At 55.7% G+C, this 113,590-nt stretch carries 108 protein-coding genes, 1 tRNA gene, 1 other RNA gene and 3 pseudogenes (2 of these 113 running past the window's edge); 54 read left to right on the plus strand and 59 right to left on the minus strand.

The window, feature by feature from the left end:
- Together DBR02_RS05750 and sdhE are read right to left on the minus strand one after the other, a co-directional pair.
- On the minus strand, positions 1-406 hold the 5' portion of the coding sequence (locus tag DBR02_RS05750; RefSeq protein ID WP_063451987.1) for a protein YgfX. It extends 5 nt beyond the left edge of the window; 406 of the gene's 411 nt are visible here — the first part of the coding sequence; its start codon is at positions 404-406; its stop codon lies off the left edge, out of view.
- Positions 387-653, minus strand: coding sequence for an FAD assembly factor SdhE (gene sdhE / locus DBR02_RS05755; RefSeq protein WP_003863437.1), 267 nt, complete (start codon positions 651-653; stop codon positions 387-389). The genes DBR02_RS05750 and sdhE overlap by 20 nt, the downstream gene beginning before the upstream one ends.
- A gap of 293 nt (positions 654-946) precedes the next feature.
- On the opposite strand from sdhE, the gene ygfZ reads away from it, so the two are divergent.
- Positions 947-1,927, plus strand: coding sequence for a tRNA-modifying protein YgfZ (gene ygfZ, locus DBR02_RS05760; RefSeq protein WP_107533682.1), 981 nt, complete (start codon positions 947-949; stop codon positions 1,925-1,927).
- Positions 1,928-2,011: 84 nt separating this feature from the next.
- Here the strand turns inward: ygfZ and trhA are convergent, their stop codons facing one another.
- A complete protein-coding gene (trhA, locus tag DBR02_RS05765) occupies positions 2,012-2,671 on the minus strand; it encodes a PAQR family membrane homeostasis protein TrhA (protein ID WP_047729440.1) in 660 nt (219 codons plus the stop codon).
- Positions 2,672-2,937: 266 nt separating this feature from the next.
- On the opposite strand from trhA, the gene DBR02_RS05770 reads away from it, so the two are divergent.
- From DBR02_RS05770 to DBR02_RS05795, 6 genes are all read left to right on the plus strand, one after another.
- Positions 2,938-3,669, plus strand: coding sequence for a MurR/RpiR family transcriptional regulator (locus tag DBR02_RS05770; RefSeq protein ID WP_107533683.1), 732 nt, complete (start codon positions 2,938-2,940; stop codon positions 3,667-3,669).
- A gap of 116 nt (positions 3,670-3,785) precedes the next feature.
- The gene (bglA, locus tag DBR02_RS05775) at positions 3,786-5,219 is read left to right on the plus strand and encodes a 6-phospho-beta-glucosidase BglA (RefSeq protein ID WP_107533684.1); all 1,434 of its coding nucleotides are present in this window, start codon (positions 3,786-3,788) and stop codon (positions 5,217-5,219) included.
- 124 nt (positions 5,220-5,343) lie between these two features.
- Positions 5,344-5,703, plus strand: a complete 360-nt coding sequence (locus tag DBR02_RS05780) for a hypothetical protein (protein WP_063451991.1) — start codon at positions 5,344-5,346, stop codon at positions 5,701-5,703.
- Positions 5,704-5,751: 48 nt separating this feature from the next.
- Complete coding sequence (locus DBR02_RS05785; RefSeq protein WP_107533685.1) at positions 5,752-7,761, plus strand: protein-disulfide reductase DsbD family protein; 2,010 nt, start codon at positions 5,752-5,754, stop codon at positions 7,759-7,761.
- A gap of 1 nt (position 7,762) precedes the next feature.
- The gene (locus DBR02_RS05790) at positions 7,763-8,365 is read left to right on the plus strand and encodes a DsbA family protein (RefSeq protein ID WP_063451993.1); all 603 of its coding nucleotides are present in this window, start codon (positions 7,763-7,765) and stop codon (positions 8,363-8,365) included.
- Positions 8,355-8,855, plus strand: a complete 501-nt coding sequence (locus DBR02_RS05795) for a protein disulfide oxidoreductase (protein ID WP_107533686.1) — start codon at positions 8,355-8,357, stop codon at positions 8,853-8,855. The genes DBR02_RS05790 and DBR02_RS05795 overlap by 11 nt, the downstream gene beginning before the upstream one ends.
- A 2-nt stretch (positions 8,856-8,857) precedes the next feature.
- On the opposite strand, the gene DBR02_RS05800 is transcribed toward DBR02_RS05795, so the two are convergent.
- The 8 genes from DBR02_RS05800 to DBR02_RS05835 all read right to left on the minus strand — a co-directional run bounded on the left by DBR02_RS05800 (position 8,858) and on the right by DBR02_RS05835 (position 18,887).
- Positions 8,858-9,601, minus strand: a complete 744-nt coding sequence (locus DBR02_RS05800; RefSeq protein WP_063451995.1) for an SDR family oxidoreductase — start codon at positions 9,599-9,601, stop codon at positions 8,858-8,860.
- Between the two features lie 68 nt (positions 9,602-9,669).
- Complete coding sequence (gene gcvP, locus DBR02_RS05805; protein ID WP_107533687.1) at positions 9,670-12,543, minus strand: aminomethyl-transferring glycine dehydrogenase; 2,874 nt, start codon at positions 12,541-12,543, stop codon at positions 9,670-9,672.
- 125 nt (positions 12,544-12,668) lie between these two features.
- A complete protein-coding gene (gcvH, locus tag DBR02_RS05810; protein ID WP_006811885.1) occupies positions 12,669-13,058 on the minus strand; it encodes a glycine cleavage system protein GcvH in 390 nt (129 codons plus the stop codon).
- Between the two features lie 23 nt (positions 13,059-13,081).
- Entirely contained in the window at positions 13,082-14,176 is a 1,095-nt protein-coding gene (gene gcvT / locus DBR02_RS05815; RefSeq protein ID WP_063867877.1) for a glycine cleavage system aminomethyltransferase GcvT, read from the minus strand.
- A 397-nt stretch (positions 14,177-14,573) separates the two neighbouring features.
- Positions 14,574-15,776: an FAD-dependent 2-octaprenylphenol hydroxylase gene (gene ubiI, locus DBR02_RS05820; protein ID WP_107533689.1), complete on the minus strand. Its 1,203-nt coding sequence runs from the start codon at positions 15,774-15,776 to the stop codon at positions 14,574-14,576.
- A 12-nt stretch (positions 15,777-15,788) separates the two neighbouring features.
- On the minus strand, positions 15,789-16,967 hold the full coding sequence (gene ubiH, locus DBR02_RS05825; protein WP_107533691.1) for a 2-octaprenyl-6-methoxyphenyl hydroxylase: 1,179 nt from the start codon (positions 16,965-16,967) through the stop codon (positions 15,789-15,791).
- Positions 16,964-18,277 (minus strand): Xaa-Pro aminopeptidase, encoded by a 1,314-nt coding sequence (gene pepP / locus DBR02_RS05830; protein WP_107535620.1) that lies wholly within the window; start codon positions 18,275-18,277, stop codon positions 16,964-16,966. The genes ubiH and pepP overlap by 4 nt, the downstream gene beginning before the upstream one ends.
- Positions 18,278-18,308: 31 nt before the next feature.
- Positions 18,309-18,887: a YecA/YgfB family protein gene (locus tag DBR02_RS05835; protein WP_003860099.1), complete on the minus strand. Its 579-nt coding sequence runs from the start codon at positions 18,885-18,887 to the stop codon at positions 18,309-18,311.
- 167 nt (positions 18,888-19,054) lie between these two features.
- Here DBR02_RS05835 and zapA point away from each other — a divergent pair, with 167 nt between their 5' ends.
- The 3 genes from zapA to DBR02_RS05855 all read left to right on the plus strand — a co-directional run bounded on the left by zapA (position 19,055) and on the right by DBR02_RS05855 (position 20,230).
- The gene (gene zapA, locus DBR02_RS05845; RefSeq protein WP_006811891.1) at positions 19,055-19,384 is read left to right on the plus strand and encodes a cell division protein ZapA; all 330 of its coding nucleotides are present in this window, start codon (positions 19,055-19,057) and stop codon (positions 19,382-19,384) included.
- A gap of 41 nt (positions 19,385-19,425) precedes the next feature.
- Positions 19,426-19,609, plus strand: a non-coding RNA gene (ssrS, locus tag DBR02_RS05850) — 6S RNA.
- 24 nt (positions 19,610-19,633) lie between these two features.
- Positions 19,634-20,230, plus strand: a complete 597-nt coding sequence (locus DBR02_RS05855) for a 5-formyltetrahydrofolate cyclo-ligase (protein WP_107533693.1) — start codon at positions 19,634-19,636, stop codon at positions 20,228-20,230.
- Between the two features lie 259 nt (positions 20,231-20,489).
- On the opposite strand, the gene serA is transcribed toward DBR02_RS05855, so the two are convergent.
- On the minus strand, positions 20,490-21,722 hold the full coding sequence (gene serA, locus DBR02_RS05860) for a phosphoglycerate dehydrogenase (protein ID WP_063452002.1): 1,233 nt from the start codon (positions 21,720-21,722) through the stop codon (positions 20,490-20,492).
- A gap of 266 nt (positions 21,723-21,988) precedes the next feature.
- Entirely contained in the window at positions 21,989-22,648 is a 660-nt protein-coding gene (gene rpiA / locus DBR02_RS05870; protein WP_063867870.1) for a ribose-5-phosphate isomerase RpiA, read from the minus strand.
- A 127-nt stretch (positions 22,649-22,775) separates the two neighbouring features.
- On the opposite strand from rpiA, the gene argP reads away from it, so the two are divergent.
- On the plus strand, positions 22,776-23,669 hold the full coding sequence (argP, locus tag DBR02_RS05875; protein WP_003860089.1) for a DNA-binding transcriptional regulator ArgP: 894 nt from the start codon (positions 22,776-22,778) through the stop codon (positions 23,667-23,669).
- 44 nt (positions 23,670-23,713) lie between these two features.
- On the opposite strand, the gene DBR02_RS05880 is transcribed toward argP, so the two are convergent.
- The 7 genes from DBR02_RS05880 to tkt all read right to left on the minus strand — a co-directional run bounded on the left by DBR02_RS05880 (position 23,714) and on the right by tkt (position 32,073).
- Positions 23,714-24,436, minus strand: a complete 723-nt coding sequence (locus DBR02_RS05880; protein ID WP_063867868.1) for an oxidative stress defense protein — start codon at positions 24,434-24,436, stop codon at positions 23,714-23,716.
- Positions 24,437-24,529: 93 nt separating this feature from the next.
- The gene (gene argO, locus DBR02_RS05885; RefSeq protein ID WP_063867866.1) at positions 24,530-25,165 is read right to left on the minus strand and encodes an arginine exporter ArgO; all 636 of its coding nucleotides are present in this window, start codon (positions 25,163-25,165) and stop codon (positions 24,530-24,532) included.
- Between the two features lie 145 nt (positions 25,166-25,310).
- Entirely contained in the window at positions 25,311-26,165 is an 855-nt protein-coding gene (gene mscS, locus DBR02_RS05890) for a small-conductance mechanosensitive channel MscS (RefSeq protein ID WP_063452005.1), read from the minus strand.
- Between the two features lie 186 nt (positions 26,166-26,351).
- Positions 26,352-27,431: a class II fructose-bisphosphate aldolase gene (gene fbaA, locus DBR02_RS05895; protein WP_063452006.1), complete on the minus strand. Its 1,080-nt coding sequence runs from the start codon at positions 27,429-27,431 to the stop codon at positions 26,352-26,354.
- Positions 27,432-27,523: 92 nt separating this feature from the next.
- Positions 27,524-28,687 carry a phosphoglycerate kinase gene (gene pgk, locus DBR02_RS05900; protein ID WP_028014337.1) on the minus strand — a complete coding sequence of 388 codons (1,164 nt, stop codon included), beginning with the start codon at positions 28,685-28,687 and terminating at the stop codon, positions 27,524-27,526.
- Between the two features lie 49 nt (positions 28,688-28,736).
- Positions 28,737-29,756 (minus strand): erythrose-4-phosphate dehydrogenase, encoded by a 1,020-nt coding sequence (gene epd / locus DBR02_RS05905; RefSeq protein ID WP_063452007.1) that lies wholly within the window; start codon positions 29,754-29,756, stop codon positions 28,737-28,739.
- A gap of 325 nt (positions 29,757-30,081) precedes the next feature.
- Positions 30,082-32,073: a transketolase gene (gene tkt / locus DBR02_RS05910; RefSeq protein WP_063867863.1), complete on the minus strand. Its 1,992-nt coding sequence runs from the start codon at positions 32,071-32,073 to the stop codon at positions 30,082-30,084.
- 272 nt (positions 32,074-32,345) lie between these two features.
- On the opposite strand from tkt, the gene DBR02_RS05915 reads away from it, so the two are divergent.
- Entirely contained in the window at positions 32,346-33,104 is a 759-nt protein-coding gene (locus tag DBR02_RS05915) for a M48 family metallopeptidase (RefSeq protein ID WP_003860073.1), read from the plus strand.
- A gap of 48 nt (positions 33,105-33,152) precedes the next feature.
- Here DBR02_RS05915 and DBR02_RS05920 read toward each other — a convergent pair whose 3' ends face one another.
- The 14 genes from DBR02_RS05920 to DBR02_RS05985 form a co-directional block, all read right to left on the minus strand.
- Positions 33,153-34,793 carry a thiamine pyrophosphate-binding protein gene (locus DBR02_RS05920; RefSeq protein WP_107533694.1) on the minus strand — a complete coding sequence of 547 codons (1,641 nt, stop codon included), beginning with the start codon at positions 34,791-34,793 and terminating at the stop codon, positions 33,153-33,155.
- Between the two features lie 13 nt (positions 34,794-34,806).
- Positions 34,807-36,276, minus strand: a complete 1,470-nt coding sequence (locus DBR02_RS05925; RefSeq protein WP_107533696.1) for an aldehyde dehydrogenase — start codon at positions 36,274-36,276, stop codon at positions 34,807-34,809.
- Between the two features lie 9 nt (positions 36,277-36,285).
- Positions 36,286-37,056 (minus strand): aspartate dehydrogenase, encoded by a 771-nt coding sequence (locus DBR02_RS05930; protein WP_107533698.1) that lies wholly within the window; start codon positions 37,054-37,056, stop codon positions 36,286-36,288.
- Between the two features lie 9 nt (positions 37,057-37,065).
- A complete protein-coding gene (locus tag DBR02_RS05935) occupies positions 37,066-37,860 on the minus strand; it encodes an SDR family oxidoreductase (protein ID WP_107533700.1) in 795 nt (264 codons plus the stop codon).
- A complete protein-coding gene (locus DBR02_RS05940) occupies positions 37,844-38,614 on the minus strand; it encodes an alpha/beta fold hydrolase (RefSeq protein WP_107533702.1) in 771 nt (256 codons plus the stop codon). The genes DBR02_RS05935 and DBR02_RS05940 overlap by 17 nt, the downstream gene beginning before the upstream one ends.
- A 9-nt stretch (positions 38,615-38,623) precedes the next feature.
- Positions 38,624-39,154 carry a cupin domain-containing protein gene (locus tag DBR02_RS05945; RefSeq protein WP_017382915.1) on the minus strand — a complete coding sequence of 177 codons (531 nt, stop codon included), beginning with the start codon at positions 39,152-39,154 and terminating at the stop codon, positions 38,624-38,626.
- A gap of 10 nt (positions 39,155-39,164) precedes the next feature.
- Positions 39,165-40,421 carry an MFS transporter gene (locus DBR02_RS05950; protein ID WP_107533703.1) on the minus strand — a complete coding sequence of 419 codons (1,257 nt, stop codon included), beginning with the start codon at positions 40,419-40,421 and terminating at the stop codon, positions 39,165-39,167.
- Positions 40,422-40,446: 25 nt separating this feature from the next.
- Positions 40,447-41,634, minus strand: a complete 1,188-nt coding sequence (locus DBR02_RS05955; protein ID WP_107533705.1) for an NAD(P)/FAD-dependent oxidoreductase — start codon at positions 41,632-41,634, stop codon at positions 40,447-40,449.
- On the minus strand, positions 41,631-42,557 hold the full coding sequence (locus DBR02_RS05960; protein WP_107533707.1) for a VOC family protein: 927 nt from the start codon (positions 42,555-42,557) through the stop codon (positions 41,631-41,633). Before DBR02_RS05960 ends, DBR02_RS05955 begins: the two co-directional genes overlap by 4 nt.
- Before the next feature lie 78 nt (positions 42,558-42,635).
- Positions 42,636-43,424 (minus strand): IclR family transcriptional regulator, encoded by a 789-nt coding sequence (locus DBR02_RS05965; RefSeq protein ID WP_028014350.1) that lies wholly within the window; start codon positions 43,422-43,424, stop codon positions 42,636-42,638.
- A gap of 12 nt (positions 43,425-43,436) precedes the next feature.
- The gene (locus tag DBR02_RS05970) at positions 43,437-44,186 is read right to left on the minus strand and encodes an SDR family oxidoreductase (RefSeq protein WP_107533709.1); all 750 of its coding nucleotides are present in this window, start codon (positions 44,184-44,186) and stop codon (positions 43,437-43,439) included.
- A complete protein-coding gene (locus DBR02_RS05975; RefSeq protein ID WP_107533711.1) occupies positions 44,186-45,208 on the minus strand; it encodes an aromatic ring-hydroxylating oxygenase subunit alpha in 1,023 nt (340 codons plus the stop codon). The genes DBR02_RS05970 and DBR02_RS05975 overlap by 1 nt, the downstream gene beginning before the upstream one ends.
- Before the next feature lie 10 nt (positions 45,209-45,218).
- Positions 45,219-45,527: a recombinase-like helix-turn-helix domain-containing protein gene (locus tag DBR02_RS05980; protein WP_028014353.1), complete on the minus strand. Its 309-nt coding sequence runs from the start codon at positions 45,525-45,527 to the stop codon at positions 45,219-45,221.
- Positions 45,524-45,847, minus strand: a complete 324-nt coding sequence (locus DBR02_RS05985) for a Rieske (2Fe-2S) protein (RefSeq protein WP_003860044.1) — start codon at positions 45,845-45,847, stop codon at positions 45,524-45,526. The genes DBR02_RS05980 and DBR02_RS05985 overlap by 4 nt, the downstream gene beginning before the upstream one ends.
- A gap of 415 nt (positions 45,848-46,262) precedes the next feature.
- Here DBR02_RS05985 and DBR02_RS05990 point away from each other — a divergent pair, with 415 nt between their 5' ends.
- The gene (locus DBR02_RS05990) at positions 46,263-47,474 is read left to right on the plus strand and encodes an MFS transporter (protein ID WP_107533713.1); all 1,212 of its coding nucleotides are present in this window, start codon (positions 46,263-46,265) and stop codon (positions 47,472-47,474) included.
- Between the two features lie 3 nt (positions 47,475-47,477).
- Here DBR02_RS05990 and speB read toward each other — a convergent pair whose 3' ends face one another.
- From speB to DBR02_RS27240, 4 genes are all read right to left on the minus strand, one after another.
- Entirely contained in the window at positions 47,478-48,398 is a 921-nt protein-coding gene (gene speB / locus DBR02_RS05995; RefSeq protein ID WP_017382921.1) for an agmatinase, read from the minus strand.
- A 286-nt stretch (positions 48,399-48,684) separates the two neighbouring features.
- Entirely contained in the window at positions 48,685-50,661 is a 1,977-nt protein-coding gene (gene speA, locus DBR02_RS06000) for a biosynthetic arginine decarboxylase (protein ID WP_022649348.1), read from the minus strand.
- 8 nt (positions 50,662-50,669) lie between these two features.
- Positions 50,670-50,801 carry an acid stress response protein YqgB gene (gene yqgB / locus DBR02_RS06005; RefSeq protein ID WP_129741668.1) on the minus strand — a complete coding sequence of 44 codons (132 nt, stop codon included), beginning with the start codon at positions 50,799-50,801 and terminating at the stop codon, positions 50,670-50,672.
- 94 nt (positions 50,802-50,895) lie between these two features.
- Positions 50,896-51,036: a hypothetical protein gene (locus DBR02_RS27240; RefSeq protein WP_425605720.1), complete on the minus strand. Its 141-nt coding sequence runs from the start codon at positions 51,034-51,036 to the stop codon at positions 50,896-50,898.
- Between the two features lie 425 nt (positions 51,037-51,461).
- Between DBR02_RS27240 and metK the strand changes: the two genes are divergently transcribed.
- From metK to ruvX, 8 genes are all read left to right on the plus strand, one after another.
- A complete protein-coding gene (metK, locus tag DBR02_RS06015) occupies positions 51,462-52,616 on the plus strand; it encodes a methionine adenosyltransferase (protein WP_003860037.1) in 1,155 nt (384 codons plus the stop codon).
- A gap of 407 nt (positions 52,617-53,023) precedes the next feature.
- Positions 53,024-54,421: a galactose/proton symporter gene (galP, locus tag DBR02_RS06020; protein WP_063867839.1), complete on the plus strand. Its 1,398-nt coding sequence runs from the start codon at positions 53,024-53,026 to the stop codon at positions 54,419-54,421.
- A gap of 58 nt (positions 54,422-54,479) precedes the next feature.
- Positions 54,480-54,977: a SprT family zinc-dependent metalloprotease gene (locus DBR02_RS06025; RefSeq protein ID WP_107533715.1), complete on the plus strand. Its 498-nt coding sequence runs from the start codon at positions 54,480-54,482 to the stop codon at positions 54,975-54,977.
- Between the two features lie 94 nt (positions 54,978-55,071).
- On the plus strand, positions 55,072-55,779 hold the full coding sequence (endA, locus tag DBR02_RS06030) for a deoxyribonuclease I (RefSeq protein ID WP_063867834.1): 708 nt from the start codon (positions 55,072-55,074) through the stop codon (positions 55,777-55,779).
- A 51-nt stretch (positions 55,780-55,830) separates the two neighbouring features.
- The gene (gene rsmE, locus DBR02_RS06035) at positions 55,831-56,562 is read left to right on the plus strand and encodes a 16S rRNA (uracil(1498)-N(3))-methyltransferase (protein ID WP_107533717.1); all 732 of its coding nucleotides are present in this window, start codon (positions 55,831-55,833) and stop codon (positions 56,560-56,562) included.
- A gap of 19 nt (positions 56,563-56,581) precedes the next feature.
- Positions 56,582-57,529: a glutathione synthase gene (gshB, locus tag DBR02_RS06040; RefSeq protein ID WP_107533719.1), complete on the plus strand. Its 948-nt coding sequence runs from the start codon at positions 56,582-56,584 to the stop codon at positions 57,527-57,529.
- Between the two features lie 74 nt (positions 57,530-57,603).
- The gene (locus DBR02_RS06045) at positions 57,604-58,164 is read left to right on the plus strand and encodes a YqgE/AlgH family protein (RefSeq protein WP_022649353.1); all 561 of its coding nucleotides are present in this window, start codon (positions 57,604-57,606) and stop codon (positions 58,162-58,164) included.
- Positions 58,164-58,580, plus strand: coding sequence for a Holliday junction resolvase RuvX (gene ruvX / locus DBR02_RS06050; protein ID WP_107533721.1), 417 nt, complete (start codon positions 58,164-58,166; stop codon positions 58,578-58,580). Before DBR02_RS06045 ends, ruvX begins: the two co-directional genes overlap by 1 nt.
- A 10-nt stretch (positions 58,581-58,590) precedes the next feature.
- Here ruvX and DBR02_RS06055 read toward each other — a convergent pair whose 3' ends face one another.
- On the minus strand, positions 58,591-59,571 hold the full coding sequence (locus DBR02_RS06055) for a type IV pilus twitching motility protein PilT (RefSeq protein WP_107533723.1): 981 nt from the start codon (positions 59,569-59,571) through the stop codon (positions 58,591-58,593).
- 17 nt (positions 59,572-59,588) lie between these two features.
- On the opposite strand from DBR02_RS06055, the gene DBR02_RS06060 reads away from it, so the two are divergent.
- From DBR02_RS06060 to DBR02_RS06085, 6 genes are all read left to right on the plus strand, one after another.
- Complete coding sequence (locus DBR02_RS06060) at positions 59,589-60,290, plus strand: YggS family pyridoxal phosphate-dependent enzyme (protein ID WP_063867830.1); 702 nt, start codon at positions 59,589-59,591, stop codon at positions 60,288-60,290.
- 21 nt (positions 60,291-60,311) lie between these two features.
- Positions 60,312-60,878, plus strand: coding sequence for a YggT family protein (locus tag DBR02_RS06065; RefSeq protein ID WP_107533725.1), 567 nt, complete (start codon positions 60,312-60,314; stop codon positions 60,876-60,878).
- Complete coding sequence (gene yggU / locus DBR02_RS06070; RefSeq protein ID WP_003860023.1) at positions 60,875-61,171, plus strand: DUF167 family protein YggU; 297 nt, start codon at positions 60,875-60,877, stop codon at positions 61,169-61,171. Before DBR02_RS06065 ends, yggU begins: the two co-directional genes overlap by 4 nt.
- Before the next feature lie 3 nt (positions 61,172-61,174).
- Complete coding sequence (locus DBR02_RS06075) at positions 61,175-61,768, plus strand: XTP/dITP diphosphatase (protein WP_107533727.1); 594 nt, start codon at positions 61,175-61,177, stop codon at positions 61,766-61,768.
- Positions 61,761-62,903 (plus strand): radical SAM family heme chaperone HemW, encoded by a 1,143-nt coding sequence (gene hemW, locus DBR02_RS06080; RefSeq protein WP_063867827.1) that lies wholly within the window; start codon positions 61,761-61,763, stop codon positions 62,901-62,903. The genes DBR02_RS06075 and hemW overlap by 8 nt, the downstream gene beginning before the upstream one ends.
- 63 nt (positions 62,904-62,966) lie before the next feature.
- Positions 62,967-63,305, plus strand: a complete 339-nt coding sequence (locus DBR02_RS06085; protein ID WP_063451228.1) for an endonuclease domain-containing protein — start codon at positions 62,967-62,969, stop codon at positions 63,303-63,305.
- An 83-nt stretch (positions 63,306-63,388) separates the two neighbouring features.
- Here DBR02_RS06085 and DBR02_RS06090 read toward each other — a convergent pair whose 3' ends face one another.
- From DBR02_RS06090 to trmB, 3 genes are read right to left on the minus strand one after another with little or no spacing between them, the layout of a single operon-like run.
- Positions 63,389-64,105, minus strand: a complete 717-nt coding sequence (locus DBR02_RS06090) for a DUF2884 domain-containing protein (RefSeq protein WP_107533729.1) — start codon at positions 64,103-64,105, stop codon at positions 63,389-63,391.
- A 57-nt stretch (positions 64,106-64,162) separates the two neighbouring features.
- The gene (locus DBR02_RS06095; protein WP_006178455.1) at positions 64,163-64,489 is read right to left on the minus strand and encodes a YggL family protein; all 327 of its coding nucleotides are present in this window, start codon (positions 64,487-64,489) and stop codon (positions 64,163-64,165) included.
- Complete coding sequence (trmB, locus tag DBR02_RS06100) at positions 64,489-65,208, minus strand: tRNA (guanosine(46)-N7)-methyltransferase TrmB (RefSeq protein ID WP_022649361.1); 720 nt, start codon at positions 65,206-65,208, stop codon at positions 64,489-64,491. The genes DBR02_RS06095 and trmB overlap by 1 nt, the downstream gene beginning before the upstream one ends.
- Before the next feature lie 144 nt (positions 65,209-65,352).
- Here trmB and mutY point away from each other — a divergent pair, with 144 nt between their 5' ends.
- From mutY to DBR02_RS06120, 4 genes are all read left to right on the plus strand, one after another.
- Positions 65,353-66,405: an A/G-specific adenine glycosylase gene (mutY, locus tag DBR02_RS06105; protein WP_107535621.1), complete on the plus strand. Its 1,053-nt coding sequence runs from the start codon at positions 65,353-65,355 to the stop codon at positions 66,403-66,405.
- A gap of 26 nt (positions 66,406-66,431) precedes the next feature.
- On the plus strand, positions 66,432-66,704 hold the full coding sequence (locus DBR02_RS06110) for an oxidative damage protection protein (protein ID WP_003862425.1): 273 nt from the start codon (positions 66,432-66,434) through the stop codon (positions 66,702-66,704).
- 124 nt (positions 66,705-66,828) lie between these two features.
- Positions 66,829-67,905 (plus strand): membrane-bound lytic murein transglycosylase MltC, encoded by a 1,077-nt coding sequence (mltC, locus tag DBR02_RS06115; protein WP_063451224.1) that lies wholly within the window; start codon positions 66,829-66,831, stop codon positions 67,903-67,905.
- Between the two features lie 218 nt (positions 67,906-68,123).
- Positions 68,124-69,380 (plus strand): nucleoside permease, encoded by a 1,257-nt coding sequence (locus DBR02_RS06120; RefSeq protein ID WP_107533730.1) that lies wholly within the window; start codon positions 68,124-68,126, stop codon positions 69,378-69,380.
- A 79-nt stretch (positions 69,381-69,459) separates the two neighbouring features.
- Here the strand turns inward: DBR02_RS06120 and citG are convergent, their stop codons facing one another.
- From citG to DBR02_RS06160, 8 genes are read right to left on the minus strand one after another with little or no spacing between them, the layout of a single operon-like run.
- Entirely contained in the window at positions 69,460-70,263 is an 804-nt protein-coding gene (gene citG / locus DBR02_RS06125) for a triphosphoribosyl-dephospho-CoA synthase CitG (RefSeq protein ID WP_107533732.1), read from the minus strand.
- Positions 70,241-70,780 (minus strand): citrate lyase holo-[acyl-carrier protein] synthase, encoded by a 540-nt coding sequence (gene citX / locus DBR02_RS06130; RefSeq protein ID WP_107533734.1) that lies wholly within the window; start codon positions 70,778-70,780, stop codon positions 70,241-70,243. Before citX ends, citG begins: the two co-directional genes overlap by 23 nt.
- Positions 70,777-72,300, minus strand: a complete 1,524-nt coding sequence (gene citF, locus DBR02_RS06135) for a citrate lyase subunit alpha (protein WP_107533735.1) — start codon at positions 72,298-72,300, stop codon at positions 70,777-70,779. The genes citX and citF overlap by 4 nt, the downstream gene beginning before the upstream one ends.
- Before the next feature lie 10 nt (positions 72,301-72,310).
- Positions 72,311-73,186, minus strand: coding sequence for a citrate (pro-3S)-lyase subunit beta (gene citE, locus DBR02_RS06140; protein ID WP_063867814.1), 876 nt, complete (start codon positions 73,184-73,186; stop codon positions 72,311-72,313).
- The gene (citD, locus tag DBR02_RS06145; RefSeq protein ID WP_107533737.1) at positions 73,183-73,476 is read right to left on the minus strand and encodes a citrate lyase acyl carrier protein; all 294 of its coding nucleotides are present in this window, start codon (positions 73,474-73,476) and stop codon (positions 73,183-73,185) included. Before citD ends, citE begins: the two co-directional genes overlap by 4 nt.
- A 16-nt stretch (positions 73,477-73,492) precedes the next feature.
- On the minus strand, positions 73,493-74,515 hold the full coding sequence (gene citC / locus DBR02_RS06150) for a [citrate (pro-3S)-lyase] ligase (RefSeq protein WP_107533739.1): 1,023 nt from the start codon (positions 74,513-74,515) through the stop codon (positions 73,493-73,495).
- A 13-nt stretch (positions 74,516-74,528) separates the two neighbouring features.
- Positions 74,529-75,392 (minus strand): fumarylacetoacetate hydrolase family protein, encoded by an 864-nt coding sequence (locus tag DBR02_RS06155; protein ID WP_107533741.1) that lies wholly within the window; start codon positions 75,390-75,392, stop codon positions 74,529-74,531.
- A gap of 17 nt (positions 75,393-75,409) precedes the next feature.
- The gene (locus DBR02_RS06160; protein WP_022649371.1) at positions 75,410-76,771 is read right to left on the minus strand and encodes a 2-hydroxycarboxylate transporter family protein; all 1,362 of its coding nucleotides are present in this window, start codon (positions 76,769-76,771) and stop codon (positions 75,410-75,412) included.
- Positions 76,772-77,116: 345 nt separating this feature from the next.
- Here DBR02_RS06160 and DBR02_RS06165 point away from each other — a divergent pair, with 345 nt between their 5' ends.
- Both DBR02_RS06165 and DBR02_RS06170 read left to right on the plus strand, forming a co-directional pair.
- On the plus strand, positions 77,117-78,754 hold the full coding sequence (locus tag DBR02_RS06165) for an ATP-binding protein (protein WP_107533742.1): 1,638 nt from the start codon (positions 77,117-77,119) through the stop codon (positions 78,752-78,754).
- A complete protein-coding gene (locus DBR02_RS06170) occupies positions 78,744-79,436 on the plus strand; it encodes a response regulator (RefSeq protein WP_107533744.1) in 693 nt (230 codons plus the stop codon). The genes DBR02_RS06165 and DBR02_RS06170 overlap by 11 nt, the downstream gene beginning before the upstream one ends.
- Before the next feature lie 52 nt (positions 79,437-79,488).
- Here the strand turns inward: DBR02_RS06170 and DBR02_RS06175 are convergent, their stop codons facing one another.
- Positions 79,489-81,627 carry an ornithine decarboxylase gene (locus tag DBR02_RS06175; protein WP_107535622.1) on the minus strand — a complete coding sequence of 713 codons (2,139 nt, stop codon included), beginning with the start codon at positions 81,625-81,627 and terminating at the stop codon, positions 79,489-79,491.
- Positions 81,628-81,808: 181 nt separating this feature from the next.
- Between DBR02_RS06175 and DBR02_RS06180 the strand changes: the two genes are divergently transcribed.
- From DBR02_RS06180 to DBR02_RS06195, 4 genes and pseudogenes are all read left to right on the plus strand, one after another.
- Positions 81,809-82,522: a DUF554 domain-containing protein gene (locus DBR02_RS06180; RefSeq protein ID WP_063867802.1), complete on the plus strand. Its 714-nt coding sequence runs from the start codon at positions 81,809-81,811 to the stop codon at positions 82,520-82,522.
- A gap of 95 nt (positions 82,523-82,617) precedes the next feature.
- A tRNA-Phe gene (locus DBR02_RS06185) sits at positions 82,618-82,693 on the plus strand.
- Positions 82,694-82,795: 102 nt separating this feature from the next.
- A pseudogene (locus DBR02_RS06190) lies at positions 82,796-83,191 on the plus strand (DEAD/DEAH box helicase); the annotation flags it as partial.
- Positions 83,192-83,386: 195 nt separating this feature from the next.
- The gene (locus tag DBR02_RS06195) at positions 83,387-83,608 is read left to right on the plus strand and encodes a hypothetical protein (RefSeq protein WP_107533746.1); all 222 of its coding nucleotides are present in this window, start codon (positions 83,387-83,389) and stop codon (positions 83,606-83,608) included.
- Positions 83,609-83,834: 226 nt separating this feature from the next.
- On the opposite strand, the gene DBR02_RS26560 is transcribed toward DBR02_RS06195, so the two are convergent.
- The 4 genes from DBR02_RS26560 to DBR02_RS06215 form a co-directional block, all read right to left on the minus strand.
- Positions 83,835-84,947, minus strand: coding sequence for a hypothetical protein (locus DBR02_RS26560; RefSeq protein ID WP_157959550.1), 1,113 nt, complete (start codon positions 84,945-84,947; stop codon positions 83,835-83,837).
- Positions 84,948-85,423: 476 nt separating this feature from the next.
- The gene (locus DBR02_RS06205) at positions 85,424-86,467 is read right to left on the minus strand and encodes a PAAR domain-containing protein (RefSeq protein WP_107533750.1); all 1,044 of its coding nucleotides are present in this window, start codon (positions 86,465-86,467) and stop codon (positions 85,424-85,426) included.
- A 34-nt stretch (positions 86,468-86,501) separates the two neighbouring features.
- A complete protein-coding gene (tssI, locus tag DBR02_RS06210; RefSeq protein WP_107533752.1) occupies positions 86,502-88,502 on the minus strand; it encodes a type VI secretion system tip protein TssI/VgrG in 2,001 nt (666 codons plus the stop codon).
- A 69-nt stretch (positions 88,503-88,571) separates the two neighbouring features.
- Positions 88,572-89,090, minus strand: a complete 519-nt coding sequence (locus DBR02_RS06215) for an Hcp family type VI secretion system effector (protein ID WP_063451218.1) — start codon at positions 89,088-89,090, stop codon at positions 88,572-88,574.
- Positions 89,091-89,709: 619 nt separating this feature from the next.
- Here DBR02_RS06215 and tssB point away from each other — a divergent pair.
- From tssB to DBR02_RS26565, 16 genes and pseudogenes are all read left to right on the plus strand, one after another.
- Positions 89,710-90,204, plus strand: a complete 495-nt coding sequence (tssB, locus tag DBR02_RS06220) for a type VI secretion system contractile sheath small subunit (protein ID WP_063451217.1) — start codon at positions 89,710-89,712, stop codon at positions 90,202-90,204.
- Positions 90,205-90,227: 23 nt separating this feature from the next.
- Complete coding sequence (gene tssC / locus DBR02_RS06225; RefSeq protein WP_107533754.1) at positions 90,228-91,715, plus strand: type VI secretion system contractile sheath large subunit; 1,488 nt, start codon at positions 90,228-90,230, stop codon at positions 91,713-91,715.
- Entirely contained in the window at positions 91,712-92,146 is a 435-nt protein-coding gene (gene tssE, locus DBR02_RS06230) for a type VI secretion system baseplate subunit TssE (protein WP_107533756.1), read from the plus strand. Before tssC ends, tssE begins: the two co-directional genes overlap by 4 nt.
- Positions 92,147-92,151: 5 nt before the next feature.
- On the plus strand, positions 92,152-94,029 hold the full coding sequence (gene tssF / locus DBR02_RS06235; protein WP_107533758.1) for a type VI secretion system baseplate subunit TssF: 1,878 nt from the start codon (positions 92,152-92,154) through the stop codon (positions 94,027-94,029).
- Positions 93,993-95,039, plus strand: a complete 1,047-nt coding sequence (gene tssG, locus DBR02_RS06240; protein WP_107533759.1) for a type VI secretion system baseplate subunit TssG — start codon at positions 93,993-93,995, stop codon at positions 95,037-95,039. The genes tssF and tssG overlap by 37 nt, the downstream gene beginning before the upstream one ends.
- A 24-nt stretch (positions 95,040-95,063) precedes the next feature.
- A pseudogene (gene tagH, locus DBR02_RS06245) lies at positions 95,064-96,355 on the plus strand (type VI secretion system-associated FHA domain protein TagH).
- Between the two features lie 29 nt (positions 96,356-96,384).
- Positions 96,385-96,885, plus strand: a complete 501-nt coding sequence (tssJ, locus tag DBR02_RS06250; RefSeq protein ID WP_369750630.1) for a type VI secretion system lipoprotein TssJ — start codon at positions 96,385-96,387, stop codon at positions 96,883-96,885.
- A gap of 2 nt (positions 96,886-96,887) precedes the next feature.
- The gene (gene tssK, locus DBR02_RS06255; protein WP_107533763.1) at positions 96,888-98,231 is read left to right on the plus strand and encodes a type VI secretion system baseplate subunit TssK; all 1,344 of its coding nucleotides are present in this window, start codon (positions 96,888-96,890) and stop codon (positions 98,229-98,231) included.
- Between the two features lie 3 nt (positions 98,232-98,234).
- On the plus strand, positions 98,235-98,990 hold the full coding sequence (gene icmH / locus DBR02_RS06260) for a type IVB secretion system protein IcmH/DotU (protein ID WP_107533765.1): 756 nt from the start codon (positions 98,235-98,237) through the stop codon (positions 98,988-98,990).
- Positions 98,991-98,999: 9 nt separating this feature from the next.
- Positions 99,000-101,702, plus strand: a complete 2,703-nt coding sequence (gene tssH / locus DBR02_RS06265) for a type VI secretion system ATPase TssH (RefSeq protein WP_107533767.1) — start codon at positions 99,000-99,002, stop codon at positions 101,700-101,702.
- 26 nt (positions 101,703-101,728) lie between these two features.
- Positions 101,729-102,370, plus strand: a complete 642-nt coding sequence (vasI, locus tag DBR02_RS06270) for a type VI secretion system-associated protein VasI (protein WP_233157796.1) — start codon at positions 101,729-101,731, stop codon at positions 102,368-102,370.
- 19 nt (positions 102,371-102,389) lie between these two features.
- Positions 102,390-103,796, plus strand: coding sequence for a type VI secretion system protein TssA (tssA, locus tag DBR02_RS06275; protein ID WP_107533770.1), 1,407 nt, complete (start codon positions 102,390-102,392; stop codon positions 103,794-103,796).
- 19 nt (positions 103,797-103,815) lie between these two features.
- Complete coding sequence (gene tssM, locus DBR02_RS06280; RefSeq protein ID WP_107533772.1) at positions 103,816-107,355, plus strand: type VI secretion system membrane subunit TssM; 3,540 nt, start codon at positions 103,816-103,818, stop codon at positions 107,353-107,355.
- Positions 107,356-107,398: 43 nt separating this feature from the next.
- Positions 107,399-108,751, plus strand: a complete 1,353-nt coding sequence (locus DBR02_RS06285; RefSeq protein WP_107533774.1) for a VasL domain-containing protein — start codon at positions 107,399-107,401, stop codon at positions 108,749-108,751.
- 18 nt (positions 108,752-108,769) lie between these two features.
- Entirely contained in the window at positions 108,770-109,249 is a 480-nt protein-coding gene (locus DBR02_RS06290) for an Hcp family type VI secretion system effector (protein ID WP_107533775.1), read from the plus strand.
- Positions 109,250-109,264: 15 nt separating this feature from the next.
- Positions 109,265-109,543: a hypothetical protein gene (locus tag DBR02_RS26565; protein WP_129741724.1), complete on the plus strand. Its 279-nt coding sequence runs from the start codon at positions 109,265-109,267 to the stop codon at positions 109,541-109,543.
- A 139-nt stretch (positions 109,544-109,682) separates the two neighbouring features.
- Here DBR02_RS26565 and DBR02_RS06295 read toward each other — a convergent pair whose 3' ends face one another.
- The 4 genes and pseudogenes from DBR02_RS06295 to DBR02_RS06310 form a co-directional block, all read right to left on the minus strand.
- Complete coding sequence (locus DBR02_RS06295) at positions 109,683-110,414, minus strand: hypothetical protein (RefSeq protein ID WP_107533776.1); 732 nt, start codon at positions 110,412-110,414, stop codon at positions 109,683-109,685.
- 221 nt (positions 110,415-110,635) lie between these two features.
- A pseudogene (locus DBR02_RS26950) lies at positions 110,636-110,740 on the minus strand (GNAT family N-acetyltransferase); the annotation flags it as partial.
- A gap of 218 nt (positions 110,741-110,958) precedes the next feature.
- Positions 110,959-112,743, minus strand: coding sequence for a hybrid sensor histidine kinase/response regulator (locus DBR02_RS06305; protein WP_107533777.1), 1,785 nt, complete (start codon positions 112,741-112,743; stop codon positions 110,959-110,961).
- A complete protein-coding gene (locus DBR02_RS06310; RefSeq protein ID WP_064909943.1) occupies positions 112,740-113,372 on the minus strand; it encodes a response regulator transcription factor in 633 nt (210 codons plus the stop codon). Before DBR02_RS06310 ends, DBR02_RS06305 begins: the two co-directional genes overlap by 4 nt.
- Positions 113,373-113,547: 175 nt before the next feature.
- On the opposite strand from DBR02_RS06310, the gene DBR02_RS06315 reads away from it, so the two are divergent.
- Positions 113,548-113,590: the beginning of a lipoprotein gene (locus DBR02_RS06315; RefSeq protein WP_107533778.1), read on the plus strand. The gene runs 272 nt beyond the window's last position; the window shows 43 of its 315 coding nt (coding positions 1-43); it begins with the start codon at positions 113,548-113,550; its stop codon lies beyond the right edge, outside the window.

A 113,590-nucleotide genomic window follows, 5' to 3' on the forward strand; every position in this document is an offset into this window, starting at 1 on the left:
CCTGCGTCGGCTGTTGCACGATGAGCCGGCGCAGATCCCGCCACTCCGCGGCATCCATACTGTCTGCTGCCAGCCACAGGTGCTGGCGTCGATTGTCCTCAACCCGACGCAGCCGTAGCATCATCCCGGTATTGAGCATCCACGGCGTCCCTATCATCTCCCACTCTTTTCCCTGCCAGCGCAGGCGAGAATCCATCAGCAGCTTAATTTCACCCTGACGGGCGTTGATTCGACGCTGGCTTCGCACGCTGTCAAACACCACAAACGACAGCAAAAGCAACCACAGAGGGGTGTAGCTAAGCGGCCACGGCACCAGTAACACCAATGCCGCGACCAGTCCGTGGAGCAGTAACGACATCCACTGTGAGCGCCACGAGACGCGAAGATCAGATTGCCACAGGACCACGTTCCTGATTCCGTGTTTGAATTAATTGCACCATCCGTTGCAACTCGGTGTCGGCGGGCTTGCCGTGATTCATCAGCCAGTTGAATAAATCCGGATCGTCAGACTCAAGCAGGCGGACAAACAGACGCTTATCGTCATCGCTTAAGCTGTCGTACTCATACTCAAAGAAAGGCATGATGGAGATATCAAGTTCACGCATGCCGCGACGGCACGCCCAGTGAATACGGGCCTTGTTGTTAATATCCATGTTCTGTTTCCTGCATTACGTTTGGCACAGTCGGTATCCCGTTCGGTATTCATTATTGCTTTCCGGGACACCTGGTAGTGTAACGTGTTTTTGACCGTTTCTTTACTGGAATATTGCGAACTACGAGCAGGCTTCCAGAATAATCCCTATTAAGACAGTGGATTACACTATTTTGCGTAGCGCTACGCATAACCAGGTAATGGCACGAATGGCCTGCTGAAAGCGCTTGCAATGAATACAGTCTCTTTTACCATTAGGTATTATCAAAGCGTTAAGCAATTCAGGACATCACTATGGCATTTACACCATTTTCTCCTCGCCAGCCCGCCGCCTCCGCGCGTCTGCCGCTGACGCTGATTACTCTTGATGACTGGGCACTGGCGACCCTGACCGGTGCGGACAGCGAAAAATACCTGCAAGGCCAGGTCACAGCGGACGTGGCGCAGTTGACTGAACACCAGCATCTGCTGGTCGCCCATTGCGATCCAAAAGGCAAAATGTGGAGCAACCTGCGTCTGTTCCGCCGTCAGGACGGGTTCGCCTTTATTGAGCGCCGCAGCCTGCGTGACGCCCAGCTCAAAGAGCTGAAAAAATATGCAGTCTTTTCTAAAGTCACTATCGCCCCGGACGATGAACACGTCCTGCTGGGGGTTGCGGGTTTCCAGGCGCGTGCAGCGCTGAAAAACCTGTTTGCCGAGCTACCGGATGCCGAAAAACAGCTGGTCAGCGAGGGAGCGACCTCCATTCTGTGGTTCGAGCACCCGGCGGAGCGCTTCCTGCTGGTAACAGACGTGGCAACGGCGGAACGGGTCACCGACGCCCTTCGCGGTGAAGCACAGCTCAACAACAGCCAGCAGTGGCTGGCGCTGAACATCGAAGCGGGCCTGCCGGTGATTGACGCGGCAAACAGCGCGCAGTTTATCCCGCAGGCGACCAACATCCAGGCGCTGGGCGGTATCAGCTTTAAGAAAGGCTGCTACACCGGTCAGGAGATGGTAGCGCGGGCGAAATTCCGCGGCGCGAACAAACGTGCCCTGTGGACGCTGGCGGGCCACGCCAGCCGCGTGCCGGAAGCGGGTGAAGATCTCGAGATGAAGATGGGTGAAAACTGGCGTCGTACCGGCACCGTGTTAGCCGCCGTACAGCTCGATGATGGCCGCCTGCTGGTGCAGGTTGTCATGAATAATGATATGGAGCCCGACAGCGTATTCCGCGTGCGGGATGATGCGAACACGCTCAGCATTGAGCCGCTGCCGTATTCACTGGAAGAGTGAGGCAATAGCGCCCGGTGGCGCTGCGCTTACCGGGCCTACAGATCCCGTAGGTCGGGTAAGGCGAAGCCTCCACCCGACAACAAACTACACCTGCCCCACATACAAATAAATTGCCAGGAAGTGGCACACGCTGCCGCCCAGCACAAAGCCGTGCCAGATCGCATGGTTGTACGGGATGCGCTTACAAACGTAGAAAATCACGCCCAGCGAGTAGACCACACCGCCCACCGCCAGCAGCGTCACGCCCCCGACCGCAAGCTTAATGGCTAACTGATACACCACAATCAGCGAGAGCCAGCCCATTGTCAGATAGGTGACCAGCGACAGCACTTTGAACCGGTGCGCGATGGTCAGCTTAAACAGGATCCCCAGCAGCGCCAGGCTCCAGATTACAATCATCAGGCCACGCGACAGCGGTGAGTTGAGCCCCACCAGCAAAAACGGCGTGTAGGTGCCTGCAATAAGAAGATAGATAGCGCAGTGGTCAAATTTCTTGAGCCATATCTTCGCCCGCTGGTGCGGAATAGCGTGATACAGCGTTGAAGCCAGAAATAGCAGGATCATACTCCCGCCATAGAGGCTGTAGCTGGTGATGGCCATCGCGCTGGCGTTGGAATCCACCGCCTGCACCAGCAGCAATACTAAACCGACAATCCCAAACACCAGGCCAATGCCATGGCTTATACTGTTGGCTACTTCCTCAGCCAGCGAATATCCCTGTGCGATTAATGGTCTGCTCACCATACTTAACTCCGGGAAAACAAAAGATGATTATTCATCGCCAGTCTATGCTAACTGAGAATGATTCCAGTGAACACCTGTTAGCTAAAATAAATACACAATAAAGATTTACCCTTACAATTCAATGAAATGAAAAAACAATCCGCCGTACAGATGTAAATGATTTCATTAACGCCTGAGTAATCAATGAGATAAAACCGTCTCCCGCCGCCGGGCGACATGGTATGATTCAGGGATAGTGTCCGACAGCGAGTTTAGCCATTGTGAGTATGTTCACCCATTCCGCCATTGCCAGCCTCAACAATCTGGAAATGATGGTCTACAACTACGTCATTAAGAACCGTGACAAAGTGATGTACATGACCATCCGCGAGCTGGCGGATGCGGCGGGCGTTTCCACTACCACCATCCTGCGCTTTTGCCGCAAGCTCAACTGCGATGGCTACTCTGAGTTCCGCGTGCGCTTTAAGCTCTACCTGGAGCAGAACGAGCCGCAGCAGGCAAATTTTGGCGCCAGCGAAATTATCAGCTTCTTTAAAAGCGTAAATAACGAAGAGTTCGATGCGTTATTAAATGAGGCCATCGATATTATTTTATCCTCCGAGCGCATTATTTTCGTCGGCGCAGGCACGTCCGGATCGCTGGCAAAATATGGCGCACGTTTCTTTTCAAATATCGGCAAATTCAGCAACCATATTGACGATCCCTATTTCCCGGTCACGAACGATATGGCTAAAAATGCGCTGGCTATTGTGCTCTCCGTCTCCGGCGAAACCGAAGAGATCTTACGCTTTGCCAGCCAGTTCAGCCTGCACCGCTGCAAGGTACTCTCCATTACCAGCCATGAACACTCTCGTCTCGCGAAGCTGGCAGACTTCAATCTCTCCTGGCACGTTCCGCAAACGCGAATCGGCGGCGTTTACGATATCACCACCCAAATTCCTGTGATCTATATTCTGGAATCATTAGGCCGCAAGCTGGCGAAGAAATTAACAGAATAAAACACCCTGTTTTTTTGATGTGACAAATTACAATTTCCGCAAATTGTTATATCGTGACATTTAATTCCGCTTTGCTAGACTCGAAATCAATAAGTCCTGAATTGAGAATAGCAAAGATGAAAAAACTCACCTTACCGAAAGATTTTTTATGGGGCGGCGCGGTGGCGGCGCACCAGGTTGAAGGCGGCTGGAACAAAGGCGGCAAAGGCCCCAGCATCTGCGACGTCCTCACCGGCGGCGCCCACGGCGTTCCGCGTGAAATCACTCAGGAAGTGATTGAAGGCAAATATTACCCGAACCACGAGGCCGTCGACTTCTACGGCCATTACAAAGAAGACATCAAGCTGTTTGCCGAGATGGGCTTCAAATGCTTCCGTACCTCCATCGCCTGGACGCGCATCTTCCCGAAAGGGGATGAAGCTCAGCCAAACGAAGAGGGGCTGAAGTTCTACGACGACATGTTCGACGAGCTGCTGAAGTACAACATCGAGCCGGTGATCACCCTCTCCCACTTTGAAATGCCGCTGCACCTCGTTCAGGAATACGGCGGCTGGACCAACCGTAAAGTGGTGGATTTCTGCGTGCGCTTCTCGGAAGTGGTGTTTGAGCGCTACAAAAATAAGGTCAAATACTGGATGACCTTCAACGAAATCAACAACCAGCGCAACTGGCGCGCGCCGCTGTTCGGCTACTGCTGCTCCGGCGTGGTGTATACCGAGCACGATAACCCCGAAGAGACCATGTACCAGGTGCTGCACCACCAGTTCGTGGCCAGCGCGCTGGCGGTGAAGGCCGCACGCCGCATCAACCCGGAGATGAAGGTCGGCTGCATGCTGGCGATGGTGGCGCTCTATCCTTACTCCTGCAAGCCAGAAGATGTGATGTTCGCTCAGGAATCCATGCGCGAGCGCTACGTCTTTACCGACGTTCAGCTGCGCGGCTACTACCCGTCTTACGTGCTTAACGAGTGGGAGCGCCGTGGCTTCTCCATCAAAATGGAAGCGGGCGACGAGCAAATCCTGCGTGAAGGCACCTGCGACTACTTAGGTTTCAGCTACTACATGACCAACGCGGTCAAAGCGGAAGGCGGCACCGGCGACGCCATTTCCGGCTTCGAGGGCAGCGTGCCGAACCCGCACGTGAAGGCGTCCGACTGGGGCTGGCAGATTGATCCTGTGGGCCTGCGCTATTCGCTGTGCGAGCTGTACGAGCGCTACCAGAAGCCGCTGTTTATCGTAGAAAATGGTTTCGGTGCCTACGACAAAGTGGAAGCAGACGGCAGCATCAACGATGACTACCGCATCGACTACCTGCGCGCCCACGTGGAAGAGATGATGAAGGCCGTGACCTGGGACGGCGTGGATCTGATGGGCTACACCCCGTGGGGCTGCATCGACTGCGTCTCCTTCACCACCGGCCAGTACAGCAAGCGCTACGGCTTTATCTACGTTAACAAGCACGACGACGGCACAGGCGACATGTCCCGCTCCCGCAAAAAGAGCTTCGAGTGGTATAAAACCGTCATTGCCAGCAACGGCGAAACGCTGTAATCGCTCGCCCTCTCTGCAACCGGAGAGGGCAAACCGCTTATCTTCCAGACACTTCTTTACAGCATTTGCGTTGCCAAAAGATGTTCGCCCGATAATATAGGCGTCCTGAATATTAGAGGCGAACATGATTAAGCGACAACGCAACGCTATCCTGCTTGTAGCCCTGGCCTGCCTGGTGGTGCTGATATGCACCGCCCAGCGGATGGCCGGGATGCACGCGCTTGTCATGAACGTCACCGCCGTAAGCCAGTCTGTCCAGCAGGGACAGGAGAGTTCCGACGCACCGGTCACCCCGTGTGAGCTTAGCGCCAAATCGCTGATGTCGGTCCCGCCGGTTTTGTTTGAAGGCGCCCTGTTTGCCGTTACCCTGCTGCTGGCGTTATTGGCAGCCATTCCGCCGCGCCGCGAGCGGCAGTGGCCTCCCCGCGTTATCTCCCCGCCCCGGTTACGGGTGCATCTGCGATTATGCGTCTTCCGTGAATGAGTCTTCGCCTGTCACTTCAGGTTAATTTATCATTTACGGAGAAAATTTATGTTTACTGTATTCAGGCGACTGCTGGTCTGCCTGCTTTGGCTATGGCTGCCCCTCAGCCAGGCTGCCGACAGCGGCTGGCTGCGCGCCGCCGATAATCAGCACGCCAGCGTCAGGCTGCGTGCGCAACCCGAAAGCACTGGCGAAACCCGCCTGCTGCTGGACGTCGCCCTGCAAAAAGGGTGGAAAACCTACTGGCGCTCGCCGGGCGAAGGCGGCGTCGCACCCACCATTACCTGGCATCAACCCGTTGAGGCGATCTGGCGCTGGCCTACGCCGCAGCGTTTCGACGTCGCGGGCATCACCACGCAGGGCTATCACGGCGATGTGAGCTTTCCCATCACCCTGCGGGGCGACGTCCCGAAGATCCTGAGCGGCGTGCTGACGCTCTCCACCTGTAGCAACGTCTGTATTCTTACCGACTACCCGTTCTCGCTGAACATGACCGCATCCACAGACGCCGGTTTTGATTACGATTTCAGTCGGGCCATGGGCACCCTTCCGCTCAGCGGCGGATTGACCTCAACGCTGAACGCCACCTACGCCCCCGGCAAGCTGACCGTAACGGCGCAGCGTGAGGCTGGCTGGCAGGCGCCGTCGCTGTTTATCGACGGCATGGACGACGTGGATTTCGGCAAGCCGACCCTCGCCGTGCGCGGTGATTCGCTGGTGGCCACCGTGCCCGTGACGGACAGCTGGGGCGAGGCCGCGCCGAGCCTCAGCGGGAAAACGCTATCGCTGGTGCTCGCCGACAGCGGCCAGGCGCAGGAGTCCCGCGTGGAGATCCAGCCGGGCAGCGCCGCCCCCGCGTTCTCGTTAGGCTGGGTGCTGCTGATGGCGCTGGCTGGTGGCCTGATCCTCAACGTTATGCCCTGCGTGCTGCCGGTGCTGGCCATGAAGCTGGGCACGCTGATGCAAACCGAACGGCAGGCGCGCGGTCAGGTGCGCAGGCAGTTTCTTGCTTCGGTGTCCGGGATCGTTATGTCGTTCCTCGCGCTGGCGCTGATGATGACGGTTTTACGCTTAGGCAATCAGGCGCTTGGCTGGGGGATCCAGTTCCAGAATCCGTGGTTTATTGGCGCGATGGCGCTGGTGATGGTGCTTTTCAGCGCCAGCCTGCTGGGGCTGTTTGAAATCCGCCTCCCTTCCGGGGCCAGCACGTTCCTCGCCACGCGCGGAGGAAACGGTCTGGCAGGCCATTTCTGGCAGGGCGCGTTTGCGACGCTGCTGGCAACGCCCTGCACCGCGCCGTTCCTGGGCACAGCGGTATCGGTCGCGCTGGCGTCGCCGCTTCCTCTGCTGTGGGGGATCTTCCTGGCAATGGGCATCGGCATGAGCCTGCCGTGGCTTCTGGTGGCGGCCTGGCCGGGGCTGGCACAGCGGTTGCCGCGTCCGGGACGCTGGATGAACGTCGTGCGCGTCGTGCTGGGGATGATGATGCTCGGCTCATCGCTGTGGCTGCTGAGCCTGCTGACGGTGCATATTGGCATCCTGCCCGTTATCACGCTGGGCGTGCTCCTCATCCTTGCGCTGCTGCTGGTCACCGCCTGGCGCTACCGCTGGCAAACGGCGCTGCGCGCCGGAGCGTTTGCCATCATCGTGGCCGGGGCGGTTGCGTTTGTTTCCGGCTCCGGCAGCGAGGGTGCACGACGCGATCGCATTCACTGGCAGCCGCTCAGCGAGCAGGCCATCACCCAGGCGCTGGCAGAGAACAAACGGGTGTTCGTCGACGTGACCGCTGACTGGTGCGTGACCTGTAAAGCCAATAAATACAACGTGCTGCTGCGCGACGACGTACAGGATGCGCTCTCTGCCCCGGACGTCGTTGCCCTGCGCGGTGACTGGAGCCGCCCCTCCGATACCATCAGCCAGTTCTTAACCACGCGCGGCAGCGCCGCCGTACCGTTTAACCAGATTTACGGACCAGGGTTACCGCAGGGCCACGTGCTGCCCCCGCTGTTAAGCCGTGAAGCGGTGCTGAGCACCCTGTCCGATGCGAAAGGAAAATAATATGCGCTCGTTTATCGCCTTACTGTTGCTCTCTTTATCGGCGTTCAGTTTTGCCGCGCCAACAGAGGACGCTTCCGATGACCAGCTGGCGGCGCTGCTGTTCAACGATCCGGCCAGCCCGCGCACCGGCGCGACGTCGCCGAAGCTCACCATCGTCTCCTTCACGGACTACAACTGCCCTTACTGCAAGCAGTTCGACCCGATGCTGGAGAAAATCGTACGTGATAATCCCGACGTGCAGCTCATCGTTAAACTTCTGCCGTTTAAGGGGCAAAGCTCGGTGAATGCCGCTAAGGCGGCGCTCTCGACATGGCAGCAGGCGCCGGACAAATTCTGGGCGCTCCACCAGCGGCTGATGATGAAAAAAGGCTATCACGATGACGCCAGCATCGCCGCCGCGCGGGCCAAAACCGGAACGGACGGCATTAAAACGGATGATAAAACCATGGACAGCCTAAAGATGAACCTGATCCTGGCGCAGGTACTGAATATTCAGGGTACGCCGGCAACCATCATCGGTGACCAGATGGTGGCGGGCGCCATTCCTTATGACGATCTGGAGGGGCTGGTCAAAGAACAGCTGGCAAACGCCCGTGGCAGGTAAGCTTCCGCGCCTGCTGCGCGAGCTGGCCGTGTGGCTGCTGATTGGCGTAGCCGTGAGCCTGGCGGTGGACTATTTCCGCCAGCCCGCGCTGCCGCAGAACTTCGCGTCCACCACGCTGCATACCCTCGACGGCGAGTCCGTCGATCTTATCGCCATGAGTGAGGAGCGTCCGCTGCTGGTCTACGTCTGGGCGACGTGGTGCGGCGTCTGCCGCTACACCACGCCGTCGGTAGCGGCGCTGGCCGCGGACGGGGGTAACGTGATGTCGGTTGCGCTGCGCTCAGGCGATAACGCGACGCTCGAAACATGGATGAGGAAGAAGAAGGCTGCGATGCCCACGGTCAACGACGCCAGCGGAGAGCTGGCGCGTCAGTGGGACGTTCAGGTGACGCCCACGCTGGTGGTGATCTCTCACGGTGAAGTGACGTCGATCACCACCGGCTGGACCAGCAGCTGGGGGATGCGCCTGCGGCTGTGGCTGGCGTCGTAGCGTTACTTCCCGCCGGCCAGCTCCAGGAAGCTGCCGGTGACATAGGAGGCCTTGTCGCTCAGCAGCCAGGCAATGGCCTGGGCGACCTCCTCCGGCTGTCCGCCACGCTGCATGGGCAACAGAGACTTCACCCGATCCACACGCCCCGGCTCGCCGCCGGAGGCGTGAATATCAGTATAAATCAGGCCAGGCCGCACGCAGTTCACGCGAATGCCCTGCGCCGCGACCTCCAGCGCGAGGCCGGTCGTCAGGGAATCCACTGCCCCTTTGGAGGCGGCATAATCCACATATTCCCCGGGCGCGCCCAGGCGTGACGCCGCCGAAGAGACGTTCACAATCGCGCCGCCCTTGCCGCCGTGTTTATGCGACATGCGCTTTACCGCCTCACGGCAGCAGAGAAAATAGCCGGTGACGTTGGTGGCCAGCACGCGGTTAATACGCTCAGCGGAGAGGTTTTCGAGGGTGGATTGTTCAAACAGAATTCCGGCGTTGTTCACCAGCGCGGCGAGCGGCTCACCTTCGCGATCGATGCTGTCGAACATCGCCATCACCTGCGCTTCATCGCTGATATCCGCGCGCACGGCAAAGGCCTGACCGCCCGCGTCCACGATCTGATTAATAACGTCCGTCGCAGCGGTGATGTTGTGATGAAAATTCACCGCTACGGTGTAGCCTTCGCTTGCCAGCTGTAGCGCGGTGGCTTTACCAATGCCGCGGCTGGCGCCGGTGACCAGTGCAATTGCCATTCACAACCTCCAGATAAAAAAAAACCGGGTGGCGCTTACGCTTACCCGGCCTACAGTATGGCAAATAATTACTGGTATTCGCTCATCGGTACGCAGGAGCAGAACAGGTTACGGTCGCCGTAGACGTCATCAAGACGCTTCACGGTCGGCCAGTATTTGTTTGCCACGCCCGCCGGGAAGACGGCCAACTCGCGGGTGTAACCGTGATTCCACTCTGCCACCAGTTCGTTCTGGGTATGCGGCGCGTTAACCAGCGGGTTATCTTCCAGCGTCCACTCACCGCCCTTCACGCGGTCGATTTCGCTACGAATGGCCAGCATCGCGTCGATAAAGCGGTCCAGCTCCACCTTGCTTTCAGACTCGGTCGGCTCAACCATCAGCGTACCCGCCACCGGGAAGGACATGGTTGGCGCGTGGAAACCGTAGTCGATCAGGCGTTTGGCAATATCCAGCTCGCTGATGCCCGTCTCGTCCTTCAGAGGGCGAATATCGAGGATGCATTCGTGCGCCACGCGACCGTCGCGGCCAGTGTAGAGCACCGGATAGGCGTCCTTCAGGCGCGTTGCGATGTAGTTGGCGTTCAGGATCGCCACCTGGCTGGCCTGCTTCAGCCCTTCCGCGCCCATCATGCGGATGTACATCCAGCTGATAGGCAGGATAGAGGCGCTGCCGAACGGGGCCGCAGAGACCGCGCCCTGACGGGTCAGCATGCCTTCAATCTGCACCACGCTGTGCCCCGGCACAAACGGCGCCAGGTGCGCTTTGACGCCAATTGGCCCCATGCCTGGGCCACCGCCGCCGTGTGGAATGCAGAACGTTTTGTGCAGGTTCAGGTGCGACACGTCCGCGCCAATGAAGCCCGGAGAGGTGATGCCCACCTGGGCGTTCATGTTCGCGCCGTCGAGGTAAACCTGACCGCCGAACTGATGCACCACTTCACACACTTCACGGATAGTCTCTTCGTACACGCCGTGGGTAGACGGGTAGGTCACCATGATGCACGAAAGTTTGTCGCCCGCCTGCCCGGCTTTCGCGCGCAGGTCGGCCAAATCGATGTTGCCGTTTTTGTCACACGCCACGACCACCACTTCCATGCCCGCCATCTGTGCTGAGGCCGGGTTGGTGCCGTGGGCGGAGCTTGGGATCAGGCAGATATCACGGTGGCCTTCATTGCGGCTTTCGTGATAGTGACGGATCGCCAGCAGACCGGCGTATTCACCCTGCGCGCCAGAGTTCGGCTGCATGCAGAGCGCGTCGTACCCGGTCAGCTTCACCAGCCAGTCGGAAAGCTGGTTGATCATCATGTGATAACCTTCCGCCTGCTCAGCCGGGCAGAACGGGTGCAGCTCGGAGAACTCAGGCCAGGTAATCGGGATCATCTCTGCCGCAGCGTTCAGCTTCATGGTGCAGGAGCCCAGCGGGATCATCGCCTGGTTCAGCGCCAGATCCTTGCGCTCCAGAGAGTGCATGTAGCGCATCATCTCGGTTTCGCTGTGGTAGCGGTTGAACACCGGGTGAGCCAGGATCGCGTCATTGCGCAGCATGCTTTCCTGAATGGAGCGGCTGTCGAGCGCGACCTCTTTGTCGAGCGTATCAATGTCCAGACCGTGTGCGTCGCCCAGCAGCACGTCAAACAGCGTTGCGATATCGTCACGCGTCGTCGATTCATCCAGGGTGATCCCTACCGCGTGATGAATATCGCTGCGCAGGTTGATTTGCGCGGCCTCGGCGCGCGCCAGCACGGCCGCTTTGTCTGCCACGTCGACGCACAGGGTGTCGAAATAGTGCTCATGACGCAGCCTGAGGCCTTTCTGTTGCAGGCCGCAGGCCAGAATGTCGGCCAGACGGTGGATGCGGCTGGCAATACGTTTCAGCCCAGCCGGACCATGGAACACCGCGTACAGGCTGGCAATGTTTGCCAGCAGCACCTGAGAGGTACAGATGTTAGAGTTCGCTTTCTCGCGGCGGATATGCTGCTCGCGGGTCTGCATCGCCATGCGCAGCGCGGTGTTACCGGCGGCATCTTTCGATACGCCGATAATACGGCCCGGCATGGAGCGTTTAAATTCATCTTTTGCGCCAAAGAATGCAGCGTGCGGGCCGCCGTAGCCCATCGGCACGCCGAAGCGTTGCGCTGAGCCAAAGACAATGTCCGCGCCCTGTTTGCCCGGTGCGGTCAGCAGCACCAGCGCCATAAAATCAGCGGCGACGCTCACAATCACCTTACGGGATTTGAGCTCAGCAATCAGCGCGCTGTAATCATGCACTTCCCCGGTGGTGCCCACCTGCTGTAACAGCACGCCGAAGACGTCCTGGTGATCCAGCACTTTGTCAGCGTCGTCGACAATCACCTCAAAGCCGAAGGTTTCTGCACGGGTGCGTACCACGTCCAGCGTCTGGGGATGCACGTCTGCCGCTACGAAGAAACGGTTGGCGTTTTTCAGCTTGCTCACGCGCTTCGCCATCGCCATCGCTTCGGCGGCGGCGGTGGCTTCATCCAGCAGAGAGGCGGAAGCGATATCCATACCGGTCAGATCCAGGGTCACCTGCTGGAAGTTTAGCAACGCTTCCAGACGGCCCTGGGAGACTTCTGGCTGATAGGGGGTATAAGCGGTGTACCAGCCCGGGTTTTCCAGCATGTTGCGCAGGATAACCGGCGGTAACTGCACGTTGGTGTAGCCCATGCCGATGTAAGACTTATAGCGCTTGTTGAGGCCGGCGATAGCCTTCAGCTCCGCCAGCGCGGCGAACTCCGTTGTGGACTCGCCAACCTGCGGCGGCGTGGCAAGCTGGATGTCTTTTGGCACGATCTGGCCGATCAGTGCGTTTAATGAATCCGCGCCAACTGTCTTCAGCATCTCCTGCTGTTGCTGAGCATCCGGCCCAATGTGACGTTCAATGAAGGCGCCACGGTTTTCAAGCTGGCTTAAAGTCTGTGTCATGAGCGATGGTTCCTGAAACGTGCAGTGAATCGTAGTTATCTGTAACGCTGTTGCCCGGTGTCGCTAACGCTTGCCGGGCCTACGCAGATCGGTAGGCCGGATGCGCAGCGCCATCCGGCACAACGTTATTCGTCTTCCAGTAATGCTTCGTACGCGGTCGCATCCAGCAGCGCGGCAACCTGCGCTTCGTCGCTGGCTTTGATCTTGAAGATCCAGCCGCCTTCATACGGCTCGCTGTTGACCAGCTCCGGGGAGTCGCTCAGCGCGTCGTTCACGGCAACAATTTCACCGCTCACAGGCGCGTAGATGTCAGAAGCCGCTTTGACGGATTCCGCCACCGCACAGTCGTCGCCTGCGCTCACGGTTGCGCCCACTTCCGGCAGGTCAACAAACACCATGTCGCCCAGCAGCTCCTGCGCGTGCTCGGTGATCCCAACGGTGTAAGTGCCGTCCGCCTCTTTGCGCAGCCACTCGTGTTCTTTGCTGTATTTCAGTTCTGCTGGCACATTGCTCATTGAAGTTCTCCTGATAAAAATAATTAGGCGACCGGCTTACCGGCGCGAACAAAAATCGGTTTGGTCACGTTGACCGGCATTTCGCGGTTGCGGATCTGCACCACCGCCGTTTCGCCAATGCCCGCCGGCACGCGCGCCAGGGCAATACTGTAGCCGAGCGTCGGGGAGAAGGTTCCGCTGGTGATCACGCCTTCGCGATGATTGCCGTCAGCATCGGTGAAGCGCACCGGCAGCTCGCCGCGCAGCACGCCTTTTTCCTTCATCACCAGGCCAACCAGCTGTTCAGTGCCCTTCTCGCGCTGCATCTCCAGCGCTTCACGACCAATAAATTCACGGTCAGCCGGTTCCCACGCGATGGTCCAGCCCATGTTGGCCGCCAGCGGAGAGACGCCTTCGTCCATCTCCTGGCCGTAGAGGTTCATGCCCGCTTCCAGACGCAGCGTATCGCGCGCGCCCAGACCCGCAGGCTTCACGCCCGCCTCGACCAGGGCACGCCAGAAATCGGCGGCTTTCTCGTTCGGCATGGCAATTTCATAGCCCGCTTCACCGGTGTAGCCGGTGGTGGCGATAAACAGATCCCCCGCCTGCACGCCGAAGAACGGCTTCATCCCTTCGGTGGCGTTGCGCTGCTCGTCGCTGAACAGAGACGCGGCTTTCGCCTGGGCATTGGGTCCCTGCACGGCAATCAGCGACAGATCGTCACGAACGGTGATATCGATGGCGTAAGGTTCAGCGTGTTGGGAAATCCAGGAGAGGTCTTTTTCGCGAGTGGCGGAGTTTACAACGAGGCGGAAGAAATCTTCGGTGAAGTAGTAGACGATGAGGTCGTCAATCACGCCGCCCGATGCATTGAGCATGCCGGTATAAAGCGCTTTGCCCGGCGTCTTCAGTTTGGCGACGTCGTTTGCCAGCAGATAACGCAAAAACTCCCGGGTGCGGCTTCCGCGCAGGTCGACAATCGTCATGTGTGACACGTCGAACATACCGGCATCGGTGCGCACCGCGTGGTGCTCATCAATTTGCGAGCCGTAGTGCAGCGGCATCATCCAGCCGTGGAAGTCCACCATGCGGGCGCCGCATAACACGTGCTGTTCGTACAAAGGAGTCTGTTGAGCCATCTTTTCCTCGTTGAAAAATTCACCGTGAAACCCGGTGTCGGCCTCGCAATCGGTAGCCGACGCAAACGTTCTCTTTTACCTGAACTTACCACCGAACCCGGCGGTTAACCATAAGGTAAAGCGGGTCATCACATTAGCTTATGGCTAAAAAACGCAGGAAAGCGTACAGAGTATTTGACTGGGAAAATGCGATTAAACCCGCATAATATTAACAATGATCTAACAGGATTTAGCGGATGATGATATTTCGTGCGGAAAAACGGGCCGAATTTCCGTAACATAAAAACTGTAAGATTAGATTTTCTAATGCGAAAAATGGCGTGAAATTAGATTATTTCAAACGAGGAATTTTCCCCGGCGCAGAGGCCGGGAAAATAAAGTGTGACGGGGATCGAGATTAACGTAACCAGTCGGGCAGATCGTTGAGGCCCATTGCCTGACGGAGAAGCTGAGGCTTCACGCCGGGAAGAGTATCGGCAAGCTTGAGACCGATATCGCGCAGCAGTTTTTTCGCCGGGTTCGCCCCGGCAAACAGCTCGCGGAAGCCCTGCATGCCCGCCAGCATCATCGCCGCGCTGTGTTTGCGGCTGCGCTCGTAGCGACGCAGATACAGATGCTGTCCAATGTCTTTGCCTTCACGATGCAGACGACGCAGCTCTTCAACCAGCTCAGCCGCGTCCATAAAGCCGAGGTTAACCCCCTGCCCGGCCAGCGGATGAATGGTATGCGCCGCATCCCCCACCAGCGCCAGACGGTGCGCCGCGAACTGCCGCGCGTAGCGGCCCGTTAACGGAAACGCCCGGCGCTCGCTTTCAAGCGCGCACAGGCCCAGACGGTTATCAAACGCCACGCACAGTGCCTGACTGAAGGCGTCCGGCATCGCCTCCTGCATCTGCTGCTCTTTCTCCGGCTCTAAGGACCAGACGATGGAGCACAGATGCGGATCGGCAAGCGGCAGGAAGGCCAGAATGCCGTCGTTGTGGAAAATCTGGCGTGCGACGCCGCCGTGCGGCTCTTCGGTGCGGATTGTGGCAACCAGGGCGTGATGACGGTAATCCCAGAAGGTCAGCGGAATATCCGCTTTGTTACGCAGCCAGGAATTCGCGCCGTCGGCACCCACCACCAGACGCGCGGTCAGCATATCGCCGCTTTCAAGGGTGATAAACGCGTCGTTCTCGCCCCACGCCACCTGCTGAAGTTTCGCCGGCGCGATGAGAGTGACGTCGCTGCACTGCTGTGCTTTCTGCCACAGCGCGTAATGGATCACCGCGTTTTCAACGATGTGTCCAAGATGGCTGTAGCCCATGCTTTCATCGTCAAAGGCGATATGGCCAAAGCTGTCTTTATCCCACACCTCCATTCCGTGGTAGCAGCTTGCGCGCTGCGCCACGATCTCTGACCAGACGCCGAGGTGCGTCAGTAATTTTTCGCTGGCTGCGTTGATAGCCGAGACGCGCAGCTCCGGCGGGGCATCCTGCGCCACGGGCTGCGGCGCGTTTTGCTCAAGCACGGCCACGCGCAGGCCGCTGCCCTGTAAACCACAGGCCAGCGCCAGTCCTACCATTCCGCCGCCGACAATGGCGACATCAACATTTTGCACGGTGATTACTCCTTAACGCGCGACCCAACCCAGGGTCCGCTGCGCCAGCACGTCACGTGCCGGAATGAACAGTTCCATCGCCATCAGCCCGAGGTTGCGACCCGCAACCAGCGGCGCCCAGCGATTGGCAAACAGGTGGACTAAACCGTCGGTAACGCCAATGGTCGCCGCCTTGTCCGCCTGACGTCGTTTCTGGTAATGGCTCAGCACTGAGTATGCGCCACAATCCTGTTGTTCGCTCCACGTCCGGGCCAGGAGCTCGGCCAGACTCATCACGTCGCGCAGGCCAAGGTTGAAGCCTTGCCCGGCGATGGGGTGCAGCGTCTGCGCGGCGTTGCCGACCAGCGCGACGCGGTGGGAAACCGTCTGCGATGCGGTCGTCAGCGAGAGCGGATAGGCCACGCGCTTACCGGCGTGGGTGATACGTCCAAGCCGCCAGCCGAAAGCCTTTTGCAGCTCGGAACAAAAACGTTCATCGGACCAGGAGAGCACCTCGTCGGCGCGATCCTGCGCATGGCACCACACCAGCGAGCAGCGCCCGTTCGACATCGGCAGCATGGCCAGGGGGCCGTGCTCGGTGAAACGCTCAAAGGCCCTGCCGTTATGCGCGCCTGCCGTGGAAACGTTAGCGATAACCGCCACCTGACCATAGGGTTGAGCGCGCGACTCTACGCCGCACTGCGTGGCGATCGACGAGCGTGAACCATCCGCCGCCACCAGCAGTTGCCCCTCCAGCGTGGTGCCATTGTCCAGCGTCACGCTGACGGCCTCGTCGCTGCGGCTAAAGCTGGCGACGCGCGCCGGACAGTGCAGCGTGACGCCAGGGGCATCCTGTAACAGACGGAACAGCCGCAGCCCCACGTCATGCAGTTCAACGACCTGCCCCAGCGCCTCAATTCGGTAATCGTGGGCATCCAGCGTCACAAACCCGGCGTGGCCGCGATCGCTGACGTGAACGGTGCCGATGGCCGTCGCGCAGTCCGCTATCGCCTGCCAGATGCCAATGCGCGCAAGCTGCTGGCAGGTTCCCTGGGCCAGTGCGATGGCGCGGGCGTCGAAACCGGGATGATCGGCCGCCTGCGGCGCAACCGCCTCAACAAGATGCACCGGAAGCTGACCTTTGGTTAACTGCGAAATGGCCAGCGCCAGGGTAGCGCCGGTCATGCCTCCGCCAACGATGATCACGCTCATACGCGTGCCGCCGCCATCAGCGCCTCGATATCGTCGGCGTTTTTCACCACGGTCGCGGTCAGGTTTTCGTTGCCGGTTTCGGTGATGACGATGTCGTCTTCAATACGAATGCCGATCCCGCGGTACTGGTCCGGCACGTCCGCATCCGGCGCGATGTACAGCCCCGGCTCAACGGTCAGCACCATGCCAGGCTCCAGCACGCGCGAACGATCCGTACCGTATGCGCCCACGTCGTGTACGTCGAGCCCCAGCCAGTGGCTCAGGCCGTGCATAAAGTACGGGCGATGGGCGTTTTCAGCGATTAACGTGTCCACTTCGCCTTTCAGGATACCAAGCTTAACCAGCCCGCTAATCATGATGCGCACCACCTCGCCCGTCACGTCCTGGATAGAGGTGCCCGGACGGAACAGCGTCAGCGCGGTTTCAAGCGACTCCAGCACAATGTCATAGATTTCACGCTGCGCGGGCGTGAATTTGCCGTTCACCGGGAAGGTGCGCGTGATGTCGCCCGCATACCCCTGATATTCACAGCCGGCGTCAATCAGCACCAGATCGCCGTCGCGCAGCTCACTTTCGTTTTCGGTGTAGTGCAGAATGCAGCCGTTTTCCCCGCCGCCAACGATGGTGTTGTAGGACGGGAAGCGCGCGCCGTGGCGGTTAAATTCATGGTGAATTTCGCCTTCCAGCTGGTACTCGAACATACCGGGACGGCACTTTTCCATGGCGCGAGTATGTGCCAGGGCGCTAATTTCTCCCGCGCGGCGCATCACGTTGAGTTCTTCTTCTGACTTGAACAGACGCATCTCGTGCACCACCGGACGCCAGTCCGTCAGCGTAGCGGGCGCGGAGAGGTTCTGCCTGGAGCCTTTGCGCAGCTTGTCCAGCGCGGTAAACACAATCTCATCCGCATAGGCGTATTCGCCCTGTGCGTGGTAGAGCACGTCGAGACCGTTAAGCAGCTGGTAAAGCTGCTGGTTGATTTCGCTGAAGGCCAGCGCGCGGTCTACGCCCAGCTTTTCCGGCGCTGCCTCTTGCCCCAGGCGGCGGCCAAACCAGATTTCCGCGGTTAAATCGCGCACGCGGTTGAAGATCACGCTGTGGTTGTGGGTGTCATCGCTTTTAATCAGCACCAGCACCGCTTCCGGCTCGTTGAAGCCGGTGAAGTACCAGAAATCGCTGCTCTGTCGATAGGGGTATTCGCTGTCGGCGCTGCGCGTCACTTCCGGCGCGGCGAAAATCAGGGCGGCGCTACCCGGCTGCATTTTTGACAGCAGCGCCTGACGACGGCGAGAATACTCTTGATTCGAGATAACCATGACACCCTCCTGTGCGTTATTTTTCTTAATGTAAGGTTGGCTTACGAACTTCCGGCGCGGTCGGCTGCGAGCGCGTGAAGTTGTCGTGGCACAGCAGAGACGCCACGCGAACGTATTCGATAATCTCTTCGAGAGACATCTCCAGCTCTTCCTGATCTTCGTCTTCGTCGTAGCCAAGCTGCGCAATGTTACGCAGATCGTCGATCGCTTCACCCGCTTCGCCGGTCACTTTATCCAGTTTAGGCTGGGTGACGCCGAGGCCGAGCAGATAGTGATTTACCCAGCCCGCGAGCGCATCGGCGCGATCGAAGACGCTGACATCATCGCCTTCAGGCAGATAAAGCTGAAAAAGAAAGCCATCGTCTTCCAGGGAGTCGCTGGTCGCCGCATGCATTTTGCGCAGCGCTTCCGCCAGCTCGTGGCCAAACGCCAGCCCTTCGTTGGTGAGGTCGTGGATCAGCGGCTGCCAGGAGCTGTCGCTGTTTCCGCCGCACAATATGCCGCTGATCAGACCGTGCATTTCGGCAGGGGTTAAACCGACTCCCTGCTGGTTCAGTAACTGGTTTAAATCCTTGTAACCAGGCATTTCGTTCTGTATAGACATACGCATTCATCATCAAAGGGAGGATATTCATGATATGCTACCACTTTGGACCCTGGTGATACCAGAAAAGGGCTTGTATCTTCACATCAGGGTAGCTATAGTGTCGCCCCTTCGCAGCCCCCGGGGCAGTAAGCGAAGGCAGCGCAGTCAATCAGCAGGAAGGTGGCATGTCTGCACAACCCGTCGATCTCCAGATTTTTGGCCGTTCACTGCGAGTGAATTGTCCACCTGAACAAAGGGATGCCCTGAATCAGGCTGCGGACGATTTGAATCAGCGGTTGCAAGATCTAAAAGAACGCACTAGAGTCACAAATACTGAGCAGCTGGTTTTCATCGCCGCGTTGAACATCAGCTATGAACTGACTCAGGAAAAAGCGAAGACCCGCGATTACGCGGCCAGCATGGAGCAGCGCATTAAAATGCTCCAGCAGACCATAGAACAGGCGTTGCTTGATCAAGGTCGCAATCCCGAAAGACCGGGACCAAAGTTTGAATAACACTTCGCAGTTGACTATGGTAGAGTAACTGTGAAGACAAAATTTCTCTGAGATGTTTGCAAGCGGGCCAGTCCCCTGAGCCGATATTTCATACCACAAGAATGTGGCGCTCCATGGTTGGTGAGCATGCTCGGTTCGTCCGAGAAGCCTTAAAACTATGACGACACATTCACCTTGAACCAAGGGTTCAAGGGTTACAGCCTGCGGCGGCATCTCGGAGATTCCCTCTCTCTTCTTCTACCGACTACCATGACTCAATTCCCTGAAGTTTCTGCCTCACGCCAGGACATCCGTCAGCTCATTCGCCAGCGTCGTCGCGCCTTAAGCGCCGAACAACAGGCACACTTTGCCCAGCAGGCCGCCGCCCGCATGATGGCCTATCCGCCCGTAGTGATGGCAAACACCGTCGCGCTGTTTCTCTCGTTTGACGGCGAGCTGGACACCCAGCCGCTTATAGACCAGCTCTGGCGCGCCGGGAAAAAAGTGTACCTGCCGGTACTGCATCCGTTCAGCCGGGGCAATCTGCTGTTTCTGCACTACCATCCGCACAGCGAGCTGGTGGTGAATCGTCTGAAAATCACCGAACCCAAACTCGACGTGCGCGACGTGCTGCCGCTTTCTGAGCTGGACGTGCTGATTACGCCGCTGGTGGCGTTTGATGAACAGGGCCAGCGATTAGGTATGGGCGGGGGTTTCTATGACAGAACGCTGCAAAACTGGCAGCGCTACGGGTTGCAGCCGGTAGGATATGCGCATGATTGCCAGGCTGTAGAAGTGTTGCCTGTAGAGAAGTGGGATATTCCGCTGCCGGCGGTAGTGACGCCCAGCAAAACGTGGCTTTGGTAGCATAAAGCCGGGTGGCGGCTGCGCCTTACCCGGCCTACATAAAACCTCGGAATTTGTAGGTCGGGTAAGCGTACGCGCCACCCGACACCACAAACCGCACAACCATCGTAGGTCGGGTAAGCGTACGCGCCACCCGACATCACAAACCGCACAATCGTCGTAGGTCGGGTAAGGCGTAGCCGCCACCCGACACCACAAACCGCACAACCGTTGTAGGTCGGGTAAGCGTAAGCGCCACCCGACACCACAGACCGCACCATCAGTACAGCAGACGCGCGCGAATCGTCCCCGGAATGGTCTTCATGCTCTGCAACGCTTTCTCGGCGATGTCTTCATCCGCTTCAATATCAATCACCACGTAGCCCATCTGCGAGTTGGTTTGCAGGTACTGCGCGGCGATGTTAACGCCCTGCTCGGCAAAGATCTGGTTGATGGCAGTCAGCACGCCCGGACGGTTTTCGTGGATATGCAGCAGACGGCGACCGCCGTGCAGCGGCAGCGAGACTTCCGGGAAGTTCACCGCAGAGAGCGTTGAACCGTTGTCAGAATATTTGCTCAGCTTACCCGCCACTTCGAGGCCGATGTTCTCCTGCGCTTCCTGGGTCGAGCCGCCGATGTGCGGCGTCAGGATCACGTTGTCGAACTCGCACAGCGGAGAGGTAAACGGATCGCTGTTGGTAGCCGGCTCCGTCGGAAATACGTCGATAGCCGCTCCCGCCAGATGTTTACGCTTCAGCGCGTCGCACAGCGCAGGAATGTCAACTACCGTACCGCGCGCGGCGTTGATCAGCAGCGAGCCCGGCTTCATCAGCGCCAGCTCCTCCGCGCCCATCATGTTTTTGGTGGAGGCGTTTTCCGGCACGTGCAGGCTGACCACGTCGCTCATGTTCAGCAGGTCAGAAAGATGCTGCACCTGCGTCGCGTTACCCAGCGGCAGTTTGCTTTCGATATCGTAGAAAAATACGTGCATACCGAGGGATTCCGCCAGAATACCGAGCTGCGTACCGATATGGCCGTAACCGATAATCCCCAGCTTTTTACCACGCGCTTCGAAGGAGCCCGCGGCCAGCTTGTTCCACACCCCGCGGTGCGCTTTAGCGTTGGCTTCCGGAATGCCGCGAAGGAGCAGCAGCAGCTCGCCGATCACCAGCTCCGCTACGGAACGGGTGTTCGAGAACGGCGCGTTAAAGACCGGAATACCGCGCTTCGCGGCGGCGTTCAGATCAACCTGGTTGGTGCCGATGCAGAAACAGCCGATCGCCACCAGCTTTTCCGCCGCAGCAATAACGTCTTCAGTCAGTTGGGTACGGGATCGCAGGCCAATAAAATGGGCATCACGGATGGACGCTTTCAGCTCTTCGGAGTCCAGCGCGCCTTTGTGAAATTCGATGTTGGTGTAACCTGCCGCACGAAGGCTATCAAGCGCTTTCTGGTGCACGCCCTCGACCAGCAGGAATTTAATCTTGTCTTTCTCCAGTGATACCTTTGCCATTTACCCGACCCTGTTTTTTATCTGAACTGATGTTGTGCTGGATTGAAATCCCGTGCAGCCAACATATCAAAAAAAACTATTGCAGCAATATGAACGTTTGCGTCGGCACTCTGAAGAAAAGTCATACAGGGCAAAATGACAGAGGAAAATGCTGCGGATAATTGTGAACGTGGAAGGATCGGCAAATGAGGTGGAAAAACGTGACACAAGTCACCGAATTTAGCGCTTCAAAATTTTTTAGCGGGGGGAGCGCTCCCCCCGTCAGATCATTTTATGATGGTTTTCACGCCGTCAGCCGTGCCGATCAGCGCCACGTCCGCGCCGCGGTTGGCAAACAACCCTACGGTCACGACGCCCGGAATGCCGTTAATCGCATTTTCCAGCGCAACGGCATCGAGGATTTCGAGACCGTGAACGTCGAGGATGACGTTGCCGTTATCGGTCACCACACCCTGACGGTATTCCGGACGACCACCCAGCTTAACCAGCTGACGCGCTACGGCGCTGCGCGCCATCGGGATCACTTCAACCGGCAGCGGGAAATTCCCCAGAATATCGACCTGCTTGGAGGCGTCCGCGATGCAGATGAACTTGTCCGCTACTGACGCGATGATCTTTTCACGGGTCAGCGCCGCGCCGCCGCCTTTGATCATCTGCATGTGGCCGTTGATTTCATCCGCGCCATCAACGTAAATGCCCAGGCGGTCCACTTCGTTGAGGTCGAAAACGGTGATGCCAAGGCTCTTCAGCTTTTCCGTGGACGCATCGGAGCTGGAAACTGCGCCCTCGATCTGCCCCTTCATCGTGCCCAGTGCATCGATAAAGTGTGCCGCCGTCGACCCCGTACCTACCCCGACAATGGTACCCGGCTGTACGTACTGGAGAGCGGCCCATCCTACTGCTTTTTTCAGTTCATCCTGCGTCATGATCGTTTTGCCTGTGGTATGAAAACTCAGGGCGCATTATAGAACACGTCGAATGGATTTCGTCTGCCACGAAGGGAAAATTGTGTCATAGTGCAGATTAAGCAAAATTAAGGAGTCAGCCAGAGCAATGAAACGTCCGGACTACAGAACACTACAGGCACTTGATGCAGTTATTCGTGAACGCGGTTTTGAGCGCGCGGCGCAAAAGCTGTGCATCACCCAGTCCGCCGTATCACAACGTATCAAACAGCTTGAAAACATGTTCGGGCAGCCGCTGCTGGTGCGTACCGTGCCGCCGCGACCCACGGAGCAAGGGCAAAAGCTTCTCGCCCTGCTGCGCCAGGTTGAACTGCTGGAAGATGAGTGGCTGGGCGATGAACAGACCGGCTCTACGCCGCTGCTGCTGTCGCTGGCGGTGAACGCCGACAGTCTGGCAACATGGCTGCTGCCGGCCCTTGCGCCGGTGCTGGCCGACTCCCCAATCCGCCTGAACCTTCAGGTTGAAGACGAGACCCGCACTCAGGAGCGCCTGCGCCGTGGCGAAGTGGTTGGGGCGGTCAGTATTCAGCCTCAGGCCCTGCCAAGCTGTCTGGTGGATCAGCTGGGCGCGCTGGATTACCTGTTTGTCGGTTCAAAAGCCTTTGCGGAGCGCTACTTCCCGAACGGCGTGACCCGCGCCGCGCTGCTGAAAGCCCCTGCTGTCGCGTTCGACCATCTGGACGATATGCATCAGGCCTTCCTGCAACAAAACTTCGACCTGCCGCCGGGCAGCGTGCCGTGTCATATCGTTAACTCGTCCGAAGCCTTCGTACAGCTCGCGCGTCAGGGCACCACCTGCTGCATGATCCCGCATTTGCAGATTGAGAAAGAGTTAAAAAGCGGTGAGCTGATTGATTTAACGCCGGGGCTGTATCAGCGCCGGATGCTGTACTGGCACCGTTTTGCGCCGGAAAGCCGCATGATGCGCAACGTCACGGATGCGCTGCTGGCGTTTGGGCATAAGGTGTTGAGACAGGATTAAAAAAGAAAAGCCGGGTAGCGGCTACGCCTTACCCGGCCTACGGATTACTGAGCTGGCTTTTCAGTTGGCTCAAGCTGGAACACCACATCAACCTGATCGTCGAACTGAATGGTTGGCTGCTCGTAGGTTTCCTGAGCAGAAACCGGCGCGGCGTCTGCCTTCATCATCCGCACCATCGGGCTTGGCTGGTAGTTAGAGACGTGGTAACGCACGCTGTAAACCGGGCCGAGCTTGCTCTTGAAGCCGGATGCCAGCTGTTCAGCCTGATGAATGGCATCATTAATTGCCGCTTTACGCGCTTCGTCTTTATATTTCTCCGGTTGCGCAACGCCCAGCGAGACGGAACGGATTTCGTTCAGGCCTGCCTTCAGCGCACCATCCAGCAGCGAGTTGAGCTTATCGAGCTGGCGCAACGTCACTTCAACAGTACGCACGGCGCGATAGCCTTTCAGGATGCTTTTACCGTTCTGATAGTCGTAATCCGGTTGAGTACGCAGGTTCGCAGAGCTGATATCTTTTTTCGCGATACCGTTCTGTTCCAGGAAAGAGAGGTATTGCGCAACACGATCGTCTGCCTGTTTCTTGGCGGAAGCCGCATCTTTCGCCGCGACGTTCACTTCAATTGCCAGGGTTGCAACATCCGGAACCGCATCCACGCTTGCGGTGCCTGAAGTGACAATGTGCGGGCCGTTTGGCAGTTCATTCGCCTGCACCGACACCGAACCTAAACTTACTAATGCCGCCAGGGCCATCACCTTAAACTTCACTGTCATTCCTCCATGTTGCGAAGAGTGCCCCATCAACAGGGCTCATGCCAGCAAGCTTAGCGGCTCCTGCTCAGATGTCCATAAGACAAACGCTTAGTTGAACAATCCCTGTACGTGATGAATGCCCTCTTTCGCCAGCTGGAAGGCAATAAACCACATCACCAGCCCCACCAGCGTATTGATAATGCGCTGCGCTTTGGCGGTACGCAGTCGTGGTGCCAGCCACGCCGCCAGGATCGCCAGACCGAAGAACCAGAGGAAGGAGGCGCTGACCGTGCCCAGCGCAAACCAGCGCTTCGGCTCAACGTCCAGCTGGCCGCCCAGGCTGCCCAGCACCACAAACGTATCAAGGTAAACGTGCGGGTTAAGCCAGGTCACGGCGAGCATGGTGACGATAATCTTCCAGCGCCCCTGCTTCATCACTTCGGCGCTCGCCAGCTCAAGATTACTGCTCATGGCCGTTCTCAGGGCACCGAATCCGTACCAGAGCAGAAACGCCACGCCGCCCCAGGTAACCAGCGCAAGCAGCCACGGCGACTGCATCAGCAGCGCGCTGCCGCCAAAAATTCCGGCGCAAATCAGCAGCAGATCGCTCACCGCACACAGCAGAGCAATCATCAGGTGGTACTGGCGGCGAATGCCCTGGTTCATCACGAACGCATTTTGCGGGCCGAGGGGGAGGATCATGGCTGCGCCTAACGCAAGCCCCTGAAAATAATAAGATAACATGACGTAATTCTCACAAAGTTGTCCTGGAGGCAGACTATACTGCGGGAATGTCATTAGAGGAAATGGATAATATTAATCGGGGATTAGTGAAGCTAATAACAAAAAAGCCCGGTGGCGCTAACGCTTACCGGGCCTACTGGTAAAGTTACTCTGCTTCTTTGACTTTTTTGACGTTGACGTCCATCTGCGGGTACGGGAAGCTGATGCCGTTGGCATCGAAATCGCGCTTGATACGCTCCAGCACGTCCCAGTAAACGTTTTGCAGATCGCTGCTTTTGCTCCAGATGCGTACCACAAAATTAATGGATGACGCGCCCAGCTCGTTCAGACGAACGGTCTGCTCGCGGTCCTTCAGAATGCGGTCGTCAGAATCAATGATGTTAGCGATCAGCGATTTCACCTGGTCGATATCGGAATCGTACGCCACGCTGATGATCAGCTCGTTACGACGCACCGGCTCGCGGGAGAAGTTAATGATATTGCCCGCAATGATTTTCCCGTTCGGTACCACAACAATACGACCGTCGACGGTACGCAGGGTGGTAGAGAAAATCTGTACCTGCAACACGGTACCGGCGATGCCGCCTAAATCCACATATTCACCGGAACGGAACGGACGGAAGGTCACCAGCAGTACGCCCGCCGCCAGGTTTGAAAGCGAACCCTGCAATGCCAGACCAATGGCCAGACCGGCAGCACCGAGTACGGCGATGACGGATGCCGTCTGCACGCCGACGCGCCCCAGCGCGGCAATCAGCGTAAAGGCGATGATGCCGTAGCGCACCAGCGCGGAGAGGAAATCGGCGACCGTGGCGTCAATGTGTCGAGAGACCATCACCCGGTTGACAGCGTTCGAGACGATACGCGCCACGATCATCCCGACGATGATAATGGCAATAGCGGCAACAATATTCACGGCGTAGCTCAGCAGTAGCGCCTGGTTACGCACCAGCCAGTTACCCGCGTTATTGATGCTGTCTACAACATCAAGTTGTTCCATTTATTCTTCCTTTTGCTAAACCAAAACACAAAATCTATCCCTTGAGGGGACAGGCAGGTCAGTAAAGGGTAAACAAAAAGCGCAGGTATTGCCAAGCAGATCACAAAAACAGGTATTGCAGGATATTGAAAAAGCATAAAAAAAGGCCCGCGTTTGCGGGCCTTCTGATGCTGTTAGCGGATCAAATTACAGAACGTCGATCGCGTTCAGTTCTTTGAATGCCTGCTCCAGACGCGTCACCATGGACGTCTGCGCAGCGCGCAGCCATACGCGTGGATCGTAGTATTTCTTGTTCGGCTGGTCTTCGCCTTTCGGGTTGCCCAGCTGGCCTTGCAGGTAAGCTTCGTTGGTTTTGTAGTATTGCAGGATACCGTCCCAGGTTGCCCATTGGGTGTCAGTATCGATGTTCATTTTCACTACGCCGTAGCTTACGGAATCTTTGATTTCCTGAGCAGAAGAACCGGAACCGCCGTGGAAGACGAAGTTCAGGCTGTTGTGCGGCAGGTTGTGTTTCCTGGAAACGTATTCCTGAGAATCGCGCAGGATGGTTGGGGTCAGAACCACGTTACCTGGCTTATAAACGCCGTGCACGTTACCGAAGGACGCTGCGATGGTGAAGCGCGGGCTGATTTTGCTCAGCTCGGTGTAAGCGTAATCAACGTCTTCTGGCTGGGTGTACAGTGCAGAAGCGTCCATGTGGCTGTTGTCCACGCCGTCTTCTTCACCGCCGGTGCAGCCCAGTTCGATTTCCAGGGTCATGCCCATTTTGGACATACGCGCCAGGTACTTAGAGCAGATCTCGATGTTTTCTTCCAGAGACTCTTCGGACAGGTCGATCATGTGAGAAGAGAACAGTGGCTTACCGGTTGCCGCGAAGTGTTTTTCACCCGCGTCCAGCAGACCGTCGATCCACGGCAGCAGTTTCTTCGCGCAGTGGTCAGTGTGCAGGATAACTGGAACACCGTAATGCTCAGCCATCTGGTGAACGTGGTGCGCACCAGAGATAGCGCCCAGGATAGCAGCACCCTGAGGAACGTCAGTTTTCACGCCTTTACCCGCGATGAACGCAGCGCCGCCGTTGGAGAACTGAACGATAACCGGTGCTTTAACTTTTGCAGCGGTTTCCAGTACGGCGTTGATGGAGTCGGTACCTACGCAGTTAACTGCTGGCAGAGCGAAGTTGTTTTCTTTAGCTACCTGGAACACTTTCTGTACGTCATCACCAGTGATAACGCCAGGTTTTACGAAATCAAAAATTTTAGACATGTTGCTTAGTCCTGTATCTTCGGCCGTTAGAAAAGGTGCGAGCTCTGATAAGCGCGCTGAAAATTGGGCAGGTTTCCCTGCCCCTGAATGGCTTACTTCTTAGCGCGCTCTTCGAGCATTGCTACTGCTGGCAGTACTTTGCCTTCCACGAATTCGAGGAATGCGCCGCCACCAGTGGAGATGTAGGAGATCTTGTCAGCGATACCGAACAGGTCGATAGCTGCCAGGGTGTCACCACCGCCTGCGATAGAGAACGCTTCGCTGTCTGCGATAGCGTTAGCAACGATTTCAGTCCCTTTGCGGAAGTTCGGGAATTCGAACACGCCGACTGGACCGTTCCACAGGATAGTTTTTGCGTTTTTCAGGATTTCAGCCAGTTTCTGTGCAGAAACGTCGCCCAGGTCCAGAATCTGCTCTTCATCTTTGATGTCGTTAACAGATTTCAGGGTCGCGGTAGCGGTTTCGGAGAACTCGGTTGCCACGCGAACGTCAGTTGGAACCGGGATATCGCAGGTGCCCAGCAGGCGTTTGGCTTCGTCAACCAGGTCTGCTTCATACAGGGATTTACCCACGTTGTGGCCCTGAGCGGCAACGAAGGTGTTCGCGATACCACCGCCAACGATCAGCTGGTCAGCGATTTTGGACAGGGAATCCAGTACGGTCAGTTTAGTAGACACTTTAGAACCACCAACGATAGCAACCATTGGACGAGCAGGTTCTTTCAGTGCTTTACCCAGTGCTTCCAGTTCGTCAGCCAGCAGCGGACCTGCACACGCAACGTCTGCAAATTTACCGATACCGTGGGTAGATGCCTGCGCACGGTGAGCCGTACCGAATGCATCCATCACGAACACGTCGCACAGTGCAGCGTATTTTTTGGACAGGGTTTCGTCGTCTTTCTTTTCGCCTTTGTTGAAGCGAACGTTTTCCAGAACAACCAGCTCACCTTCGGCAACGTCTACGCCGTCCAGGTAATCTTTCACCAGGCGAACCGGGTTGGACAGTTTGTCTTTCAGGTAATTAACAACCGGCAGCAGAGAGAACTCTTCGTTGTACTCGCCTTCAGTTGGACGGCCCAGGTGGGAGGTGACCATCACTTTAGCGCCCTGCTTCAGAGCCAGTTCAATGGTTGGCAGAGATGCACGAATACGCGCGTCGCTGGTCACTTTGCCATCTTTAACCGGTACGTTCAGATCGGCACGGATGAAAACGCGTTTACCTGCCAGATCCAGATCGGTCATCTTAATTACAGACATGGTGAATCCTCTCGTTGATTCTTAAAGTTTTGCAAGCGCAAGGTGCGCTCTACCTGAAACCTTTTGCGGCCATGGCTAACGTGGTGTCGAGCATTCGGTTAGCAAAGCCCCATTCGTTATCACACCAGACCAGCGTCTTGATAAGGTGCGCACCACTGACTCGCGTCTGCGTGCCATCCACGATGGCGCTGTGCGGGTCGTGGTTAAAATCTACTGAGACCAACGGTAATTCCGTATAGTCAACTATACCATGAAATGCTCCCTGTGCCGCTTTTTGCAGCAACAGGTTGACTTCACAGGCTTTTACCGGTTTTTTTACCGTCACGCTAAGATCGATTGCGGTGACGTTTATCGTCGGAACACGCACGGCAATCGCTTCGAAACGGTCGTTAAACTGCGGGAAAATACGGGTGATCCCCGCAGCCAGTTTCGTATCCACCGGAATAATGGACTGGCTCGCCGCGCGAGTGCGTCGTAAATCCGGATGATAGGCGTCGATAACCTGCTGATCGTGCATGGCGGAGTGAATCGTGGTCACGGTGCCTGATTCAATGCCGTACGCATCGTCTAACAGTTTAATGACCGGAATAATGCAGTTGGTGGTGCAGGAGGCGTTGGAGACAATGCGGTGTTCAGCGTGCAGCTCGTGCTGGTTGACGCCAAACACGACGGTGGCGTCGAGGTCGTGACTGCCGGGATGGGAGAACAGGACTTTTTTCGCACCGGCCTTCAGATGCGCTTCGCCATGTTCGCGGTTACCGTACACGCCGGTACAGTCCAGGACCACATCCACACCCAGTTCGCGCCAGGGCAGCCCTTCAATACTGTTCTCATGCAGCACGCGGATTGCATCGTCACCGACGAACAGCTGTTCCCTTTCCTGGCGAACGTCCCAGGCAAAGCGGCCGTGGCTGGTGTCATATTTCAATAAATGCGCCATGCCCGCAGCATCCGCCAGTTCATTGATTGCCACCACGGTGATTTCCGCACGACGCCCGGATTCATATAATGCACGAACCACGTTGCGCCCGATGCGACCGAAGCCATTAATCGCTACGCGTACGGTCATAGATCTCCTGCAAAGCTATCCCTGAGTTTGAGGTGGCTGAAAGAGTAATCCAGCGACGCCCGAAGGGGAATCCTTGCTGTCACAAACTGCGATCGATTGGTCAATTGTCGAACATTTAATCGACTGAAACGCTTCAGCAAGAATAAGCGAATCGCGGAATAAAAGGAATGGTTGTCCAGATGAATAAGCGAGCTATATGACTTGCGTCACATTTCTGGTGGAATAATGTCTACAAAAAAGCCGGGTGATGCTTACGCGTACCCGGCTTACGTTTTGTGCCATTTGTAGGCCCGGTAAGCGTAAGCGCCACCGGGCAAAACAGCAATTACAGCAGTTCTTTCGCCTTCGCGACAACGTTCTCAACGGTGAAGCCGAACTCTTCAAACAGCTGCTCAGCCGGTGCAGACTCACCGAAGGTGGTCATACCGACGATAGCACCGTTCAGGCCCACGTATTTGAACCAGTAGTCAGCGATACCCGCTTCCACCGCCACGCGAGCGGAAACCGCTTTAGGCAGTACGGATTCACGGTAAGCCGCATCCTGCTTGTCGAACGCATCGGTAGACGGCATAGAGACCACGCGCGCCTTCACGCCTTCGGCAGTCAGTTTTTCCCATGCTGCAACAGCCAGTTCAACTTCAGAACCGGTCGCGATGAAGATCAGCTCAGGCTGGCCCGCGCAATCTTTCAGCACGTAGCCACCGCGCGCGATGTTCGCCAGCTGCTCTGGGGTACGCTCCTGCTGCGCCAGGTTCTGACGGGAGAGGATCAGCGCGGTCGGGCCGTCCTGACGCTCAACGCCGTATTTCCACGCCACCGCAGATTCAACCTGGTCACATGGACGCCATGTGCTCATGTTCGGGGTCACGCGCAGGGAAGCTACCTGCTCTACCGGCTGGTGAGTTGGACCATCTTCGCCCAGACCGATGGAGTCGTGGGTGTAGACCATCACCTGACGCTGTTTCATCAGCGCTGCCATACGCACGGCGTTACGTGCATATTCCACGAACATCAGGAAGGTAGAGGTGTACGGCAGGAAACCACCGTGCAGGGAGATACCGTTCGCGATAGCGGTCATACCGAATTCACGTACACCGTAATGGATGTAGTTACCGGCAGCATCTTCGTTGATTGGCTTAGATCCAGACCACAGGGTCAGGTTAGATGGCGCCAGGTCAGCGGAACCGCCGAGGAATTCTGGAAGCCATGGACCAAACGCTTCGATCGCATTCTGAGACGCTTTACGGCTGGCGATTTTAGACGGGTTCGCCTGCAATTTCGCAATGAACTCGTTCGCTTTCGCGTCGAAATCAGACGGCATGTCGCCTTTCATACGACGGGTGAACTCGGCTGCTTCCTGCGGGAAGGCTTTTGCGTAAGCCGCAAACTTCTCGTTCCAGGCCGCTTCTTTCGCCTGACCCACTTCTTTCGCATCCCACTGAGCATAGATCTCAGACGGGATTTCGAAGGCTGGGTGTTTCCAGCCAAGCGCTTCACGGGTCAGTGCGATTTCCGCGTCGCCCAGCGGTGCGCCGTGGGAGTCATGGGTGCCCGCTTTGTTCGGAGAGCCGAAGCCGATGATGGTTTTGCACATCAGCAGGGACGGTTTGTCGGTCACGGCGCGCGCTTCTTCTACTGCACGTTTAATCGAGTCAGCATCGTGGCCATCAACGCCACGCACAACGTGCCAGCCGTAGGCTTCGAAACGTGCAGCGGTGTCGTCAGTGAACCAGCCTTCAACGTGACCGTCGATGGAGATGCCGTTGTCGTCGTAGAACGCAACCAGTTTACCCAGTTTCAGGGTACCTGCCAGGGAGCACACTTCGTGAGAAATGCCTTCCATCATGCAGCCGTCGCCCAGGAACGCGTAGGTGAAGTGGTCAACGATGTCGTGGCCCGGACGGTTGAACTGTGCCGCCAGGGTCTTCTCAGCAATCGCCATACCCACTGCGTTCGCAATGCCCTGACCCAGCGGGCCGGTGGTGGTTTCAACGCCTGCGGTGTAGCCCACTTCCGGGTGACCTGGAGTTTTGGAGTGCAGCTGACGGAAGTTTTTCAGCTCTTCGATTGGCAGATCGTAGCCGGTGAGGTGCAGCAGGCTGTAGATCAGCATAGAGCCGTGGCCGTTAGACAGCACGAAACGGTCGCGGTCTGCCCATGCCGGGTTCTGTGGGTTGTGGTTAAGGAAATCACGCCACAGGACTTCGGCGATGTCAGCCATGCCCATTGGGGCACCCGGATGGCCGGATTTGGCTTTCTGTACTGCGTCCATGCTCAGCGCACGAATAGCATTAGCAAGCTCTTTACGTGAGGACATTTTAACTCCAGATCGGACTGTTAAAGGCCATGCCCTTGACGACAGCGCGTTTTGGGCTACGCCGGAAAAAAGTGCCAACAATGTAACCCAAGCCGCAGGGCATGTACATGGAGCATTCTTTTGCAGCTTAAGAAATCTCTGGATCATGCTCGCATGTTGCGCAATCTGCTCGCCCGCCCCTGTAGATATTCCTTATACTTAGCCCGACACCGGCTTCGTTGACGGTGCATTTTTCAGAATTAATTCAGATTAACGAGTACGGAAGCGACATCATGAAAATGCGTGCAATTGGGCTGGCTGTAGGAACAACGCTCCTGCTAAGCGGCTGTCAGAATATGGATTCTAACGGCCTGATGACCTCAGGCGCAGAAGCTTTTCAGGCCTACTCTCTGAGCGATGCGCAGGTCAAAGCGCTGAGCGACGAGGCCTGTAAGGATATGGATGGAAAAGCTACGCTTGCCCCGGCAAACAGCACCTACACGCAGCGTCTGAACAAGATTGCTTCCGCGCTGGGCGACAACATTAATGGCCAGCCGGTGAACTATAAGGTGTACATGGCGAAAGACGTCAACGCCTTCGCGATGGCCAACGGCTGTATCCGCGTTTACAGCGGCCTGATGGACATGATGACCGACAACGAAGTGGAAGCGGTGATCGGCCATGAAATGGGCCACGTAGCCCTGGGCCACGTGAAGAAAGGGATGCAGGTTGCGCTGGGCACCAACGCCGTGCGCGCCGCGGCAGCCTCTGCGGGCGGTATTGTCGGCAGCCTGTCCCAGTCGCAGCTTGGCGACGTCGGCGAGAAACTGGTGAACTCCCAGTTCTCCCAGCGTCAGGAGTCTGAAGCGGATGACTACTCTTACGATCTGTTGCGCAAACGCGGCATCAATCCATCGGGTTTAGCCACCAGCTTCGAGAAACTGGCGAAGCTGGAAGAAGGCCGTCAGAGCTCCATGTTTGACGACCACCCGGCCTCCGTTGAACGCGCGCAGCATATCCGCGACCGCATGGCGGCTGACGGTATTAAATAACGGCACATCTGCCCGGTGCGCGCCGCGCCGCCGGGCAACAAGACCAAATCAGTACAGCGTTTTCTGCGGCGGCCCGGCAAACTTCAGGGCGCCTATCTGCCCCATCCGCACTTCCACCACCGACGGCCCCGGCATGGCCAGCGCCTCCGTCATGACCGCATCAAAGTCCTCGGCCCGCTCAACGCTCCAGGCCTGTAAGCCAATCGCCTGCGCCAGCAGGGTAAAGTCCGGCGTGTGCAATTCGTTGTAATACTGTCGCCCGCCGAAATACTTATCCTGAATGCCGCGCATGACGCCGTAGCCCCCGTCGTTCATGATCAGCAGCGTCACGTTGGCTTTCTCCTGCGCCAGCGTCGCCAGCTCGCCTAAATTCAGGCTCAGGCCGCCGTCGCCCACCAGCCCCACCACCTTACGCTGCGGGTTGGCAATGGCGGTACCGATGGCCATCGGCAGCCCCATACCAATCGCCCCGGCCAGAGAGTGAATGTTCATCAGCGGGCCGTTAGCCCTGAACAGGCGGCTGCCCCACAGGCTGCCGGACACGGTGATATCGCGCACCAGCAGGCCGTCCTTCGGCAGGGCGTTTTCTATGGCGTAGTTGAGCTTCGCATAGGCGCCGCACTGCTCGCGCAGGCCCTGTTCAGCCTGCAATACCGCCTGCTGCACCTGCGCGTCCCACTGGGCGTTGCCCCACTCGCGGCCCTGCGCTTTATCGGCCAGGGCACCAAGCAGCGCTGAACAGTCGGCTATCAGCGTGTTATCCATCAGATAGTTACGGCTCGCCGCCGCCGGATCGATATCAATCTGCACCCGCGGAGACGGCAACTCCAGCGTCCAGGAGCGGGTTTCGTTGCTGCGCAGGCGAGAACCGGCCACCAGCGTAAAATCACACTGCGCAATCAGCGCCTCTACCGACGGCGAGTTGTGGAACGCGCGCAGGCTGGCACGATGGCTGTCCGGCAGCACGCCGCGCGCGTGGGTGCTGGAGATCACCGTCACGCCCGCCTCCGCCAGTTTTTTCACCGCGTCAGCGCTTCCCAGCGCCCCGCCGCCCAGCCACAGCAGCGGCTGTTTAGCCTGCTTAAGCTGCGCCCACAGCGAATCGACAGCGTTCGCATCTACGCTCACACCCGGAGCCGGTTTCACCGGTGCGGTCACCAGAGACAGAGGAATTTTAGCCCCCTGAATATCAATCGGGATCTCCACTGATACCGGCCCGCACGGCGGCGTCTGCGCCTCCTGGATCGCTTTATGCAGGATCGCTATCGCCTGGCTGGCATTGCTGATGCGGTACGCCCGCTTTGAACTGGCCTTCAGGAAGGTCAGCTGGTCGCGGGTTTCATGGATAAACCCGGTGTCGGCGTCCAGCCAGGCCTTTTCCACCTGCCCGGTTAAATGCAGCAGCGGCGTGCAGGCGTTCATCGCCTCCACCAGCGCGCCTACCGCGTTCCCCGCCCCCGCGCCGGTGCTGGTCAGCGCTACGCCGAGGCCGGAAAACCGCCCGTGGGCGTCGGCCATGGTGACGGAACCCGCCTCGCCGCGTGCGGGCACGAAGCGGATTTTGCCCCGCTGCCCGACCGCATCCGCGATCGGCAGGTTGTGAATGGAGATGACGCCGTAGATGGCCTCAACCTGATACTGCTCCAGCGTTCTGGCGATGGCGTCGCCGACGGTTATCATTTCGCTCATTGCTCACCCTTTCTCAGTCGCACCAGTGGTTGACGCTGTTACCCGTCGCCAGATAAATGCTCTTTTGCTGCATCCAGGCTTTCAGCCCCTGAATGCCCTTTTCGCGGCCCAGACCGCTCTCTTTAAAGCCCCCGAACGGGGTCGAAATCGCAAAAACTTTGTAGGTGTTGATCCACACCGTACCGGCCTCCAGCTGCTCGCTCAGGCGCAGCGCCCGCCCGGTGTCGCGGGTCCAGACCCCTGCCGCCAGGCCGTAAACCGAATCGTTCGCCTCGCGGATCAACGCCGCTTCATCGCGAAACGGCATCGCCACCAGCACCGGGCCGAAAATCTCCTCCTGGCAGGCGCGGGCGCCGTTCGTCAGCCCTTCAATAATGGTTGGCAGGAAGAAGCTGCCGTTTGCGAGCGCCGGATCTGCCGGGATTTCGCCGCCGCACAGCACCCGGCCCCCTTCGCGCTTCGCCAGCTCGACGTACTCGAGCACGCCCTGACGATGCTTGTCGTTGATCAGCGGTCCTACATGGATGCCGTCAGCAAACGGATGCCCCACGCGCAGGCCGCGCGTGAGCTCCAGCAGCCGCGCCATCAGCGGCGCGTACAGGCTTTCGTGGATAAACAGCCGGGACCCGGCGATGCACGCCTGCCCCGCCGAGCTGAAAATGCCGTAGCAGATCCCGCGCGCGGCCTGCTCAACGTCGGCATCCTCCAGCACGATGGTCGGGGATTTTCCGCCCAGCTCCAGCGACGCCGGGATCAGCTTTTCCGCCGCCACGTGCGCCAGATGGCGGCCCGTATTGGTGCCGCCGGTAAAGGAAATTTTTCGCACGCGAGGATGGCGCGCCAGCGCGTCGCCAATCACCGAGCCTTTGCCCGGCAGCACGCTCAGCAGCCCGGCGGGCAGCCCGGCCTGTTCAAAAATGCGCGCCAGCTCCAGCGCCATCAGCGGCGTGGCTTCGGAAGGCTTGAGGATCACCGCGTTTCCGGCGGCGATGGCCGGGGCGACCTTCTGCATCTCGCTGGCAATCGGCGAGTTCCACGGCGTGATGGCCGCCACCACGCCGAGCGGCTCATAGCGGCTTAGCGTCAGCAGATCCGGCTGGCGCGGCGTGGGCAGCTCCCCCTCCAGCAGCTCGCAGGCGGCGGCGAAGTAGCGGGCCGTTCCCGCCGCGCTCATCACCAGCCCGCGCGCCTCCGCCAGCGGCTTGCCGTTATCCCGGCTCTGCATCTGCGCCAGCTCGTCAGCGCGGGACTCAATCAGATCCGCCACCTTGTGCAGGATCTTCGCCCGCACGTGCGGCAGGCTGTTGCGCCATGCGGGATCGCGCCACGCGCGCTCGCCGGCCTCGATCGCGTCGTGCAGATCGTCAAGGTTGGCCGCGTTTAGCGTCGCATTGAGCGCCCCGTCTGCCGGGAAGTGGCTCTGCATCGGGTTACCGCCGCCGCGTCGCCACTGGCCGCCGATAAAAATCTTCAGATCGTCCATCGTCACTCCTCAGCTCAGGGCCAGCTCGCGGCAGGCGCGCACCGCGCTGAGTGCCGCCAGGGTGGAGGTTTTAGGGTTAGACGCCAGCGGCAGCCCGCTCAGCTCCAGATGGAATTCGCCAAACAGCCCTTCTACGTGCAGCGTGTGGGTGTTACGTTTCGTTGTCGGGTCAACCATCAGCTGTACGCGGGTTTCATCCATCCCGACGCCGCCGAGCGCCACGGTCGCCGCCACGTTGGCGTTCGCCGGGAACAGGCGCGCCGCCTCGCGGGCGCTGCCTTCAAAAAAGACCTGCGCCTCTCTGACCGCGTTGAGATCGATAAGCTGCTCGGCGTAGCTGCCGCGCCAGCTGGCCGGGCTTTTGCGCGACTGATAGGTGACGCGCTCAAGCCCGCCCTCCTTCGCCGCCGCCAGCCCGTCGATGCCAGCCACCGCCCCGGAGAGCAGGGTCAGTTTTCCGCCCGCCGCGAGCAGGCGCTGCTCCAGCGCGCTGTCCGCCAGCGCGCCGGTGGAAATAACCGCCAGATGCCAGCCGCGACGCAGAATTGCTTCGCCATACTGCGCCACCGCCTGCTGGCTGGCGCACTCCAGCACCAGATCGGGCGTTTCCGTGCAGTCCATCGGCGAGCCCAGCGCCACCGCCGTATCGCTAAACCGTTCCGCGATCGCCGCGTGGTGAGACTCGCGCGCGACGATCCAGCCGATCGTCACCCCGGCAGGCAGGCGTTCGATCACCGCCTGCGCCATCGCGCCGTAACCAATTAACATGACCTTTTTCATGATGCGTCCTTACAGATGGCGGCAGAAGCCGCCGGAAACGTCCAGCGCCGCGCCGGTGGTAAACGATGCCAGCGGCGAGGCGAGGAACAGCAGCGCCTGCGCGGGCTCCTGCGGCTTGCCGAGGCGCACCATCGGAATGCCGCGCTTGCGCGCGATCTCCGCCGTCCACTCCGGCCAGCTCTGGCTTTTGTCCGCCCGGCTTTCGAAGCGGCGCTGCCACTGGCCGGACTCGACCATGCCAAGCAGTATGGAATTGACGCGAATCCCTTTGCCTACCAGCTCTTTCGAGAGCGTCAGCGTCATGTTCAGCAGCGCGGCGCGGGCTGCCGATGTGGCGATCATGTGCTCTTCCGGCTGAAGCGCCAGAAGGGAGTTCACGCAGGTGATGGAGGCGATATCGGACCGTTCCAGCAGCGGCTGAAACGCCTGCACCGGATTAATGACGCCAAACAGTTTAAGTTCGGCTTCGTGCAGCCACGCCTTGCGCGGCGTGTCGCTGAAGTGCGCCACGTAGCCCTGACCGGCGTTGTTGATCAGCATATCCGCCGTGCCAAAGCGCGCCTGCACCGCATCCGCGAAGGCCTGCACCTCGTCGGCGTTCAGCACGTCGCAGCGGTAAGAGAAAATCTCCCCGTCGGGATAGTCGTTTTGCAGCGTCGCATGGGCGCTGGCGAGCCGATCCGGATCGCGACCGCAGAAGGCAACTTTCGCCCCTTCGCCCAGCAGCAGGCGCAGCGTTTCAAAGCCAATGCCGGACGAACCGCCGGTAACGACCGCTACGCGGCCGTCAATGTGTGCATTCATCGCGCACCTCTTCGTTAATGCGTAAAAGCTGTTGATTAAAAAACGCGTCGTTATCGAGATAGCTCGCGTGTCCGGCCTGCGGAATCGCGGTAAACGGCATGCCGTAGCGCAGCGCCAGCCCCTGTACCAGCTCGGGCTGCGTGATCGCGTCCTGCTCGCCGCACCAGACTTCAAATTGACCGGCGTAACGCTTAAGCCAGCCGTGAATGTCGTCATGCGCCAGCATCCACGCGGCGGCAAGGTAGCCTTCTGGTCGCAGCCCGCGCATGCCCGCCGCGACGGTAGCGATATCTTCCGCGCGCGCGCCGGGGCGCAGCAGCGTCGCGGCGCGGGTCTGGGCGAGGAGGTCGCCGCCGAGCGCCATCTGCTGCTCGCGATTACGCCAGACCTGCTCCCGCTGCGCCGGCGCGGCATTGCCGTAGCCCTGCGCGGCGTCCGCCAGCACCAGATGAATGACGCGTTCAGGGAACTTCGCCGCAAAGGCGCTGGCCACCAGTGCGCCCAGGGAATGGCCCACCAGCACCGCCTGCCAGACACCGGCGCGATCGAGCATCGCCGCCAGCGCGTCGGCGTAATCCCCCGCGTTCGCACGCTCAACCGCCAGCATCGGGCTTTCGCCGTAACCGGGCATGTCCCACGCCAGCACGCGAAAACCGTTCAGCGCCATCTGCTTGTGCCAGGACGCAGCGCCAGAGCTGATCCCGTGCAGCAGCATCAGCGGGATGCCGCTTCCCTGTTCACGAAAAGCCGTCATGTCGCCCCCTTAGTTCCGCTTCACTTTTGAGAGCGGATGATCGGAGGGGTAGGTCGGGATTTCCGGCTTGTTGGTTCCCAGCATGACGCACATCAGCGCCTCTTCTTCCCCGTGGTTAAACAGGCCGCGATAGATGCCCGGCGGGACGGAGATCAGGTCACGCTCGCGCAGCACGGTTTCGGTGTAGTTGTCGCCGTCCTGGATCATCAGCGTGATCTGCCCTTTGAGCATGAAGAACACCTCCTCCACGTCATCGTGCAGGTGCAGCGGCCCTTCGCACTTCGACGGCAGCACCATGGTGGAGAAGGTAAAATGGTCCGCCTGCACGGTATTGGTGTCGTTCGCCACGCCGGTTGCGCCGGTGCCGATGTAGCGCATCTGCGCCCGGCGGTATTTCGGGTCAAAATCGGCCTGGAACTTCAGCGCGTTCCAGTCGTATTTACGGCCTTCGAAGCGCGCGATGCGCGACTCGACCCACTCTTCCATCGTCAGGTGGTCAGGTTTGATGCCTGTTTTATTGGTTACGGTTGAATCAGTCATGACACTCTCCTCAGTAACGTCTCAGCAGCGGCAGTAACAGGACGCAGCCCACCGCCGCCATCACCGCCAGAAAAATCAGCCCGGAATCCATGCTGTGGGTGAAGGCGATAAGCGCGCCCATCACCGCCGGCGACAGCGCGCCTGCAAAGTTTCCCAGCCCGTTGAAGATGCCGCCCGCCGTGGCGCTCACCCGGGGATGGGTGGCCTTCGCCAGCAGGGCGAAAATGTTGGGGGCACCGGTGCCCCACATAAAGGTGCTGAAGCTCATCGCCGCGATGATGGCAAGCGGGGTATCAAGGTGCATCACCGCCGCCAGCCCGACGGCCGCCCCCGCCATCGAGATAAAGCAGGCCGCCGCACGCTTATCGACCCGGTCAGAGAGCCACGCGCCAATCACCTCTCCCGCCAGCATGGCGATGAACGGCATCGACGACAGCCAGCCCGCGTGCTCCAGGTGGATGCCTTTGCCCTTGATTAAGTAGCCAGGCAGCCAGCCATTGATGCCCCACAGGTAGGTCAGGAACGCGATGTTAAAGATGCAGATGATCCAGAAGTGCGGGCTGACAAACAGCTCGCGCCGCGCCGCGCGCCGCTCGTCCTGAGACGCCTGCGAGGTGCCGGGTTTTGCTTCCAGACGGATCCCGCGCAGGCCGATGCGCACAAAGATAAGCACCGGCACGGTCAGCATTGCCATGACAAAGAAGGTGCTCTGCCAGCCGAAGGTGTTCAGCAGCCAGAGGGAGAGCGGGAAGCCAATCGCCGCCCCTACCGGCGTGCCCAGCAGCCACAGCATGGTGGCGCGCGCCTGTAAATGCTGCGGGAAGTTGTGGCGCACGATGGCGAAGGCCAGCGGGAACAGCGGCCCTTCCGCCACGCCCAGCAGGATGCGCAGGACGATCATCAGCGTGTAGTTATGGGTAAAGCCCATCGCCACCATCAGCACGCACCAGATCGCCATCATCCCGGTGAGCAGGCGCAGCGGCGCGATTTTGTCGCCTAACCCGCTCAAAAATACCGACGAAAAGCCGTAGCTCAGCAGGAAGGCGCTCATCAGAATGCCGAGGCGCGTGGTGTCAAAATCGATGCCCATCGCCTGCTGGAAATGGGTGTCGGAAAAGAGCGCCGCGATGCTGATTTTGTCGAAAAACGCCAGCAGCACGCAGGCCAGCAGCGACAGCGGGATGGCCCAGCGCACCGCTTTTTCAGGCGTGCGGTTTCCCTCACCGCTCGCCTCGACGGGCGCGGTGTTGGTCTCTAATGTGGTCATGTCTCCCCCTACGGGTGCGGGTTAGCTATCGCAGTGACATCAGTGAAAAAGTCGGGTCGGCGAGCGGTACGTCCGACAGGTCCCGGCCCGCCGCCATCCAGCGCTTCGCCAGCTTGACGGTGCGCGCATCGTTGAACGCCACCAGCTGCGTCAGCCGCCCGCGTTCATCCAGCGAGAAGAACAGCGCGTCTTCACGCACCCGCGTTTTGCCTCCCGGCTGCGGAATGCCGAGGATCTGAATATTGTGCTGGTATTGATCCGACCATAGCCACGGCGCGTCGTCGTAGCCTGGCGCATCGGGGTTAAGCATGGCTTTCGCCGTCGCCACCGCCTGATTCTGCGCGAAGGCCCAGGACTGGATGCACAGGCCGTAGTGATGGTGCTGCGCCACGTCGCCTGCGGCAAAGATGAACGGATCGGACGTGCGCCCCTGGGCGTCCACCACGATCCCCCGCTCGGTGCGAAGTCCCGCATCGCGCGCCAGCTCCAGATTAAGATCGACGCCGATCCCCACCACTACCGCATCAAAGGTTTCACGCTGGCCGTCGCAGTGGATGACCGGCAGGCCGTTATCGTCCTCCAGCTCCAGCGCGCCGCAGCCGGTACGGATCTCCACTCCCTGCTCACGGTGGATGGCCTCTAAGCGCTGCGACACCTCGCCGCTCACCGAGCGCATGCACAGCGCGGGCTGCTGCTCGAACAGCGTGACCGCCACGCCGCTTTTGCGCGCGGAAGCGGCAATCTCCAGGCCGATCCAGCCGCCGCCAACAATCGCCAGTTTTTTACTTTCTGCCAGACGCGCTTTCAGGCGCTGCGCGTCCTGCCAGTGGCGCAGAGTGTAGATCTGCGGGTGCGCCGCCCACGCCTGCGAAGGCAGGCGCGCCCGCCCGCCGGTGGCCATTAAAAGGATGTTGTAACTAAGGCGTTCGCCATTGCTCAAACGCACGGATTTCGCTTCACGATCGACTGATTCAGCACGCAGCGGGCGGCACCAGGTCAGGTTCAGCGCCTGCTGTGCTGCTTCGCTAAACAGCCGCGGGAGCACTGCGTCCGGCTCCAGCAGAGACGCTTTCGACAGCGGCGGACGTTCGTAGAAATCCCACTCCTCTTCCGCCACCACGCAGATCTCACCGTCGAAGCCCTCGTCGCGCAAGGTTTTCGCCGCCCAGCCGCCCGCCTGACCGCCGCCGATAATGACAATGCGCGACGTCATACCGCCTCCGGCTTTTTCTGCTGGCGGCGCGTGTCGTGGTCGATGCCGCCCTCCACCGCCCATTCGGTAAAGGAGACCAGGGAGTGCTCCAGCTCGCGCGGCTGCCAGTTTTCCGTCAGATAGTCGTCGTTGGTGTAATACTCAAACGCGCCGCCGGTCGGGCTATTGACGTACCAGAAGTACGCCGACGACACCGGATGGCGGCCCGGCCCGATAAAGGTGCTCCATTCATTTTTATTCATCGCGATACCGCCGCCGATCACCTCGTGGATGTCGCGCACGGTGAAGGCCACGTGGTTGAGGCCGCGCTTGCGGTTCGGCAGTTGCAGCAGGAACAGGTTGTGATGTCCGCCGCGCACCCCGCAGCGCAGGAACACGGCGCGGTTGATGTAGCGGTCCGAAACCTGGAAGCCGAGCACCTCGCGGTAGAATTTTTCCACCGCCGCCAGCTCCTCCACGAAGAACACCACGTGCCCGACGTTGATCGGCTGCGCGCGATCGTAAACCGGGCTCGGCGTGTCGATACGGCGGGCATCGCCCCACTGGTTGATCGGCTCAACGTTCAGCTCCACGTCGGTCTGCTGGCTGACCTGCACACGCAGGGTCATGCCGTTCGGATCGAGGCATTCCAGCGCGTCGCCCACTTCGCGAAAGCCGGGCTGCTGCGCAAGCTTCGGGCGCAGCGCGTCGAGATCGGACTGTGCGGCCACCGCCCAGGTCATGCGGCGCAGGGTGTTGCCCGCTTCAAACGCCGGCGGCAGGTCGGGGCTGTCGATGGGGTTCAGCTCCACGCGCGCGCCGCTCAGGGTGGTAAAACGCTGGCCGCTGGCATCGCCCGTCAGGCCAAAATCACGCATAAATTTGGCGCAGTGCGTCAGGTCTTCCACGCCAAATTCCAGCTTTTCAATTCCGGTTACACTCATCGTTCATTGCCTCATCTGGCCCAAATTGGGCGTAGAACATGCCCGACGCAGTCAAGCGCCTGACGTTAACTCACTGATTTAGCTGGCCTGTGACAAATACCCTAAGAAGCCAGAAATTTTATCCGCCGCGAGGCGAACCTCGTTTTGCAGCCGCTCGCGGTCGGTCTGCGGGATCTCCTCCGACGGCACCAGAATGCTGACCACCGCCGCCACGCGTCCGCTTCGGTCATACACCGGGTAGACGATGGAGGAGATGCCGTGGCGGAAGAAGGATTCGCCGATGACAAACCCGCGGGCTTTGTCCTGCTGCACCATCTGCCACAGGGCCTCGCGGTCGTGAAGCTGCCCCGGCGTGTTGCCCGGCAGGCGCTCGTGCGGGAACAACTGTTCGAAATCGGCGCGGGAAATATCGGTCAGCAGCATGCGGCCCAGCGAAGTGCAGTGCACCGGCAGGCGGGTGCCAATGCTGACCTGGTTGATGCGCGACCCGGCGGCGCTGACGCGGGCGATGTAGATAATGTCGCGCCCGTCGCGGATCGCCAGATGGCTGCTGCACTGGCTCACGTCGCGCAGCTGCTCGATCACCGGCTGGCCGACCTGCGCCACGTCCAGCGAGGCGATGTACTCAAAGCCGAGACGCAGCACGTTCATGCCCAGTGAAAAGGTATTGGTGCGCGCGTTGCGCTCCAGAAAGCCCATGTACTCCAGCGTCTGCACCACGCGATAGGCGGTCGCCTTCGGCATATCCACCAGCCGGTGCAGCTCGGCAAAGGTCAGATCGCGATGCTGCTCGCCAAAGGCCAACAGCAGCTGTAAACCGCGCTCCAGCCCCGGCACCAGATACTTCACTTCCTGATCGTTTGCCATAATCGCCACACCTTAGTTAAAAACAAAACCGCCGTTGACCGGGATCAGCTGCCCGGTGATAAACCGCGACAGATCGCTTAACAGCCAGACCACGCTGCCGGTGACGTCTTCCGGCTGCTGCGCGCCGGTTAACGCGCGGCCATTCTCGTAGAGCTGATGGCGCTCGGCCGGAACATATTCGGTTGCCTCGACGCGGGTTAACCCCGGCGCGATGGCATTAATGCGGATACGCTTCTCACCCAGTTCGCGCGCCATTGAGCGGGTCATCGCAATCACGGCGCCCTTGCTGGCGACGTAGGCCATCAGGCGCGGCGCGCCCCACAGCGCGGTGTCGGACGCAATGTTCACGATGCCCGCGCCCTCGCGCAGCAGCGGCACCGCGGCGCGCGTCACCAGCCAGGTGCCTTTGACGTTAACGTTCATCACCCGATCCCAGAGATCCGGATCGTAATCGAGCATATTTTTGCCGCCGACGCCCGTCGCCATCGCCGCGTTGTTCACCAGGCCATCAATCTGACCCTGCTCGCCAATCGCGCTGAACACCTGCTCAATGGACTGCGGATCGGCCAGATCGATAACGTGCGGTTCGATCGCATAGCCCCGCTCGCTCAGGGCGTGGGCGCTCTCGGCCAGCTCGCCCTTGAGGATGTCGCACATCACCACCGCCGCGCCCTGCTCCGCACAGGCTTTGGCAAAGTGAAAGCCCAGCCCGCGCGCGGCGCCGGTTATGACGATGCGCTTGCCGCTCAGCAGCCCGTTCATCAGGCGGCTCCCTGCTGTTCTTCGCGCATCGCCAGCTGCTCTTTGGCGGCCTTTTGCATCATGCGGCGCAGGCGCGAGAGGCCGACGTCGTGCTGATACAGGTATTCATGGTCGCGGGCGTTTGGCGCCAGGCTTTCCAGCACCACGCGGTCCTGCTCCAGCACTTCCCAGTGCAGTTTTTCCAGACGGTTGCGGTACATGAAGCGCCACATGTCGCGCTGCCAGCCCTGCACCCGGCGAATGCGCCAGAAGAAGACGCGGCAGTTGTCGTTATCTTCCGGCACCACCATGCCGACGATAAAGAAGTGGCCGCCCGGCCCGAAGCGCTTCTTGTACGGAATGGAGAGGCGCATCCAGCAGGTGCCGCTGTTGCCCAGCTCTACCCAGTCAAAGTTGACGCCGCTCTGCCCTTTCTTCTCGAAAATAAAGCCGGTTTTGGTCGGCTGGAGCACCATGTCGGCCTTGCGATCCCCTTCCGCCATCGAGTGCGATGAGGAGTGCAGATAGGTGCCGTGCATCGGGTCCATCACGTTTTCCAGCGCGTACTGGTAATTGCATTTCCACGCGGCGGTGCAGAGGAAGTTGCTGAAGTTGTCCGTATCGGCGAGCTCGTCCGGGAAGGTCAGCTCGTCCGGCTGCTGGTCTGCGGTGACGCCAAACCACAGGAAGATGGCGCCGTGCGCCTCCTGCACGTTGTAGCTGCGCACGCACTGCTGGCCGACCAGCGGGCATTTGTCCACGGCGGGCACGTCTTTCACCTCGCCGTTGCCCGCGACCTCCACGCCGTGATACCAGCAGGCAATGCGGTCGCCCAGGTTCCAGCCCATCGACAGGCGTGCGCCGCGGTGCGGACAGCGGTCCTCCAGCGCCTGCACCTGGCCGTCTTTGTTGCGCCAGACCACAATCTGTTCGCCCAGGCGGGTAATGCCCACCGGCGCAGACTGCACCTCCCAGCTCGCCAGCACCGGATACCAGAGGCCGCGCAGACCTTTATCGAGATAGTGTTGTACGGTAGTCGTCATCGCGTTGCCCTCAGTAGCCGTTAACCTGTAAGAATGCCTGGAAGCTGGCCTCGCTCCACGGCTCGCCCTGCTGATCGTGCATGCGCACCGCGTTCAGCCCGTTCACCAGCTCCGGTAAGGTTTCAACTCCCTGCTCGAAGAGATCTTCCAGCGTGGCGATGAGGTTCACTTCCCAGCTTTCCGGCTCGCGGCTGCGGGTCTGCCAGATCAGGTTCTGGTAATCACCCGGCTTATGGATCGCACCGTTACCGCCCTCAGCCGGTGGGGCAAACTGACGGCTTTCCGGCAGCGCCGGGTTGTAATTCAGGGTGTCGCTCATGCCACGGTCTCCTCGACGAAGGTAATCTGAATCTGGTTTTCAAAAACCCGAACCGGGTAGCGGTTAAGGTTGCGTCCGCCGGGGCCGTGCAGGCACTGGCCGGTTTTGACGTCGAAGACCGCCTCGTGCAGCGGGCATTCCACTTTGCCGTCTTCCACGAAGCCCTGGCTCAGCAGGGCATAGGCGTGGGGGCATACGTCTTCCAGCGCGTAATATTCACCGTCAATCAAATACACGCCGATCTCTTTACCGTCGACGTTGCCGCTAAAAGGGAAATCTTCCTGTACTTGTTCTGCGTCACATACGCCTATCCAGCTCATCACGATCCTCCAGGCTTTTGTTTCATATATGAAACTCTGTTTCTTATTTAATACGGTCAATATAAAAGCGATGAATGTTTCGTCAAGCTGCAATGTGACGAATTTGTTAATCAAACGGTAATTAATTAACTAAGTGTGCAAAGGATCACGAAAAAATGCAGCGATATGAAATTTTCATTATTGCGGCGTGAAAGAATACGATTTATCGATGGCCTGAAATTTTAATAAACAGTGATTGACTTCTTTTCTTTTTGTTCCTTAAAAATAAAAGAAGTGAAAAACATGGCGTTTCACCTGTGAAACTTAATTTTATTTTTCCATTAATAAACAATGAGTTTCATAGGTGAACCATTTTCCCCCTGTGACAATCACGCGCATAAAAAATAGAAATAAGCGAAAACATAAGGCAGGCGTTATGACGGCAAGATGGCAAGGCACAGTGGCATTGTTATTACTCATTATTATTTCCTACGTCGACCGGGTAAATATTTCTGTCATGATTTTAAACCCGGAATTTGCCCAGCATTTTCAGCTAAATGAAAACAGAATGTTACAGGGAATGCTGATGACCTGTTTTCTGCTGGGTTATGGATTTTCAGCTTTATTATTAACGCCGGTTATTGAAAGCAAACTCCATTATCGACAGGGATTATTGGGCAGCATAGCGATTTGGGCAGCGGTATGCGCCATTTCCCCGCTGCTCGGATCGCTGATGGGAATGCTCATCGCACGCACGATCCTGGGGATCGCTGAGGGGCCGCTCTTTTCGCTGAAAACGCGCTTCATCAGCGATCACTTTAGCGCGCAGGAGATCGGCAAACCCAACGCCGTGACCGCGCTGGGGGTCTCGCTCGGGCTGGCCGTGGGCTTTCCGCTGGTAACGTGGCTGATGGCGCATCTCGGCTGGGCCGGGTCGTTTTATGCCCTGGCGGTACTGAACCTGGTGCTGGGCGGCGGCCTTGTCTGGCGCTTCCTGCCCGCGCCGCAGGGTGCGGAGCAGCTCAAAAAACCGGGCTTCGCAGAGACGTTTTCGCTTGCCTGGCAGACGCCGCTGCTCGGGTGGATCCTGCTGGTGGAGATTGCCACCCTGAGCTATCTCTGGGGGAGCAGCGCCTGGCTGCCCGCGTGGCTGCGCGACGAGCATCATTTCTCGCTGCACGCCACGGGCATGCTTGCGGCCATTCCCTTCCTGCTGAGCCTGGGCTCGAAGTTCCTCGGCGGGGTGCTGCTCGACAAAATGCGCCCTGAACAAGCGCCGGTGCTGTTTGTGGTGGGCGGCGCGCTGACGGCGCTGTCCGTGGTCGCGCTGATGCTCAGCCATCAGCCTGCCTGGCTGGCGCTGTTTATGCTCTCGGCGAATATCTTCTGGGGGCTACAGGGGGCAGCTATTCCGGCGGTGATCCAGCATCACGCCGCGCGGGAAGCGGTGGGCAGCGCTTACGGCATTATCAACGGGATCGGCAATATCTGCGCGGCGTTTATTCCGCTGCTGATGGGGATGGTGATGAGGTCGGTAGGGTCGGTCAGCTCAGGCTTTTCGGTGCTGGTCGTCTCGCAGGTAATCACCCTGCTTGCCGGGGGAATGTTGCTGCTGCGCATGCGTCGCGCAGCAGCAATCAGCGCGTAAGGCTTATTCGCCTTTTTTCGCGGCCTGGATGTAGAGCATTTCCAGCGCCAGGGTCGCCGCGGCAAGCGCGGTGATCTCGGACTGGTCATAGGCTGGCGCCACTTCTACCACGTCCATCCCAACGATGTTCAGATCCTTCAGGCCACGCACCAGCTTGATGGCGCGGTCTGACGTCAGGCCGCCAATCACCGGCGTACCGGTACCCGGTGCAAACGCCGGATCCAGGCAGTCGATGTCAAAGGTCAGATACACGGGCATATCACCGACGATCTGCTTAACCTGAGCCAGAATATCGTCCACGCCGCGATCGTTCACCTGGCCGGCGTCCAGCACGGTGAAGCCGTTATCTTTGTCGAACTCGGTACGGATGCCGATCTGCACGGAGTGGTTCGGATCGATCAGGCCTTCTTTCGGCGCGGTGTAGAACATGGTGCCGTGGTCGAACTCGCAGCCGTTCGCGTAGGTGTCGGTATGCGCATCGAAGTGCACCAGCGCCATTTTACCGAAGTGCTTCGCGTGGGCGCGCAGCAGCGGCAGAGTAACGAAGTGGTCACCGCCGAAGGAGAGCATGCGCTTACCGGCCGCCAGCAGCTTCTCTGCGTGCGCCTGCAATTTTTCGCTCATTTCGCGCGCGTCGCCGAAGGCGTACACCAGGTCACCGCAGTCCACCACGTTCAGGCGCTCGCGCATGTCGAAGTTCCACGGGAAGCGGTTGTGCTCCCAGGCCAGGTTAGTGGAAACCTGACGGATTGCCGCCGGGCCGTGACGACCACCCGCGCGACCGGAGGTTGCCATGTCGAACGGTACGCCGGTGATCACCCAGTCAGCGTCGCTGTCGTACGGCTGGAAGTTCATTGGAAGGCGTAAAAAACCAAACGCGTTAGATACCAGAGAGTTATCGTACTGATGACCTAAAGTGCTCATGTCCAGACCTCTTTTAACGTCGATACATTAAAAACAGATGAAAAAAAATCCCCTCCGCGTCGTTAAACCCGACGAGGAAGGGATTGATTCGTAAATCGCATATTGGGGCGAATTATCGCCGTTAATTCATACGGGTTCAAGTGAGTATAGCATTCTGTCGGATGGCGGCTGCTCCTTATCCGGCCTACATTCGTAGGCCCGGTAAGCGCTGCGCCACCGGGCATTGGCGGCACAGCAGCCTGATGCCCTCACCCCACCCCTCTCCCACAGGGAGAGAGCGTTTTACCTACTCGTCTTCCAGGTAGGTGTACCCGTACAGACCCGCTTCAAACTCTTCCAGGAACTGCTGCTGCAAGGCATCGTCCAGACCGGTGTTTTTCACCTGATCGCGGAACTGGGTGAGCAGTTTTTTCGGATCCAGCTGCACGTATTCGAGCATATCCGCCACGGTGTCCCCTTCGTCGGACAGCTCAACCTCGACGCTGCCGTCAGGGAAGACAAACACGTCAACCGCTTCGGTATCGCCGAACAGATTGTGCATGTTGCCGAGGATCTCCTGATACGCACCCACCATAAAGAAGCCCAGCATTGGCGGGTTCTCAGGATCGTACTCCGGCATTGGCATCGTCGTTGCAATACCGTCACCGTCAACGTAGTGGTCAATCGCGCCGTCAGAGTCACAGGTGATGTCCAGCAGCACCGCGCGACGTTCCGGGGCGTGGTTCAGCCCTTCCAGCGGCAGAACCGGGAACAGCTGGTCGATACCCCAGGCATCCGGCATCGACTGGAACAGGGAGAAGTTGACGTACATTTTGTCCGCCATACGCTCCTGCAACTCGTCGATAATCGGACGATGCGCGCGGTTACTCGGGTCGAGCTGTTTCTGCACTTCATGGCACATGTTCAGATAAAGCTGCTCGGCCCACGCGCGCTCTTGCAGGCTAAAGGTGCCTGACGAGTAGCCGACATGAATATCGTGCAGGTCCATCTGGCTGTCGTGCAGCCATTCGCGCAGGGAACGACGCGTGCCCGGCTCGTGCATCTCCTGCCAGGTTTCCCACATGCTTTGCAGGGAACGTGGGGCATCGTCTGCCGGAGGCGTGGCTTCGGTGATTTCGCTACGCTCAACGCCGATGATGTTAGACACCAGCACCGTATGGTGCGCGGTAACCGCGCGGCCAGATTCGGTGATCACCGTCGGGTGCGGCAGACCGTGCTCTTCGCAGGCATCGCCAATCGCCCAGATGATGTTGTTGGCGTATTCGTTCAGGCCGTAGTTGACCGAGCAGTCAGACTGGGAGCGGGTCCCTTCGTAGTCCACGCCCAGGCCGCCGCCCACATCAAAGCACTGGATGTTCACGCCAAGCTTATGCAGCTCAACGTAAAAACGCGCGGATTCACGCACGCCGGTGGCGATGTCGCGGATATTGGCCATCTGCGAGCCGAGGTGGAAGTGCAGCAGCTGAATGCTGTCCAGTCGACCGCGCTCGCGCAGAATCTCCACCAGTTGAAGCACCTGGTTCGCCGCGAGGCCAAACTTGGATTTTTCACCGCCGGAAGACTGCCATTTACCGGAACCCTGCGACGCCAGTCGCGCACGCACGCCAAGGCGCGGGATCACGTTCAGACGCTCGGCCTCTTCCAGCACGATCGCGATTTCGGTCATCTTCTCGATCACCAGATAGACCTTGTGGCCCATCTTCTCGCCAATCAGCGCCAGACGGATGTATTCGCGGTCTTTATAGCCGTTACAGACGATCACCGACCGGGTCATGCCCGCGTGCGCCAGAACGGCCATCAGCTCCGCTTTGGAACCGGCTTCCAGGCCCAGCGGCTCGCCGGAGTGGATCAGGGACTCAATCACGCGGCGGTGCTGGTTTACCTTGATCGGGTAAACGAGGAAATAGTCGCCGTTATAACCATACGATTCGCGCGCGCGTTTGAACGCGGCGTTGATAGAACGCAGGCGATGTTGCAGGATCTGCGGGAAGCAGAACAGTGCAGGCAAGCGCTGGCCCTGCGCTTCACGGGCTTTCACCAGTTTAGCGAGATCCACGCGCGCTTCCGGGACGTCCGGATCCGGGCAGACGCTGATGTGGCCCAGTTCGTTAACGTCGTAGTAGTTATTGCCCCACCAGGCAATATTGTAAGTGCGCAGCATCTTGCTGGCTTCCTGGGAGCTCATCGCAACCTCCTGCATAGAACGTAGTACACCCTGTTCGCCTGCTGACGAAGGCGAAAGCGAAGACATGTCGTCAGACATAGCGAACCTCAACTCTTTGTAGTAAGTGTAAAACAGTTGACTACTATCGCAGCGTTATACGGCGATAACAACCCATTAACGGCTCCATTTCCCAGCAGAGTATGCTGAAATCCAGACCGTGCGACCGGTTTCTTATTCATATCATTGTAAAACACGTATCCGAACTCTGTATGACAAGGTTCGGCGAAACCACGAGAAAACTCCTGTATTAACAAGAGCGCCCTTGTTCAGTTTTCACAAAGCGTAACCGGCTCTGGAATCCTGAGAAGCACCGAGATGGGTATAACATCGGCAGGTGTTTAAACCAGAAGTGCGGGTGGGAATCACATGCGCGCCAGAACGGCTGCGCTGAATGAGCGGAAAACGATGGTTCATTATCTCGTATCACCTCCACGGCCGCCTCTGCTGAAACGGACCACAAGCCAAAGCTAAAAGTTCACTGCTTAACCCGGCTGGAAGTGGCGACACGATGTGTTCATCGAGCGCTGATTTTATATGAGCCGCGCGCCGCGTTTTATACCGAGAAGGTAGCTAAAAAGCAAAATAAAAATGTGCAGGTTGCCAGCGCCGTCAGGAAAAATTTCCAGCTATGTTTTCAACGCAGTGAGAGGTGAGTCAAAAAAAACTGGAAATCGGGCGAAGAAGTGACCTAAAATAGCCATCCAGATGTTAATCCATCCATACCGATTAACACTCAGACTGCCAGTGTCAAAATCCTGTAGGCCTTGGTAGAATTATCTCCTTTGGCTATTCCACACAGCAGCTTGAGCTAACCAAATTCCTCTTAGGTGAAATAAAACATGGCAAAACACCTGTTTACGTCCGAGTCCGTATCAGAAGGACATCCTGATAAAATTGCTGACCAAATCTCCGATGCGGTGCTGGATGCGATCCTCGCGCAGGATCCAAAGGCGCGCGTAGCGTGTGAAACCTATGTCAAAACCGGCATGGTTCTGGTTGGCGGTGAGATCACCACCAGCGCATGGGTTGATATCGAAGAGATCACCCGTAACACGGTACGTGAGATCGGCTATGTGCATTCTGATATGGGCTTTGATGCCAACTCCTGCGCCGTACTGAGCGCGATTGGCAAACAGTCTCCGGACATCAACCAGGGCGTTGACCGTGCCGATCCGCTGGAACAGGGCGCGGGCGACCAGGGCCTGATGTTCGGCTATGCGACCAACGAAACCGACGTGCTGATGCCGGCCCCTGTGACTTACGCACACCGTCTGGTGCAGCGTCAGGCTGAAGTCCGTAAAAACGGCACTCTGCCGTGGCTGCGTCCGGATGCGAAAAGCCAGGTGACCTTCCAGTACGACGACGGGAAAATCGTCGGTATCGATGCCGTGGTTCTCTCCACGCAGCATGCTGAAGAGATTGACCAGAAATCGCTGCAAGAAGCGGTGATGGAAGAGATCATCAAGCCGGTTCTGCCGACTGAGTGGCTGAGCTCTGCGACCAAATTCTTCATCAACCCAACCGGACGCTTTGTTATCGGCGGGCCTATGGGTGACTGCGGTCTGACCGGTCGTAAAATCATCGTTGATACCTACGGCGGCATGGCGCGTCACGGTGGCGGTGCATTCTCCGGTAAAGATCCGTCTAAAGTTGACCGTTCTGCCGCGTACGCTGCGCGTTATGTGGCGAAAAACATCGTTGCTGCCGGCCTGGCTGACCGCTGTGAGATTCAGGTTTCCTACGCTATCGGCGTGGCTGAGCCAACCTCCATCATGGTGGAAACCTTCGGTACTGAAAAAGTGCCTTCAGAACAGCTGACCCTGCTGGTGCGCGAGTTTTTCGACCTGCGCCCATACGGCCTGATTCAGATGCTGGATCTGCTGCACCCAATCTACCAGGAAACTGCCGCGTACGGTCACTTTGGTCGCGAACATTTCCCATGGGAAAAAACCGACAAAGCCGCCCTGCTGCGTGACGCAGCCGGTCTGAAGTAATCGACTGACAGCTGTTTAAACAAGCCAGCCTTTGTGCTGGCTTTTTTTATGTCGGGTGGCGGCTACGCCTTACCCGACCTACGATTATGTAGGCCGGATAAGGCGCAGCCGCCATCCGGCAATCTTTGAAACCGCTTACACTATGCCGGATATACCCCGCTTTCAGAATAATCTCTTTGCATGATCGTAATTCTTCTGCTGTTACATTCCCTTTCAGTTAAGTCTGAAATTCATGCAAACGCGATGCATATCAATTAATTTACTTCTATATTTTCAAAGCTTTAATTATTTTTACGGTTACGGGTTAGTGTAACCGATTACACCATTGTGATTTGTCTCACATATTTTTATGAGCCGCTCACCTACCCTTAATATCGATAAAACTGATAACCCAACTGGAGGGCATAATGCCTGACAATAATAAACAGGGGCGTACGTCCAATAAGGCAATGACGTTCTTCGTCTGCTTCCTTGCCGCTCTGGCAGGATTACTCTTTGGCCTGGATATTGGCGTCATCGCCGGTGCATTACCTTTCATCGCCGATGAGTTCCAGATTAGCGCACACACTCAGGAATGGGTGGTTAGCTCCATGATGTTCGGCGCCGCCGTCGGCGCGGTCGGCAGCGGCTGGCTCTCCTTTAAGCTCGGGCGTAAAAAGAGCCTGATGATCGGCGCGATCCTGTTCGTTGCCGGCTCATTGTTCTCTGCCGCTGCGCCTAACGTTGAAGTGCTGATCCTCTCCCGCGTGCTGCTGGGCCTGGCAGTGGGCGTGGCGTCTTATACTGCTCCGCTGTACCTGTCTGAAATCGCGCCGGAAAAAATTCGCGGCAGCATGATTTCCATGTATCAGCTGATGATCACCATCGGTATTCTCGGGGCTTATCTCTCCGATACCGCGTTCAGCTACAGCGGCGCATGGCGCTGGATGCTGGGTGTGATCATCATCCCTGCCGTCCTGCTGCTGATCGGCGTCTTCTTCCTGCCGGACAGCCCGCGCTGGTTTGCCGCCAAACGACGCTTCCACGATGCCGAACGCGTGCTCTTACGCCTGCGTGATACCAGCGCCGAAGCGAAAAACGAGCTGGAAGAGATCCGCGAAAGCCTGAAGGTGAAACAGTCCGGCTGGGCGCTGTTCAAAGAGAACAGCAACTTCCGCCGCGCGGTGTTCCTCGGCGTGCTGTTACAGGTTATGCAACAGTTCACCGGGATGAACGTCATCATGTATTACGCGCCAAAAATCTTCGAACTGGCGGGTTACACCAACACCACCGAGCAGATGTGGGGCACCGTGATAGTCGGCCTGACCAACGTGCTGGCAACCTTTATCGCCATCGGTCTGGTGGACCGCTGGGGACGTAAGCCAACCCTGACGCTGGGCTTCCTGGTGATGGCTGTCGGTATGGGCGTGCTGGGTACCATGATGCACCTGGGCATTCACTCTCCAACGGCACAGTACTTCGCCGTGGCGATGCTACTGATGTTTATCATTGGGTTTGCGATGAGTGCCGGTCCGCTGATTTGGGTACTGTGCTCTGAGATCCAGCCGCTGAAAGGGCGTGATTTTGGTATCACCTGCTCTACCGCAACCAACTGGATTGCCAACATGATCGTCGGCGCAACGTTCCTGACCATGCTCAATACCCTGGGTAACGCCAATACCTTCTGGGTCTACGCGGGTCTGAACCTGTTCTTTATTGTTCTCACAATCTGGCTGGTTCCTGAAACCAAACACGTTTCACTGGAACACATTGAACGTAACCTGATGAAAGGTCGTCCTCTGCGCGAAATCGGCGCACACGACTGATCCTCTTGCGGGAGGCGCCTCTTGCGCCTCCCCGCTTCCCGCTTTATGCTCTGCCCCTATGAAAGCTCCCCGTCTCCCCATCGCCATTCAGCAAGCCGTTATGCGCAGCCTGCGGGAAAAACTCGCCCAGGCCAACCTGAAGCTCGGCCGCAGTTATCCTGAACCGAAGCTGGTCTATCAGCAGCGCGGCACCGCGGCAGGCACCGCCTGGCTGGAAGCCTACGAGATCCGCCTGAACCCGGTGTTGATGATGGAAAATCAGCAGGCGTTTATCGAAGAAGTGGTGCCGCACGAGCTGGCCCATCTTCTGGTGTGGAAACACTTTGGCCGCGTCGCGCCGCACGGCAAAGAGTGGAAGTGGATGATGGAGGCGGTGCTCGGCGTTCCGGCACGCCGAACCCATCAGTTCGAGCTGGAATCGGTGCGCCGCAATACCTTTCCCTACCGCTGCCAGTGCCAGCAGCACCAGCTTACCGTCCGCCGCCACAACCGCGTGGTGCGGGGCGAGGCGACCTACCGCTGCGTGAAGTGTGGCGAACAGCTGGTCGCGGAATAATCAACTGAACTATCAGGAACTTTCCTGATCTGACTGATTGCATACAGGAACAACATTCGTTACGTTGCGGGCTCGTTTTGACACGGAGTGTAAGATGTCCCGTAATGTTTCTCTTGCGGTCGCTTTTCTGGCGACGGCGCTTTCCGGCCATGCTCTGGCCGACGGTATTCACAGTTTTTCTCAGGCTAAAACGGCAGGCGTAAAGATTAACGCCGACGTGCCGGGTGATTTCTACTGCGGCTGTAAAATCCACTGGCAGGGTAAAAAAGGGATCGTGGACCTGGAGTCCTGCGGCTATAAGGTGCGCAAGAACGAGAACCGCGCCAGCCGAATCGAATGGGAACACGTTGTTCCGGCCTGGCAGTTTGGCCACCAGCGCCAGTGCTGGCAGGATGGCGGACGTAAGAATTGCGCAAAAGATCCGGTCTATCGCCAGATGGAAAGCGATATGCACAACCTGCAACCCGCCGTGGGTGAAGTCAATGGCGATCGCGGTAACTTCATGTACAGCCAGTGGAACGGTGGCGAAGGCCAGTACGGTCAGTGCGCGATGAAGGTCGATTTCAAAGATAAAGTAGCCGAACCGCCTGCGCGCGCGCGCGGCAGCATCGCCCGTACGTACTTCTATATGCGCGACCGCTACCATCTCAACCTTTCCCGCCAGCAGACGCAGCTGTTCAATGCCTGGGACAAACTCTATCCGGTGACGGACTGGGAATGCCAGCGCGACGAACGTATCGCCAACGTCCAGGGGAATCACAACCCTTACGTCCAGCGGGCTTGCCAGGCGCAAAAGAGCTAACCTACACTACGGCCATTCGCTTATATCGCATGACATATGGAATTTCTGACTATGCGCATCCCTCGCATCTATCACCCTGAACTGATTACCGCTGGCGGCGAAATCGCCCTGTCTGATGATGCTGCAAACCACGTAGGCCGCGTGCTGCGCATGGGTGCAGGCCAGGCCATTCATCTCTTCGACGGCTCGAATCAGGTTTTCGACGCTGAAATTACGCGCGCCGACAAAAAAAGCGTGCACGTAAAGGTGCTGCGTGGCGAAGTGGACGACCGGGAATCCCCGCTGCACATTCACCTCGGCCAGGTGATGTCGCGCGGGGAAAAGATGGAGTTCACCATCCAGAAATCCATTGAACTGGGTGTAAGCCTCATTACGCCACTTTTTTCTGAGCGCTGCGGCGTTAAACTGGATGCGGAACGTCTGAACAAAAAGATCCAGCAGTGGCAGAAAATTGCCATTGCGGCCTGCGAGCAGAGTGGCCGTAACCGTATTCCGGAGATCCGCCCGGCGATGGATCTGGAGGACTGGTGTGCAGAAGAGGAAAGTGGGCTTAAGCTTAATCTTCATCCGCGCGCCAGCGCCAGCATCAATACGCTGCCGCTGCCCGTTGAGCGCGTACGCCTGCTGATTGGCCCGGAAGGCGGCCTGTCGGCTGACGAAATCGCCATGACGGCGCGTTACCAGTTTACTGATATTCTGTTGGGACCTCGCGTTCTGCGCACTGAGACAACGGCACTCACAGCCATTACCGCGCTACAGGTACGGTTTGGCGATCTGGGTTGACCCATTAACGGAGAAGAAGATGATTAAGCTCGGCATCGTGATGGACCCCATCGCAAACATTAACATCAAGAAAGATTCCAGCTTCGCTATGCTGCTGGAAGCGCAGCGTCGCGGCTATGAACTCCACTACATGGAGATGAACGATCTTTACCTGATCAACGGTGAAGCCCGCGCACGCACCCGCATCGTTAACGTCGAGCAGAACTACGACAAATGGTACGAATTTGGCACCGAGCAGGATATTGCCCTGGCCGACCTCAACGTCATCCTGATGCGTAAAGATCCGCCGTTCGACACCGAATACATTTACTCCACCTATATCCTTGAGCGTGCCGAAGAGAAAGGAACGCTGATCGTCAACAAGCCGCAGAGCCTGCGCGACTGCAACGAGAAGCTTTACACCGCCTGGTTCTCTGACCTGACGCCGGAAACGCTGGTCACCCGCAGTAAAACGCAGCTGAAAGCATTCTGGCAGAAGCACGGCGACATCATCATGAAGCCGCTGGACGGCATGGGCGGCGCGTCGATCTTCCGCGTGAAGAACGGCGATCCGAACATTGGCGTGATTGCCGAAACGCTGACCGAGCTGGGAACCCGCTACTGTATGGCGCAGAACTACCTGCCTGCCATCAAAGACGGCGACAAGCGCGTGCTGGTCGTAGACGGCGAGCCGGTGCCTTACTGCCTGGCGCGCATCCCGCAGGGTGGTGAAACCCGTGGCAACCTGGCGGCCGGCGGCCGTGGCGAACCGCGTCCGTTAAGCGAAAGCGACTGGGAAATTGCCCGCCGCGTCGGTCCTACGCTGAAAGCTAAAGGTCTGATCTTCGTCGGCCTCGATATCATCGGCGATCGCCTGACCGAAGTGAACGTCACCAGCCCGACCTGCATTCGTGAAATTGAGGCGGAATTCCCGATCTCGATCACCGGAATGCTGATGGACGCTATCGAAAAACGTTTACAGAAATAACCTGTGACAGCGCCTGTGTTTATCCCCATACTGGGCGCTGTCGCTTTTTAAACCAGGAAACAGTACCTCTGACAATGAATTTACAGCATCACTTTCTTATTGCCATGCCTGCTCTCCAGGATCCGATTTTCCGCCGCGCCGTGGTGTACATTTGTGAATACAACGAAGACGGCGCGATGGGGATTATCATCAACAAGCCGCTGGAAAACCTTCAGGTTGAAGGGATTCTGGACAAGCTGAAAATCCCCGCTGAAGCGCGACTGCCGGAGATCCGTCTCGATAAACCGGTGATGCTGGGCGGCCCGCTTGCAGAAGATCGTGGCTTTATCCTGCATACCCCGCCGGTTTTCTCGTCCAGTATTCGTATCTCCGATAACACCGTCGTCACGACGTCGCGCGATGTGCTCGAAACGCTGGGCACGGCAAATCAGCCTTCTGAAGTGCTGGTTGCGCTCGGCTACGCCTCCTGGGAAAAAGGGCAGCTGGAACAAGAAATTCTGGACAACGCCTGGCTCACAGCCCCTGCGGATATGAATATCCTGTTTAAAACCCCTATTGCCGATCGCTGGCGCGACGCGGCGAAGCTGATTGGCATTGATATTCTGACCATGCCTGGCGTTGCGGGGCACGCGTAATGAGCGGCACCCTTCTCGCCTTCGACTTCGGCACCAAAAGCATCGGCGTCGCCGTGGGTCAACGGATCACCGGCACCGCCCGCCCCCTCACGGCGCTGAAAGCTAACGACGGCACGCCGGACTGGAACCTTATTGAGCGCCTGCTCAAGGAGTGGCAGCCGGACGACGTGATTGTCGGCCTGCCGCTGAACATGGACGGCACCGAGCAACCGCTTACCGCCCGCGCGCGCAAGTTCGCGAACAAAATCCATGGCCGCTTTGGCGTCTCCGTTAAGCTGCACGATGAACGTCTGAGCACCGTTGAAGCGCGCGCTGGCCTGTTCGAGCACGGCGGCTTCCGGGCGCTGAACAAAGGCAGCGTGGATTCTGCTTCTGCCGTCATTATCCTCGAAAGCTTTTTCGAACAAGGTTACTGAGCGCCGGGGCCTACAGCCGCCCCTGCGCCCGCCGCTCTGCCAGACTCTGCTCAAAGTTCTGCATCCCCGCCTGCTGCCCCGTTTGGATAATGCCCGGAAGTTGCCAGGTTTTGCCTTCGCGGATCAGGTTCGCCGCCGCAGACGTGTTCACCAGTAATTCGTACAGCGCCACGCGCCCGCCCTGGAGATCCTGACGCAGCTTCTGCGCCAGCACCGCGCGCAGGCTTCCCGCCAGCTGATTGCGCACCGGATCTTTTTCCTGTGCCGGGAAGGTATCGACCAGGCGCTCAATGGCCTGCGCCGCCCCGCGCGTGTGCAGCGTGGCTAAAACCAGATGACCGGTCTCAGCCGCCGTCAGCGCCAGGCGTATCGTCTCGCTGTCGCGCAGCTCGCCAAGCAGAATCACATCCGGATCTTCACGTAGGGCGCTGCGCAGGGCCTCGGCAAAGGACGGGCTGTGCTGGCCTATCTCGCGCTGCTGGATCAGGCAACGTTCGCTCTGGTACATAAACTCCACCGGATCTTCCAGGGTCAGAATATGCCCGTCCGTCTGGTGATTGAGGAAATCGACCATCGCGGCCAGGGTGGTCGATTTTCCGCTGCCGGTGGCGCCGGTGACCAGAATCAGGCCATTGTCATGGGTCAACAGCGCCGGGATCGCTCGCGGCACGCCCAATGCAGAGAGCTGCGGGCACGTCATCGGCAACAGCCGCAGCGCGATCGAAGCGCCGTGCATATGCTTAAACGCACTGCCGCGCAGCCGCTGACCGCCTGCGAGGGTAACGGCAAAATCCACCTGCCCGTTTGCCCACCATGTGCCCTGCTGTTCGTCGTTGAGCCACGCTTTTATTAATCCCTCCACATCCGGGGGCGGAAACGGCGCCGGTTCAAGCCGGCCTAACCTGCGCCAGCGCGGTGGCGAATCACTGCACAGGTGTAGATCGGAGACGTTATGCTTTACACTAAGGGCCACAATTTCTTCCACATCCATAGACTACTCCTCGGAAAATGAACGACATTGCGCATAACCTGGCACAGGTCCGGGACAAAATCTCAGCCGCTGCAACGCGTTGCGGCCGTGCTTCAGAAGAAATTACGTTGCTTGCAGTCAGCAAAACCAAGCCTGCGAGCGCCATCGCAGAAGCGATTGCCGCCGGCCATCGCGCCTTCGGCGAAAACTATGTGCAGGAAGGGGTGGATAAGATTCGCGCTTTCCGGGAACAGGGCAATACGGACCTGCAATGGCACTTTATCGGCCCGCTACAGTCGAACAAAAGTCGACTGGTAGCAGAGCACTTCGACTGGTGCCACACCATCGATCGTCTGCGCATCGCCACCCGTCTGAGCGACCAGCGCCCGGCAGAGATGCCAGCGCTTAACGTGCTGATTCAAATCAACATCAGTGATGAAAACAGCAAGTCCGGCATTACGCTGAGCGAGCTTGATGCGCTGGCGGCTGAGGTGGCGGCGCTGCCGCGCTTAACCCTGCGCGGGCTGATGGCAATTCCGGCGCCAGAGTCAAGTTATGAAAGGCAGTTTGCCGTGGCACAGCAAATGGCTGTAGCATTTGAGGCGCTTAAAGCGCGCTATGACACGGTAGACACGCTTTCTCTGGGCATGTCGGACGATATGGAAGCCGCCATCGCGGCAGGCAGCACCATGGTGCGCATCGGCACGGCTATTTTCGGTGCGCGCGATTACACCCAATAATAAGGAAAACTGAGGAACGCCATGAAGACGTTGACTTTCCTGCTCTCAACGGTCATTGAACTGTATACGATGGCGCTGCTGCTGCGCGTCTGGATGCAGTGGGCCCGTTGTGATTTTTACAATCCATTCTCACAATTTATCGTGAAAATCACGCAGCCCGTTGTGGGGCCGCTTCGCCGCATCATTCCGGCAATGGGGCCGATAGACAGTTCATCCCTGCTGATGGCGTTTATTCTGAGCGTTATCAAAGCGATCGTGCTGTTTATGGTCATTACTTTCCAGCCGATTATCTGGATTTCAGCCGTTCTGATCCTCGTGAAAACCGTCGGCCTGCTGATCTTCTGGGTCCTGCTGGTGATGGCGATCATGAGCTGGGTAAGCCGGGGCCGTAGCCCGGTGGAATACGCGTTGGTTCAGCTGACGGAACCGCTGCTGCGTCCGATTCGTAGCCTGCTGCCTGCCATGGGCGGGATCGACTTCTCCCCGATGCTCCTCGTTCTGCTGCTGTACGTGCTGAATATGGGTATCGCGGAACTGTTGCAGGCGACGGGCAATATGCTGCTGCCGGGGCTGTGGATGGCGTTATGAGTGCAGTTAGCCCCTGCGCCGACGGGCTGGTTTTACGGCTGTACATTCAGCCGAAAGCCAGCCGCGACAGCATTGTTGGGCTGCATGGCGACGAGTTAAAAGTCGCCATCACCGCCCCGCCGGTTGACGGCCAGGCGAATGCGCATCTGACCAAATACCTGGCTAAACAGTTTCGCGTCGCTAAAAGCCAGGTCATCATTGAGAAAGGTGAACTTGGCCGCCATAAACAGGTAAAAATCCTTAATCCGCAATCTATCCCGACGGAAGTCGCGGCTCTGACAGAACAGGACTAAACCATGCAGAAAGTTGTTCTCGCCACCGGTAACGCCGGTAAAGTGCGCGAGCTGGCCTCGCTATTAAATGATTTTGGGCTGGACGTGGTGGCTCAGACCGAGCTGGGCGTGGATTCCGCCGAAGAGACGGGCCTGACGTTTATCGAAAACGCCATTCTGAAAGCGCGCCACGCCGCGCAGATCACGGGGCTGCCCGCGATTGCCGATGACTCCGGTCTGGCCGTAGATTTTCTCGGCGGTGCGCCGGGGATTTACTCCGCCCGCTATTCCGGGGTGGACGCCACCGACCAGCAGAATCTGGAAAAGCTGCTCGTGGCCCTGAAGGACGTTCCCGACGAACAGCGTACCGCGCAGTTCCACTGCGTGCTGGTCTACATGCGTCATGCGGAAGACCCAACGCCGATCGTCTGTCACGGCAGCTGGCCGGGCGTGATTACCCGTAAAGCGGCGGGCAACGACGGCTTTGGCTACGACCCGATTTTCTTTGTCCCGACCGAGGGCAAAACCGCTGCGGAACTGACCCGCGAAGAAAAAAGCGCGATCTCCCACCGTGGTCGCGCGCTGAAACTGTTACTGGAAGCGTTACGTAATGGCTAATTTGCCGCCTCTTAGTCTTTATATTCATATCCCGTGGTGCGTGCAGAAATGCCCGTACTGTGATTTCAACTCGCACGCGCTGAAGGGCGAAGTGCCGCACGATGATTACGTCGCACATCTGCTGGCCGATCTGGATGCCGATGTACCGTACGCGCAGGGACGTGAGGTAAAGACCATTTTCATTGGTGGCGGTACGCCGAGCCTGCTCTCTGGCCCGGCGATGCAGACGCTGCTGGACGGCGTGCGTGCGCGCCTGAACCTGGCGGCGGATGCTGAAATTACGATGGAAGCCAACCCCGGCACCGTTGAGGCCGACCGTTTTGTCGAGTATCAGCGCGCGGGCGTAAACCGTATCTCCATCGGGGTGCAGAGCTTTAGCGAGCCGAAGCTGAAGCGTCTGGGGCGCATTCACGGCCCGGAAGAGGCAAAGCGGGCGGCGAACCTGGCGACGGGGCTTGGGCTGCGCAGCTTTAACCTCGACTTGATGCACGGCCTGCCGGACCAGTCGCTGGAAGAGGCGCTGGACGATTTGCGTCAGGCGATTGAACTGAACCCGCCGCATCTGTCGTGGTATCAGCTCACCATTGAGCCGAACACGCTGTTTGGCTCCCGCCCTCCGGTGCTGCCGGACGACGACGCGCTGTGGGATATCTTCGAGCAGGGTCACAGGCTGTTAACCGCGGCAGGGTATCAGCAATATGAAACCTCGGCGTATGCGAAGCCGGGCTATCAGTGTCAGCACAACCTGAACTACTGGCGTTTTGGTGATTATCTGGGGATTGGCTGCGGCGCTCACGGCAAAGTGACCTTCCCGGATGGTCGCATTCTGCGTACCGCCAAAACGCGTCATCCGCGCGGATTTATGGAAGGCCGCTACCTGGAGCGTCAGCACGACGTCGAGGCGGCGGACAAGCCATTTGAGTTCTTTATGAACCGCTTCCGTCTGCTGGAAGCCGCGCCGCGCGCCGAGTTTTCGCGTTATACCGGGTTACCGGAATCAGCGATTCGCCCGCAGATTGACGAGGCGCTGGCGCAGGGGTATCTGACGGAATGTGATGATTACTGGCAGATCACCGAGCACGGTAAGCTGTTCTTAAACTCCCTTCTTGAGTTGTTCCTCGCTGAAGGATCCTGAAGGCTGATTCAGGATTTTGCATCCCGTTCTGCCGGCTGAGGGAAAGGCTGGCAGAGAGTGGGGATGGAAAAATCAAAACAACTCCGCAAACAAATGACACCCGAAGAATTACGCCTCTGGTATCTGCTCAGAGGTCGCCGCTTCTTTGGGTATAAGTTTCGCCGACAGATGCCGGTTGGGCCGTACATTGTGGATTTTGCCTGCTTTAAGGCGAAGCTCATTGTTGAGCTGGACGGGGGGCAACATCAGGATAAAGAGGCCTATGACTCTCGTCGCACCGAGTTTTTGAATGCGAACGGCTGGGAAGTCGTACGGTTCTGGAATCATGAATTCAGGGCTAATGAGGAGGAGCTGCTGATGGCAATTCTGCAACGATTGCAATGCCTGATGCCCTCACCCTAACCCTCTCCCACAGGGAGAGGGAACTGGTTACTCCCTCTCCCTTGGGGAGAGGGCCGGGGTGAGGGGCCCTGCGCGCAGAGGCGTTACTTCAACGTCCCCACCAGCGCTTTTCGGCTATCTTCCAGCGACACCACGCGCTTACACACGTCTTTGCCGAACTGCTGGAAATCAGCTTCCTGATTCTTCCACTCGTTCTGAATCGAGGTTTGCAGTCCGCCCAGGCTACCCAGTACGCCCTGCAACGGGTTACCACCGCCCTTCAGCACCGCCTGGGCGCCCATCTCGTTAATGCTGTCCTGGAGAATGCCGCCCATCGCCTGGTTCACCAGCTGCTGACCGTCGGCACGCACCTGATCGATCGCCTTATAGTGGAACGTCAGGCCATCAGAGCGCGTCTCGATAATACGGTTCATCTGCTCTTTCAGCTGTTTATCCAGCTTGGTCAGGCGGGTACGCATATTGCTGCTCTCCCCCACCTCTTTAGTGATGATTTTATCCAGCGCCACGCGGCTCTTTTCAACGCGGGTCAGCGCGCCGTTGTTGATCCACGGTAGCGCGGTGCGCAGCTCGGCCTGGTAGTCCATCGCCTGCTCGCGCTGGGCGGCCGTCAGGTTTTGCGGTTTGCCGTTAAAGGTCACGTTGCCATCCGGCGTAATCACCAGATTGCCATTCTCGCCCTTAACCTGCACGGTTTGCGGACTCAACACCACGTCATCGCGCGGGGTGACGCTACATTTATATTCCGCATGGGCGGTGGATCCGATTGCCAGTAAAGCAACAGCCAGCAACGTTTTGCGCATCTTTAACACTCCCTCAGACAAAATGGGCCAGCTAATGCTGGCCCCGTACCTGCTTTATTAGTCCCACCAAACGTCGAAAAGTTCGCTCACGCGGACATCTTCCATCTTGTGGTCTTCAAGCCATTTGCGTACCAGCGCCTGATGTTCTTCGGTGCATTTACCCACTTCCTGGGTGCAGATCAGACCTTCCCACGCCAGATAGCCGCTACCGTCGAAGGCCAGCTTGTTTGGCTCGATGACCTCGTTGATGAACGCATCAACGTCCTGATCGATCTGCTCAACGCTGGTGCCTTCAGGGAAACGCCAGGCAACGGAGAAGCCCACTTCCTGGAATTCTTCGATGTGCATCTTTTTACGCAGACGACGGCTACGATTCTTTGCCATTATTTCACCCTCTCGAACATTAAGTCCCATACGCCGTGACCAAGACGATGGCCACGCTGTTCAAATTTTGTCACCGGACGTGAATCCGGACGCGGTACGTAGTCGTTGCTCTCGGACTGGTTTTTATACCCGTCCAGCGACGACATCACTTCCAGCATATGTTCCGCATAAGGTTCCCAGTCGGTCGCCATGTGGAAAACGCCGCCCAGCTTGAGCTTACTTTTCACCAGCTCGGCAAACGGTGCCTGAACGATACGGCGTTTATTATGACGCGCTTTGTGCCATGGGTCAGGGAAAAAGAGCTGAACCATGTTCAAAGAATTGTCAGGAATCATTTTGTGCAGCACTTCCACCGCGTCGTGACACATCACGCGCAGGTTCTCAACGCCCTCTTCGTGGGCCGTTGCCAGGCACGCGCCGACGCCCGGTGAGTGTACTTCAATGCCGAGGAAGTTCTGCTCCGGGCGCGCTTTCGCCATTGTGACCAGCGAGGTGCCCATACCAAACCCGATCTCCAGCGTGACGGGCGCGTCGCGGCCAAACAGCTCGGTAAAGTCGAGCGGCTGCTCGCTGAACTCAACGCCCATCACCGGCCAGTAGTTGTCCAGCGCGTGTTGCTGCCCTTTTGTCAGGCGGCCCTGACGGCGGACAAAGCTGCGAATACGGCGCAGCGGGCGACCGTTTTCATCAAATTCCGGTGAAATGACGTCGTTTTTCATAAAAGAGTTGTCTGCTTGTGAGAGTGTTCGGGAAACGGGCATTATCCAAAGTTAAGGCTTCTATGCAAGCATGGGAAAGATCCGGTTTACAGCAGATTGACGCTGTGCTGCAATCTGCGTCCCTGATTATGCGAATCGATGACCATGCAAGCCTCTCAATTTTCAGCCCAGGTGCTGGACTGGTACGACAAATACGGGCGTAAAACCCTGCCCTGGCAAATTGAAAAAACGCCCTACAAAGTATGGCTCTCCGAGGTGATGTTGCAACAAACGCAGGTCGCCACCGTGATCCCTTACTTCGAGCGTTTTATGGCGCGCTTCCCGACGGTCACCGACCTGGCAAACGCGCCGCTGGACGAAGTGCTGCACCTGTGGACCGGGCTGGGCTATTACGCCCGCGCGCGCAACCTGCATAAGGCCGCGCAGCAGGTCGCCACGCGCCACAACGGTAAATTCCCGGAAACCTTCGACGAGGTGGCGGACTTACCCGGCGTCGGGCGTTCAACCGCAGGCGCGATCCTCTCCCTTTCATTAGGCAAGCATTTCCCGATCCTCGACGGCAACGTGAAGCGCGTGCTCGCACGCTGCTACGCCGTTGACGGCTGGCCGGGTAAGAAAGACGTTGAAAAACGCCTGTGGGAGATCGCTGAAGCGGTCACTCCGGCGAAAGGGGTGGAGCGTTTTAACCAGGCGATGATGGATCTCGGCGCGATGGTCTGCACGCGCTCAAAACCGAAGTGCGAACTCTGCCCGGTGAACAACCTCTGCGTGGCGTATGCCAACCAGTCATGGGCGCAGTATCCGGGTAAGAAACCCAAACAGACGCTGCCGGAGCGCACCGGCTATATGCTGCTGATGCAGCACGGCGACGACGTCTTCCTCGCCCAGCGCCCACCGAGCGGCCTGTGGGGTGGTCTATACTGCTTCCCACAGTTTGAAGATGAAGCCTCGCTTCGGGAATGGCTTGAACAGCGCGGCATTGCGGCAGATACCCTGACGCAGCTGAACGCGTTCCGCCATACCTTCAGCCATTTCCATCTGGATATTGTGCCTATGTGGCTTCCCGTGTCCTCGTTCACCTCCTGCATGGATGAAGGCACCGCTCTCTGGTATAACTTAGCGCAACCGCCATCAGTCGGGCTGGCGGCTCCCGTGGAGCGCCTGTTACAGCAATTACGTGTCGGTGCAATGGTTTAGCATCGGCAACACAAAGAGGAATGAGTATGGCCAGAACCATTTTTTGTACTTTCCTACAGCGCGACGCTGAAGGCCAGGATTTCCAGCTCTACCCGGGCGACCTGGGTAAGCGCATCTATAACGAGATCTCCAAAGAAGCCTGGGGACAGTGGCAGAAAAAACAGACCATGCTGATCAACGAGAAAAAGCTCAGCATGATGAACCCGGAGCACCGCAAGCTGCTGGAGCAGGAGATGGTGAACTTCCTGTTCGAGGGCAAAGACGTCCACATCGAAGGCTATACGCCACCGGAAAAATAATACTCTGCGGCTGTTGCCCGGCGGCGCTTTGCTTGCACGGGCCTACGGTTTTGTAGGCCGGCTAAGCGCAGCGCCACCCGGCGAAAGCAACGACTAAGCAAACACAACACGCACTCCCGGAATGATGAAAAAACTTTTAGCGCTAGCACTTGTTGCGCCGTTGCTTGTGTCTTGTTCTTCCAAAAAGGGCGATAGCTATAACGAAGCCTGGGTTAAGGACACCAACGGTTTTGACATTTTGATGGGGCAGTTTGCCCACAACATCGAAAATATATGGGGATTTAACGAAGTCCTGATCGCCGGACCGAAGGACTACGTTAAGTACACCGACGCCTATCAGACCCGTAGCCACATCAACTTCGATGACGGTACGATTACGGTTGAAACCATCGCGGGAACTGAACCTGCGGCGCATTTACGTCAGGCCATCATCAAGACCCTGCTGATGGGCGACGATCCGGGATCTATTGACCTCTACTCTGATGCCGATGACATTACCATCTCCAAAGAGCCGTTCCTGTATGGCCAGGTCGTAGACCAGACCGGTCAGCCGATCCGCTGGGAAGGCCGCGCCACAAAATTCGCCGACTACCTGCTGCAAACCCGCCTGAAAAGCCGCACCAACGGCCTGAAGGTGATTTACAGCGTGACCATTAACCTGGTGCCGAACCACCTCGACAAGCGTGCGCATAAGTATCTGGGCATGGTGCGTCAGGCGTCGCGTAAGTATGGCGTGGACGAGTCGCTGATCCTGGCGATTATGCAGACCGAATCCTCGTTCAACCCCTACGCGGTGAGCCGTTCCGACGCGCTGGGGCTGATGCAGGTTGTGCAGCACAGCGCCGGTAAAGACGTGTTCCGCTCGCAGGGGAAATCCGGCACGCCGAGCCGCAGCTACCTGTTCGATCCGCAAAGCAACATTGATACCGGCACGGCCTATCTGGCGATGCTGAACAATGTCTATCTCGGCGGAATTGATAACCCAACGTCACGTCGCTATGCGGTGATCACCGCCTACAACGGCGGGGCGGGCAGCGTGCTGCGCGTCTTCTCGAACGACAAGGTGCAGGCTGCGAATATCATCAACAGCATGGCGCCGGGGGACGTGTACGCTACCCTCACCACCCGCCACCCGTCTGCGGAATCCCGCCGCTATCTGTATAAGGTGAATACGGCGCAGAAAAACTATCGTCGCCGCTAATCAACACACCTTCTCCTGTAAGGAGAAGGTGTTCTGCTTCTCTCCATCCATACGAAAATGCTATTTGCATCACAATCCAGACTGCAAATTAATGTTGATTGCATTTTTTTGCGGGAGGTAACAAAACATAACCTCGCCTGCTGATAGAATTGCATCAAATAACAACCCTGAATGTTCCTATAACAACATATCTCCCGCTCACTTGTGAGGAAAGTAACATGAACCTTAAGCTGCAGCTTAAAATCTTGTCGTTTCTGCAGTTCTGCCTGTGGGGTAGCTGGCTGACTACACTCGGCTCCTATATGTTTGTGACGCTCAAGTTTGATGGTGCGTCAATCGGTGCCGTCTACAGCTCGCTGGGTATTGCGGCTGTTTTCATGCCAACGCTGCTCGGTATCGTGGCGGATAAATGGTTAAGTGCGAAATGGCTGTATATGCTTTGCCATCTGGTGGGTGCGGGGACGCTGTTTATGGCGGCCGAAGTGACCACGCCGGGGGCGATGTTTATGGTGATCCTGCTTAACTCGCTGGCGTATATGCCAACGCTTGGGCTGATCAACTCCATCTCCTACTATCGCCTGAAATCTGCCGGTCTGGATATCGTCACCGACTTCCCGCCAATCCGTATCTGGGGCACCATCGGCTTTATCATGGCGATGTGGGGCGTGAGCTTCGCGGGCTTCGAGCTGAGCCACATGCAGCTGTATATTGGTGCTGCGCTCTCCGTACTGCTGGCGCTGTTCACCCTGACGCTGCCAACCATTCCAGTGTCTAACCAGCAGAAAAACCAGAGCTGGAGCACCATGCTTGGCCTGGACGCCTTCGCCCTGTTCAAAAACAAGCGCATGGCGATCTTCTTTATCTTCTCCATGCTGCTGGGCGCGGAGCTGCAAATCACCAACATGTTCGGCAACACCTTCCTGCACAGCTTCGATAACGATCCGCTGTTTGCCGGGAGCTTTATCGTTGAGCACGCGTCGGTGATGATGTCTATCTCGCAGATCTCCGAGACGCTGTTCATCCTGACCATCCCGTTCTTCCTGCGCCGCTACGGCATCAAGAACGTCATGCTGATCAGCATCGCCGCGTGGATGCTGCGCTTCGGCCTGTTCGCCTACGGCGACCCGAGCGCGTTCGGCACCGTGCTGCTGGTTCTGTCGATGATTGTTTACGGCTGCGCCTTCGACTTCTTCAACATTTCCGGTTCGGTGTTTGTGGAAAAAGAGGTGAAGCCTGAAATCCGCGCCAGCGCGCAGGGCATGTTCCTGATGATGACCAACGGCTTCGGCTGTATTCTGGGCGGCGTGGTGAGCGGTAAAGTGGTTGAGATGTACACCACCAACGGCATTACCGACTGGCAGCCGGTGTGGCTGATCTTCGCGGCGTATTCGCTGGTGCTGTTCTTCGCGTTCCTCGCGCTGTTCAAGTACAAGCACGTTCGCGAACCGCACGGCGCGCAGCCGATCGCGCATTAATTGTTGTGCCCGGTGGCGCTGCGCTTACCGGGCCTACAAAACCAGACCGTAGGCCGGGTAAGGCGTAGCCGCGACCCGGCTATTTTATGGCAGACAGCACCCACCCCACCGACAGCAAATCCGCGCTGCCGCCCGGACTCAGGTTGCGTTCAATCAGTGCCTTATCCATCCTCAGCAACGCATCGCGATCCCAGCCGTTCGCCAGCAGTTCCCGCGCGTAACGTTGTACGTAGCGCAGCCCCTTCATACCGCCGCGCGACACCAGATTGCTGTCCTGGTTGATGGCCATCAGGCGTAACAACAGGTCATGAAGGGAATTCCCCTTCCACTGCTTCAGCGCGTTACGCACCGTGCTGAAGCCGCTTTCTGCCTCGCCGCGCGCGCCGGTGAGACCGTACAGCTGAAACTGCCGCTCGCCCGCCGTTGCCCGCCCGCTGCGCCCGACGAGCTCACGCGCCACCACCCCACGACAAATGTTACTTACCTCACAACAGAGGCTGCCGGCGGAGACATTTTTCACACGCCCGGCAGCGAAGCAGAGCAAACCGAGGGCAAAAATGCCCCCCTTATGGGTGTTTACCCCGTCCGTCGCGACGTACATCGCCTGTTCGCAGGCCATCCCCATCGGGCGGATAATCCGCAGCTGCTGAGCGGCTGGCTTGTCCGCATGTGCCTCGCCCAGCTCCGCAAAACGGACAAACCACGGCGTAATCGCCGTAATGCTGCGGACAAACAGCGCATGATCCATATCGCGGTGGGAACCGCTATTGAGCGTGTCCACCAGCCCAGGCTTGGGCGTCAGCTCCAGCTCTTGCCACAGCGCCGCTTCGGCAAGCGCGGGCACATCAGTCGGGCGCGGTTTAGTCGCGAGCAAACCAGTCATCGATCGTCTTCTCCACGCGGGAAACTACCTGCTCAACGGGATGGCGCCGCGAACGGGAGCAGGCATGCGCGGGCTCGTCGCAGATCAGGCAGCGCCTGAGGTTTGCCCCCAGCGACTGGCGCCCGACGTGGCCGTTCTGAGGACAGATGACATCCAGGTCCCACAGCCTGCCGAGCGGGTGCGTCTGCTCCAGTTCCGCACAGTGCGCTTTGATTTCCGCCGCCGGATGGGCGACGCACCACAAGGCTTCCGGGCCGGTGGGCAGCCACAGCACCTGACGGTCCAGCACCTGCCAGCGGTTCTCCCACAGCAGCTGGTCGCACATCTGGAGCGCCACGCCCATGGTGTTGCGATAGCGCAGGCTGTCTTTAATGTCCCCGGGCGTGACCAGCGTGAGGGAAATCACCGGTTGTTGATAGTGCGTGAGCATGTCGGCCTGGCGCGCCGCGCGGCAATCTTTCGCCGCCAGCAGTTCGTCCAGGCTGACACCCGTCCGCACGGGTGTCGCTGAAATCATACTGACTCCTTCACCTGTCGCACGGTGTCGATCACGCTGCCGTCGCGGTAGCGGATGACGCCGACGATTTTGTCGGTAAATTCAATCGGTTTCGGTACACCGGTCAGGGAAATCGCCCGCTCGTAAAGCGCGCTGATATCCACAACTTTGAGCCCGGATTCCAGCAGCCGCTCGCGGATCTCCGGGCGCGCCGGGTTGACCGCAATGCCGTGGTCGGTGACCAGCACGTCGATGCTCTCTCCCGGCGTGAGGCGCGTGGTAACGCGCTTGACCACCGTCGGAATGCGGCTGCGCAGCAGCGGCGCGACGACGATGGTCAGGTTGGCTGCCGCCGCCACGTCGCAGTGCCCGCCGGATGCGCCACGCATCACGCCGTCGGAGCCGGTGATGACGTTAACGTTAAAATCAACGTCAATTTCCAGCGCGCTGAGGATCACCACGTCGAGCTGATCGCAGCTTGCCGCCTTGCTGCCGGGGTTGGCGTAGACGTTGGTGGAGATCTCAACGTGGTTCGGATTGCGCGCCAGCGAAGCCGCCGCCTGGCCGTCAAAGCACTGGGTGTCGAGCAGCTTTTCGATAAGCCCCTTCTCGTGCAGATCCACCAGGCTGCCGGTGATGCCGCCGAGCGCGAAGCGGGCCTTCACGCCGCTGCGCTCCATCTTCTCTTCCATAAAACGGGTGCAGGCGGTGGCCGCCGCGCCGGAGCCGGTCTGCATCGAGAAGCCCGGTTTGAAATAGCCGGAGTGCTCAATCACGTCCGCCGCATAGCGGGCGATCATCAGCTCGCGCGGGTTGCTGGTGACACGCGCCGCGCCGACGCTGATTTTCGCCGGGTCGCCCACGCTCTCCACCTGCACGACGTAGTCCACCTGGTCCTGCCCCAGGCTGGCGGGCATATTCGGGAACGGCACCAGTTCTTCGGTCAGCAGCACCACCTTGCGGGCAAAGTGCGCGTCCACCATGGCGTAGCCCAGCGAACCGCAGCACGATTTGCCCTGCGTGCCGTTGGCGTTGCCAAACGCATCGCTGCACGGCACGCCGAGAAACGCCACGTCGATATTAAGCTCGCCGTCCTGAAGCAGCTTCACGCGCCCACCGTGGGAGTGAATCTGTACCGGCTCGTCCATCAGCCCGTGGGAGATGGCGTCCGCCAGCCTGCCGCGCATGCCGGAGGTGTAAATCCGGGTAATTACGCCGCTTTCGATATGCTCGATCAGCGCGTCGTTGCAGGTCATCAGCGAGCTGGAGGCCAGGGTCAAATTTTTAAATCCCATCCGCGCCAGTAGCGCCACAACGGTGTTGATCACCCGGTCGCCTTCGCGAAAGGCATGGTGGAAGGAGATGGTCATTCCGTCCTGCAAGCCGCTGCGCGCTACGGCTTCTTCGAGGGAGGCACAGAGCTTGCGGTTGTGCTTCGCGTCGCTGTCCGCCAGCCAGGGCGTCGCGCTGTGGGCGGTATCAAAGGGTTTCAGGTCCCGCAGATGGGGGAAGTTCACGTGGAGAAGTTCTGTCTGATTCATTTTGTCATCCTTACCGACGCACGCCGGAAGCCGCCGCGCGCTCCAGCACCACCTGCGCGTGGTTAATAATCGGGGCGTCGACCATTTTGCCGTTGAGCGAGACCACGCCCAGGCCGTTACGCTCGCCCTCTTCTGCCGCTTCAATCACCCTTTTGGCGTGCTCCACCTCTTCCTGCGTCGGGGCGTAGGCGTTGTGCAGCAGGTCAATCTGGCGCGGGTTAATCAGCGATTTGCCGTTAAAGCCCATCTTGCGGATCAGGTCGACCTCGCGCAGGAACCCGGCTTCGTCGTTAACGTCTGACCACACCACGTCGAAGGCGTCGATGCCGGCAGCGCGTGCCGCGTGCAGCACCGCGCAGCGGGCATAAAACAGCTCGGTGCCGTCGCCGCGCTCGGTCTGCATGTCCATTACGTAGTCAAAGGCCGCCAGCGCAATGCCGATCAGGCGCGGCGAGCTGCGGGCAATCGCCACGGCATTGATGACGCCAATAGCCGATTCAATCGCTGCCATCACGCGGGTAGAACCCACCTCGCGCCCGCACTCCTTTTCGATACGCTCAAGGTGGCCTTCCAGCTCGTAGATATCATCCGGCGTGTCGGTTTTCGGCAGGCGGATCACGTCCACGCCCGCATGCACGGCGGCTTCCAGATCCAGCAGGCCAAACGGCGTGCTCAGCGGGTTTATGCGCACCACGGTTTCGATATCCTGATACATCGGGTGCTGCAACGCGTGGAACACCAGCATGCGTGCGGTATCTTTCTCGCGCAGGGCCACTGCATCTTCAAGATCGAACATGATGGCGTCTGGCCGGTAGATAAACGCGGTGGAGAGCATGGCGGCATTGGCGCCCGGCAGGAACAGCATACTGCGGCGGAGTTTACTCATTTCAGCGCCTCCCAGTTGATGGCCTGTTCATCGGCAGCACGCAGAAGCGCGCTTTGCAGGCGGGCGCGGATTGCACAGTCCAGCGCCCCTTTGTCTTCAATAATGATTAATCCCTGATGCACGTTCATGGCGCGCAGCGTGTCGTCGACCACCTGGCGAATGTGCTCGCCAAACTGCTTAATCACTTCACTGTGGATGACAATCTCCAGCTCGCCGTGAGCGGGGGCGATTTTCACCATCAGGTCGCTGGACTCCTGCGTTCCGGCCAGCGCCTCCCTTACAATATTCATGATAAATTCCTGATAGTTATGCGACTTCCGCACTCGCGCGATAATGCGCTTCGAGATGCGCGAAGGTGGAGTCCGGGACGATCTCCCGGATCCGGGAAAACTGCTGTGTCTTGAGTAAACGGCGCACTTCGGACGCCGAAATGGCGTTGCCGGTGGCCTTGATGCGCGGCATCTCCACCACCTCGATATGCGAGGCCAGCAGATCGTGCAGCGTCTGGTTGTACTGGCGGGTGATATCGCAGAACGGCTCCGAGCCGATAAAGCGGTGCGTGATGCCGAGCGCCGGGGCGATGAAGTCCCGGAAGATCAGCACGTCGATCTCGCTCCACGCCTGCTGCACTTTACCGGTCTCTTTGAGAAAGTAGGCCGGAAACGTGGCGCGCGAGATGATGTACTGCGAGCCTTCATGCACCACCACGTTCGGCAGATGCGCCACGCCCGCGCGCACCATCTCAAGGCGCGCGCTGAACGGGAAGAACGAGGCGTCTTCACGCACCACAAACAGATGCAGGGCATCGCACTGCGCCGCCGCCTGCTCCACCAGATGACGGTGGCCGAGGGTGAACGGATTGGCGTTCATCACAATCGCGCCAGTTTTCTCCCCGCCCTTTCGCATCCGGCTTAAGGTACGGCAGTAGCGCGCGATCCCCTGCGGAGTGTTCTCCATCAGCACCGCGTTGTTCCCGCTCTGGGCAATCGGCCAGAAGCCGCTGCGGCCAAAGCGCTCCTTATTGCACGGACGGGTGCAGAGGAAGAGGTGAAAATGACCGCGCTCCAGCGCTGCATTCTCTACCTCTGCCAGCAGCCGCGCGCTGAGGTTTTCCCCACGAAGCGGCTCGTTGACCGCCACACACTTGATGACGTTGGCAGCCAGCCCTGCGCAACCCACCAGCTGCGCGCCGGACCAGGCTTCAACAAACAGCGTGATGTCGTTGTCCAGGCCAAGGCCGCTGTCTGCCAGCAGGTAGCGGATCTGGCTTAAGCGTTCCGGGTGTTTCGCCACAATGGTATGGCGAAAATCAATGGATTGCGATTGCATGCTGCCGCCTTACTCAGTGTGCCGCCGCAAGCCCGACGGCTGGCGCTTCCACGATCACGTTGCTCAGATGACCGATATGCTCGATCTCCACCTCAATGCGATCCCCCTCCTTCATAAACAGCGGCGGGTTACGCTTTTTACCCACGCCGCCAGGAGAGCCGGTAATGATCACATCGCCCGGGCTGAGGCGGGTGAAGGTGCTGATGTATTCGATGAGCTCCGCGACCTTGTGGATCATGCTGCTGGTGTTGTCCTCCTGCACCATGCGGCCGTTAAGCCAGGTGCGGATCGCCAGGCTGTGCGGGTCCGGGATCTCATCCGCCGTCGCCATCCAGGGGCCAAACGCGCCGGTCTGACGCCAGTTTTTACCGGCGGTGAACCAGGTGTGCTGCCAGTCGCGGGCGGAGCCGTCCATGTAGCAGCTGTAGCCCGCCACGTGGCGCAGGGCGTCATCGCGGCTGATGTTCTCCCCACCCTTACCGATAATCACCGCCAGCTCGCCTTCGTAATCGAATTCGCTGGAGTGGCGCGGCTTCAGCACCGGCTCGTTGTGGCCGGTCTGTGAATCCGGGAAGCGGACAAACAGCGTCGGGGCCGGGTTGTGTTGGTCAAACTCCTTGCGCTTGTCGGCGTAGTTCATGCCCACGCAGAGGATTTTTTCCGGCTGCACGATCACCGGCAAGAAGGTGATGGCGCTCAGCGGCACGTCCACCGCGTCGTTCAGAAAACGGGTGGCCTGCGCCAGACCGTTCCCCTGCAACAGCGCTTTAAGGTCGCCGTAGCGGTCGCCCAGGCGGCGGCCTAAATCAATCACGCCCTCGGCCTGAACGATGCCGTAGCTGCGTTTTCCCTGGTATAAAAAGCTTGCGAGTTTCATTGTTTTTTCCTGAATACTTAGACGAGGAAGTTGCCCAGAATCAGCAGTGAGACAGAGACGTTAATCGCGCCGCCGATACGGGTAGCAATCTGGGCGAAGGGCATCAGGCTCATGCGGTTGCCTGCGGTCAGGATCGCCACGTCGCCGGTACCGCCCTGTCCACTCTGGCAGCAGGAGACGATGGCGACATCAATCGGGTGCATACCGATTTTTTTGCCGACGAAAAATCCGGTCGCCACCAGCGCAGACACGGTGCTGATAATCACCAGCAGGTTGCTGACGGTGAACGCCGCGACCAGCTCGTGCCACGGGGTAATTGCCACGCCAACGGCGAACAGGATTGGATAGGTCACGGAGGTCTGGAAGAATTTGTACACCACCTGGGAACCCTCCAGCAGACGCGGAGAGGCGCCGTTGCAGAGCTTCACCAGCACCGCCATAAACAGCATGCCAACGGGCGCAGGCAGGCCAATCAGCTTGTGGCCGAGCATGCCCAGCATGTACAGCAGCACCGCCAGCAGCGCGCCGGAGGCGATAGTGGTCACGTCCGCTTTACCGGAGAACGCAGGCTGAGAGACGGTGGCATCCGCATTCGCGCGGTTGGGCATCAGCTGGCCTTCGCCGGTCAGGTGCGGGTAGCGTTTCCCGAGCTGGTTGAGGCAGCCGGAAATAATGATCGCCGTCAGACCGCCGAGCATCACCATCGGCAGCACGCGGCCAAGCGCCACGCCCTGGTCCATATGCAGCAGGGTGGCATAGCCGATGGAGAGCGGGATCGCCCCTTCCCCGACGCCGCCCGCCATGATCGGCAGAATGATAAAGAAGAAGATCTGGAACGGCTCAAGGCCCAGCGCCAGCCCCACGCCCATGCCAACAATCATGCCGACGATTTCACCGCACAGCATCGGGAAGAAGATGCGCAGGAAGCCCTGGATCAGCACGGTGCGGTTCATGCTCATGATGCTGCCGACGATAATGCAGCAGATATAGAGGTAGAGAATGTTGGTGGATTTGTAGAATTTGGTCGTGGATTCCACCACCACGTCCGGCAGCAGACCGTAGTAGACCAGCGCGGAAGGGATAAAGGTGGCGCAAATCGCCGCCGCGCCGAGCTTGCCGACAATCGGCAGGCGTTTGCCAAATTCGCCGCAGGCAAAGCCGAAGAAGGCCAGCGTGGCCACCATGACCACGATGTCGCTCGGCAGCTTTCCGCCCAGACAATCAATCGCAATCAGCGCGCCCGCCAGAACGAACAGCGGCAAAGGAATAATGCCGATTTTCCAGGTATCCATAATATGCCACCAGCGCTCCTTGAGGGAGGGCCGCTGAATATCAATCGGGTCGTGGGTAACAGAGAATGAATCGTCAGTTGTGCTCATAATAAGCCCCTTAGTTATTTTGTGCGTTCAGCTTAGAGTCACAAAGGCTTACTTTATGTGAGGGATGACATATTAAAGGCGAAGTTTTAATGGCCGCTATGGTTTTAATGGTTTCTATTATTTAATGTGATTTACGCCTTATTTATTACCGTGGTTTTTATGGTTTCTTTTCCTAACCGAACAAAGAAATAACATTTATTCAGTTAGCATCCAGAGAATGAGACTTTCGGAAAAATCTTTTACAGACCGTGCTGTGCAAGGGATCACAAGTTTTCGGCAAAGCGGGCATCCTGGCGTTAAAAGATGATATATTCAGCCAACCTGTTGATACCTTGCGTGATAGTTATGAAAGTATCGTTTCAGATCAAGCTGTTTATTTCGCTGGTCGCCTTTTTCTCAGTGCTGTTCGCATTACTGGGCGGATATTATTATGTCGACGTCGGCAGGCAGCTTTATCAGGAAATGAGCGCGCGCGCAAAAATACAGGCTGAAGAGATAGCGCTTATTCCCACTCTGCGAAAAGAAGTCGAACAAAAGGATATCCAGAGCATCCATGACTTTATGCAGAAAATAGCCGCCCACAGCGACGCCAGTTTTATTGTGATTGGTGACAATAAAGGGCTGCATCTTTTTCACTCCGTGTTTGCTGACCGGGTAGGCAAAACGCTGGTTGGCGGGGACAACGACGAGGTATTACACGGCAAAAGCACCATTACCATTCGCAAGGGCGGGTTAGGCATTTCGCTGCGCAGCAAAGCCCCTATTTTTAATGATGCCGGGCAGGTGGTGGGGATTGTTTCGGTGGGCTATCTCACAAGCTATCTGGACACCATCACCGTCAACAAGGTAGTCAATATCCTGATTGCCGCCGTGCTGCTGCTTATCGCCCTGTTTATTTTCTCCTGGTTCTTCACCCGCAGCATCAAGAAGCAGATATTCTCTCTGGAACCACGCGAAATCGGCCTGCTGGTGCGTCAGCAAAAGGCGATGATGGAATCCATTTATGAAGGGGTGATTGCCATCGATGACGACCTGCGCATTGAAGTGATCAATCAGGCGGCGCGTAAATTATTAGGCTTACGTCAGCCTGCCCGCGAACTGCGCGGTCAACACATTAGCCAGGTGATCGCACCCGTCCCGTTTTTTAACGCGCAGACCATGCTTGCGAAAGACACTCACGATGAGATCTGTCGCTTTAACGATCTCACGGTCATTGCCAGCCGGGTGCGGATCATGCTGGAAGATGCGTTGCAGGGCTGGGTGATCACCTTTCGCGATCGCAACGAGATCGACTCGCTCAGCGCCCAGCTTAGCCAGGTGAAGCGCTACGTTGATAACCTGCGCATCATGCGCCACGAACAGCTGAACCGCATGACCACGCTGTCCGGCCTGCTGCATATGGGCCGTTATGACGAGGCGATCCGCTACATACAGGCGCAGTCGGAACACGCTCAGGAGCTGCTGGATTTTATCTCGTCCCGCTTTAGCTCCCCGACGCTGTGCGGTTTGCTGCTTGGAAAAGCCGCCCGCGCCCGTGAGAAAGGCGTTGAGCTGAGTTTCGATCCGGCCTGCCGTGTAGATAAACCGTTCCTGCCGCTGCTCGAATCGGAACTTATCTCGATCATCGGAAATTTGCTGGATAACGCCATCGAAGCGACCCAGCGCGCCCCGCTCCCGCATGCGCCGGTAGACGTGCTGATAAAGCTGAACGAGCAGGAACTGATTATTGAAGTCGCCGACCAGGGCGTCGGCATCACACCCGCGATCCGCGACCGGATCTTTGAGCGCGGCATCACCACCAAAACGCGCGGCGATCATGGTATAGGCCTGTATCTGATTGAAAGCTACGTCACGCAGGCTGGCGGCGCAATTGAGGTTGCCGATAACACCCCACGCGGTGCCATTTTCTCACTGTTTATTCCCGCCACGAGAACGGCCCGGCACCCCGCACAGGAACTGGAAGATACCGACTATGCAACATGAACTTATCGACGTACTGATTGTTGAAGACGAGAACGAACTGGCGCAACTGCACGCGGAGCTTATCGGTAAACATCCGCGCCTGAGGCTGGTGGGAATTGCCGCGTCATTGGCCGACGCGCAGCGACAGCTTGAGAGCAAACAGCCGAAGCTGATGCTGCTGGATAACTACCTGCCGGACGGCAAAGGCATCACCCTTATCAGCAACCCGATGCTCGCCCGCGCCAACTGCTCGGTGATTTTCATCACCGCCGCCAGCGATATGGACACCTGTAGCCAGGCCATTCGTAACGGCGCGTTCGACTACATCCTCAAGCCGGTATCCTGGAAGCGCCTGAGCCAGTCGCTGGAGCGTTTTGTACAGTTTGCCGAGCAGCAGCGCGTCTGGAAGATTGTTGACCAGCAGAACGTGGATTCGCTCTATCAGCTACAGGCGAAAAATTATCGTCTGGACAACGGCAGCAAAGGGATAGAGGAGAACACGCTGGCGCGGGTGCAAACGCTGTTCAACAGCAAGGCGTCGCACTGCTTTACGGTGGATGAGGTGGTGAGCGAGACGGGGCTGAGTAAAACCACCACCCGGCGCTATCTGGAACACTGCGTGGAGGTGGGTTTTCTGACGGTGGAGATGCTGTACGGGAAGATTGGGCATCCGAGAAGGATGTACCGCCGCGCAGAAGCCTGACGCAGTATTGTAGCAACTCGCCGGGTGGCGCTAACGCTTACCCGGCCTACGTTCAAACATTCAATACGTACCCATACAGTCGCTTGATCCCGTCCGCATCCTTCTCACTGTAAACGCCCTGCAACTCCGGCGAGAAGCCCGGCAGCATATTAATGCCCTCCTCCAGCGCCAGGAAGTAACGCTGCACCGCTCCGCCCCAGACTTCGCCCGGCACCACGCACAGCACGCCCGGCGGATATGGCAGCGCGCCTTCGGCGGCAATGCGCCCTTCAGCGTCACGAATACGCACCAGCTCTACGTTCCCGCGAATGTACTCCTGGTTGGCATCCTGCGGGTTCATCACTACGGCGGGCAGGCTCTCCTGGCGGAACATCGCCTTCTGGAGATCCTTCACGTTAAAGCTGACGTAGAGATCGTGCATCTCCTGGCACAGCTGACGGATCGTGTAGTCGCGGTAACGCACCGGGTATTTCTGATAGATGGTCGGCAGCACATCCGCGAGCGGCGTGTCGTCTTCTATATGCTGTTCGAACTGCCCCAGCATCGCCACCAGCTGCATTAACTTCTCCTCGCTCTCCGCTGGCGTCAGCAGGAACAGGATGGAGTTGAGGTCACACTTCTCCGGCACAATGCCGTTTTCGCGCAGGTAGTGGGCGAGAATGGTCGCCGGAATGCCGAAATCGGTATAGTGACCTGTTTCTGCATCAATGCCCGGCGTGGTCAGCAGCAGCTTGCACGGGTCGACGAAATACTGCTCGCGAGCATAGCCTTCAAAACCGTGCCATTTTGCCCCCGGCTCGAAGCTAAAGAAGCGACGCTCGCTGGCGATGACCTGCGTGGGGTGATCCTGCCACGGCCGCCCCGCCACCACTGGCGGGATAAACGGCTTGATCATATGGCAGTTGGCGATGATGGCCTTGCGCGCCTCAATGCCCAGCTCGACGCACTCCGCCCACAGCCTGCGCCCGCTCTCGCCCTCGTGAATTTTGGCGTTCACGTCCAGCGCTGCAAACAGCGGGTAAAACGGGCTGGTAGAGGCGTGCAGCATAAACGCATTATTAAGACGCTTGTGCGGACAGAAACGCGACTGGCCGCGAATATGGTTATCCTTTTTATGGATCTGCGACGTTTGCGAGAACCCGGCCTGCTGCTTGTGTACCGACTGGGTCACAAAAATTCCCGGATCGTTCTCGTTAAGCTCCAGCAGAAGCGGAGACGTTTCTGCCATCATCGGGATAAACTGCTCGTAGCCCACCCACGCGGAGTCAAAAAGGATGTAGTCACACAGGTGGCCGATCTTGTCGATCACCTGACGGGCGTTGTAGATCGTGCCGTCGTAGGTACCGAGCTGAATGATCGCCAGGCGGAACGGGCGGGCCTCGTTGGCCTTTTCCGGCGCCGCCTCGCGGATCAGATCCCGCAGATACGCGTCATCAAAGCAGTGTTCATCGATTCCGCCGATAAAACCAAACGGATTACGCGCGGCCTCAAGATAAACAGGGGTTGCCCCGGCCTGGAGCAGCGCCCCGTGATGGTTGGATTTATGGTTATTACGATCGAACAGCACCAGATCGCCACGGGTCAGCAGCGCATTGGTCACCACCTTATTGGCAGCCGATGTGCCGTTCAGCACGAAGTAGGTTTTATCCGCGTTGAACACCTTCGCCGCGAACTTTTGCGCGTGCTTGGCGGAGCCTTCGTGGATCAGCAAATCGCCCAGCTTCACGTCGGCATTGCACATATCGGCGCGAAACACGTTCTCACCGAAGAAATCATAGAACTGTCGCCCTGCCGGGTGTTTTTTGAAAAACGCGCCGTGCTGATGACCAGGGCAGGCAAAGGTGCTGTTCCCCATTGCGACATACTGGCTCAGGGTGTCAAAAAAAGGTGGCAGCAGGTTCTCTTCATACCGGCAGGCGGCGGATTCCAGTTCCAGGAACTCCTGCGCTTTACCCGAGATAATCGCCGTGACGCCATCAGGCACCTCTCCAGGCTCATGCGAGAACATAAACACCGGTAGCTGAAAGCCCGTACGCTTCAGCAACGCGAGAATGCCGCTGTAGCTTTCAACAACCGTAATGACGACTGCCGCCACATCGGTGAAATCGGTGTTATCCAGCGTCACCTTTTCACGGTGCGTAGAAACTTTGGATACCAGCTCACGGCTGACGGCAATTTTCATGGTTTTCATAAGCGCAAATACCCTCACCGAACGGTGAGACAGGGAGGAGAAAATTCGCGCAATCATGTCACCTTTTATTTTCAGGCGCAAGAAGGAATCAGTATGCATTACGCCTCCCAAAGCTAACCATAAACAGGGCTGGACGTGCCATAATCATGCAATGCCAGTGCTTAAATAACAGGAGTTAAACGTGGTAATTGGACCCTTTATCAATGCGGGAGCTGTACTGCTGGGCGGTGTACTTGGGGCAGTATTGAGCCAGCGGTTGCCGGAGCGTATTCGCGTCTCCATGCCCTCCATTTTTGGCCTGGCGTCGCTGGGAATTGGTATCCTTTTAGTGGTGAAGTGCGCCAACCTGCCGGTAATGGTGCTGGCAACCTTGCTCGGCGCGCTGATTGGCGAATTTTGCTATCTGGAAAAAGGCATAAATAGCGCGGTAGGTAAGGCTAAAAACCTGATTGCCCGACCGGGCAAGGCGAAGCACGGCACGCACGAGTCGTTTATTCAAAACTACGTTGCGATCGTTATTCTGTTCTGTGCCAGCGGTACGGGGATTTTCGGTTCGATGCAGGAAGGAATGACCGGCGATCCCAGCATCCTGATTGCGAAAGCGTTCCTGGATTTCTTCACCGCCACTATTTTTGCCACTACGCTCGGCATCGCCGTCGCCGCGATTTGCGTGCCAATGCTGCTGATTCAGCTGGCGCTGGCCACCTGCGCCACGCTGATCCTGCCGCTGACGACGCCCGCGATGATGGCAGACTTTACCGCCGTCGGCGGCCTGTTGCTGCTGGCGACAGGGCTGCGCATCTGTGGCATCAAAATGTTTGCAGTGGTGAACATGCTCCCTGCCCTGCTGCTCGCCATGCCGCTTTCCGCGCTCTGGACGCACTTTTTCGCTTAAGTTTGCGGCGAAATGGTGAGAGAGTGTGCAGTCTGCACCGAAAGCAATAAATTTCGTTGACGTCGGAGGGCGGATCGGGTTTAATGCGCCCCGTTGCCCGGATAGCTCAGTCGGTAGAGCAGGGGATTGAAAATCCCCGTGTCCTTGGTTCGATTCCGAGTCCGGGCACCACTATTCAGAAAACCCGCCCTTGAGGCGGGTTTTTGCTTTTGGGCTAATTCAGCAACGTGATACGCCCCTGCTTCCAGTGCCGGCAGGTTTATCTCATGAAGCAAATGGTTTGAGCCCGCCGATGCCCGACGGATGCACTCTTCCACCCTGTCCCATCAGATTCTGGCGATCGCGGTACAGTGGGGAGGCGTGCGTGCCGATCAGATCTGATCGCAGCTATGCCAACAAGGGCCATATCAAAAAGTCAGAATCGATGACTTCAAAACGTTATTGAAGCATATGGGGGAGCACCAGTTTCTGACCCAGCTATCAAGCGGTGAACTGGTTCTGGGCGTCGAAGGCAAACGTCAGCTGAATCAGTATACCTTTTATGCAGTGTTCAGCACGCCGGAAGAGTTTCGTATTGTGGCGGGGAATAAAACATTGGGCTCCATTCCCGTTGATTCACGACTGATGCCTGACCTACACATTATTTTTGGCGGTCGACGCTGGAAGTAAACCGATAACAACAGTGATAAAAAAGTCATCATAAGATTATAGTCTCACCTTTATCACCCTCAGAAAAATATTGCATTCAGATACCGTTGCGGCAGTGGCCAAATAACCATCGGTAGTTAGCGTAAGTGTGAGCACGTTGGAGAGAAAACTATCAACAATAATCTGTAAGATTTCATCTCCCGGAAAATTACTGACATGACGCAGATTAAAGAGATTACCAACTGTCGCGTCCAAGTTTCTCAACTTTACCACGTGCATGAACGTGATGGCGCTGAGGTTATTTTCAGGTCCGACGGCACGCGGTTCGGCAAAAGCTATGGCGTGATTCAAGGGTATATTGAATATCTGGAGCGTTATACCCTTGGTATAGAAATACCAATAGCAACTTCCCTGAAAGGGTTGCTATACGTTCACTAAAACATTTGGTTTCGCAGATTGTTCGTTGTGAAGAACAACAGGCATCATTCAATAGTCAACATAGGGATCTTGATATAGAAATAATCAAAGACCAGCTAAAGAACTCCCGCTCAGACTTCACAAACCATTGCATTTGCCAGCAAGTCATTGTTTTAAAAGAGTAATGTTGAAATGCCGATTCAAGAATATATTCGCCGCGGGCTGCTTGTTCGCAGAAAGCGTAAATTTAACGCTTGTCATGATAGAACTGATCTTCATATTCTAAATCGTAATTGTTAAGAGAGTTCAAAATAATATCTATCGCTCGTTTGCCTGCTGCCCATGATGCAAAACTTTGCTCCCTAGAGGTAAGCGAGCCAATTATAAAGAACCAACACCCCTGGACTTTACCCACAAATATAATTAATAATCCTTCCCGCCCCTCTGAATTTTTTACATTAAACTCGCCTTTCCAGAGTTCTGTAATGTTTTTATTAAAAATTTCGCCAACTTGTTTTGAAAACGTTTCTTTAATATAATTGTAGCTAACCGCTTCTATATTGCTAATAATTAAATCATAAATTTGGTCTTTATTGATTGTCGCATCATAGTGTAAAAAATATCCATCAATAACGCCATGTACCCTTGTTTCACCTCTCAAAGACAGAGAATAATAACTCATTTTTTCATTATTATATCTTTCTGAATATAACCATGACGCTGGATAATAAAATGAATAACTTGCAGGTAAATCCAAGTTTATGCTCTTAAGTTCTTCTGCTAAATGCCATTTTGAGTCATTAATCAAAGTAAAAAATTTCACGCAATGATAGAGATCTTCAGCCAGTAATTCATAATCTTCTTCACTGGAGCTGGCTTTCACTATGATCATATTGGCTCCTTTATGCTCAAAATCATAATTTTTAAATACTCTGACTCTTGAAATAACGGTTTTACCGTCAATACAACTCTTAGATAAAAAATCAGCATACCGTCCACTAGCGCTATAATAATCCTTGCGATGGAGGATTTCTTCATCTAAAAGGGATAATATATACTCACCCCATTCACTAGCATCTATGTCATTGTTTACTTGCTCATAAGCCACATCAATTTCTATAAATGGATATTTTGTCCCAGTAACAGTCTGGTAGCAACCAATAGCATAGAGGTTATTTGTCCCTGCGATTAGTTCAGGTTTAACGCCAACCGGTTTAACATCCAGAGGGAGTAATATTTTGTAATATAAACTTGTTGACTCTGAAGATGTATAACGACATCGCCAGAAATGTTCCTTCTGATATTCAAAACTATATGTTACTAATTCTGGAAAACTTAAGACCTTACCATTATCTTTCATAACAACACCGCTTGTTTGTTTAAATTTTATGTATTTACCCTGACAGGTAAGATTAAAATTCAAGATCAATCATTGAACTTTAATGTATGGTGTTTAACAATCATGGTATATATATAAGGTATATTACACATGCATATACATAAAAAAAGTAAAATAGAAGCTTGATGAATTTTGATATATTTAAATAATTAGACAGATACCATTTTATTGGTTGCCTGTTGGTATAGGCAATGTTGTTATTAATATGAAATGCAGCTAATCGTTTAAGTCCACCATCTATAATTGAAAAAACAGTATAATGAAAAAAAGCATAAACACCAAGTAGGTTTACTATTTTTAGTGAAGTTATACTCCAAACATGATTAAACATTACATATACCGAAAGGAGATATAAGGCAATACCTAAAAAAAACCTAAATATAAGATTACTATAAAATAAAAATAAAGACTCCGGTAAAAAATTAATTTTTATCATATTAGCCTCCAATAATAACAGTAGATTCACCTGATAGCACAACACCCGATTTGGAAGAGACAAACCCAAGTCGCTCTTGAATAGGAACATCGGTAAATGGTCCAAGCTGAATATTAATATCACCACCTACGCCTAATACAAATGCTATTTTACCGGACAACTGAAGTTTAACCATGATATTATCAAAATCCACCCACCCCCCACCACCCAATCCCAAACCTGCTGCCCCAGCAGTCCCATCAACAGAACCTGTCATTTTAAAATATTTTGACTCTATAATACCTGAAAGCTGCCCTTTTGCAGCAGCAGCTTCTGCCCCAAGTTCAAAAGCGGCACCAACCCTTGCTTCGTCAAGATCGTGTGTAAGATTATAGTTGCCTTTTCCTTCCGCCAAACCGATTTTACCTTCAGCTTTTGTTTCCACATAGTCACCAGATCCTGCTTTTCCTGAACTGAGACTTATATTCCCGGAAAGGCCCTCAAGCTTTGCCTCAATCGAGCTAGAGTGTACATCTTCATTTGCAATTGTCCCTGCCGTCATTTCAGCCTTGCCGACAGTACCTCCGAGACCAATGTTAGCCCCACTATCTCCAATTGGATGATTTAGCTGAAAATCTATAATACCTGCTTTTAGGTTACTCTTATCATATTGACCATCACCATCCTCATCCATTAATGTGGAGACTGCATAAGCAGTATATAATTTGAATTTATCTGAACCATTTGGATTTTTTACCGAGCCATCCTCATTTGTATTTTTAGCTATTGTGACATAATGATATTCAGGCGGTTTTGGTCCTTGTGTAGGAGGTAATGATTTTTTACCGCAAACAACTTTATCCCCCTTTCTGGCAGCAGGCAGTCCATTTATTGTTACAGTCTTAGAACCTTCACTAATTACACCTGGTCCGTGCGTTTTACAAATATATATATCCCCCATCCGTGCAGATGGAAGCCCTCCTGTTGAGACATCACGACTACCAGATGTTATTGGGCCATCATGTCCAGCTGTATCAGCCGTTTGTCTTGCTGCGTGCTTACCCATGTCGTCTTTCTTATGTGATAATCAATTAATCTAGTTATGGATTTAATTTCAACATACCACCAGTCAGCACTTGCTCTTCGCTGCCGTCAGCTGACAATTTTTTGGTATTGACATGATATTCATCCTTCGCAGTATTCTTAATTATTTTCCCACTAATAGTGATTTCTCCATTTTCCAGCAAGGTAATGCTCGACTCTCCACAAACAAATTCGATCTTTTCTTCCGAAGAAACCCTGATAGTTTTTTTTACCTTTATTGTTTGCTTCCCGTTATGAAGATTAATCTCCTGATCTCCTTTATCTATATCAGTTTTTTTATTTCCTTCTGTAATTTCGGTAGTTTGATTATTGACTACCGTTATAATCTGATCATTTGCCACCGTCACCGTCTGGTCATGACCCCCTTCTTTTTTCCCACCCACCTTAACCGTCTGTCCAACACCCACCGTAATATTCTGGTTATTACCAATCGTTTCGGTATGATTCGCCTTCACATCGGTGGTGCGGTTGTTCAGCACCTCGGTGTCCATGTTTTTCTGCGCATGGATATAGACCTGCTCATTGTCAGTCGCATCCTCAAACCGCAGTTCATTAAACCCGCTGCCTTTATAGGTTTTCGAGCGGATGGTCATCTGTGTTTTCGTGCCCGGCAGACGTCCCGGGGAGCGGTTATTCTCGTGGTAAGCGCGACCCATAATAATGGGCTGGTCCGGGTCGCCATTGAGAAAGTCGACAATCACTTCCTGACCCACTCGCGGAATGGCTAGATTGCCGAAGCCCGTTCCCGCCCATGCCTGCGACACCCGCACCCAGCACGAACTGTCCTGGTTCGCATTGTTATAGCGGTCCCAGGCGAACTTCACCCGCACGCGACCGTATTCATCGCAGAAAATTTCCTCGCCTTCCGGCCCCGTTACCGTCGCGGACTGAGGACCATCCACCCGGGGTTTAGGCAGCGGCGCAGAATGCCATGTTCTGTCTGCCGGTATCACATGAACCTGATTTTTGAGCGTGGTGCCTTCACCCGTGGAACCCGGCACAGCCTGTGGCTGTTCGCCGCGCATATCGCAGCTCACTACCTGCCATGTGGTATTCAGGCTTTCCAGCGGATGCCCCGTCATCGTAAAGCGCATCCCCGGCCATAACTTCGGTGAACCTGTATTGCACAGGGCTGTCTCAGCACCGTTACGCAGACCTGCCACCTGCCTGCGGACAAATTCCTGACCGTGCTGCTCATCCTTGAAACGCCCCGGATAGTCAAAGATTTCGTACTGGTCACGCTGCCAGCCGATATTTTCTCCGGCATGATCAAATCGCCCGCGCCATTTTGGTCGTTTAAACGTGTAATCCTGCGAGACCACAGAGGAAGGACGAACCTGGAAACTGTGACTGAACTGGTCAATATGGTCGGTGGTCGTCCCGGAAGACTTATCCGGGTTATACGGGATTTCTATAGGATCAGGGAGGTATGCCACGTTATCAGCAAGAATAAGCCACTGACTGACACCATCGTCAGCATACTCTTCATAAAAAAAGATACCCTCCTCCGCCATCAGCCGGAGCAGGAAATCATAATCCGTTTCGCCATACTGGACACAGAATTCACGCGACGGATGGGCATCTCCCAGCAGAGGGCTGTACTCGGTCACGCCATTCTCGCCCAGCAGCGTGGTGATAATGGTTTCGATATCCTGATTCTGGAAACTGCGAAAATTCTGCCGCAGGGCGCTGCGCCAGAACGGGGGGTGAATTTCCAGCCAGTAATCGGTCCGCTGACCGTCTGACTCTCCCCGGCTGAAGCCGGTAACAATACCTTTCACGTGGCGAAGAAGAGATTCTCCTTCCCAGATTTTCAGGCTGGCGGTTTTTTCCGTCACCATCTCATGACTCAGGGAGGTGAAGTATTCACTGGATACGCTCACGTCAAGGCGAAAAAGGGAAGATAGCGACTCGTTCAAGCAAAAATCGACCACCGGGAACATATTCGATGGGAGCCCTTCAATATCCAGCGTAAAACGCAGTCCTTGTGACGACATAGCAACCTTCCTGATCCTACAAAATATTAAGGCACTCCATAAAACGAAGTGCCTTTCCTGCTAAAAAGATTACGCTTCCAGCGGGGCCCGCCAGTCGTCAGCACCGGAAGTACCCGCAGTAACGTGCTCCCATTCGATCTTACGATAAGCTAAAGACACTTTAATTAGTTGGGTGAATTCACGCTTTTCCGCATCCTGGCAGTGCGGCATAGTGCAGTCGATATCCACAATAGTGGAGTCAGTAAGGCGGGTGGTGAAGAAGTGCTCCTGCTTCCCTTCAACAGACGTTCTGTACCAGTGCAATTCTGTCTTTGGCAACATTTCTCCAGAAGCCAGCGCGTTATATAACAACGGAACTGATTTATTCAGTGCAACGGTGAAAATAAACGGCTTATGTGCGCGCTGCCCAGCAGGCTGACCGGATTGAGGATCGGTTGGTACTGTGACAGTATGCTGAAATTCCTGTACCAGCATCTCATCTTCATGCCCCTGAACGTAGATATTACCCACAGATTCCGCAGTAAACGCGCCCTGTGTAATATTTCCCTGGGTCTTGCCGGTAATAGAGATATAGCACGGTGTTGGCATTTGTAAACTCCTTTACAATTTTGATTACATATAAATAACAGTTATTTGCTGAAGAACACATCATCAGTATCAATTAATCACTCAACTCATTAACACCTGACAAATATTATCCAGCACCCATAATCACTGTATGATCGCAAAAATAAGACACAAGTATCACCCGAGTAATACTAATAACTCACTTGATGCCCCGCAATAGTAGGGAATCGGACCTATAAAAAACAAACCATCGCATAAGCAAGAATCCACACCTTCCATGCGTCGCAGCCTGAAAATCATTGAAAAAGAGAAAGGCAAGTCTCTAAAAAACGCACGCCCTTTACTCAAAGCTCTCCTTTAAAATTCATTTGAGTATCTAACAACAGCCAAGTAATATACATGATATGGATCACGCAAAATTATTTTCAATGATCTATCTTTGGAAAGACATCACAAACAAAAACAGTGCGCACACCAAAGATATCAATCATAATTTACTGAAAAACAAACAATTAAGAGTTGTTATCGCAGTTTTCTCTTATTTATTATCATTGAAATGAATTAATCGAAGCAATTAAATAATGGGAATCTATTATACCACTCGGTTTGCCAATATATTATTCACAAGGATTATATTCATATGAATAGCAAAAAAAACGATGGAAGCGTTGCCCCAAAAGAGAGAATTAATATCCGTTACGTACCCAAAACGGATGGTCAGCAATCCGAAATCGAACTTCCGCTCAACCTGTTAATCACGGGCGACACGGGAAAATCGGACAACTCATCTTTAGATGAGAGACATGCTGTCTCCGTTAACAAAAACAATTTCAATTCGGTTATTTCCGAGACAGGAATAAATCTGAATTTTAATGTCAAAAACCGGCTCAGCGAAACACCTGATGACGAGCTATGTGTCCACATGGATTTGAAATCGCTGGATGATTTTTCTCCCGACAGCATCGCAAAGCAAGTGCCCGAATTGAAGAAGCTTCTGGATCTGCGTGAAGCGCTGGTCGCACTTAAAGGTCCGATGGGAAATATCCCGCAGTTCCGCGCGCAGCTTCAGGCATTGCTGGAGAACGAAGAAACTCGCGAACAGCTTCTCAAAGAACTGGATATTGTTAACAAGTAAATCTAAACAGGGAGGTATTTAGTATGTCTTTACAGGAAGAAACTCTCGTTGCCGACCATGCAAAACAGCACAGCGAGTCTACCTCACTGCTGGACCAAATCATGGCGCAGACTCGTATTCAGCCGGAATCAGAAAGCTATGATATCGCCAGACAGGGCGTAACCGCATTTATTGCCAGTATTTTGCAGGGAAACCATCAGGAAGAACCCATTAACCGGTTTGCCATCGACAGTATGATTACTGAAATCGATGAAAAGATGAGCAACCAGATGAATGAAATAGTTCATTCAGATAAATTTCAGCGCGTGGAATCCTTCTGGCGTTCTCTGAAACTGCTGGTTGACCGCACCGATTTCCGTGAAAACATTAAAATCCATGTACTGCATGCAACGGAAGAAGAGCTGCTGGACGATTTTGAATTTGCACCAGAAATCACACAGTCTGGCTACTACAAACATGTCTATTCTTCTGGTTTCGGACAATTTGGCGGAGAGCCAGTGGCGGCGGTGATTGGCGCTTATGCGTTCAAAAACACCACGCCCCATCAGAAACTGATGCAATACGTTACAGCGGTCGGAGCTATGGCGCATGCGCCTTTTATTTCTGCTGTATCCCCAGAGTTTTTCGGTCTCAACTCATATACAGAACTGCCGAATATCAAGGATCTTTATGCCATTTTTGAGGGGCCAGCCTATTCAAAATGGCGTTCTTTGCGTGAATCCGATGATTCACGCTACCTGGGGTTGACTACCGTTCGAACCCTGCTCCGCCAGCCTTACTCCGCGACTGAAAACCCAACGAAGTTATTCAATTACAGAGAGGATGTTAGTCAGTCCCATGAACACTTCCTCTGGGGAAACAGTGCGTTTGCGCTTGCTTGCAACATCACGGACAGCTTTGCTAAGTACCGCTGGTGTCCGAACATTATCGGGCCGCAAAGCGGTGGTGCGGTAAGAGACCTGCCGGTACATTTGTTTGAAGCTATGGGACAAATTCAGTCCAAAATCCCGACAGAAGTACTGATTACTGACAGGCGTGAATACGAACTTGCTGAAGAGGGCTTTATCACCCTCACCATGCGTAAGGGCAGCGATAACGCGGCGTTTTTCTCCGCAAGTTCGGTTCAGAAAGCCAAAAAGTTTCCTAATACGCCGGAAGGCAAAGCTGCGGAGACAAACTTCAGGCTGGGTACGCAGTTACCATACCTGTTTATCATCTCCCGCCTGGCGCACTATATCAAGGTTCTGCAACGTGAGCAGATCGGCTCATGGAAAGAACGCGGCGATCTGGAAAGAGAACTGAACACATGGATCCGTCAGTACGTTGCCGACCAGGAAAATCCGCCGGCAGAAGTTCGCAGTCGTAAGCCGCTCCGCGCTGTCAAAATTGAAGTTCAAGATGTGGAAGGCGAACCAGGCTGGTATCAGGTTGCCCTCTCTGCACGTCCCCATTTTAAATACATGGGTGCAAGCATTGATCTGTCGCTTGTCGGACGGTTGGATAAGGAATGACCGTAATGTTACCGGGCCGGGGAAGATTTGCAGGTACGCTGTTTGAGCGTATCCGTAACGCTCATGCTGGGATGGAGCGCAAAACCAGCGCGACAACGCTCAGGCAGTCTATTTTCCAGAATCTGCAAAATATACTTAATACCCGGCACGGTAACTGTCAGGGCACGCCTGGCTTGGGCATCGTTGATTTCAATGACGCGATCACCCCCACCACCGATTTTTATCAGGTAATCACGAACACGATCCGTGACTGTATTCTGCATTATGAACCTCGGATCTCCGCCGTCGAAGTATCCGCGGTCATGGCAGAGAGTAACACCCCGCTGGATTTGCGTTTTCATGTTGTAGCCACGGTGAACTTCGGGGGTATTAGAGATGCGATGGAATTCGACATGTCTATGAGTACTCACCAGCATTTCAAAATGGACTGACTGCTATGGCATTTGATGAAAGTTATTTCCGGCAGGAACTGGATTATCTTCGACAGCTGGGCAAAATGCTGGCAAAGGAAAAGCCGCAACTGGCCAGTTTTCTCGCGGAGAAAGAGGCCGACCCGGACATTGAGCGCCTTCTGGAAGGTTTTTCACTTCTGTCAGGAAAACTGAGACAAAAAATTGAGGACGAATTCCCGGAATTCACCTACAGCCTCATAAATCTGCTGTTGCCCAATTATCTCCGTCCGGTTCCCAGCATGACGGTGATAGAGTACACGCCGGATGTCCATAACCTGACCACAGAGATTCTGATCCCCCGGAATGAGACGGTGCTGTCCGCACCGGATAAAGACCATTCTTTTAACAATGTATTTACCCACGGGAACGAAGAGCAGGATCTATCTCTTTCGTGTACGTTTACCCTGTGCCGTGACGTATGGCTGCTGCCCGTCAGCATCAGCAATGTGGAAAATCATAGCAGCCATAAATATGGCGTAATAGATATAACTTTTGCAGTCAACCCGAACGCCGATCTAAGCAAAATAGACCTCAACAAGCTGCGCTTTTGGCTGGGAAATGATGATAACTATACCCGATATCAGCTTTATCTGTGGCTAAACGAGTACCTGCTGGATGCTGAAATCCTTGTCAATGAACAGCATATCGCTTTGCCTGATTTCATGCCGGTACCTGTCGGATTTGAAAAACAGGATACCCTTCTGCCGTGGCCGAAAAATACCTATAGCGGTTATCGTATCTTGCTGGAATATTTTTGTTTTCCGGAAGGTTTTTTCTTTTTTGACATCAAGGGGATCCGGCCTCTTCCAGCTAATTTGTCGGCCTCTACTTTTACGCTGCGGTTGCGTTTTTCCCGTCCTTTGCCGCTGGATATCAAGCTCCGTAACGATTCCCTGCGCCTGTTCTGTACGCCGGCAGTTAATCTCTTCAGCCATCAGGCAGAACCCATCTCTCTTGATGAAACCAATCGTGAGTATCCGCTACGCGCCAGCCGCAGATTCCCTGACGCTTACGATATTTTTTCTGTTTGCGATGTCTACAGTCAGAGCAAAGAGTCCCGCAGAGGCTCGCATAAGACAAAGGGAGATTTTTCTGTCAGCACACGTCCTGAACTGGCACAAGGCGTTTACCACTGGCCCAACTTTGAAAGTTATAACCACCAGGCGGAATATGGCCAGCATAATGAGGTCGTTTATTACCACCACAGGACAAAATCATCGCTGTTCCGGAAGGGGATGGATCATTCTCTTTCTTTTGTTCATGCGGACGGTAGCCAGCCGGAAAGTACATTACTAAAAAATGAAACTGTCTCAGTTTCCCTACTATGCACGAATCGGGAACTCCCCACACATTTGCGCGTGGGAGACATTAATACCGCTACGGGGAAAAATGCAGCGGTGGCATCCCTTCGTAACGTGACACACCCGACACAGCCTCTTCCCCCCGTAGAGAATGGGAAGCTGCACTGGGCGCTTATATCCAGCGTCAGTCTGAACTATTTCTCACTGCTGGATAAGAACGCAATGGTTCAGGTTTTAAGAACTTATGACCGCCACGGAGCAGGAAGTCCTCAAAAAGCCCGTTTATCCCAGCTGAAACTGGATGCAATTCAACGTCTGGAGACTCATCCGGCAGACAGTCTTTTCAATGGCGTACCTGTGCGCGGACTGACATCAACCCTCTGGATCGATCCACGACCTTTTACCTGTGCAGGAGAGGTGTATTTGCTGGGTTCGGTACTGTCGCATTTCTTTTCTTTGTATGCCAGCGTCAATTCATTCCATGAACTGACCGTCGTTAATACTGAAAATCAGGAGACCTGGGAATGGCAGGAAAAAATGGGCCAGCACCCACTGATCTGAGCGAACCAGAAGCGTTTTCTTCAGCAAATATCCGCCGGTATAACTTCTTTACGCTGGCAGAAATACTGCGCAGGAAAAAATCGATTCCGGATCCCAACTTTCCTCTGCGGACAGAGCCCTCGCAGGAAGCGATTCTGTTTCATTCTGACAGCAGCATCGCGTTTCCTGGAAGTGACGTTAATCATCTGACTAAAAATCAGAATGATCAGTATGTGGTGACAACAGCATTTCTGGGACTCACTGGAAGCCAGTCGCCCCTGCCGGGCTATTACCTGGAAGATATGGCTTACGAAGCCGCACATGAAGGCAGCCCTGTTGCAGAACTTCTTGATCTGTTCAGCCACCGCTGGACGCAGTTTGTCTGGCAGATCTGGCGTAAATATCGCTATCACATCTGTTTCCGACATGGCGGCGTAGATGTTTTTTCCCAACGCATGTTCGCTCTGCTCGGCCTGGGAAGCCAGGAAGAGCGAAGTAAACTAACTGTTAATCACTGCAAAATGCTGGCCTATGCCAGCATACTGGCCAGTCCCGGACGTTCGCCAGAAGTGATCTGCAATCTCATCGCACACTGTTTCGATTTGCCCGACGTGACGTTACAGAGCTGGCAGTTACGCAAAATGGATATTCCCTCTGGTAAACAAAATCGTCTGGGTATGGTGGTAAAAAAAGGCCACCGCATTTCCGGGCAGAAATCCACGCTGGGCCGCAACTTCACTCTTGGGGCACGAGTACCTGACCGGAGCGGAAAATTTCTCTTATGTATCAATAACCTCTCACGGGAGCGCTTTCTTTCTTTCCTTCCGTCAGGTGAAAATTTTGAACCGTTATCCATGTTTGTTGCGTTCATCCTGCGCGACCAGCTTGCATGGGATCTCCGGCTGGGTCTGGCACCGGATCAGGCCGAAGGAATGCGGCTCGGGGACAAGAAAAGCGCGCGCCTGGGCTGGACAAGTTTTATAGGCAAACCAGAAGCACAACCCTTCATAACGATTAAAGGCCGGGGATAAATAAACATTCATATGGAGCAGAGAATGCAGGAAGGAAAACAACAACACTCCCCAACCCTGTCCCTACAGGTCATTAATGGTAATGAGCTGGAGAGTGGACGTGCGGTATCGGCCCTGTTCACCACCGATGGAGGTAGCGTCGGGCATGCTGAAAGCTGCCGCTGGTCGGTCCAGGATCGTAGAAACACTGTCAGCGAACAGGCATTTACCGTCATCTGGCACGACGGCGCATTCTGCATAAAGAGTCACTCGTCAGACATCGCTATTAACCAGGCGCCGGTGCCTGTCAACTCAGGTCTGGTACGTCTGCGTCAGGGCGACGAGATCCTGTTGGGATCTCTGACGCTAAAAGCTTTTTTGCATCAGGGAGAAATCACCAGTTATGACAAACAGATGGCAACCCCGGAAACCATTGTGATGAATCGCGATAACCTGGTGAATACCCTACTTACAACTGACGGCCAGCCGCACTATCCAGGAATGTCCATACGACATGATATTGCCCAAACCGTCGCGCACGCATTTTCAACCGATCCCTTGCAGGTGCTACAGACCGAGTCACTGACTAATATGCCTGGAGCATACAATACCTCCCCCTCCAGCACGCCGCCAATGTCGGATGTAACCGAATCAGGGGGCATCGAGCATCGTTTTATGGATCTGCCGGCATCCGATGCTCAACAAAATACCGATGAACCAGGTGATGAATTTTTTCATGAGAATATGAACCATCGTCACCTTGCTCTTTCGCCGCTAATGAGAGGACTGGGCTGTTCGCTGTCCATCCGCAATTCACAGGAGGCCGATGACTTTCTGGAAGAAGTTGGACGCGCCCTGCAAAAGCCATCAAAGGTCTTCTCAACCTGCAACATCAGCAAAATAGCCTGTCGGATAAGCATCTGCGTCCTCTGGAAGATAACCCGCTACGCCTCAACCTTGATTACGATACGGCACTCAGCGTGATGTTTGCCGAAAATAAAAGTCCGGTACATCTTGCAGCGCCTTCCGCGATTGAAGAGAGCCTGCGCAATATTCATCACCATGAGCAGGCTAATCAGGCAGCCATAACCGAAGCATTACGCATCATGCTGGATGCCTTTTCTCCCGCCAGCCTGATGCGCCGTTTCGTCCAGTATCGCCGCAGCAATGAACAGCGCCAGGAAATGGACGACGCTTGGGCATGGCGCATGTACAGCAGTTATTACGAAGAGCTGGCATCCAGCCGTCAGCAGGGATTCGAAATGTTGTTCAGCGAAGTCTATGCCCAGGTTTACGATCGCGTACTACGTGACAAGCAACGAGCATCAGAAGAATGAGATGGCGTAACGCAGTGTTTTACGCCGCTATGTCGTTACTGTTCGGGGCGATAACGGGTTGTGAAATGACGAAGAAAATCGGAAAAGTCATCACCGATCCAGGAATCCAGGTCGGCAGTCTGGCTGCCCAACCTTCAGAGCTAACAATAACGCTGTTAACTGAGCCGGACACCAATCTCAACGGTAGCGGTGAAGCGACGCCGATAGATCTCCAGTTGATTTATATGAGCGACGATTCGAAGTTACAGGCTGCCGATTACGATCTGGTCGCCACTTCACCACTTCCTGATGTGTTGAGAAAAAACTATATCGACCATCAGGATTTCACGTTGTTGCCAGACACCATCAAAACGCTGCAACCAATACAACTGGATGAAAAAACGCAGTTTATTGGAATCGTCGCCTATTTTTCAAGCGATCAGACAACTGAATGGAAGCAACTCGAAGCGGTAGAGAGTACCGGTCACCGTTACCGCATGCTGGTACACGTACGCCAGAGCAATATTGAGATAAAGAAGGAGGATTACTGATTATGGCGACAATGAAAAATAAAGTGGTCTGGCAGGAAGGGACGTTTGTCCAGCCCCAGCATTTTCAGCAGCAGCAACGTTATAACGACTATGTGCTCACGCATCGACTAAATGCGCAGGTTGAATTTGCATGGGGGTTTACCGAACTGTCGATTAACACTGAACTCCTGGCCCAGGGCAAGATCGCCCTCGACAGAGCCGAAGGCTGTATGGCTGATGGCACAGTATTCAGTCTTCCGGAACAGGATTATCTGCCTCAGCCATACCAGCCTGGCGATCTGTCCCGTCCGGGAAGCCATGACATTTTCCTGGCGCTTCCCGTTATCAGTGATGTGATTAATGAAATTGAAGGCCACTATAGTTCAGGGCAAACACAAGGACGCTATCGCCTGAACCGCGCAGACGTACGCGATTTGCATACCGATGGTGGTGAATCGCGACAGCTTGAGCTGGCTCAGCTTGCTCCCAGAATCATGAGTGGAGCAGAGGATCTGAGCGCATATACAGTACTACCGTTGTGCCGAATTCGTGAAAGGCTGGCGAATGGTGAACTGGATGTTGATTCTCATTTTATTCCTACCTGTCAGGCTATTCGCGTCAGCCCGGTGCTACAGAACGTCATCGGTGAGTTCCAGGGACTTATCAGTAATCGCGCCGACGATCTGGCAAAACGTATCGGTTCTCCAGAACAGAGCGGTATCGCCGATATTGCCGAATTCATGATGTTACAACTGCTCAACCGCAGCCGGATGCGCTTCACCCATCGTTCGTATCTCCACACTCTGCATCCGGAAACGGTTTACCTCGATCTGGCTATGTTACTGGGCGAACTGATGACATTTACAGATTCCAGCCGCCAGCCTTGTCCGCTGGAGGTTTACAATCACCGTGATTTAACGACCACATTCAAAACAGTGATCCCAGAACTACGCCGGGCGCTGAATACGGTATTGACGCCGCGCGCACAGAACCTGCCTCTGAGGTTCAACGATGGTATTTGGATGGCCACGGTCAACGATCCTTCATTGCTACAGACCGCCACGTTTATTCTTGCCGTTCGGGCCCGGATACCACATGACAAACTGCGGGTTCAGTTTATTCAGCAGTCAAAAGTTTCATCATCCTCCCACATTCGTAATGTCGTTAGCGTACAGGTTCCGGGGATTCCTCTTCGTTCACTGACAGCGGCCCCTCGCCAGTTACCCTACCATGAGGGTTACGTTTACTTTGAACTGGATAAAGCAACGCCAGCCTGGCAGGACGTTATAAAAGCCGGTGCTTTCGCATTACATATTTCCGGACAGTTCCCGGATTTAGATCTCCAGCTCTGGGCGGTCAGAGGATAAGCCATGAGCGATTTATCCCTTACTTCGCTGGAAAACGAGATGGACAGTTCTGGTCGTCAGTATCGCCTGTCGCTACGTGGCAATAGCCTAAATCCGATGGTCGACGCCGCTACACCACTGCTGGGGATGGTAATGCGCCTGCAAAATATGCACAGCCAGACGATGCCGGAACATCTGTTCACTCAGGTCGTCGCCGATATACAGGCGGTTGAGCAGTCACTTCAGGAACATGGGTACGAGCCCGGCGTTATCGTCTCGTTTCGTTACATCCTATGTACGTTTATTGACGAAGCAGCGCTGGGCAATGGCTGGTCGAACAAGAACGAATGGATCAAACAATCGCTGTTAGTGCATTTCCATAATGAAACCTGGGGCGGAGAGAAGATATTTATCCTGTTGGAACGCCTGATTCGTGAGCCAAAGCGCTATCAGGATCTGCTTGAGTTTCTTTACCTGTGCTTTTCATTAGGTTTTCGTGGTCGTTACAAGGTTGCGGCCTCAAATCAGGACGAATTTGAGCAGGTTTACCGGCGTCTGCACCATGTCCTGCACCCAATGCGTGGCGAGGCGCCATTCCCGTTGCTGCATCAGGACAAAAAACATCAAGGCGGACTCTACAGACTGAACCAGCGTCTGACCATCAAACACGTATTTTTTGGCGGGCTAGCCGTCCTGGTGCTTTTTTATCTCTTTTATCTACTGCGCCTTGACGCCCAGACGCAGGACATCCTGCAACAGTTAAATAAGTTACTCCGATAAGGATATCCCATGATCCAGATTGATTTGTCCACGCTGGTAAAAAGACTGAACGCCTTCTCAAAACAGGCGCTGGAAGCGGCTGCGCTGGAGTGCATGAACCAGCAGGCGTCTGAAATCACCACCAGCCACGTACTGCTGCAAATGCTGGGCACCCCACGTAGCGACCTGCGGGTAATAACAGAACGCGCAGGTATAAACCATGATGAGCTGCGCAAAGCGTTGACGGCTGAAAACTGGCCTCAGACACGTACATCCGACAGCTACCCGGCGTTTTCTCCCATGTTAGTCGAATGGCTGAAGGAGAGCTGGCTGCTGGCCTCTGCTGACATGCAAGAGACAGAGCTGCGGGGCGGTACTCTTCTGCTCGCCTTGCTTCATTCTCCTTTGCGCTACATACCGGCGACGGCTGCCCGCCTGTTAACCAATATTAATCGCGACCATTTGAGACATAATTTTACGCAGTGGACCAGTGAATCAGCAGAATCGATAGCGCTGCGCGATGCAGGTTTCTCACCTACCAGCGAAGCAAATTTAACTGACAGCGGGCTTGCACGCTATACGAAGAACATGACCGAAGACGCCCGTAACGGCAGACTCGATCCCGTATTGTGCCGTGATAATGAAATTGACCTGATGCTCGATATTCTTTGTCGCCGTCGCAAGAATAACCCTGTAGTCGTAGGTGAAGCAGGCGTTGGCAAAAGCGCGCTGATTGAAGGACTGGCGTTACGCATCGTTGCCGGCCAGGTACCGGAAAAGCTGCGCCACTGCGAAATCATGACGCTGGATCTCGGTGCATTGCAGGCAGGCGCATCGGTAAAAGGGGAATTCGAAAAACGCTTTAAAGGGTTAATGGCAGAGGTTCTACAGTCCCCAAAACCCATCATCCTGTTTATTGATGAAGCCCATACGCTGATAGGTGCAGGTAACCAGCAAGGCGGGCTGGATATTTCCAATCTGCTTAAACCCGCTCTGGCTCGCGGCGAACTGAAAACCATCGCGGCCACCACCTGGAGCGAATACAAAAAATACTTTGAAAAAGACGCTGCACTGTCCCGGCGTTTTCAGCTTGTAAAGGTCAGTGAGCCGACGGCGACAGAAGCTACCATCATTTTGCGCGGCCTGGCGACGGTGTATGAGCAGTCGCACGGTGTACTCATTGATGATGACGCACTACAGGCGGCAGCAACCTTGAGTGAGCGTTATCTTTCCGGACGCCAGTTGCCGGATAAGGCCATAGACGTACTGGATACCGCCTGCGCCCGCGTGGCGATTAACCTCTCTTCACCACCGAAGCAAATCTCGGCGCTGACGACACTATGCCACCAATATGAAGCGGAAATTCGCCAGCTCGAGCGGGAGATTCGTATCGGCCTGCGTACGGACAGCGCGCGAATAGATGAGGTCCATACGCAGTACGAAACGGCACAGGCAGAACTTCTGGCGCTTGAAGACGCATGGCGTCAGCAGCAAACGCTGGTACAGGAAATTATCGCTCTGCGTCAGGCGCTGCTGACGAAAGTTGCAGTAGCGGATGACAACGATGTACAGCCGGAAACTCAGGCAAATGCCAATGAGGGCGAAAAAAATGACGCGGTTTCAACGTCTCCAGTAGAACGCCTTATCGCCCTAAGCGAAGAGCTGGATGCCCTGCACCATACACAGCTGCTGGTCTCACCTCATGTGGACAAAAAACAGATTGCCTCCGTTATTGCCGAATGGACAGGCGTTCCCCTCAACCGTCTGTCGCAGAATGAAATATCCGTCATCGCCGATCTGCCTTACTGGTTGGGTGACACGATTAAAGGACAGGAACTGGCCATTAAGCATTTGCATAAACATCTGCTGACCGCACGGGCAGACTTGCGTCGACCCGGACGACCACTCGGCGCGTTTCTGCTGGCAGGCCCCAGCGGCGTTGGCAAAACCGAGACCGTGTTGCAACTGGCAGAGCTTCTCTATGGAGGGCGTCAGTATCTCACCACCATCAATATGTCGGAGTTTCAGGAGAAACACACCGTTTCGCGTCTGATTGGCTCACCGCCGGGCTATATCGGCTATGGCGAGGGTGGTGTACTGACCGAAGCTATCCGTCAGAAACCGTACTCTGTCGTGTTGCTGGATGAGGTAGAAAAAGCCCATCCAGATGTACTCAATCTGTTTTATCAGGCATTCGATAAGGGTGAATTGGCCGATGGTGAAGGCCGGATTATTGACTGCAAAAACATTGTGTTCTTCCTGACCTCCAACCTTGGCTACCAGGTTATTGTCGAACACGCTAATGATCCGGAAAGCATGCACGAAGCCCTGTATCCGGTGCTGGCGGACTTTTTCAAACCGGCGCTGCTGGCACGAATGGAGGTCGTTCCTTATCTTCCACTGTCGCGAGAAACGCTGGCCACCATTATTGCCGGAAAACTTGGCCGTCTGGAGAGAGTACTGCGCTCACGCTTTGATGCAGAAGTTGTCATTGAACCGGAAGTGACGAACGAAATTATGAGCCGCATCACCCGCGCTGAAAACGGAGCCCGCATGCTGGAGTCGATCATCGATGGTGAAATGTTGCCTCCGCTCTCTCTGCTGTTGCTACAGAAAATGGCGGCAAACATAACCATTACACACATCACGCTCAATGCGAAGGATGGCGTATTTGTTGCAGATGTCAGAGATGCTCCGGATAGCACCTTCATGAAGGATGAAGAGGCCGTATGAGTATTCCGCTGAACAGGCTGTTATTTATGCTGTTGTTGGCATCATCTGCGCATGCCAGTGATGTTCCGGATGCGCAAAGTACGCTTTCCTCCATGGGCGCCTGTCGTCGTGAACCCGCTGCGCTGGAAAGGCTTGACTGTTACGACCGCATTCTGACGCCGCAAACGTCCGGCTTTGAAGGGGCGCTGGTCAAAGCCCGTTATGAAGGTGAAGCGTGGAAACGCGCCTTTGAGCAGGAAAAGCAGCGGGAGAATAATTCAACATCGCTAATGATGACCCGCATGGAGGGTGAAAATCCTACGGTCATTATTACCACTCCAGCGCTGGGTAACATACCTCCACGCCCGGTGCTGATGTTCAGTTGCGTGGATAACATCACCCGGATGCAGGTCGCGCTGACGCATTCACTTAAAAAAAACGACCTACCTGTGACGCTCAGTACGGATACTGCTCAGCTCCGTTCACACTGGTTCATTCGTGAAAACGGAATGCTGTTAGAAGCCAGTCGGGGATTGTCCGGCATCGACGAGATCAAGTGGCTTTTCGGTGCCAGTAAGCTGACTGTCGATATGGGAACCGAAAGCGTCACCGGAAAACTGACCTTTAATATCAGCGGGCTGGCGCAGACCATTGCCCCATTGCGGGAAGCCTGCCACTGGGCTGGATAATAATAAGGAGCACGTCAAAATGGATTTGCATAACCCGGAAACCTGGCTGGCAGCACTTCTGGCTCCGCTGCCGCAAGAAAAGCTGGCGGAAGGCCTGCGCGATGATGACCCACAGTGGGAATACATCGATACAGAGATCGCCAAACTGGGATCGTTGGCGCACGGCCAGGTTGATATTGCGGCTCTTCAGCAACAGGGGCTGGAGCTACTGGCAACCCGCAGTAAAGATTTTCGTCTGATGGCCCATCTTCTCAGAACCCTGCAACACGCGGGGGATCACCTGCTGGCAATCACGCTGCTGGTACATTACGTATCCAGCTATTGGGCTACGGCATGGCCACAAAATCTGGCGCATAAAAAACGCTTCGCCACGCAGGTAATTAAACGTTTTGAACCCGGCATCAACAGCGTTGCGAAACAGGCTGACAGTACAATGAATAATTCGCTGTCCGGAGAGCTGGCGCATCTTGCTCAACTCTGGCACGAAAATAATCTCCCCGAGCTGGCTACGGCAACGGACAACCTGTCCTACCTGTACCAGCAAGCATTCCGTGATATTACCCCGCCAATTGCTGCTCCCGAATCCATACCCTCTCAGGATTCACTGATGCAGGGGGTCAGTAATTCCACCCAATCCCGGACGATAAACGCTGCGCCGGTTGTCAATATTGACAGTCACGACGATAAAGCATGGCGTGATACGTTGATGAATGTTGCCAGCATTTTATGTGACCGTCAGCCGGACAGCCCGGCGGGTTACCGCCTGCGCCGCCATGCCCTGTGGCAAAGCATCACCAGCGCGCCGCTGGCTGAAAGCGATGGTCGCACGCCTCTGGCGGCATTCTCCGCCGATATCATGGCGGACTACCAGAACCGCGCAAACAACGCGGATATTGCGCTATTAAAACAGGTGGAACAGAGCCTGATTCTGGCCCCGTACTGGTTTGATGGACATGCTCTTTCCGCACAAATTGCCGCACGTCTCGGTTACAGCCAGTTAGCAAACGCCATCAGGGACGAAATAAACACCTTTCTGGCGCGACTACCTCAACTGCGTTCAATGCTGTTCAGCGACCATTCACCTTTCATTTCTGAGCAGACGCTTCGCTGGCTAAAGCAGGGAGAAGGCGTTCAGCCCGCACGTCAGTTAATCCAGTCGGACAGTTCGCCCGACGTCTGGCAACGATTCCATGAACAAGGGCTCGAAGCCGCACTCCAGTGCCTCGAAGACCTGCCAGCAGGCGAGCCCCGCGATCGTTTCCTCCGGCTGTATCTCGGCGCGCAGTTAATGGAAAAGGCGGGAATGGTGCAGCTTGCACAGCAACACTACCGGACGTTGTTTAAAACGGGACTTCAGACAACGCTGTCCGAGTGGGAACCCGCGTTGCTGGAACAACTCGAAGAAAAGTTCACGGCAGAACAGTAAAATTATACAGGAGTTTTTTGTGTTCAGATTACCTACTTCCCGGTTTCTCAGTGGAATGAAGTCCACTCTCAGACCGGCAATGCCTCGGTTTAAAGTCTCCGTCATATGGCTTGCAGCTATTGCCTGGATAGTATTGCTGGTATGGATCTGGTGGAAAGGCCCGGCATGGACTTTGTATGAACAACACTGGCTAGAGCCTCTCACCAGTCGCTGGCTGGCAACGGCTGTATGGGGCCTCATTACCCTGGGCTGGATCATCTTGCGGGTAATGAAACGCCTGCAACAACTGGAGACACAGCAAAAGCAACAGCGCCAAGAAGAACAGGATCCAGTCAGCGTGGAGATCCATCAGCAGCAGCGTTATCTTGACCGCTGGCTGCTGCGCCTGCATCGTCATCTGGACACCCGCCGCTTCCTCTGGCACCTGCCGTGGTATATGGTCTTGGGCCTCGTCGAAAGCGGGAAGACATCGTTGTTGCGTGAGGGGTTCCCTTCCGATGTGATTTACGAGCCGGTTAATACGCGAGGCACAGCGGAATACCCGGTACGGATCACCCCCCGCGTGGGCAAACAGGCGGTTATCTTTGACGTGGATGGTTCACTCATAGATTCGGATAAAGGCGGCAATGATGTGCTCTGCCGCCGCCTGCGGGAGCACTGGCTGGGATGGCTGGTCAATAACAGAATGCGCCAGCCGCTGAACGGCCTGATCCTGACGCTGGATCTGCCCGATCTGTTGACTGCGACAAAATCCCGCCGCGAACAATTGTTACAATCGCTACGTCAGAATTTACAGGAAATTCGTCTGCAACTGCATTGCCAGTTGCCGGTGTATGTAGTACTGACAAAACTGGATCTGCTGCATGGTTTCGCCTCTTTATTTCAGTCACTGGATAAAAAGAGCCGGGACAGTATTCTGGGTGTAACCTTCACCCGAAATGCGCATGCAGATAGCAGCTGGCGCGCCGAACTCCGCGCTTTCTGGCAGGAGTGGGGGTCGCGACTTAATTTGGCCCTCCCCGATTTAATGCTAACTCAGGCGGGTACGCCATGTAGAAGCGCATTATTCAGCTTTAGCCGCCAGATGCAGGGGGTCGAAAATCCGCTGGGTGCCTTACTGGACGGCCTGCTAGACGGCGAAAATATGGATGTGATGCTGCGCGGTGTCTATCTCACATCATCTTTGCAACGCGGTCAGGTGGACGATCTCTTTACTCAGTCCGCGGCACATCAGTATCGGCTTGAAAACAGTTCGCGGGCCACATGGCCTATGGTGGAAACTGTTCCCTATTTCACACGAACGCTTTTTCCGTCTGCCCTGCTGGCAGAGCCAAATCTCGCCGGTGAAAATAGTCTCTGGCTGGGGAACACCCGGCGCAGGTTACTGGTATTTTCAGCATGCAGTGCGTCGCTCATCGCGCTGCTCATTGGCGGCTGGCATCACTACTACAATAAAAACTGGCAGTCCGGCATTAAGGTCCTTGCGCAGGCAGAATCCTTTATGAGCGTTCCTCCACCGCAGGGAATTGACGAATACGGCAATCTGCAACTGCCATTGCTTAATCCCGTCCGCGACGCCACTCTCGCTTACGGGGATTATCGCGAACATAACGTTCTCACCGATCTGGGGCTGTACCAGGGAACTTATATCGGCCCGTATGTGGAGCAGACCTACCTTCAGTTACTGGAACAGCGCTATCTTCCCGCGCTGTTTAATGGCCTGATTAAAGAGATGAATAACGCGCCGCCATCATCTGAAGAAAAGCTGGCGGTACTGCGCGTCATACGAATGCTGGATGATAAAAGCGGGCGTAATAATGCAGTTGTGAAACTGTTTATGGCGAAGCGCTGGAGTGAGAAATTCCACGGGCAGCGCGATATTCAGGCGCAATTAATGGGGCATCTGGATTATGCACTGTCGCATACCGACTGGCACGCAAAGCGTGAGCAGGGTGACAGCGATGCCATCAGCCGATATGTTCCCTATGAAAAACGTGTTACGGCAGCACAACAGGAACTGAGTAAACTCCCTATTTATCAGCGAGTTTATCAAAGTCTGCGCACCAGAGCATTCAGCGTACTGCCCTCTGACCTGAACCTGCGGGATCAGATCGGCCCAAGTTTCGATAAAGTTTTTGTTGCTGGGGATGACAGTAAGCTGATCGTTCCACAGTTTCTCACCCGCTATGGCCTGCAAAGTTACTTTGTAAAACAGCGCGATGAACTGGTGAAACTGACGGCGATGGATTCATGGGTGCTGAACCTGACCCGTAATGTCACATACAGTGAAGCCGATCGTAGAGAAATCCAGCGGCATATCACTGAACAGTATGTCAGTGACTATACTGCCACCTGGCGTGCCGGAATGGATAACCTTAACGTTCGCCATTATGAGGCACTACCAGAACTCACCGATGCGCTGGAGCAAGTTATTAGCGGCGACCAGCCTTTCCAGAGGGCGTTGAATACGCTGCGGGATAACACCCAACCCGCCACCCTTTCCGCCAGACTGGACGATAAAGCACGTGAAGCCGCTCAGGCAGAACTTGACTATCAGTTGCTGATACGTCTGGGGCGTGAATTTGCTCCGGAAAACAGCGTACTGACCGAATACAAAGATAAAACCAGTCTGTTGCAGACCGTTTATCAGCAACTTACAGAACTGCACCGTTACCTGCTGGCGATCCAGAACTCACCCGTACCAGGTAAATCAGCGCTGAAAGCCGTACAGCTCAGGCTCGATCAGAACAACAGCGATCCTATCTTCGCCACGCGACAAATGGCCAAAACGTTACCAGTACCGCTTAACCGGTGGGTTGGCGTACTGGCAGACCAGGCATGGCACGTCGTCATGGTGGAAGCGGTACATCACATGGAGCTGGAATGGAATAACACCATAGTTAAACCCTTTAACACTCAGCTTGGCGATAAATATCCTTTCAATCCGCATTCACCTCAGGATGCATCCCTGGACGCCTTCGAGCGGTTCTTCCGGCCTGATGGCCTGCTTGATAACTTTTATCAAGAAAAACTGAAGCTGTTCATTGAAAACGAACTGACGTGGGGTGAGGACGGTAATGTACTGATCCGTGAAGATATCCAGCAACAACTGAACACTGCACAGAAGATCCGCAACACCTTTTTCAGCCAGCAGAACGGGCTGGGAACTCAGTTTGCCATTGAAACCGTGGAACTGTCTGCAAACAAACGCCGGAGCGTGCTGAATCTCGACGGGCAACTGGTCGACTACAGTCAGGGTCGGAATTATACCGCTCACCTGGTATGGCCAAATTCCATGCGTGAAGGTAATGAAAGCAAATTGACACTGGTCAGTGCCGCCAGCAACAAAGCACCACGCAGCGTTACTTTCAGCGGTCCATGGGCGCAATTCCGATTGCTGGAGGCGGGCCAGTTAACCAATGTGAAGGAGAATACCTTCGATCTGCGCTTTAACGTTGACGGTGGCTACATGATCTACAGGGTACATGTGGACACGGAAGATAACCCGTTTACTGGCGGATTGTTCAGCCAGTTCAGGCTCCCCGATACACTTTACTGAGAGATACCCGGCAGAGGATTGCCGGGTACATAAGGACATGATGATGAGTAATAATGAACTCAGCGAGATTATCATCACAGGCGAAGATCCGCGTGGTTTGCCGGAGTTCAGCGCCATCCGAGAAGAGATCAATAAGGCCAGCCATCCTTCCCGGCCAGTGATGGACTGGAAGCGGGTTGAATCGCTGGCGCTGGCAATTTTCAAAAAAAGCGGTGTGGATCTGCATTCCGCCACCTACTACACGCTGGCACGCACCCGTCTTCACGGACTGGCAGGGTTCTGCGAGGGTACAGAGTTGCTGGCGGCACTCATCAGCCGTGAGTGGGATAAATTCTGGCCGCTGAATCCTCAGGCACGAACAGAAATGCTCGACTGGTTCAATGCCCGAACCAGCACTGTTCTGCGACAGCAATTAACGTTCTCCACCGCTGACCTGCCATTGTTATACCGTGCCGAGCGGGCATTGCAGGTGATCTGCGACGCACTCCAGCAAAAGGCTGAACTGAAACGCCTGCCGCGTATGGAAAACCTGCTGTGGTTTATGCAAAACAGCCGCAAACAGCAGGAGGCAAATCGGTCAGGCAACGTTGCCGCACAATCCAGAGTAAGGACGCTGGTTTATACGCCGGATACACCGCAGACGCTAACATCCGAAGCCACATTATCACCTCTGCCGGAAATACCGGAACTGTCCGAAATCCGGGTTGCGGTACCTGAAAACCGGGGTGTGAACGCACTACCCAAAAAGAAAGCCGGTTTTCAGCTACGTGGATTTATCGCCGGTATAATGTTAGCCGGGATGGTAGCCCTTCTTCTCTGGTGGTGGCAGGTTCGCCCACTACAGCAACAGATAGCGCAGGTGCGTGACACAGCACTGGGTGCCGCCGCTATCTGGCTTGCATCACCACAACTAAGCGACTATGAACAACGGCTTAAGCCTTTACTCAGCATATCTCCTCTCCATCCTCTGGAAAGCGGAGTCAGGATGACTCGTGTCGCAGACAGCCAGTGGCCCGAAAGTCTGCTACAGCAGCAGACCACAACGCAGTGGAATAGTGCGCTGAAGGCCCATGCTGATGGCAGCCCCAAAATGAAAGGATGGGAGCAAACAAGACAGGATTTACGGACGTTCGCAGAACTGCTAGTGAAACGGGAACAGAATAAAGAAGGGTTCACACTTTCCTATATCAAGACGGTAATTTATCAAGCTGAAAGAGCGCTGAATCAGGACGTTCCCGTAGAATACTTGCTCACGCAATATGAGGAATCAAAGCTTCAGGGGCAGGATACCAGCGTACAGGAAAAAGAAATTCGAGAACGAATAGATGGCCTATTAAGCCGCTGGCTGTTACTGCAAGAAAGCATTAAAACAGAAACAAACAGCAATCAAAAATAATTATTTCGGAGATATTTTATGGCTAACCTTACCTATTTAACACTGAACGGACAAATGCAAGGCCTGATTTCTGCCGGCTGCTGCTCTCAGGATTCAATTGGCAATAAAGCGCAAACCGCTCACAAAGATCAAATTATGGTCCAGGAACTGACGCACGGTATTTCCCGCCAGCAAAACGTTAATCACCAGATGCTGACAATAAGAAAACCTGTCGATAAGTCTTCACCTTTACTAAATAAAGCCATCAGTGAGAACGAAGTCTTGTCTTGCGAGATTAACTTATTCCGAACCAGTCGCGCAGGAGTCAATGAATTGTACTACAAAATAAAGCTGACAAATGCCCGAATCATCGACATCCAGCTGGATGTAGCGCATGCTATTAATGATAACGACGCCCAACCCGAGGAATCCGTTTCGTTTATTTATGAAAGTATTAGCTGGGATCACTGTATTGCAGGTACCAGCGCATACAGCCTGTGGAGCGAGCGGATGTTTTAAGTGGAGCCAAAGCGCATGACTACTCCGATCATTAATTCCTTCTGCATATCAGACAGCTTTTGTAAAAAACATTCGGAAGCAGTAGCTAAAATCGAGCAAATCCGGCTGATGGATGGCCGGGAGTTACCCTACTGGCCTTACTGGTGCTTTTTGCCAGTATCCCACTGGATGAGGTTGTTTATGAGTCATCAGCAGCATCATTTTACCAAAGAACTATACCTGGAAATGCAAAAACGTCTGATACCGGGAACCTGGCATTACAGCAAAGGGGTTTATTCCCGCACCCGGCACTGATGCGTGCACTGACGGACACCCCTATGGCATGGTTTCTGGTCAGGGAAAAAAGATAACCCGGAAGAGAGAAATTTCTTATATAAATGTCTGCCGCCACAAATCATCGGCGGCAGACGGTAAAAACAGGCATAAAGCATGACTATTTAAATCTATTCACAAAATCCGCAACTACCCGCTCATATGTTTTTGCTTTGAGCTGAATAAGCTGTTGTTCGGTAATTCCATTAAAATCTGTAAATGATACTTGCTTGCTATACTCATAGTTTGTCGGGGAATAAGTTGCCCATTCCCCGGTATCGACATCCACCACAGCAAACCGTAACAGATAGCGGTATATAGTATCTCCTCGTGTGAGTTTTTCATTCTTATATTCCGACCACAAAACGCCCTTAGTTACAGGATCGAATCTTCCTGTTTCCAGCCTACCCCAATAAACTAAAATCGCCCTCTGTTTCCCTTTCGCTGCAATATAACGAAGAGCCTGCATATAATTCATATTTTCTGTATCAACAGCATCTTTGTTGCAAAGTGCTACGTTCTTCTTAGCCGGTATACCGGGAAATGTTGATACAGTATAATATTTACTCATTTCCTGTTGCATGACAGCTTCCGGAGCCTGATTTCCCGACTGGACCAGAATGACAGATGAATGCACAGGAACGACGATTTGCTCACCACCAAGCGCATCCTGAATGTCTTCTTCAGAGATATTCAGCGTGGCCTCATTACCAAAGACATCCTGTTCTGTTAATTGTGAGGTTGTGACTACTGGAATAGTTCTTTTTTCATTTTTCTTTGCATCAATTGAAGAAACCTTACACCCTGACAATCCCCCCGCGAGAGCCAATGCAATTACAAGTCTGAAAATCATATCTTTTCCTTTTTTCCATTCAATAAACCACCCCCCTCATTATATCCTTATAAAACGTTGAGAAAAATAATATTACAGACTCATTAAAGCGAAGGCGACCATTATATAAGCACAACAAATAGAACACTAACAGAATATAGAATAACTGTATGCAAACTTAAGAATTCACATGCTTTTTATTGAATGATTCAGTCATACACTATCGACGATAGCCCCTATCTCACACACAAGTAAAGCTCCCGCGCTTCATCAGACAATGCGTATACTAACATCCCGCGAATGCCATGAGACTCAGCCACCTCAATTATTCGCAATCCAACATAGTGAATCAGTGCCTGTTTAACTAGCGCAGCTTAATCTACAGGCAGAAAAAGGGGTCAACTCTCGGCTCCTGAATTTTAGCCAGTCATAATTTTAATGTGAAAATCAGTTCAACAATCAATTAAATATTCCCGAGTCCGGGCACCAAATTCATATTAACGGACCTCCACGGAGGTCCGTTTTTGCATTCTAAGCCCGCCAGAATCAACACTTCTGCATTTTCTTAACGACATCCTGACCACTGCGTAAGCAGCGCATGCAGCTTAGCCGGTTCAAGAGGCTTGCGGAGTACCAGGTACCCTTCCTGCTCTGCCTCCAGCAGAACCGGTGAATTAAATTCGCCGCTGACTATCGCGCCACTCATATCCGGCAGGCGTTCAAAAAGCGCTTTCAGGATGTCAAAGCCGCTTTCGCCGGATCGCAGGCGCTGGTCGCACAGCACGGCAAACGGCGTAAAGCCGTCGTCGATGATGGCAAACGCTTCTTCAGCGGAGGCCGCACAGCGTACGTTGATTCCCCAGACGCTCATCAGGCTCTCCCAGGCAGACGTCACCAGCGGATCGTCATCAACAACCAGGCAAGAACCGCGAAGCGGCGCATAGCGAACCGGCGCAGAAGCGTTGTTATCGGCGGCCGGGGTGTCCGTCGCGATCTCTTCGCCAGCGTATTGGGTGAAGCGCATCCAGAAGCGTGAGCCTTTACCTTCAATGGATTGCATCCCGTATTTCACCTTCATCAGCTTGGCACAACGGGCAACGACGGCCAGCCCCAGCCCGTGCCCGGCGCTATCGATCTTCCATCCCAGCTCGGGGCGGTAGTAAGGTGAGAAGATTTTGCCTTTCTCATCATCGGCGATACCGACCCCCGTGTCCCACACTTCCACCATACACTCGTCACCGCGCGGTCGGATGGCGACCAGCACGCCGCCCTTGAGCGTGTAGCGAAGGGCATTTTGAATCAGGTTAATCAGGGACTGTCGCACCAGCAGCGGATCGCCCATCACGTAGATGCGGCGTTTAGGTCGCCGGGTGCCCAGCCTAAGCGCGCGGCTGTTGGCCTCTTCGCGAAACAGCGTGATGACCGAGTCGAGCAGAGCGCCGATATCCACTTTGCCAGGGGCAGAAAGTACATTCCCGGATTCTATTTTGCTGAGATCGAGCAGAGAATTGAGCATCAAATGTACCGAGCGAACGCTCTGCTGTAGGTCAAGAAGCTGCGGCGTCAGGCTGTCGTCCCGGTTTCGGTGGAGGATGGCTTCGATCAGAAAGCCCATAGCGTGAACGGGCTGGCGCAGATCGTGGCTGGCGGTTGTCAGAAACTGATTTTTATCCAGCAATGCCTGCTCCGCGTCCTCTTTGGCCTGACGAAACTGTTCCGCCAGGCGCGAGCTTTTTTCCTCAAGCAGCGCTTGCTGAATAAAGAACGCATGTGACGTTAACGCATGGCGGTAAATCGCGAAGCCGTAAAGCAGATTCAGCATGAGCACGATGAACATCAACTCATCGAGCCGCCAGATAATACCGAGGTTCAGCACCCCCCAGGAGGCGAAGAAAAAGCGCGTAAAGGTGCTGATGACGGGCGTCAGATGCGTCGCATTGGCGGCGACGATAGCGGCGATGCTGATATTAAGTAACAGGAAAAAGTCAAAGTTCTGCGTCTGTGGCGTAATTAAATAGAGTGATGAAATGCCCAGCCCGTGAATAAACGCAATATTATTAATACGCGGAAGCCAGCGTCGCAGGACCTCCCTTTCATCGTTTTCTTTCGCTTCGCGCTGATAGCGACGGTGCAATATTCGTATCGCCACGGCACATAGCAGATAAATGATAATCCAGATAATCGTTGGGCCGAGTTTGTCCCCAAGCATATAAATCCAGATGGCGAAAGGAATACCAACAAAGGGCACCGCGCTAAAGCTGAATACCAGCCGCAGAAACGTGTTGTTTAGCAAACGGATCTGCGCCGGAGCAGAGATACCCTCGTTTTGTAAGCTCTGGAAAAACCTCATTCCGACGGTTCCTGTTTGCCATGCAGAAGCGTGATGGCTTCGACCCGACTGTTAACGCCTATCTTTTTCAAAATATTGCTGATGTGTTCTTTGACCGTGGGTTCAGAAATTGAAAGCTGGGCGGCGATGCGTTTATTTGGCAGACCGCGCATAATCATATTTAATACGTCAATTTGTCGCGGCGTTAAGTTAAATTTACTTAACCGCTCATTATTCGACTTAACGGAAATTTCGTTACCCTCAGGAAACCAGGTCTGATTATCAGTGAGGGCAAAAACGGCCCGTGAGAACATTTCTGGCGGCTCGCTTTTCAATACAAATCCGTGCCCCCCGGCGGCATGAACTTTCCGCCAGATATCATTATTGTCATCCCCGCTGACCACCAGGAGTCTTACCTGGGGGTAAAGTTCTTTTACTTCTTTGAGTAATTTCAAGGCCGTACCGGACGAGAGCCAAAAATCGATTACCAGCAAACGTGGCGGGCCATGGTCCCTAATTTGACGGTAGCAATCATCCTCATTCGTCACCACATACGCCTGCTTAAATTGGCAATGTGTAATCAGAAAATTGGCGATGCCGCTTGCTACCAATGGATGGTCATCAACGACTAACGCATAATTCTGTCCCAAAGGATCCTCCTTTTACCTTCGCATATCTTAGAGTACGGATGAATTATTCTCTACCTACCCTACTTTAGGAGGGTTTTTTCGATTAGGAAAGAGAAATATATTATTCGCTGGTTTGGGTAAAAGAAAACATAAATACAATCAGTAAAATTAACTGATTGGATATCAAGGATAATTTATGAAAAAGCCACTAATCGTTATAACCGTTACGTTGATGCTGG

Origin of the sequence: Enterobacter cloacae complex sp. (genome assembly GCF_900322725.1) — a bacterium.
Lineage (GTDB): Bacteria > Pseudomonadota > Gammaproteobacteria > Enterobacterales > Enterobacteriaceae > Enterobacter > Enterobacter quasihormaechei.

What these genes read in the sequence shown, in the direction of transcription:
- sdhE (WP_003863437.1), bottom strand. Translation starts at nt 653, where the DNA reads ATGGATATTAACAACAAGGCCCGTATTCACTGGGCGTGCCGTCGCGGC.
- ygfZ (WP_107533682.1), top strand. Translation starts at nt 947, where the DNA reads ATGGCATTTACACCATTTTCTCCTCGCCAGCCCGCCGCCTCCGCGCGT.
- trhA (WP_047729440.1), bottom strand. Translation starts at nt 2,671, where the DNA reads ATGGTGAGCAGACCATTAATCGCACAGGGATATTCGCTGGCTGAGGAA.
- DBR02_RS05770 (WP_107533683.1), top strand. Translation starts at nt 2,938, where the DNA reads ATGTTCACCCATTCCGCCATTGCCAGCCTCAACAATCTGGAAATGATG.
- bglA (WP_107533684.1), top strand. Translation starts at nt 3,786, where the DNA reads ATGAAAAAACTCACCTTACCGAAAGATTTTTTATGGGGCGGCGCGGTG.
- DBR02_RS05780 (WP_063451991.1), top strand. Translation starts at nt 5,344, where the DNA reads ATGATTAAGCGACAACGCAACGCTATCCTGCTTGTAGCCCTGGCCTGC.
- DBR02_RS05785 (WP_107533685.1), top strand. Translation starts at nt 5,752, where the DNA reads ATGTTTACTGTATTCAGGCGACTGCTGGTCTGCCTGCTTTGGCTATGG.
- DBR02_RS05790 (WP_063451993.1), top strand. Translation starts at nt 7,763, where the DNA reads ATGCGCTCGTTTATCGCCTTACTGTTGCTCTCTTTATCGGCGTTCAGT.
- DBR02_RS05800 (WP_063451995.1), bottom strand. Translation starts at nt 9,601, where the DNA reads ATGGCAATTGCACTGGTCACCGGCGCCAGCCGCGGCATTGGTAAAGCC.
- gcvP (WP_107533687.1), bottom strand. Translation starts at nt 12,543, where the DNA reads ATGACACAGACTTTAAGCCAGCTTGAAAACCGTGGCGCCTTCATTGAA.
- gcvH (WP_006811885.1), bottom strand. Translation starts at nt 13,058, where the DNA reads ATGAGCAATGTGCCAGCAGAACTGAAATACAGCAAAGAACACGAGTGG.
- gcvT (WP_063867877.1), bottom strand. Translation starts at nt 14,176, where the DNA reads ATGGCTCAACAGACTCCTTTGTACGAACAGCACGTGTTATGCGGCGCC.
- ubiH (WP_107533691.1), bottom strand. Translation starts at nt 16,967, where the DNA reads ATGAGCGTGATCATCGTTGGCGGAGGCATGACCGGCGCTACCCTGGCG.
- DBR02_RS05835 (WP_003860099.1), bottom strand. Translation starts at nt 18,887, where the DNA reads ATGTCTATACAGAACGAAATGCCTGGTTACAAGGATTTAAACCAGTTA.
- zapA (WP_006811891.1), top strand. Translation starts at nt 19,055, where the DNA reads ATGTCTGCACAACCCGTCGATCTCCAGATTTTTGGCCGTTCACTGCGA.
- DBR02_RS05855 (WP_107533693.1), top strand. Translation starts at nt 19,634, where the DNA reads ATGACTCAATTCCCTGAAGTTTCTGCCTCACGCCAGGACATCCGTCAG.
- serA (WP_063452002.1), bottom strand. Translation starts at nt 21,722, where the DNA reads ATGGCAAAGGTATCACTGGAGAAAGACAAGATTAAATTCCTGCTGGTC.
- rpiA (WP_063867870.1), bottom strand. Translation starts at nt 22,648, where the DNA reads ATGACGCAGGATGAACTGAAAAAAGCAGTAGGATGGGCCGCTCTCCAG.
- argP (WP_003860089.1), top strand. Translation starts at nt 22,776, where the DNA reads ATGAAACGTCCGGACTACAGAACACTACAGGCACTTGATGCAGTTATT.
- argO (WP_063867866.1), bottom strand. Translation starts at nt 25,165, where the DNA reads ATGTTATCTTATTATTTTCAGGGGCTTGCGTTAGGCGCAGCCATGATC.
- mscS (WP_063452005.1), bottom strand. Translation starts at nt 26,165, where the DNA reads ATGGAACAACTTGATGTTGTAGACAGCATCAATAACGCGGGTAACTGG.
- fbaA (WP_063452006.1), bottom strand. Translation starts at nt 27,431, where the DNA reads ATGTCTAAAATTTTTGATTTCGTAAAACCTGGCGTTATCACTGGTGAT.
- pgk (WP_028014337.1), bottom strand. Translation starts at nt 28,687, where the DNA reads ATGTCTGTAATTAAGATGACCGATCTGGATCTGGCAGGTAAACGCGTT.
- epd (WP_063452007.1), bottom strand. Translation starts at nt 29,756, where the DNA reads ATGACCGTACGCGTAGCGATTAATGGCTTCGGTCGCATCGGGCGCAAC.
- tkt (WP_063867863.1), bottom strand. Translation starts at nt 32,073, where the DNA reads ATGTCCTCACGTAAAGAGCTTGCTAATGCTATTCGTGCGCTGAGCATG.
- DBR02_RS05915 (WP_003860073.1), top strand. Translation starts at nt 32,346, where the DNA reads ATGAAAATGCGTGCAATTGGGCTGGCTGTAGGAACAACGCTCCTGCTA.
- DBR02_RS05920 (WP_107533694.1), bottom strand. Translation starts at nt 34,793, where the DNA reads ATGAGCGAAATGATAACCGTCGGCGACGCCATCGCCAGAACGCTGGAG.
- DBR02_RS05925 (WP_107533696.1), bottom strand. Translation starts at nt 36,276, where the DNA reads ATGGACGATCTGAAGATTTTTATCGGCGGCCAGTGGCGACGCGGCGGC.
- DBR02_RS05930 (WP_107533698.1), bottom strand. Translation starts at nt 37,056, where the DNA reads ATGAAAAAGGTCATGTTAATTGGTTACGGCGCGATGGCGCAGGCGGTG.
- DBR02_RS05935 (WP_107533700.1), bottom strand. Translation starts at nt 37,860, where the DNA reads ATGAATGCACACATTGACGGCCGCGTAGCGGTCGTTACCGGCGGTTCG.
- DBR02_RS05940 (WP_107533702.1), bottom strand. Translation starts at nt 38,614, where the DNA reads ATGACGGCTTTTCGTGAACAGGGAAGCGGCATCCCGCTGATGCTGCTG.
- DBR02_RS05945 (WP_017382915.1), bottom strand. Translation starts at nt 39,154, where the DNA reads ATGACTGATTCAACCGTAACCAATAAAACAGGCATCAAACCTGACCAC.
- DBR02_RS05950 (WP_107533703.1), bottom strand. Translation starts at nt 40,421, where the DNA reads ATGACCACATTAGAGACCAACACCGCGCCCGTCGAGGCGAGCGGTGAG.
- DBR02_RS05955 (WP_107533705.1), bottom strand. Translation starts at nt 41,634, where the DNA reads ATGACGTCGCGCATTGTCATTATCGGCGGCGGTCAGGCGGGCGGCTGG.
- DBR02_RS05960 (WP_107533707.1), bottom strand. Translation starts at nt 42,557, where the DNA reads ATGAGTGTAACCGGAATTGAAAAGCTGGAATTTGGCGTGGAAGACCTG.
- DBR02_RS05965 (WP_028014350.1), bottom strand. Translation starts at nt 43,424, where the DNA reads ATGGCAAACGATCAGGAAGTGAAGTATCTGGTGCCGGGGCTGGAGCGC.
- DBR02_RS05970 (WP_107533709.1), bottom strand. Translation starts at nt 44,186, where the DNA reads ATGAACGGGCTGCTGAGCGGCAAGCGCATCGTCATAACCGGCGCCGCG.
- DBR02_RS05975 (WP_107533711.1), bottom strand. Translation starts at nt 45,208, where the DNA reads ATGACGACTACCGTACAACACTATCTCGATAAAGGTCTGCGCGGCCTC.
- DBR02_RS05980 (WP_028014353.1), bottom strand. Translation starts at nt 45,527, where the DNA reads ATGAGCGACACCCTGAATTACAACCCGGCGCTGCCGGAAAGCCGTCAG.
- DBR02_RS05985 (WP_003860044.1), bottom strand. Translation starts at nt 45,847, where the DNA reads ATGAGCTGGATAGGCGTATGTGACGCAGAACAAGTACAGGAAGATTTC.
- DBR02_RS05990 (WP_107533713.1), top strand. Translation starts at nt 46,263, where the DNA reads ATGACGGCAAGATGGCAAGGCACAGTGGCATTGTTATTACTCATTATT.
- speB (WP_017382921.1), bottom strand. Translation starts at nt 48,398, where the DNA reads ATGAGCACTTTAGGTCATCAGTACGATAACTCTCTGGTATCTAACGCG.
- speA (WP_022649348.1), bottom strand. Translation starts at nt 50,661, where the DNA reads ATGTCTGACGACATGTCTTCGCTTTCGCCTTCGTCAGCAGGCGAACAG.
- yqgB (WP_129741668.1), bottom strand. Translation starts at nt 50,801, where the DNA reads ATGAATAAGAAACCGGTCGCACGGTCTGGATTTCAGCATACTCTGCTG.
- DBR02_RS27240 (WP_425605720.1), bottom strand. Translation starts at nt 51,036, where the DNA reads ATGAACCATCGTTTTCCGCTCATTCAGCGCAGCCGTTCTGGCGCGCAT.
- metK (WP_003860037.1), top strand. Translation starts at nt 51,462, where the DNA reads ATGGCAAAACACCTGTTTACGTCCGAGTCCGTATCAGAAGGACATCCT.
- galP (WP_063867839.1), top strand. Translation starts at nt 53,024, where the DNA reads ATGCCTGACAATAATAAACAGGGGCGTACGTCCAATAAGGCAATGACG.
- DBR02_RS06025 (WP_107533715.1), top strand. Translation starts at nt 54,480, where the DNA reads ATGAAAGCTCCCCGTCTCCCCATCGCCATTCAGCAAGCCGTTATGCGC.
- endA (WP_063867834.1), top strand. Translation starts at nt 55,072, where the DNA reads ATGTCCCGTAATGTTTCTCTTGCGGTCGCTTTTCTGGCGACGGCGCTT.
- rsmE (WP_107533717.1), top strand. Translation starts at nt 55,831, where the DNA reads ATGCGCATCCCTCGCATCTATCACCCTGAACTGATTACCGCTGGCGGC.
- gshB (WP_107533719.1), top strand. Translation starts at nt 56,582, where the DNA reads ATGATTAAGCTCGGCATCGTGATGGACCCCATCGCAAACATTAACATC.
- DBR02_RS06045 (WP_022649353.1), top strand. Translation starts at nt 57,604, where the DNA reads ATGAATTTACAGCATCACTTTCTTATTGCCATGCCTGCTCTCCAGGAT.
- ruvX (WP_107533721.1), top strand. Translation starts at nt 58,164, where the DNA reads ATGAGCGGCACCCTTCTCGCCTTCGACTTCGGCACCAAAAGCATCGGC.
- DBR02_RS06055 (WP_107533723.1), bottom strand. Translation starts at nt 59,571, where the DNA reads ATGGATGTGGAAGAAATTGTGGCCCTTAGTGTAAAGCATAACGTCTCC.
- DBR02_RS06060 (WP_063867830.1), top strand. Translation starts at nt 59,589, where the DNA reads ATGAACGACATTGCGCATAACCTGGCACAGGTCCGGGACAAAATCTCA.
- DBR02_RS06065 (WP_107533725.1), top strand. Translation starts at nt 60,312, where the DNA reads ATGAAGACGTTGACTTTCCTGCTCTCAACGGTCATTGAACTGTATACG.
- yggU (WP_003860023.1), top strand. Translation starts at nt 60,875, where the DNA reads ATGAGTGCAGTTAGCCCCTGCGCCGACGGGCTGGTTTTACGGCTGTAC.
- DBR02_RS06075 (WP_107533727.1), top strand. Translation starts at nt 61,175, where the DNA reads ATGCAGAAAGTTGTTCTCGCCACCGGTAACGCCGGTAAAGTGCGCGAG.
- hemW (WP_063867827.1), top strand. Translation starts at nt 61,761, where the DNA reads ATGGCTAATTTGCCGCCTCTTAGTCTTTATATTCATATCCCGTGGTGC.
- DBR02_RS06085 (WP_063451228.1), top strand. Translation starts at nt 62,967, where the DNA reads ATGGAAAAATCAAAACAACTCCGCAAACAAATGACACCCGAAGAATTA.
- DBR02_RS06090 (WP_107533729.1), bottom strand. Translation starts at nt 64,105, where the DNA reads ATGCGCAAAACGTTGCTGGCTGTTGCTTTACTGGCAATCGGATCCACC.
- DBR02_RS06095 (WP_006178455.1), bottom strand. Translation starts at nt 64,489, where the DNA reads ATGGCAAAGAATCGTAGCCGTCGTCTGCGTAAAAAGATGCACATCGAA.
- trmB (WP_022649361.1), bottom strand. Translation starts at nt 65,208, where the DNA reads ATGAAAAACGACGTCATTTCACCGGAATTTGATGAAAACGGTCGCCCG.
- mutY (WP_107535621.1), top strand. Translation starts at nt 65,353, where the DNA reads ATGCAAGCCTCTCAATTTTCAGCCCAGGTGCTGGACTGGTACGACAAA.
- DBR02_RS06110 (WP_003862425.1), top strand. Translation starts at nt 66,432, where the DNA reads ATGGCCAGAACCATTTTTTGTACTTTCCTACAGCGCGACGCTGAAGGC.
- mltC (WP_063451224.1), top strand. Translation starts at nt 66,829, where the DNA reads ATGAAAAAACTTTTAGCGCTAGCACTTGTTGCGCCGTTGCTTGTGTCT.
- DBR02_RS06120 (WP_107533730.1), top strand. Translation starts at nt 68,124, where the DNA reads ATGAACCTTAAGCTGCAGCTTAAAATCTTGTCGTTTCTGCAGTTCTGC.
- citG (WP_107533732.1), bottom strand. Translation starts at nt 70,263, where the DNA reads ATGACTGGTTTGCTCGCGACTAAACCGCGCCCGACTGATGTGCCCGCG.
- citX (WP_107533734.1), bottom strand. Translation starts at nt 70,780, where the DNA reads ATGATTTCAGCGACACCCGTGCGGACGGGTGTCAGCCTGGACGAACTG.
- citF (WP_107533735.1), bottom strand. Translation starts at nt 72,300, where the DNA reads ATGAATCAGACAGAACTTCTCCACGTGAACTTCCCCCATCTGCGGGAC.
- citE (WP_063867814.1), bottom strand. Translation starts at nt 73,186, where the DNA reads ATGAGTAAACTCCGCCGCAGTATGCTGTTCCTGCCGGGCGCCAATGCC.
- citD (WP_107533737.1), bottom strand. Translation starts at nt 73,476, where the DNA reads ATGAATATTGTAAGGGAGGCGCTGGCCGGAACGCAGGAGTCCAGCGAC.
- citC (WP_107533739.1), bottom strand. Translation starts at nt 74,515, where the DNA reads ATGCAATCGCAATCCATTGATTTTCGCCATACCATTGTGGCGAAACAC.
- DBR02_RS06155 (WP_107533741.1), bottom strand. Translation starts at nt 75,392, where the DNA reads ATGAAACTCGCAAGCTTTTTATACCAGGGAAAACGCAGCTACGGCATC.
- DBR02_RS06160 (WP_022649371.1), bottom strand. Translation starts at nt 76,771, where the DNA reads ATGAGCACAACTGACGATTCATTCTCTGTTACCCACGACCCGATTGAT.
- DBR02_RS06165 (WP_107533742.1), top strand. Translation starts at nt 77,117, where the DNA reads ATGAAAGTATCGTTTCAGATCAAGCTGTTTATTTCGCTGGTCGCCTTT.
- DBR02_RS06170 (WP_107533744.1), top strand. Translation starts at nt 78,744, where the DNA reads ATGCAACATGAACTTATCGACGTACTGATTGTTGAAGACGAGAACGAA.
- DBR02_RS06175 (WP_107535622.1), bottom strand. Translation starts at nt 81,627, where the DNA reads ATGAAAACCATGAAAATTGCCGTCAGCCGTGAGCTGGTATCCAAAGTT.
- DBR02_RS06195 (WP_107533746.1), top strand. Translation starts at nt 83,387, where the DNA reads ATGACGCAGATTAAAGAGATTACCAACTGTCGCGTCCAAGTTTCTCAA.
- DBR02_RS26560 (WP_157959550.1), bottom strand. Translation starts at nt 84,947, where the DNA reads ATGAAAGATAATGGTAAGGTCTTAAGTTTTCCAGAATTAGTAACATAT.
- DBR02_RS06205 (WP_107533750.1), bottom strand. Translation starts at nt 86,467, where the DNA reads ATGGGTAAGCACGCAGCAAGACAAACGGCTGATACAGCTGGACATGAT.
- tssI (WP_107533752.1), bottom strand. Translation starts at nt 88,502, where the DNA reads ATGTCGTCACAAGGACTGCGTTTTACGCTGGATATTGAAGGGCTCCCA.
- DBR02_RS06215 (WP_063451218.1), bottom strand. Translation starts at nt 89,090, where the DNA reads ATGCCAACACCGTGCTATATCTCTATTACCGGCAAGACCCAGGGAAAT.
- tssB (WP_063451217.1), top strand. Translation starts at nt 89,710, where the DNA reads ATGAATAGCAAAAAAAACGATGGAAGCGTTGCCCCAAAAGAGAGAATT.
- tssC (WP_107533754.1), top strand. Translation starts at nt 90,228, where the DNA reads ATGTCTTTACAGGAAGAAACTCTCGTTGCCGACCATGCAAAACAGCAC.
- tssE (WP_107533756.1), top strand. Translation starts at nt 91,712, where the DNA reads ATGACCGTAATGTTACCGGGCCGGGGAAGATTTGCAGGTACGCTGTTT.
- tssF (WP_107533758.1), top strand. Translation starts at nt 92,152, where the DNA reads ATGGCATTTGATGAAAGTTATTTCCGGCAGGAACTGGATTATCTTCGA.
- tssG (WP_107533759.1), top strand. Translation starts at nt 93,993, where the DNA reads ATGGCAGGAAAAAATGGGCCAGCACCCACTGATCTGAGCGAACCAGAA.
- tssJ (WP_369750630.1), top strand. Translation starts at nt 96,385, where the DNA reads ATGTCGTTACTGTTCGGGGCGATAACGGGTTGTGAAATGACGAAGAAA.
- tssK (WP_107533763.1), top strand. Translation starts at nt 96,888, where the DNA reads ATGGCGACAATGAAAAATAAAGTGGTCTGGCAGGAAGGGACGTTTGTC.
- icmH (WP_107533765.1), top strand. Translation starts at nt 98,235, where the DNA reads ATGAGCGATTTATCCCTTACTTCGCTGGAAAACGAGATGGACAGTTCT.
- tssH (WP_107533767.1), top strand. Translation starts at nt 99,000, where the DNA reads ATGATCCAGATTGATTTGTCCACGCTGGTAAAAAGACTGAACGCCTTC.
- vasI (WP_233157796.1), top strand. Translation starts at nt 101,729, where the DNA reads ATGCTGTTGTTGGCATCATCTGCGCATGCCAGTGATGTTCCGGATGCG.
- tssA (WP_107533770.1), top strand. Translation starts at nt 102,390, where the DNA reads ATGGATTTGCATAACCCGGAAACCTGGCTGGCAGCACTTCTGGCTCCG.
- DBR02_RS06285 (WP_107533774.1), top strand. Translation starts at nt 107,399, where the DNA reads ATGAGTAATAATGAACTCAGCGAGATTATCATCACAGGCGAAGATCCG.
- DBR02_RS06290 (WP_107533775.1), top strand. Translation starts at nt 108,770, where the DNA reads ATGGCTAACCTTACCTATTTAACACTGAACGGACAAATGCAAGGCCTG.
- DBR02_RS26565 (WP_129741724.1), top strand. Translation starts at nt 109,265, where the DNA reads ATGACTACTCCGATCATTAATTCCTTCTGCATATCAGACAGCTTTTGT.
- DBR02_RS06295 (WP_107533776.1), bottom strand. Translation starts at nt 110,414, where the DNA reads ATGATTTTCAGACTTGTAATTGCATTGGCTCTCGCGGGGGGATTGTCA.
- DBR02_RS06305 (WP_107533777.1), bottom strand. Translation starts at nt 112,743, where the DNA reads ATGAGGTTTTTCCAGAGCTTACAAAACGAGGGTATCTCTGCTCCGGCG.